This window comes from Luteibacter rhizovicinus, assembly GCF_004342265.1.
Lineage (GTDB): Bacteria > Pseudomonadota > Gammaproteobacteria > Xanthomonadales > Rhodanobacteraceae > Luteibacter > Luteibacter rhizovicinus_B.
The window spans coordinates 57,672-173,014 of the sequence record NZ_SMCS01000007.1 but is presented as its reverse complement, the minus strand read 5'-3'; the positions used below and the strand labels follow the sequence as shown (position 1 = coordinate 173,014).

The 115,343-nt window shown below is 63.1% G+C and carries 87 protein-coding genes, 1 tRNA gene and 1 riboswitch (2 of these 89 cut by a window edge); of the genes, 25 read left to right on the top strand and 63 right to left on the bottom strand.

Annotated features, from left to right (window positions below; genetic code table 11):
• A protein-coding gene (gene bioB, locus EC912_RS16220) for a biotin synthase BioB (protein ID WP_132145982.1) crosses the window boundary here: on the bottom strand, positions 1-636 show its 5' portion. 372 nt of this gene lie to the left of the window's left edge; only the first 636 of its 1,008 coding nucleotides appear in the window; the start codon lies at positions 634-636; the stop codon falls past the left edge of the window.
• A 142-nt stretch (positions 637-778) separates the two neighbouring features.
• Here bioB and EC912_RS16215 point away from each other — a divergent pair, with 142 nt between their 5' ends.
• Both EC912_RS16215 and EC912_RS16210 read left to right on the top strand, forming a co-directional pair.
• Entirely contained in the window at positions 779-985 is a 207-nt protein-coding gene (locus EC912_RS16215) for a hypothetical protein (RefSeq protein WP_132145980.1), read from the top strand.
• 29 nt (positions 986-1,014) lie between these two features.
• Positions 1,015-1,719, top strand: a complete 705-nt coding sequence (locus tag EC912_RS16210; protein ID WP_132145978.1) for a ComF family protein — start codon at positions 1,015-1,017, stop codon at positions 1,717-1,719.
• Here the strand turns inward: EC912_RS16210 and EC912_RS16205 are convergent.
• From EC912_RS16205 to EC912_RS16165, 10 genes are all read right to left on the bottom strand, one after another.
• Positions 1,705-3,192, bottom strand: a complete 1,488-nt coding sequence (locus tag EC912_RS16205) for a CehA/McbA family metallohydrolase (RefSeq protein ID WP_132145976.1) — start codon at positions 3,190-3,192, stop codon at positions 1,705-1,707. The genes EC912_RS16210 and EC912_RS16205 overlap by 15 nt on opposite strands.
• Before the next feature lie 26 nt (positions 3,193-3,218).
• Positions 3,219-5,711, bottom strand: coding sequence for a TonB-dependent receptor (locus EC912_RS16200; RefSeq protein ID WP_243649324.1), 2,493 nt, complete (start codon positions 5,709-5,711; stop codon positions 3,219-3,221).
• Between the two features lie 132 nt (positions 5,712-5,843).
• Positions 5,844-6,860, bottom strand: coding sequence for a 4-hydroxybenzoate octaprenyltransferase (gene ubiA / locus EC912_RS16195; RefSeq protein ID WP_132145974.1), 1,017 nt, complete (start codon positions 6,858-6,860; stop codon positions 5,844-5,846).
• Between the two features lie 216 nt (positions 6,861-7,076).
• The gene (locus EC912_RS19465) at positions 7,077-7,250 is read right to left on the bottom strand and encodes a hypothetical protein (RefSeq protein WP_165973643.1); all 174 of its coding nucleotides are present in this window, start codon (positions 7,248-7,250) and stop codon (positions 7,077-7,079) included.
• A 118-nt stretch (positions 7,251-7,368) separates the two neighbouring features.
• Positions 7,369-8,844, bottom strand: coding sequence for a mannitol dehydrogenase family protein (locus EC912_RS16190; protein WP_132145972.1), 1,476 nt, complete (start codon positions 8,842-8,844; stop codon positions 7,369-7,371).
• A gap of 7 nt (positions 8,845-8,851) precedes the next feature.
• Positions 8,852-9,928: an ABC transporter ATP-binding protein gene (locus EC912_RS16185; RefSeq protein WP_132145970.1), complete on the bottom strand. Its 1,077-nt coding sequence runs from the start codon at positions 9,926-9,928 to the stop codon at positions 8,852-8,854.
• A gap of 8 nt (positions 9,929-9,936) precedes the next feature.
• Positions 9,937-10,767, bottom strand: coding sequence for a carbohydrate ABC transporter permease (locus EC912_RS16180; protein WP_132145968.1), 831 nt, complete (start codon positions 10,765-10,767; stop codon positions 9,937-9,939).
• Positions 10,768-10,779: 12 nt separating this feature from the next.
• Positions 10,780-11,655: a carbohydrate ABC transporter permease gene (locus EC912_RS16175; RefSeq protein ID WP_132145966.1), complete on the bottom strand. Its 876-nt coding sequence runs from the start codon at positions 11,653-11,655 to the stop codon at positions 10,780-10,782.
• The gene (locus tag EC912_RS16170) at positions 11,652-13,019 is read right to left on the bottom strand and encodes an ABC transporter substrate-binding protein (protein ID WP_132145964.1); all 1,368 of its coding nucleotides are present in this window, start codon (positions 13,017-13,019) and stop codon (positions 11,652-11,654) included. The genes EC912_RS16175 and EC912_RS16170 overlap by 4 nt, the downstream gene beginning before the upstream one ends.
• A 212-nt stretch (positions 13,020-13,231) precedes the next feature.
• Positions 13,232-14,158 carry a helix-turn-helix domain-containing protein gene (locus EC912_RS16165; RefSeq protein ID WP_132145962.1) on the bottom strand — a complete coding sequence of 309 codons (927 nt, stop codon included), beginning with the start codon at positions 14,156-14,158 and terminating at the stop codon, positions 13,232-13,234.
• Positions 14,159-14,265: 107 nt separating this feature from the next.
• Between EC912_RS16165 and EC912_RS16160 the strand changes: the two genes are divergently transcribed.
• On the top strand, positions 14,266-14,865 hold the full coding sequence (locus EC912_RS16160; RefSeq protein ID WP_132145960.1) for a short chain dehydrogenase: 600 nt from the start codon (positions 14,266-14,268) through the stop codon (positions 14,863-14,865).
• Positions 14,866-15,028: 163 nt separating this feature from the next.
• Here EC912_RS16160 and ilvN read toward each other — a convergent pair whose 3' ends face one another.
• The 17 genes from ilvN to EC912_RS16080 all read right to left on the bottom strand — a co-directional run bounded on the left by ilvN (position 15,029) and on the right by EC912_RS16080 (position 37,373).
• Complete coding sequence (ilvN, locus tag EC912_RS16155) at positions 15,029-15,511, bottom strand: acetolactate synthase small subunit (RefSeq protein ID WP_132145958.1); 483 nt, start codon at positions 15,509-15,511, stop codon at positions 15,029-15,031.
• The gene (ilvB, locus tag EC912_RS16150; protein ID WP_132145956.1) at positions 15,512-17,317 is read right to left on the bottom strand and encodes a biosynthetic-type acetolactate synthase large subunit; all 1,806 of its coding nucleotides are present in this window, start codon (positions 17,315-17,317) and stop codon (positions 15,512-15,514) included. It lies immediately after the preceding gene.
• A 176-nt stretch (positions 17,318-17,493) separates the two neighbouring features.
• Positions 17,494-18,519 carry a ketol-acid reductoisomerase gene (gene ilvC / locus EC912_RS16145; protein WP_132145954.1) on the bottom strand — a complete coding sequence of 342 codons (1,026 nt, stop codon included), beginning with the start codon at positions 18,517-18,519 and terminating at the stop codon, positions 17,494-17,496.
• 54 nt (positions 18,520-18,573) lie between these two features.
• Positions 18,574-20,310, bottom strand: a complete 1,737-nt coding sequence (ilvD, locus tag EC912_RS16140; protein WP_132146049.1) for a dihydroxy-acid dehydratase — start codon at positions 20,308-20,310, stop codon at positions 18,574-18,576.
• A gap of 26 nt (positions 20,311-20,336) precedes the next feature.
• Positions 20,337-21,401 carry a 3-isopropylmalate dehydrogenase gene (leuB, locus tag EC912_RS16135; protein ID WP_132145952.1) on the bottom strand — a complete coding sequence of 355 codons (1,065 nt, stop codon included), beginning with the start codon at positions 21,399-21,401 and terminating at the stop codon, positions 20,337-20,339.
• A complete protein-coding gene (gene leuD, locus EC912_RS16130; protein WP_132145950.1) occupies positions 21,398-21,994 on the bottom strand; it encodes a 3-isopropylmalate dehydratase small subunit in 597 nt (198 codons plus the stop codon). Before leuD ends, leuB begins: the two co-directional genes overlap by 4 nt.
• Positions 21,991-23,406, bottom strand: coding sequence for a 3-isopropylmalate dehydratase large subunit (gene leuC / locus EC912_RS16125; protein WP_132145948.1), 1,416 nt, complete (start codon positions 23,404-23,406; stop codon positions 21,991-21,993). The genes leuD and leuC overlap by 4 nt, the downstream gene beginning before the upstream one ends.
• Positions 23,403-24,353 carry a branched-chain amino acid transaminase gene (locus EC912_RS16120; RefSeq protein WP_132145946.1) on the bottom strand — a complete coding sequence of 317 codons (951 nt, stop codon included), beginning with the start codon at positions 24,351-24,353 and terminating at the stop codon, positions 23,403-23,405. The genes leuC and EC912_RS16120 overlap by 4 nt, the downstream gene beginning before the upstream one ends.
• A gap of 13 nt (positions 24,354-24,366) precedes the next feature.
• Positions 24,367-25,953, bottom strand: coding sequence for a 2-isopropylmalate synthase (locus EC912_RS16115; protein ID WP_132145944.1), 1,587 nt, complete (start codon positions 25,951-25,953; stop codon positions 24,367-24,369).
• A gap of 383 nt (positions 25,954-26,336) precedes the next feature.
• Positions 26,337-26,621: an Atu4866 domain-containing protein gene (locus EC912_RS16110; RefSeq protein WP_132145942.1), complete on the bottom strand. Its 285-nt coding sequence runs from the start codon at positions 26,619-26,621 to the stop codon at positions 26,337-26,339.
• Between the two features lie 221 nt (positions 26,622-26,842).
• On the bottom strand, positions 26,843-27,016 hold the full coding sequence (locus tag EC912_RS19460) for a hypothetical protein (protein ID WP_165973642.1): 174 nt from the start codon (positions 27,014-27,016) through the stop codon (positions 26,843-26,845).
• Positions 27,017-27,135: 119 nt separating this feature from the next.
• Entirely contained in the window at positions 27,136-28,893 is a 1,758-nt protein-coding gene (gene argS / locus EC912_RS16105) for an arginine--tRNA ligase (RefSeq protein ID WP_132145940.1), read from the bottom strand.
• 581 nt (positions 28,894-29,474) lie between these two features.
• Positions 29,475-30,779, bottom strand: a complete 1,305-nt coding sequence (gene thrC / locus EC912_RS16100) for a threonine synthase (RefSeq protein ID WP_132145938.1) — start codon at positions 30,777-30,779, stop codon at positions 29,475-29,477.
• A 2-nt stretch (positions 30,780-30,781) separates the two neighbouring features.
• Complete coding sequence (locus EC912_RS16095) at positions 30,782-31,735, bottom strand: homoserine kinase (RefSeq protein WP_132145936.1); 954 nt, start codon at positions 31,733-31,735, stop codon at positions 30,782-30,784.
• Positions 31,723-32,871: a homoserine dehydrogenase gene (locus EC912_RS16090; RefSeq protein ID WP_132145934.1), complete on the bottom strand. Its 1,149-nt coding sequence runs from the start codon at positions 32,869-32,871 to the stop codon at positions 31,723-31,725. The genes EC912_RS16095 and EC912_RS16090 overlap by 13 nt, the downstream gene beginning before the upstream one ends.
• Before the next feature lie 383 nt (positions 32,872-33,254).
• Positions 33,255-35,249, bottom strand: coding sequence for a bifunctional 2',3'-cyclic-nucleotide 2'-phosphodiesterase/3'-nucleotidase (locus EC912_RS16085; protein ID WP_132145932.1), 1,995 nt, complete (start codon positions 35,247-35,249; stop codon positions 33,255-33,257).
• Positions 35,250-35,423: 174 nt separating this feature from the next.
• Positions 35,424-37,373, bottom strand: coding sequence for an alkaline phosphatase family protein (locus EC912_RS16080; RefSeq protein ID WP_132145930.1), 1,950 nt, complete (start codon positions 37,371-37,373; stop codon positions 35,424-35,426).
• 104 nt (positions 37,374-37,477) lie between these two features.
• On the opposite strand from EC912_RS16080, the gene EC912_RS16075 reads away from it, so the two are divergent.
• From EC912_RS16075 to EC912_RS16060, 4 genes are all read left to right on the top strand, one after another.
• Positions 37,478-39,205 carry an alkaline phosphatase gene (locus EC912_RS16075; protein WP_132145928.1) on the top strand — a complete coding sequence of 576 codons (1,728 nt, stop codon included), beginning with the start codon at positions 37,478-37,480 and terminating at the stop codon, positions 39,203-39,205.
• A gap of 285 nt (positions 39,206-39,490) precedes the next feature.
• Positions 39,491-41,800, top strand: coding sequence for a TonB-dependent receptor (locus tag EC912_RS16070; protein ID WP_243649323.1), 2,310 nt, complete (start codon positions 39,491-39,493; stop codon positions 41,798-41,800).
• Positions 41,801-41,877: 77 nt separating this feature from the next.
• Entirely contained in the window at positions 41,878-42,918 is a 1,041-nt protein-coding gene (locus tag EC912_RS16065) for a glycerophosphodiester phosphodiesterase (RefSeq protein ID WP_132145926.1), read from the top strand.
• A 101-nt stretch (positions 42,919-43,019) separates the two neighbouring features.
• Positions 43,020-44,531, top strand: coding sequence for an amino acid permease (locus tag EC912_RS16060; RefSeq protein WP_132145924.1), 1,512 nt, complete (start codon positions 43,020-43,022; stop codon positions 44,529-44,531).
• A gap of 69 nt (positions 44,532-44,600) precedes the next feature.
• Here the strand turns inward: EC912_RS16060 and EC912_RS16055 are convergent, their stop codons facing one another.
• Positions 44,601-45,215: an outer membrane protein gene (locus EC912_RS16055; RefSeq protein WP_132145922.1), complete on the bottom strand. Its 615-nt coding sequence runs from the start codon at positions 45,213-45,215 to the stop codon at positions 44,601-44,603.
• 251 nt (positions 45,216-45,466) lie between these two features.
• On the opposite strand from EC912_RS16055, the gene EC912_RS16050 reads away from it, so the two are divergent.
• Complete coding sequence (locus tag EC912_RS16050) at positions 45,467-47,359, top strand: M61 family metallopeptidase (protein ID WP_132145920.1); 1,893 nt, start codon at positions 45,467-45,469, stop codon at positions 47,357-47,359.
• A 111-nt stretch (positions 47,360-47,470) separates the two neighbouring features.
• Positions 47,471-47,547: transfer RNA gene (locus EC912_RS16045), tRNA-Arg, on the top strand.
• A gap of 245 nt (positions 47,548-47,792) precedes the next feature.
• Here the strand turns inward: EC912_RS16045 and EC912_RS16040 are convergent.
• The 7 genes from EC912_RS16040 to EC912_RS16010 all read right to left on the bottom strand — a co-directional run bounded on the left by EC912_RS16040 (position 47,793) and on the right by EC912_RS16010 (position 54,403).
• Positions 47,793-48,305: a hypothetical protein gene (locus EC912_RS16040; protein ID WP_132145918.1), complete on the bottom strand. Its 513-nt coding sequence runs from the start codon at positions 48,303-48,305 to the stop codon at positions 47,793-47,795.
• Between the two features lie 64 nt (positions 48,306-48,369).
• Positions 48,370-49,821 carry an FAD-binding oxidoreductase gene (locus EC912_RS16035; RefSeq protein WP_165973641.1) on the bottom strand — a complete coding sequence of 484 codons (1,452 nt, stop codon included), beginning with the start codon at positions 49,819-49,821 and terminating at the stop codon, positions 48,370-48,372.
• A 10-nt stretch (positions 49,822-49,831) separates the two neighbouring features.
• A complete protein-coding gene (locus EC912_RS16030) occupies positions 49,832-50,284 on the bottom strand; it encodes a nuclear transport factor 2 family protein (RefSeq protein ID WP_132145914.1) in 453 nt (150 codons plus the stop codon).
• Positions 50,285-50,316: 32 nt separating this feature from the next.
• Positions 50,317-51,372, bottom strand: coding sequence for a DUF6081 family protein (locus EC912_RS16025; protein ID WP_243649322.1), 1,056 nt, complete (start codon positions 51,370-51,372; stop codon positions 50,317-50,319).
• A 73-nt stretch (positions 51,373-51,445) separates the two neighbouring features.
• Positions 51,446-52,336 carry an SDR family oxidoreductase gene (locus EC912_RS16020; RefSeq protein ID WP_132145910.1) on the bottom strand — a complete coding sequence of 297 codons (891 nt, stop codon included), beginning with the start codon at positions 52,334-52,336 and terminating at the stop codon, positions 51,446-51,448.
• Between the two features lie 25 nt (positions 52,337-52,361).
• Positions 52,362-53,303 carry an aldo/keto reductase gene (locus EC912_RS16015; protein WP_132145908.1) on the bottom strand — a complete coding sequence of 314 codons (942 nt, stop codon included), beginning with the start codon at positions 53,301-53,303 and terminating at the stop codon, positions 52,362-52,364.
• The gene (locus EC912_RS16010; protein WP_132145906.1) at positions 53,300-54,403 is read right to left on the bottom strand and encodes a type III polyketide synthase; all 1,104 of its coding nucleotides are present in this window, start codon (positions 54,401-54,403) and stop codon (positions 53,300-53,302) included. Before EC912_RS16010 ends, EC912_RS16015 begins: the two co-directional genes overlap by 4 nt.
• A 1,437-nt stretch (positions 54,404-55,840) precedes the next feature.
• On the opposite strand from EC912_RS16010, the gene EC912_RS16005 reads away from it, so the two are divergent.
• A complete protein-coding gene (locus EC912_RS16005) occupies positions 55,841-59,134 on the top strand; it encodes a TonB-dependent receptor (protein ID WP_243649321.1) in 3,294 nt (1,097 codons plus the stop codon).
• A gap of 76 nt (positions 59,135-59,210) precedes the next feature.
• On the opposite strand, the gene EC912_RS16000 is transcribed toward EC912_RS16005, so the two are convergent.
• From EC912_RS16000 to EC912_RS15990, 3 genes are all read right to left on the bottom strand, one after another.
• On the bottom strand, positions 59,211-60,050 hold the full coding sequence (locus tag EC912_RS16000) for a hypothetical protein (RefSeq protein WP_132145904.1): 840 nt from the start codon (positions 60,048-60,050) through the stop codon (positions 59,211-59,213).
• A gap of 681 nt (positions 60,051-60,731) precedes the next feature.
• On the bottom strand, positions 60,732-60,905 hold the full coding sequence (locus EC912_RS15995) for a DUF1328 domain-containing protein (protein ID WP_132145902.1): 174 nt from the start codon (positions 60,903-60,905) through the stop codon (positions 60,732-60,734).
• 68 nt (positions 60,906-60,973) lie between these two features.
• Positions 60,974-61,177: a CsbD family protein gene (locus EC912_RS15990; protein WP_132145900.1), complete on the bottom strand. Its 204-nt coding sequence runs from the start codon at positions 61,175-61,177 to the stop codon at positions 60,974-60,976.
• A gap of 296 nt (positions 61,178-61,473) precedes the next feature.
• Between EC912_RS15990 and EC912_RS15985 the strand changes: the two genes are divergently transcribed.
• Positions 61,474-61,857, top strand: coding sequence for a hypothetical protein (locus tag EC912_RS15985; protein ID WP_165973639.1), 384 nt, complete (start codon positions 61,474-61,476; stop codon positions 61,855-61,857).
• Positions 61,858-61,907: 50 nt separating this feature from the next.
• Here the strand turns inward: EC912_RS15985 and EC912_RS19450 are convergent, their stop codons facing one another.
• The 10 genes from EC912_RS19450 to EC912_RS15935 all read right to left on the bottom strand — a co-directional run bounded on the left by EC912_RS19450 (position 61,908) and on the right by EC912_RS15935 (position 71,987).
• Positions 61,908-62,486, bottom strand: a complete 579-nt coding sequence (locus EC912_RS19450; protein ID WP_165973638.1) for a hypothetical protein — start codon at positions 62,484-62,486, stop codon at positions 61,908-61,910.
• Positions 62,487-62,613: 127 nt separating this feature from the next.
• Positions 62,614-63,441 (bottom strand): NADPH-dependent 7-cyano-7-deazaguanine reductase QueF, encoded by an 828-nt coding sequence (gene queF, locus EC912_RS15975; RefSeq protein WP_132145894.1) that lies wholly within the window; start codon positions 63,439-63,441, stop codon positions 62,614-62,616.
• 46 nt (positions 63,442-63,487) lie between these two features.
• On the bottom strand, positions 63,488-64,480 hold the full coding sequence (locus EC912_RS15970) for an aldo/keto reductase (protein ID WP_132145892.1): 993 nt from the start codon (positions 64,478-64,480) through the stop codon (positions 63,488-63,490).
• Positions 64,477-64,923, bottom strand: a complete 447-nt coding sequence (locus tag EC912_RS15965) for a MerR family transcriptional regulator (protein ID WP_132145890.1) — start codon at positions 64,921-64,923, stop codon at positions 64,477-64,479. The genes EC912_RS15970 and EC912_RS15965 overlap by 4 nt, the downstream gene beginning before the upstream one ends.
• An 85-nt stretch (positions 64,924-65,008) precedes the next feature.
• A complete protein-coding gene (locus EC912_RS15960; protein ID WP_132145888.1) occupies positions 65,009-65,398 on the bottom strand; it encodes an acyl-CoA thioesterase in 390 nt (129 codons plus the stop codon).
• A gap of 188 nt (positions 65,399-65,586) precedes the next feature.
• Positions 65,587-66,615 (bottom strand): ribonucleotide-diphosphate reductase subunit beta, encoded by a 1,029-nt coding sequence (locus EC912_RS15955; RefSeq protein ID WP_132145886.1) that lies wholly within the window; start codon positions 66,613-66,615, stop codon positions 65,587-65,589.
• A 64-nt stretch (positions 66,616-66,679) separates the two neighbouring features.
• Entirely contained in the window at positions 66,680-69,037 is a 2,358-nt protein-coding gene (locus EC912_RS15950) for a ribonucleoside-diphosphate reductase subunit alpha (protein WP_243649330.1), read from the bottom strand.
• 320 nt (positions 69,038-69,357) lie between these two features.
• A riboswitch (cobalamin riboswitch) is annotated at positions 69,358-69,569 on the bottom strand.
• 186 nt (positions 69,570-69,755) lie between these two features.
• The gene (locus EC912_RS15945; protein ID WP_132145882.1) at positions 69,756-70,316 is read right to left on the bottom strand and encodes a DUF2501 domain-containing protein; all 561 of its coding nucleotides are present in this window, start codon (positions 70,314-70,316) and stop codon (positions 69,756-69,758) included.
• A 46-nt stretch (positions 70,317-70,362) separates the two neighbouring features.
• Positions 70,363-70,899: a cytochrome b gene (locus tag EC912_RS15940; RefSeq protein WP_243649320.1), complete on the bottom strand. Its 537-nt coding sequence runs from the start codon at positions 70,897-70,899 to the stop codon at positions 70,363-70,365.
• Positions 70,900-70,913: 14 nt separating this feature from the next.
• The gene (locus tag EC912_RS15935; protein WP_132145878.1) at positions 70,914-71,987 is read right to left on the bottom strand and encodes a catalase family peroxidase; all 1,074 of its coding nucleotides are present in this window, start codon (positions 71,985-71,987) and stop codon (positions 70,914-70,916) included.
• 116 nt (positions 71,988-72,103) lie between these two features.
• Here EC912_RS15935 and EC912_RS15930 point away from each other — a divergent pair, with 116 nt between their 5' ends.
• Together EC912_RS15930 and EC912_RS15925 are read left to right on the top strand one after the other, a co-directional pair.
• Positions 72,104-74,794 (top strand): alpha-L-rhamnosidase, encoded by a 2,691-nt coding sequence (locus tag EC912_RS15930; protein ID WP_132145876.1) that lies wholly within the window; start codon positions 72,104-72,106, stop codon positions 74,792-74,794.
• Positions 74,795-74,892: 98 nt separating this feature from the next.
• Positions 74,893-76,536, top strand: coding sequence for a methyl-accepting chemotaxis protein (locus EC912_RS15925; protein WP_132146043.1), 1,644 nt, complete (start codon positions 74,893-74,895; stop codon positions 76,534-76,536).
• A 136-nt stretch (positions 76,537-76,672) separates the two neighbouring features.
• On the opposite strand, the gene EC912_RS15920 is transcribed toward EC912_RS15925, so the two are convergent.
• Positions 76,673-77,353 carry an NAD(P)H-binding protein gene (locus EC912_RS15920; protein WP_132145874.1) on the bottom strand — a complete coding sequence of 227 codons (681 nt, stop codon included), beginning with the start codon at positions 77,351-77,353 and terminating at the stop codon, positions 76,673-76,675.
• A gap of 169 nt (positions 77,354-77,522) precedes the next feature.
• On the opposite strand from EC912_RS15920, the gene EC912_RS15915 reads away from it, so the two are divergent.
• A complete protein-coding gene (locus tag EC912_RS15915; RefSeq protein ID WP_243649319.1) occupies positions 77,523-79,226 on the top strand; it encodes an AMP-binding protein in 1,704 nt (567 codons plus the stop codon).
• A gap of 94 nt (positions 79,227-79,320) precedes the next feature.
• Positions 79,321-81,771 carry a glucose/quinate/shikimate family membrane-bound PQQ-dependent dehydrogenase gene (locus tag EC912_RS15910; protein ID WP_243649318.1) on the top strand — a complete coding sequence of 817 codons (2,451 nt, stop codon included), beginning with the start codon at positions 79,321-79,323 and terminating at the stop codon, positions 81,769-81,771.
• A 236-nt stretch (positions 81,772-82,007) separates the two neighbouring features.
• On the opposite strand, the gene EC912_RS15905 is transcribed toward EC912_RS15910, so the two are convergent.
• The gene (locus tag EC912_RS15905) at positions 82,008-82,499 is read right to left on the bottom strand and encodes a gluconokinase (protein ID WP_132145870.1); all 492 of its coding nucleotides are present in this window, start codon (positions 82,497-82,499) and stop codon (positions 82,008-82,010) included.
• A gap of 102 nt (positions 82,500-82,601) precedes the next feature.
• Between EC912_RS15905 and ltaE the strand changes: the two genes are divergently transcribed.
• Complete coding sequence (gene ltaE / locus EC912_RS15900; protein WP_132145868.1) at positions 82,602-83,615, top strand: low-specificity L-threonine aldolase; 1,014 nt, start codon at positions 82,602-82,604, stop codon at positions 83,613-83,615.
• A gap of 9 nt (positions 83,616-83,624) precedes the next feature.
• On the opposite strand, the gene EC912_RS15895 is transcribed toward ltaE, so the two are convergent.
• The 4 genes from EC912_RS15895 to EC912_RS15880 all read right to left on the bottom strand — a co-directional run bounded on the left by EC912_RS15895 (position 83,625) and on the right by EC912_RS15880 (position 86,756).
• On the bottom strand, positions 83,625-84,380 hold the full coding sequence (locus EC912_RS15895) for an N-acetylmuramoyl-L-alanine amidase (RefSeq protein WP_243649317.1): 756 nt from the start codon (positions 84,378-84,380) through the stop codon (positions 83,625-83,627).
• Between the two features lie 47 nt (positions 84,381-84,427).
• Positions 84,428-84,868 carry a hypothetical protein gene (locus EC912_RS15890; protein ID WP_132145864.1) on the bottom strand — a complete coding sequence of 147 codons (441 nt, stop codon included), beginning with the start codon at positions 84,866-84,868 and terminating at the stop codon, positions 84,428-84,430.
• Between the two features lie 89 nt (positions 84,869-84,957).
• Positions 84,958-86,073: a cell division protein ZapE gene (gene zapE / locus EC912_RS15885; protein WP_132145862.1), complete on the bottom strand. Its 1,116-nt coding sequence runs from the start codon at positions 86,071-86,073 to the stop codon at positions 84,958-84,960.
• Positions 86,070-86,756, bottom strand: a complete 687-nt coding sequence (locus EC912_RS15880; RefSeq protein WP_132145860.1) for an alpha/beta hydrolase — start codon at positions 86,754-86,756, stop codon at positions 86,070-86,072. The genes zapE and EC912_RS15880 overlap by 4 nt, the downstream gene beginning before the upstream one ends.
• Before the next feature lie 48 nt (positions 86,757-86,804).
• Here EC912_RS15880 and EC912_RS15875 point away from each other — a divergent pair, with 48 nt between their 5' ends.
• Entirely contained in the window at positions 86,805-87,404 is a 600-nt protein-coding gene (locus EC912_RS15875) for an ACP phosphodiesterase (RefSeq protein ID WP_132145858.1), read from the top strand.
• Between the two features lie 262 nt (positions 87,405-87,666).
• On the opposite strand, the gene EC912_RS15870 is transcribed toward EC912_RS15875, so the two are convergent.
• Positions 87,667-88,164, bottom strand: coding sequence for a c-type cytochrome (locus EC912_RS15870; RefSeq protein ID WP_132146039.1), 498 nt, complete (start codon positions 88,162-88,164; stop codon positions 87,667-87,669).
• 413 nt (positions 88,165-88,577) lie between these two features.
• Here EC912_RS15870 and EC912_RS15865 point away from each other — a divergent pair, with 413 nt between their 5' ends.
• The 4 genes from EC912_RS15865 (at position 88,578) to EC912_RS15850 (ending at position 98,870) form a co-directional block, all read left to right on the top strand.
• Complete coding sequence (locus EC912_RS15865; protein ID WP_132145855.1) at positions 88,578-89,846, top strand: efflux RND transporter periplasmic adaptor subunit; 1,269 nt, start codon at positions 88,578-88,580, stop codon at positions 89,844-89,846.
• A gap of 70 nt (positions 89,847-89,916) precedes the next feature.
• Complete coding sequence (locus tag EC912_RS15860; RefSeq protein WP_132145853.1) at positions 89,917-93,156, top strand: efflux RND transporter permease subunit; 3,240 nt, start codon at positions 89,917-89,919, stop codon at positions 93,154-93,156.
• Between the two features lie 139 nt (positions 93,157-93,295).
• The gene (locus EC912_RS15855) at positions 93,296-96,424 is read left to right on the top strand and encodes an efflux RND transporter permease subunit (protein ID WP_132145851.1); all 3,129 of its coding nucleotides are present in this window, start codon (positions 93,296-93,298) and stop codon (positions 96,422-96,424) included.
• Positions 96,425-96,632: 208 nt separating this feature from the next.
• Positions 96,633-98,870: an NADP-dependent isocitrate dehydrogenase gene (locus EC912_RS15850; RefSeq protein ID WP_132145849.1), complete on the top strand. Its 2,238-nt coding sequence runs from the start codon at positions 96,633-96,635 to the stop codon at positions 98,868-98,870.
• 70 nt (positions 98,871-98,940) lie between these two features.
• Here EC912_RS15850 and EC912_RS15845 read toward each other — a convergent pair whose 3' ends face one another.
• The 7 genes from EC912_RS15845 to EC912_RS19445 all read right to left on the bottom strand — a co-directional run bounded on the left by EC912_RS15845 (position 98,941) and on the right by EC912_RS19445 (position 107,351).
• A complete protein-coding gene (locus tag EC912_RS15845) occupies positions 98,941-100,167 on the bottom strand; it encodes an SGNH/GDSL hydrolase family protein (RefSeq protein WP_132145847.1) in 1,227 nt (408 codons plus the stop codon).
• 318 nt (positions 100,168-100,485) lie between these two features.
• Complete coding sequence (locus tag EC912_RS15840; RefSeq protein ID WP_132145845.1) at positions 100,486-100,713, bottom strand: Blp family class II bacteriocin; 228 nt, start codon at positions 100,711-100,713, stop codon at positions 100,486-100,488.
• Between the two features lie 519 nt (positions 100,714-101,232).
• Positions 101,233-103,821 (bottom strand): TonB-dependent receptor plug domain-containing protein, encoded by a 2,589-nt coding sequence (locus EC912_RS15835; protein ID WP_132145843.1) that lies wholly within the window; start codon positions 103,819-103,821, stop codon positions 101,233-101,235.
• A gap of 178 nt (positions 103,822-103,999) precedes the next feature.
• Positions 104,000-104,125, bottom strand: coding sequence for a hypothetical protein (locus tag EC912_RS19765; protein WP_279389041.1), 126 nt, complete (start codon positions 104,123-104,125; stop codon positions 104,000-104,002).
• A 135-nt stretch (positions 104,126-104,260) separates the two neighbouring features.
• The gene (locus EC912_RS15830; protein ID WP_279389040.1) at positions 104,261-105,910 is read right to left on the bottom strand and encodes a methyl-accepting chemotaxis protein; all 1,650 of its coding nucleotides are present in this window, start codon (positions 105,908-105,910) and stop codon (positions 104,261-104,263) included.
• A gap of 250 nt (positions 105,911-106,160) precedes the next feature.
• Positions 106,161-107,108 (bottom strand): aldo/keto reductase, encoded by a 948-nt coding sequence (locus EC912_RS15825; RefSeq protein ID WP_132145839.1) that lies wholly within the window; start codon positions 107,106-107,108, stop codon positions 106,161-106,163.
• 69 nt (positions 107,109-107,177) lie between these two features.
• A complete protein-coding gene (locus EC912_RS19445; RefSeq protein ID WP_165973637.1) occupies positions 107,178-107,351 on the bottom strand; it encodes a hypothetical protein in 174 nt (57 codons plus the stop codon).
• Positions 107,352-107,467: 116 nt separating this feature from the next.
• Here EC912_RS19445 and EC912_RS15820 point away from each other — a divergent pair, with 116 nt between their 5' ends.
• From EC912_RS15820 to EC912_RS15810, 4 genes are all read left to right on the top strand, one after another.
• Positions 107,468-108,367 carry a LysR substrate-binding domain-containing protein gene (locus tag EC912_RS15820; protein ID WP_132145837.1) on the top strand — a complete coding sequence of 300 codons (900 nt, stop codon included), beginning with the start codon at positions 107,468-107,470 and terminating at the stop codon, positions 108,365-108,367.
• Positions 108,368-108,621: 254 nt separating this feature from the next.
• Positions 108,622-108,798: a hypothetical protein gene (locus EC912_RS19440; RefSeq protein WP_165973636.1), complete on the top strand. Its 177-nt coding sequence runs from the start codon at positions 108,622-108,624 to the stop codon at positions 108,796-108,798.
• A gap of 164 nt (positions 108,799-108,962) precedes the next feature.
• Positions 108,963-111,587, top strand: a complete 2,625-nt coding sequence (mgtA, locus tag EC912_RS15815; protein WP_132145835.1) for a magnesium-translocating P-type ATPase — start codon at positions 108,963-108,965, stop codon at positions 111,585-111,587.
• A gap of 225 nt (positions 111,588-111,812) precedes the next feature.
• Positions 111,813-115,343 carry the beginning of a YDG domain-containing protein gene (locus EC912_RS15810; protein WP_132145833.1) on the top strand. Its footprint extends 5,397 nt past the window's final position, so the window shows 3,531 of its 8,928 coding nt (coding positions 1-3,531); it begins with the start codon at positions 111,813-111,815; its stop codon lies beyond the right edge, outside the window.

Genomic DNA, 115,343 nt, shown 5'->3' with positions numbered 1-115,343 from the left:
CGCCAGTGTCTGTAATAGCCCCGCTCGCTGAGCGCGCGACTCGCCCATGCCGACGATGCCGCCGCAGCAGGTTTTCAGGCCAGCTTCGCGCACGCATTCCAGGGTATCGAGGCGGTCCTGATATTCGCGCGTATGGATAACCTCGCCGTAGAACTCCGGCGCGGTATCGAGATTGTGGTTATAGAAATCCAGACCCGCTGTCTTCAGGCGATTCGCCTGCGGCTGGGTCAGCATGCCCAGCGTCGCGCAGGTCTGCAGACCCAGCGCTTTCACGGCGCTGACGATATCCGCGACCTTTTCGACATCGCGATCCTTGGGCGAACGCCATGCCGCGCCCATGCAGAACCGACTCGCCCCGGCGTCCTTCGCGGCCTGCGCGCGCGCGACGACAGCCTCGACGCTCATCAACTTTTCCGCTTTCACCCCTGTCGCATAGCGTGCGGCCTGCGGACAATACGCGCAGTCCTCCGGGCAGCCACCCGTCTTGATCGACAGCAAGGTCGACACCTGGACGGCGTTCGGATCATGGTTGGCGCGGTGCACGGTCTGTGCCTGGAACAGCAGGTCGTTGAACGGTAAAGCAAAAAGTGCTTCGACCTCGGCGCGGGTCCAGTCGTGGTGGATGGCTGCGGGCATGGGTGTCTCCGTGGCTTGATACGCGAAGTGTGGGAAGCCCGAACCTGAACTGTCAACCTTCGTATGCGTATGCAGGTTGACAGTATGCCCCCGCGGGATGCCTTACCATGACCACGGGACAACCTTAACGAGGACAAGGCGCATGACCGCAGGACAAGGCAGTTCCGGCAACGTACTGGCCGCGATTTGCAGCTTTTTCATTCCCGGACTCGGACAACTGGTGCAGGGCCGGCCGTTCAAGGCGCTGATCATGTTCGTGCTCGCCGCCGTGCTCTGGATCATCTGGCTGGGCTGGATCATCCACCTCTGGTCGATCATCGACGCGGCGCTCTTCAAACCGCGCGGCTGATCCCACCGGACGCAAGGACGCGTCGCCACATGCTCAACAAACCGTTTCGGATACTGGAACGCCTGATCCTTCCGCCGCGCTGCGTGCTGTGCGGCGACAGCGGCGATGGCGTCGTGGATATGTGCGCCGCGTGCGCCGCACAGCTGCCTCGCAACGATAGTCGTTGCATGCGTTGCGCGTTGCCGCTGGCGTATACCGTCGAGTTGTGCGGTCAGTGCCAGCGTCGTCCGCCGCCGTGGACCGCCGCATGGGTACCCTTCGTCTATGCGTGGCCCCTCGATGTGCTGGAAAGCCGGTTCAAGTTCGGCGGCAGCCTTGCCTGCGGGCGGGTGCTGGCCGGGCGCTGGTGCGAGGCCGCCCCATCCACGGAACGTCCGCAGCTAATCGTCCCCGTTCCCCTGCACACCGCGCGACTGCGTCGTCGCGGCTACAACCAGGCGCTGGAACTCGCGCGTCCGCTGGCTCGTGCGCTCGATCTGCCTTTACGTCACGACCTGCTGGCGCGCCGACGCGCGACCGATGCGCAGACCGAACTCGATGCGGTCGCGCGACGGAAGAACGTGCATGGCGCCTTCCGTCTGCGCGCCGCGCCCGGGGTGGAGCACGTCGCTCTCGTCGACGATGTGATGACCACGGGTGCGACGCTGGCCGAATGCGCGCGCGTCCTGTGCCGGGCTGGCGTGGCGCGCGTCGACGTCTGGGCGCTGGCCCGCGCCCCGTTACCGGGACATTGACCGGTTGACGTAAATCGGATTGCCCAGCAGCAACAGACGACCGTCCGCCGCACGTACATTCGCGCGAATCCAATGAGGTTTGCCATCGGCCGTCCAGTCGACGGTCCGATCGTCGCGCGATCCCTGCACGGCGGTATTCATAGGCGTGGCGAGCGCGCGACCGTTATCGATCAGTTCGACGCGACTGCCCGCGACGCCTTCCGTATGCACGACGAAGCGCAACACCGAGCCCGGCTTCACGGCGACCTCGTCGCCCATCGAGATCGTCTTGCCCGCCGCCACCGTCCGCAGATCCAGCATCCGGTCCGCCGCGCCCTCGATATCCACGAACACATGCCCCGCGCGAATACCGTCCAGTACCGCCGGCATCGACAGATCGCCGGCGCGTACGACGGTCGTCGGTGTACCGATCGATCCGGCATCGTGGCTATCGCTGCCGCCGATCGCCGTCGGACGATGGCCCGCATCCAGTTGGGCCTCCCAGAAAGGAATGCCCGAACTCGCGCCACCCACGTCAGAACCGTTCACGGCCTCCACGGCCTGGATGCGATCCATGTCGACGGGACGCTCGGGCGTCCAGCCGCAGCCCATGCAGGTCTCGTCATTGGGACGCTTCGGATGATTGATCGAAATGAGACCGCCTGCCTTCGCGACATCGCCGAGCAAGGCATTCCAGTCGGGAACTGCCGCGCTGCCGACGCGAAAATCCACGGGACGGGACACGCCGAACAGATTCGCATGACCCTGAAACGTTGTGATTTCGCGTGCGGGCATCAGCAGCATCCGGTCGAAGTACGGTTGCAGCTCGCGCATCTCCGACACTTGCGACATGGTGTTGTGATCGCTGATGGCGATGAAGTCGAGACCGCGCTGGGCGGCCTTCGCCACCGTCAGGAACAGCGGGCAAGGCACTTTCGCCGCGCCGCTTTGCGTGGGGCAGCCGCCATCGCTATGCGCCGTATGCATGTGCAGATCGCCGCGATACCAGCCTGCCTCGCGGCGTAGCGGAGGCGTCAGCGGATCGGCTGGGCCCCATGGTTCATGGGTATCCGTGCCGAACCATACGCGTGCCGTATACGTGGCATGGGACGGGGGCCGGATATTCGGGATACCCAGCAACAGCGTCCAGCGCCCGGCACGAATCGCGCCGGGCAGGAACGATGCGGTCGCATCCGTCGCCGACACGGTGAAGACGCGTTTGCTTCCGCCGCTCCAGCCGCGGAAGCCGTCCTGTCCGGCGAAACCGCCCGGCCCCAGCAATCCGATGTCGATCGTGGTGCGCTCGTCGCGCCCGGTGTAGTCGACATCGATCGTGATGCGGGACGTGCCTTCGGGTACGTCGAACGGCACCTCGCGATACGTCCGGTTGTCCTTGCCGGAAAGCTCGCCATGAAGCACCGCATCGGGTCGCACCTCAGCATGAATGCTCATGCTGGCGAACCCGATAAGAGCGATACAGAACCAGTGTTTCATGGTCATCCCCATAAGCACATCTCCAATTAGAACCGGTACATCGCGGCGAGACGGAACGAGCGACCCAGCAGCGGCCGGGCGATGAATGTGTTCGCGCCCGCATCGGAGCTCGCCAATTCACCGGCGCGCGGATTGCCTTCGGTCAGGCCAAGCGAGTTGGTGATGTTGTCGGCATAGAGGAACAGCGACAGTTGCTGGGTGGCGTCGTAGCGCGCGCTGGCACCGATCACGTTATACGCGGGCAGAACGACGGAATTCGCGGTATCGACGTAGCGCTTGCCTTCATGCTCGAACGACACCTGCAATCGCAGCTTTCCGTCCATCAGGTTCACGCCGGGAACGATGCGGTAGCTGACCTTCGGTACGCGGATCAGCTGATTGTCCTGGTAGTCGCGAAGGACCGGATTCCCGGCGACGACTTCCGTATAACGCAACCCCTTGTACTCCGGTTGCTGCAGCGTCGCGTTGAACTGCACGTCGAACAGGCTCGACGGATACAGCGTGCCTTCCAGTTCCAGGCCGTACGTCTTCGTATCCGCGTAGCCTGTCTGTGCAGTCGATGCGCTGCCATTCAGATTGAATACGTAGTTGCTGAAGGAAACATTGTTGTACTTGGTGTAGAACGCCGTCGCATACAGATCCGCAAAGCGGTCGCTGTACTTCCAGCCCGCCTCGGCGAGTTTCATCGTCTGGATAATGGGCGTTGCCGTCGGGCTCGTGATGTACGAGCTCAGGCTCGGCAGGCGGAATGTCGGCGTGTAGCGGGCGAAGATGCCCTGGTGCCCGTCGAACTGATAGTTCGCGCCAAGGGTCCAGCCGAGCTTGTCGAAGCTCTGGTCGTAGTGAACGAACTGGCCATTGCCCGTGAGGATGGTCGACGTTGCGAACGTTCCCTGATTCACCGTCTGCTTGAGTTCGGTATTGCCCGCGACATTCACTTTTTCCCAGCGCGCGCCGCCGTCGATGCGCAGCTTGTCGGTGACCTGCCATTCGTCCGAAAGGTAGAATGCGTTCGTCGTCGACGTGCCGCTGGCGTGTTCCCACTCGTAGCCGTAACGGTAGACGCCATGGTCGGTAAGCGTGCCGACGGGGCGGCCATTCGCGTCGACCGCGACCAGGTCGAGCAGCTGCGCATTGTCCTTTGCATCCATCAGGACGCTCGATGAATAACGGTCGAAATCCTGATTGAAGCGCGCGTAGTAATAGCCAAACGTGACGTCGTGCGACTGCCCGCCGATGTCGAATTTGCGCAGCACGCGCGTATCGTTGATGAACTCGTCCACCGGCATCGTCACGCCGCGCAGGCCGCCGACGACGACCAGACCGTTGCCGTTCTGGTTGGCGTTGTTGTAGATCTGCGATGGATTGTCGACGTAGCGCAGTTGATAGCCCGTCGCACCCGGATACCCCGAGAGGTATTTGTTCTGCGCCGCCAGAAACGACGTCGCGCTTTGCAGCGTGTTCGGAAATACGCCGTTACGCTGGGTGTCGGTCGTGCTGTAACGCATGCTTTCGGCAAGCTTCCAGTCGCCGCCAAGGTCGTGATCGAACTTGAACGTCAGCTGCGTGCGCTTGACGTGGGTACCTTCGCTGTTGTCGAAGTTGTACAGGCTTCCGTCGCCTTCCTTCATCATGACGTGCTGGGTATCGGGGCCGGCCAGCGTGCCGTAATTGCCGTTGAAACCGGGCACGGGACGAATATCGCCGCTGGCATTCGTCCGCATGGGAATGCCGAGGTAGAGCGCGACCTTGTCGTCCATATGCTTCACATCGAAGCTGACATGGCCGCCATCGAGATCGCGCGACAGATTCGCGCGAAGCTGCCCGCCCTTGTTCGCGTCGAAGCCCGGGCTGCGTACGCCGTTATCCTGCCGCCAGAACCCACCCACGCCGAGCTTCCAGCCGCCGCCGACCGGCGTGCCGTACCAGAAGTCGAGCCGGTTCAACGAATAATTGCCGACGGTGTATTTGATCAGTCCATCGGGCGTATCGCCGACCTGGCGAGGAATGAAATTGATCGCGCCGGCCGGGGCATTCGAATAGAACACCGACGAGGGACCGCCGCGAACCACTTCGATCCGCTCGATGGTTTCGTCCAGGCGGAACGCCTGGTCGGCGTTGAGATAACCCAGCGCCGGGTCGTGCTGTACGGGGATGCCGTCTTCGAGCAGGTTTACCGAGCCGTAACCGTCGACGGGAATGCCGCGCGCCCGGATATTGCCACTGGCTTCGCCGCCGGACGATTCCACCCAGAAGCCGGGCACCGACTTCATCGCTTCCGTGACGCTCGTGGGCGCCTGCATGCGTAACCGGTCTTCGTCGATCGTGGTGACCGAGTAGCTGGTTTCCGCCTTGGTACGGGTTTCGGTGCCGGAGCGCGCCGTCACCACGACGTTGTCCATGTCCGTGGTTTTCTTTTCCGGCGCGCTGTCCTGCGCGAAAGCGGGAAAGGCCAGGGCAAACGCGAACGGGCTTACGAGCGCCATGCGCACGGCACGGCGAAGCAGGATGGTATGCATGTCGGGTCAGTCGGTTCCGGGGAACCGACATGTTGGTTTTTGGTTGTGACGCGACGACTCAGTGTGGATGACCACGGGGTTTCAATCGTGAAAATTCACGATGTCTTTGTCATCGGCATGCAACAAGGTGGATTAAAGTGCGAGCGCGATCACAATGCCGACCCAGAGCGCGAGGCCTAGCCAGTTGTTATTGCGGAAGGCGGTCAGGCACGCCTCGCGTGCGCGCCCGCGCATGATCCATTGCTGCCACGCGAACAGTCCCGCTGCGGCGAGCAGGGCAATCCAGTAAGGCCAGCCCAGTGCCGCGCGCGTGCCGACCAGCAGCATCGTGACGAGGAACGTCCCCATGAGAATGCCGATAATCGCGAGATCCGCGTCGCCGAACAGGATCGCGGTCGACTTCGCGCCGACCTTGATATCGTCGTCGCGATCGACCATCGCGTATTCCGTGTCGTAGATCACCGACCAGATGATGTTTCCGATAAACAGCAGCCAGGCCTGCGGCGGGACGTGGTTGGTCACGGCGGCGAACGCCATCGGAATGGACCAGCCGAATGCCGCGCCCAGCACGACCTGGGGCAGGTGCGTGTAGCGCTTGGTGAACGGATAGATCGCCGCCAGCGCCGCGCCGGCGAAGGAGAGCAGGATCGTCAGCTTGTTGGTGAACAGCACCAGCACGAAGGACAGGACGAGCAGCGATGCGAAGACGATCAATGCCTCGCGCGGGGTGACGCGACCGGAAGCAATGGGCCTCCCCGCCGTGCGCGCCACCTGTGGATCGAGTTTGCGGTCGGCATAGTCGTTGATCGCGCAGCCCGCCGCACGCATGGCGAAAACGCCGATGGTGAAAATGAAGAGCGGTCCCACGGGCGGGAAGTCTTTCGCGGCGAGCCATAGTGCCCACCAGGTCGGCCACAACAGGAGCAGCGCCCCCACGGGGCGATCCATGCGCGTGAGTACCAGGTAGGCGTGGGCTTTCTCGCGCAGGTGCGGCGGGAGTGGACGGAGCAGCCAGTCCAGCGTCTTCTCGGCTCGCGTCGAAGCATCGGCTGGCCGCGTCTGGCGCGCGGGCGCGGCAATGGGGCGGCGCTTGGCCGTTGTCGCGGGCGCCTTGGGGCGGCTGGAAGGTTTGCGGGGCGTCGGGCTCATCGGCCCAGTTTAGCCGACCGGTCCCGTCCGGCGTTTGCGAGGTCGGTCACACGCCTTTTTGTAGGAGCGCGCTTGCGCGCGAAAGCCAACGGAGCGGTGAAGCTGTGGGTAGCATCCGCAGCCCGTAAATCGGGCTCGCGAAGGTGAGCATCGGTCTTCCTCGCCTTGTTGGCTTTCGCGCGCAAGCGCGCTCCTGCAAGTCAGGTCTCGCGCTGGTTACTGGTGTAACGGTAGGTAATTGGCTTCTTCTTCAGGATCGTCGAGCGCAAGCGGCTCGGGGTCCGCTTCGCGTGCCGGTCGGTAGCTGCCGGGTCGCCGGATCTCGCTGTCGGGGCGTTGTTTGCCGGGTTCGGCGAACGGTGGACCGGGACTGGTTGGATTGGTGGGCATGTTCGGTTCCTCCCTCGCGCAGGGACAAGCTCAGGTTCCTACAGGAAGGGTGAAGCTATCGATAAGGTGCGGTGAAACGCATTGCATGCCAGTGGCGACGCCTGAGGTCATCCGGGATTTAGACGTCCATTTCTTCCATGGTTTTCCGGACGCCATCCTTGGCCAGCTTGTCCACATATCCCAGATAGCGCCTCACGAAATCGGCATTTGCGGCTGGCAGCGGCCCCAGTAATTCGACGCTTCCGATCAGCGCCATCGGCGATCCGCTGTCGATCAGCGGCTGGATCAGGCGCATCGCATTCGGCTCGCGCAGGGGATAGGTCTGACCATGGTCGTCGCGACCGACACGTACATACCGGTCGAATGCGGCCAACAGAAACGCGATCCGGTCCGCATCGTGTCCGTGCTCGAGACACGCATTCAGCGTCGGCTGGATGAAGCCCGGAATCTTCGAGCCGCCGTCCAGGCATAACCGATCGAGCTGATCGGCAATCGAGGGATTCTCGAAACGTTCCAGCAGCGTCCGTTTATAGCTTTCGAGCTCCATGCCGGGCAACGAGCGGAGCCAGACACCCGCATCCTTGTCGAGAAAAGACTTCAGATACCCGTGGAACAACGGGTCGGAGACGGCGACATCCACGCGTCGATGTCCCGACAGGAACGCCGGATACGACAGCATCTGATGCGATCCGTTGAGCAGCCGGATCTTGGCTTCCTCATACGGTGTGACGTCTTCGACCACTTGCACGCCATGACGCTCCCATGCCGGGCGTCCGAGCGGAAAACGATCCTCGAGTACCCACTGGATGAAGTCTTCGCAAACGACGGGTGCCCTGTCGTCGAGGCCCGTTGCCGCGTTGAGTTCGTCGCGGCGCTCCGGCGTGGTTGCGGGGGTGATGCGGTCGACCATCGCATTCGGAAAATTCACTTCGCGCTCGATCCACGCGGCAAGCTCCTTCGAGCGCGCGGCGGCGAATGCAAGGCAGGCGCGACGTGCCTGGTCGCCGTTGTGGCGCAGGTTGTCGCAGGACATCACGGTGAATGGTGCCATGCCGGCCGCGCGGCGCCGTTCCAGTGCGCCAACGATGAAACCGAAAACGCCGCGCGGATCGTCCGGATGGGCCAGGTCGTGTACGACGGTTTCCTCGTCGAGCCGGAACGTGCCGTGCTCGTCGATGAGATAGCCACCTTCCGTGATGGTCAGCGACACGATGCATATCGACGCATCGGCAAGCCGGTCCAGCACGCGCGACGGTGCATCGGGTGCATAGAGATACTCGATCATGGCGCCAACGACGTGACTGACACGCCCGCCCGTGGGGTCGTACTCGGTAACCGAGTAAAGACCATCCTGCGAGGTCAGCGCTTCCGCGAGCGGTCGATCGTGCTCCAGCAGATTGATGCCGAGAATGCCCCAGCCGTGCTGGTCCGTATCGGCCAGGCAACGCTCGGTATACATCGCAAGGTGTGCCCGATGAAATGCACCGACGCCGATATGAGCGATGCCGGGCCTTACATCGGCACGACGATAGGCGGGCGCGATAACGCCATCGGGCAGACGATCGAGTGTGCTGTCGCTCAGCTTCACGGACATGTGGATTTCACGGATGGTGGATGGCGACGCCTTTGGCGTCGAACAGATGCGCGTGCGTGGTATCGAGGCGTACGCAGACGCCGCGTCCGGCGCCCCGCTCGAAATCGCCCTCAGCTCGCACGGTCAGCGTGCCGATCGATGGAATATCCACATACGCATAGGTTTCGCTGCCGAGCCGTTCGACGACGGTCAGCTTGCCGTCGAGGCGCACGCCCGGTCGCGCATCGTCACCCTCGCAGATGACAAGGTGCTCAGGCCGGATACCCAGCGTCGCTCCACTACCGGCATCGAGTCCGGCAGGTAGCGCCACCGCCGCGCCATTGGCCAGCGTGTAACCGCCGTTAGCCGTCGTCAGTGGCAGGAAATTCATCTGCGGCATGCCGAGGAAGCCGGCTACGAATCGATTGACCGGTCTTCTGTACAGATCCAGTGGCGATCCGACCTGCTCGATGCGGCCTTCATTGAATACCGCGACCTTATCGGCCAGCGTCATCGCTTCGACCTGATCGTGGGTCACGTACACCATCGTGGCGTTGAGTTCCTGATGCAGTCGCGCGATCTCAAGACGCGTCTGCACGCGCAGCGCGGCATCCAGATTGGAGAGCGGCTCGTCGAACAGGAACACGCGTGGCTCGCGCACGATGGCGCGACCGATGGCGACGCGCTGTCGCTGACCGCCCGAGAGCGCGGCGGGTTTGCGGTCAAGCAGCGGTTCGAGCGCAAGGATCTTCGCGGCCTTGCCCACCTTCGCATCGATGGTGGCGTTATCGGCCTTCGCGAGCTTCAGCGCGAACGACATGTTGTCGCGCACCGTCATATGCGGATAAAGCGCATAGGACTGGAAAACCATGGCCAGATCGCGGCGCACCGCCGGAAGATCCGTGATGTCGTCCTCGTCGAGGAGGATCTGGCCCTCGTCGACGTCTTCCAGCCCGGCGATCAGGCGAAGCAGGGTCGACTTTCCACAGCCGGACGGTCCGAGGAATACGCAGAACTCGCGATTTTCCACGACCAGGTCGACACCCTTGATGATGTCGGTGCCGTCGAACGATTTGCGCAGCGAGCGAATGACGAGGCGAGACATGGCAACTCCTACTTGACTGCGCCGAAGGTGAGGCCGCGAACGAGCTGGCGCTGGGACAGCCAGCCAAGCACCAGGATGGGCGCGCAGGCGAGGGTCGATACAGCGGAAAGTTTGGCCCAGAAAAGGCCTTCGGGACTCGAGAACGAAGCTACCAGCGCCGACAGCGGCGCGGCGTTGCTCGTCGTGAGGTTGAGCGACCAGAACGATTCGTTCCAAGAAAGGATGAGGCAGAGCAGCGCTGTCGACGCCAGTCCACCGCGACTGATGGGAATCAGCACGCGCGACATCGTCTTCCACGTCCCCGCGCCGTCCATGCGCGCCGCCTCGAGGATATCGATGGGTATGTCGCGGAAATAGGTGTAGATCATCCACACCATGATCGGCAGGTTGATCAGCGCGAAAATCACGATCAACGCGGTACGCGAGTCCAGCATGTTGAGGTCGCGGCAGATCAGGTAGATTGGCACCAATACGCCGACACCCGGAAGCATCTTCGTCGACAGCATCCAGAGCAGGATGTTTTTCGTGCGCAGGGTCGGGTGGTAAGCGAAGGCGAACGCGGCAGGCACGGCTACCAGCATGCCGAGTATCGTCGCGCCACCGGCGGTAACGATCGAGTTCCACGCGTAATGCAGATAGTTCGCGCGCTTTAGTATCTGTTCGTAATTTTCCAGCGTGGGTGCGAATACGAAATGCGGCGGCATGCTAAACGCGTCCAGCTCCGTCTTGAAGCTCGTCAGCAGCATCCACAGGATCGGAAAGAACACGATCAGACCGACGAGCCAGGAAGCGATGGCGCGAACAGTGCGGGCGAGGCGGCGTGTGGGTTTCTTTGCCATGGTCGGATCCTCTTAGCGCGCGGTCAGCGACTTGCCGATGAGGCGGATCAGGAAGATCGCCATGATGTTGGCCAGTACCACGGCCACCAGTCCGCCGGCCGAAGCCGCGCCGACATCGAATTCGACCAGCGCCTGGGTATAGACGAGGAACGGAACGTTCGTCGTCGCATCGCCCGGGCCGCCGTTGGTCGTGACGAAGATCTCGGCGAACACGTTGAGCAGGAAGATCGCCTCGATCATCACCACGACGGCGATGGGGCGGGCAAGATGCGGGAGCGTGAGGTGGCGGAAGATCGCGACGCTGCGCGCGCCGTCCATCTGCGCGGCTTCTTTCTGTTCGCGGTCCATCGATTGCAGCGCGGTGACGAAGATCAGGATGGCGAAGGGAAGCCATTCCCATGCGACGACGACAATCACCGAAAGCAGGGGCCAGTCCGCGAACCAGTTCACCGGCGTCAGTCCGAACAGCCTCCATAGCCAGGCGAGGAAGCCCGAGACGGGATTCATCAGCAGGTTTTTCCAGACCAGTGCGGCGACCGTTGGCATGATGAAGAACGGCGAGATCAGGAGCATGCGGACGATGCCCTGTCCGGGGAAGTGATCGTCGACCAGTACGCTGATAAGCACGCCGCCGACCACGGTAATCACGAGCACGCTGCCGACGAGCAGGATCGTGTTGAGCACGCTGGTCCAGAAACTCGGATACGTAAAGAAGTACGCGAAGTTCTCGAGTCCGACGAACGACGATTTGTTCGGGTAGAGCAGGTTGAAGTACTGAGTCGAGAAGTACAGCGTCATCGCCAGCGGGACGATCATCCATACCAGCAGCATGACGATCGCGGGTTGCGCGAGCAGCCGTTCGGAACGCTTGCGACGATGCGTACTCATGGCTGCGCCTCCTTCTTGGGAACGACTGGCGCGTCGTAGTAACCCGCGCGCTTCATCGTGCGATTCACCGCGTTCTGCGAGGTATGCAGTACGTCGTCCACGTTGCCTCGCCCGGCCAGCGCCCCGGCCACGAGACGGCCGACAAGGCTGGCGACGGCCTGAAATTCGGGGATGGAGACGATCTGGATGCCCTTGTATGGCACGGGCAGCAGCGTCGGATGCGCGGGATCGACGGCGCGCAGCGAATCGTAGGTGACCTGCGCGAAAGGGGCCGCTTTCAGGTATGCCTGGGATGCATAGGTCGACTCGCGTGTACCCGGCGGCGTGGCCGCTTCGCCGTAGCGTGCCGCGACCAGTTCCAGATACTCGCGCGACGTTGCCCAGAGAATGAAGTCGCGCGCCGCATCGGTCTGCTTCGAACTGGCGGGAATCGCCAGCGACCATACCCATAGCCAAGCCGATCCGCGGTCGGTTACCTGATGCGGTGCCCGCGCGTAGCCTACCTTGCCAGCGACGCGGCTTTCCTTCGGATCGGAAACCGTGCCGCCGCCGACGCTGGCATCGACCCACATTGCGCATCGGCCCGCCGCGAACAGCGCGAGATTCTCATTGAATCCGTTGTCGCTGGGGCCGGGCGGGCCATATTTCGAAAGCAGGCCGACGTAGAAATTGACCGCCTGGTGCCACGGCGGCGTATCGATCTGCGGCCGCCATTGTTCGTCGAACCAGCGGCCGCCGTAGCTGTTTACGATGGTCCCGAGCAAGGCCATGTTCTCGCCCCAGCCGGCCTTGCCACGCAGGCAGATGCCGTACATACCATGCTCGGGATCGTGCAGCTTCGCGGCGAAGTCGCGCATCTGATCCCATGTAGGCGAGGGCGGCATGGTCAGGCCGTGCTGCGCGAACAGGTCGCTGCGGTAGTAGGTGATGCTGGCCTCGGCGTAGAACGGCACGGCATACAGATGTTTGTCGACGGTTAGTTGCTCGCGCACATTCGCGAAGATGTCGTTGACGTCATAACTCGCGGGTAGATTGTCCAGCGGCTGCAGCCAGTGTTGCGCGCCCCAGAGCGGCGCCTCATAGGCACCGATGGTGACGACGTCGAACTGCCCACCGTGCGTGGCGATATCGGTCGTGAGGCGCTGCCGTAGCGTGTTCTCTTCGAGGACGACCCAGTTCAGGTGTACGCCGGCATGCGACTTCTCGTATTCGGAAGAGAGCGCCTGCATGCGCACCATGTCGGCGTTGTTGACGGTGCCTATCGTCAGTGTGGTGTCGGCGAGCGCGGGCGCGGCGATACCGGATGCCGTGGCGATCGATGCCGCCAGCACGAACGAACTCAGCCTGTTCCGTAGGTCGTTCATCGATACCTCCATAACGCCAGCCGTCCGACACGGGACGTCCGTCTTTATAGAGGCGCGCGCCGCACGCTCACCAATACATGCGGTATTCGTTTGACTCGCAAATGCGTACTTTTTTGCACGAGCGTGTGCGGTACAACGCCATTATGCGGCTACGCAGCATGGATTATTGGCAAGAAAGTATGCGACTTAACCTGCTTTGATTCCGCAGTGCGTCATGTCTCGCGCGACATGTTCCGATGACGCAACCGATATTCGCGCGGCGTGCTTCCGGTCATCGCGAGGAAACGGCGATTGAAGTTCGACAGATTGCTGAAGCCGACCTCGTAACAAATGTCGGTGATGTGGGCCTCGGATTCGGCCAGGCGCGCGCAGGCACGTTGCACGCGGGTCTGGTTCACGTAGTCGATGAACCGGTAGCCCGTATGCTGGTGGAAGAATCGCGAGAACGCACTTCCCGACATGTCGAGAAGACGGGCGATTGTTTGCAGCGAAATGTCGCTGGCGTAATTGTTATCGATGTAGTTGACGGCACGGTGCAACCGTAACGATTGACCGGGATCGGAACTGGCCTGGAAAGGGCGACTGCTTAGCGGTCGCCGTGTCGTGTCTTCCGCGAGCGCTTCGACAAGTTCGAAGAAACTGGCGATGCGACGCAGGCCCGGATGGTCCGCCACGCGCTTGAACAGCGGCTCGAGCCGGCGTCCGAGTTCCGAAGAAAAGACGAGACCGTAGCGCGCTTCATTCAGAAGCAACGACGCGATGTGTGGCGCGGACGGATAAAACTCAATGCAGCGATGGACGAACGATTCCGGAAACAGGATCACGCGGTCTCGTAGCGCTATCGGTTCGCATGAAGGATCCGTGATCCAGTTGTGCGGAACATTAGGGCCGGTGAGCACCAGCGTGTAAGGACAGAAAGGCCCTTCATGATCGCCCACGTACGCAGTGCCATGCGTGGCGACGATCAGATGGAGTTCGTATGCCGGATGGTAGTGCCAGCGGATAAGCCGGCTACGCGAGCCATGTTCCAGATAGTGGATCGACGGCCCGTCCGAAAGGCCAAGCAGGTCCTGCTCGGGTCCGAGCGCCGTGGTATCGGCGAGTGGCGGCGGCAGGATCTGGGTGGCGCGGCGGTTCATGTCCCGAGCGTAGCCCTCGCCGGGGTACCTGTCATGCCGCGACCGCAGCACCGGTTGAGGTAGGGTGACGAAGGCCCCATTCCCCACGTTTCGAACAAGGAGTTTCCATGAAAATTCTCATCGTCGGTGCGGGCGGTACATTGGGTCATGCCGTAGTGGCCGAGCTTGGCCAGCGTCACGAAATCGTTTCGGCGGGCCGCCAGAGCGGCGACCTTCGCGTCGATATTGCCGATCCGGCCAGCGTGCGCGCCCTGTTCGAGAAGACGGGCCCGCTGGACGCCATCGTATGTGCCGCCGGCAGCGTGCACTTCGGTCCGCTGGATACGTTCACCGAAGAACAGTTCGCCCGTGGCATCAACGACAAGCTGATGGGACAGGTGCGGCTGGTGCGGGAAGGCGTCGCGCATCTCCGCGATGGCGGTTCCTTCACGCTTATCACCGGCATTCTTACCGATCAACCTATCGTGCAGGGTGTTTCGGCAAGCATGGTCAACGGTGCGGTGGAGGCATTCGTTCGCGCCGCCGCCATCGAACTGCCGCGCGGTATCCGCATCAACGCGGTCAGCCCGACGATACTGACCGAATCGATGGGAAGCTACGGGCCGTACTTCCGTGGTTTCGAGCCGGTACCGGCGGCACGTGCGGCGCTGGCGTTCAGTCGCAGTGTCGAAGGTGCGGAGACGGGGCGGGTCTACAAAATCCACTGATCACCTGCGCCTCGTTGTAGGAGCCCGCTTGCGGGCGAAAGCCAACAGGGCGAGGAAGACGGATGCTCACCTCCGCGAGCCCGATCTATGGGCTGCGGATGTCACGCATGGCATCTCCGCTCCGTTGGCTTTCGCCCGCAAGCGGGCTCCTACGCAGAGGGTGTTACACCACGGCTACCGAAGCACGCTCGAGCGCCGCGATGCCGCTGCGCGCGTGATCGCTCACTTCGCCGATTCTGGCGAAGGCATCCAGACACCGGTCCACCTCATCCGGGCGGCCGGTGAACTCGACAAGCGTATTCGTGCCATGCCGCTCCAGCACACGTGCCCCATGCTGGGCGATGCAGGCATCGATGCGATCATGCGCACCATCCACGCGGGCTACGAGCAATTCGCGCTCGACATGCTCCCGCCGCGTGAGTTCGGCGATATCGATCACGTCCACCAGTTTGCGCGACTGCTTGATGATCTGGTCGACCACGCCGTCGTCGCCGAAGATGACCAGCGTAAGCCGCGACACTTCGGCATCCGGCGTTGCCGCCACGGTCAGTGATTCGATGTTGTAGCCGCGCGACGCAAACAGCCCCGCCACGCGTGCCAATGCGCCGGCTTCGTTCTGCAACAGAATGGAAATCAGGTGGCGCATTCAGAACATCCCTGTCGGTTCGGCGGTATCGGCCACCGCTTCCGAACGGCTGGCAATCCAGTCGCCCGTGATCATCTGCGCATAGGTCGCGCCCGGTCCCACCATGGGATACACGCCCGCATCGGGATCGATGACGACTTCCAGAAACGCCGGCCCGGCGAAAGCCAGGAAATCCGCCACGGTCTCGTCGATTCGCGCGGGATCGTCCAGGCGACGGGCCCATTCGAATCCATCCGCCTGCGCGGCGCGAACGAAGTCTTTCTTGTGCAGGCTCTTGTCCGATGCCGAGAAGCGCCCCTTGAAGAACAGCTTCTGCCACTGCCGAACCATGCCGTCGCCAGCGTTGTTCAGCACGACGACCTTCACCGGAAGACCATACGTCGTGACGGTTTCCAGCTCGCCGATATTCATGCGGATGCTGGCGTCGCCATCGATATCGATCACGGTCAGGTCGCGTCGCGCGAACTGCGCGCCGATAGCCGCGGGCAGGCCAAAGCCCATCGTTCCCATCGAGCCGGAGGTCAGCCAGCGTCGTGGCTCGCGGAAATCGAAATACTGCGCGGACCACATCTGGTGCTGTCCGACGCCCGTCGTGATGATGGCGCGGCCGTCGGTGATGCGGTTGATCGCCTCGATCACGGCGTACGGCTGGATGAGGTCTCCGTCGCGCTGGTAGTTGAGCGCATGGGTTTTCTTCAGTGCGGCAATATGCTTGTGCCACGCATCGTAGCGACCGTCTTCGCGCGGACGGAATCCCTGTCGCTGGCCATAGCGAAGCAGACGCTGAAGGGCGCCGTCGAGGTGGCCGATATGATGCCAGTCCACCTGTTTCACCTTGCCTATTTCAGCAGGGTCGATATCGATCTGCGCGATCGTCTTCGCCCGTGGCGCGAACTCGGCCGGCACGCCGACCACGCGATCGTCGAAGCGCGCGCCCAGTGCAAACACGAAATCGCAGTCGTCCATGGCGTAATTCGCGTAAGCCGTGCCATGCATGCCGAGCATGTGCAGCGCGAGCGGATCGGTGGTGTCGAATCCACCGATACCCATCAGGGTCGTGGTGACGGGAATACCGAACGTCCGTGCGAACGCGCGCAAGGCATCCGCCGCGCCGGCGGAGATGATGCCGCCACCCGCGTAGATCAGCGGACGCTCGGCGCGACCCAGCGCGGCGAAGAACGCGGCGCAGTGGGCATCGTCGATCGTTGCGTCCTGCACCGTGCGCAGTCGCGCCCGGTAGCCGCGCACCGGCAGTTCGCGATTACCCTGGAAGATCAGCGGCGCGTTCTGCACGTCTTTCGGAATATCGATGACGACAGGGCCGGGACGTCCGCTGCGCGCGATATGAAAAGCCGTGCGTAGCGTCGCTTCCAGCGAGGAGGCGTCGGTGACAAGGAACACATGCTTGGCGCACGCGCCCATGATCGTGGTGATCGGCGCTTCCTGGAATGCGTCCGTGCCGATCGCCGCGGTCGGTACCTGACCGCAGATCACGATCAGCGGCACCGAGTCGGCCATGGAATCGCGCACGGGAGTGACGGCATTGGTTGCGCCGGGACCCGAGGTGACCAATGCCACGCCGACCTGTCCCGATGCGCGGGCATAGCCGGCGGCCATGAAACACGCGCCCTGTTCGTTGGCGGGCACGATAAGTGGCAGCGGCTCGCTGCCGTCGTCGCGTGGATTGCTTTCGTTGTAACGAAAGACGGCGTCGTATACCGGAAGGATCGCGCCGCCGGAATAGCCGAACAGCACGTCGAGGCCCTCGTCGGCCAGCACCTGAACAACGATGTCGGCACCTGTCATGGCCTGTCCGGCCAAGGGGTGGGAAGAGGGCCGGCTAATGTCGCCGATGGAATCCAGTTGCGCATTCACTCAAAGAATCCTTGCGTATCGCCGGTCTGGCCGGCGGCCTGTTGAAGAAGATCCAGTGCTTCTTGCAGACGCCGGCGGTCGCGCTCCGACCGCCGGCATGACACTGCTTACTCGGCTGCCTTGGCCGGCTCGACCGCCGTGGCTTCCGGGCGTGCCGCCTGCAGCCACGGCATGCGTGCGCGCAGACGGGCGCCGACCTGCTCGATCGGGTGCTCGAGGTCGCGCTGCTTGAATGCCTTGTAGTTGGGCAAGCCGGCCTTGTATTCGGCCGTCCATTCGCGGGCGAAGGTGCCATCCTGAATGTCCTTCAGAACGCCCTTCATGCGCTCCTTCACACCGTCGTCGATCACGCGGGGGCCGCGCGTGTAGTCGCCGTACTGGGCCGTTTCGGAGACGAATTCCAGCATGCGCGCGATGCCGCCTTCGTAGAACAGGTCGACGATCAGCTTCAGTTCGTGCATGACTTCGTAGTACGCGATCTCCGGGCGGTAACCCGCTTCGACCAGCGTTTCGAAACCCTTGATGACCAGTTCGCTCGCGCCGCCGCACAGCACGGCCTGTTCGCCGAACAGATCGGTTTCGGTCTCTTCCTTGAAGTCGGTCTGAATCAGCATGGCGCGCGCGCCGCCGATGCCGGCCGCGTAAGACGTCGCTTTTTCTTCCGCGTTACCCGTCGCGTCCTGGTGGACGGCGAACAGGCAGGGCACGCCACGGCCGATTTCATATTCGCGACGAACCAGCGCGCCCGGTCCCTTCGGAGCGACCAGCACGACATCGATGTCCTTGCGTGGTTCGATCTGACCGAAATGCACGTTGAAGCCATGCGCGAACAGCAGTGCGGCGCCGGGCTTGATGTTCGGCTCGATGGATTCGCGATAGAGCTGGGGCTGGACCATGTCGGGCGTCAGTACCGCAATCAGGTCGGCGCCGCGAACGGCTTCGGAAGGTTCGGCGACCGCAAAGCCGTCGAGATAGGCGCGATTCCACGAGGGGCCGCCGGGGCGCAGGCCCACGACGACGTCGAGGCCGGAATCCTTCAGGTTCAGTGCATGCGCGCGGCCCTGGCTGCCATAGCCGAGGACGGCGATGCGGGCGTTCTGCAGCGGGGCAATGGTGGCTTGTTTCTCGGTCACGTCGTTTTCTCCAGGTGCGAAGGGTGTGCGCGATGCGCGCGGAGTTCGGATGGATCAGTTGCCGATCAGGGCTTGGGTCAGGTCGTCGGCGGAATCTTCTTGTTTGCGGCGCGTTGGCGGTGCGATGTCTTCGTCGTCTTCGAAGGCCTGCGTCACCGCGCCTTCGGCGGCCGAGCCCACCAGCCGCGCGTACTTGGCCAGTACGCCCCGGGTGACTTTCGGCGGTGCGGGACGCCAGCTGGCGCGGCGTGCGGTGAGGTCGGCATCGGTGCGCAGTTCGCGCGTACCGGCATCGATGAAGATCGCATCGCCTTCGCGGAGCAGGGCGATGGGGCCGCCGCGAGCCGCTTCGGGTGCGATGTGACCGACCATGAAACCGTGGGTCGCGCCGCTGAAACGTCCATCGGTGATCAGCGCGACGTCGTTACCCAGACCGCGTCCGACCAGCGCCGCCGTCACGGCCAGCATTTCACGCATGCCCGGTCCGCCTGCGGGACCTTCGTTGCGGATGACCATGACGTCGCCCGAACGGATCTTGCCCGCCTGCACGGCGGCGAAAGCTTCTTCCTCGCTTTCGAACACGCGTGCCGGACCCGCATGACTCAGGCGGCCATGGCCTGCCAGTTTGAGGATGCAGCCTTCGGGCGAGAGATTGCCGTACAGAATGCTGTAGCCGCCGCGTGGCTTCAGGGCATGCGCCATATCGCGCACGACCTGCTGTCCCTCGGTCGCCGCGGGTGCGGCGTCCAGTTCGGCGAACAGCGAGCGACCGGTGACGGTGGGCGTATCGGTCAGCATGCCGGCCGTGCGCAGTTCGCGCGCGACGATCGCCGTGCCGCCGGCGGCGGTCAGTTCCACGGCGCTGTAACGGCCGCCGGGCTTCAGGTCCGCAATGACCGGAGTCTTCGCGGATGCGGGTTCGAAGTCTTCGATCGTCAACGGTACGCGTGCCTCGTGGGCAATCGCGAGAAGGTGCAGCACCGCGTTGGTCGAACCCGCCGTTGCCGCGACCATGCGCGCCGCGTTATGGAATGCGGCGGGCGTCAGGACATCGCTCGGGCGGCGATTTTCATTCAGGCATTCCATCGCCAGCTCGCCGCAACGATGCGCCGCCGCCAGCTTTTCCGGAGCGGTCGCGGGAATATCGTTGAGGCCGACGGGGGAAAGACCCAGCGTCGTCAGCACCATGGCCATCGTGTTGGCGGTGAACTGACCGCCGCAGGCACCGGCGCCGGGGCAGGCATGACGTTCCACGTCTTCCAGTTCGGCGTCGTCGATCTTGCCGGCACCATGCGCGCCGACCGCTTCGAACACTTCCTGCACGGTGATCGGACAACCGTTGTGATTGCCGTGCGCGATGCTGCCGCCGTAAAGCGCGACACCGGGGATATTCAGGCGCGCTAGCGCCATGGCCGCGGCGGGAATCGTCTTGTCGCAACCGCACAGAACGACCATCGCATCGAGACAGTGGCCGTCGACGGCCAGCTCGATCGAGTCAGTGATCAGCTCGCGGCTGACCAGCGAAGCGCGCATGCCCGACGTACCCATGGCGATACCGTCGGTGACCGCGATGGTGTTGAACTCGACCGGCGTGCCGCCCGCGGCGCGCACGCCATTGGCGGCCGCTTCGGCCAGTTCGCGCAGGTTGAGGTTGCACGGCGAGACATTGGACCAGCTGTGCACGATGGCGACCATCGGCCGCGCGATGGCCTCGTCGTCCAGGCCGGTGGCACGCAGCATGGCGCGGGCGGGCGCACGGTCGGGACCGGTCTTGATCGCATCGCTACGCAGCGTGCGGATGGGGATCTTCTTCTCGTTCATGCGGCCTCCGCCTTTGCTTCACAGGCATCCAGCACCGCGCGGGTAACCGCGTGCGTGGTCGCATCGCCGCCGAGGTCGCGCGTGAGGTTGCCGTTTTCCATGACGTAGTCGACAGCGGCTTCCACCGTGTCTGCTTCGGTGGAGAGTCCCAGCGAATGACGCAGCAGCATCGCGACGCTGAGAATCGTGCCCAGTGGATTGGCTAGCGCCTTGCCCGCGATATCCGGCGCGGAGCCATGGATCGGCTCGTAGACGCCCGCGCCCGGGCCGCCCAGCGATGCCGACGGCGACAGGCCCAGCGATCCGGCCAGCACCGACGCTTCGTCGGTCAGGATGTCGCCGAACATGTTCTCGGTCACGATCACGTCGTAATCGGCGGGACGGGTCAGCAGGTGCATCGCCATCGAGTCCACCAACTGGTGTTCGAGTTCGACATCCGGATAGTCCGCGGCGATACGCGTGGCGACGGAACGCCACAGGCGCGAGGTCTCCAGCACATTGGCCTTGTCCACCGACGTGACTTTCTTCCGGCGCGTACGCGCCAGATCGAAGGCATGCCGCATGACGCGCTCGATCTCGCCCACGGTGTAGCGGCACTCGTCGGTCGCCGCATCGTCCGTGCGCGTCTTCGCGCCAAAATAGATGCCGCCCGTGAGTTCGCGAATGAAGACCAGGTCGACGCCCTTCGTGCGCTCCGGTTTCAACGGCGACAGCGCCGCCGCGCGCGGATGCAGTTTCAGCGGTCGCACGTTCGCGAATACGCCGAGCAGTTTGCGCATGGCCAGCAGGCCTTGCTCAGGACGTACGGGCGCGTTGGGATCGGACCACTTCGGGCCGCCGACCGCACCAAGCAGAATCGCGTCCGCGGCCAGGCACGCTTCGCGCGTGGCGGGCGGCAGCGGGTCGCCGAAGCGGTCGATGGCGTCGCCGCCGATCGCGTGCTCGGTGAAGGTGAAATCGTGGCCGAAACGTTCGGCGATCTGGCGCAGTACGGCGACGCCGGCGGAGGCGACTTCCGGACCGATGCCGTCGCCGGGCAATACGACGATCGAGGCTTTCATGCGGCTTGCTCCATGCGTGTTTCGTATGCGCTGATGGCTTCTTCCTGTTGGCTCAGGAAACCCAGCTGGTCCACACCGTTCAGCAGGCAATGCCGTGCGAAGGCGTCCAGATCGAAATGGATGTTGCCGCCGTCGGGCAGGCGGATCGTGCCTTCGGCGACGTCGATGCGCAGTTCGATGCCGGGGTTCTCGATCAGCCAGCGATGCTCCGGTTCGCTCACCACGATGGCGAGCAGGCCGTTCTTGAGCGCGTTGCCACGAAAGATGTCCGCGATTTCGCTGGAGATCACCGCGCGGATGCCGTAGTCCAGCAGCGCCCACGGCGCATGCTCGCGCGACGAGCCGCAGCCGAAGTTGTGGCCGGCAACGATGATGGCGCAGCCGCGCGACACGGGCTGGTTCAGCACGAAGGCCGGGTTATCGCTGCCGTCGGCGGCGTAACGCCAGTCCTCGAAGCAATGCTTGCCCAGACCCGTGCGTTCCGTCGTCGTCAGGAATCGCGCGGGGATGATGCGGTCGGTGTCGATGTTTTCGTTCGCCAGAACCGCCGTGCGCGAATGCACGTAGGCGAGCGGTTGGGTGGTCTTGCTCATGCGGCGGCTTCCTGTTCGATATATTCGCGAGGATCGGCGACACGACCCGCGATGGCGGATGCGGCGGCGACCAGCGGACTGGCGAGTACGGTTCGCGCCCCCTTGCCCTGACGACCCTCGAAATTCCGGTTGCTGGTGGACACGACAAGCTGGCCCGGTTGGGCGAGATCGCCGTTCATGGCGATGCACATCGAGCAGCCCGGCTCGCGCCACTCGGCACCGGCATCGCGGAACACCTGGTGCAGGCCTTCGCTTTCCGCATCGCGCCGCACCTGTTCGGAGCCGGGAACCACCAGCATGCGGACGCCGGCCGCCACCTGGCGACCGCGCATGATCTGAGCGGCCGCGCGCAGATCGGACAGGCGCGCGTTCGTGCAGCTGCCAATGAAGACGACGTCGACCGCTTCGCCGGCCATGGGTTTGCCCGCCGTGACCTTCATGTAATCGAGTGCGCGCTGCTCCAGTGCATCGGCAGCCGCGGGCACGGGCGCGTTGATCGCAACGACCATGCCCGGGTGCGTGCCGTAGGTGACGCTGGGCTGGATCGTCGATGCGTCGATGCGGACTTCGCTGTCGTAGCGAGCGCCCGCATCCGTGGTCAGCGTGCGCCACTGCGCGACGGCGCGATTCCATGCTTCGCCCTTCGGCACACGCTCGCGGCCTTCCAGCCATTCGAATGTCGTGTCGTCCGGTGCGATCAGTCCGGCGCGTGCGCCAGCTTCGATCGACATGTTGCAGACCGTCATGCGCTCTTCCATCGACAGCGCGCGAACGGCTTCGCCGGTGTACTCGATGACATAACCGGTGCCGCCGCCGATGCCGATGCGACCGATGATGTGCAGGATCAGATCCTTCGCGGTGACGCCCGGCTGCAATGCGCCGTCGACGCGGATGGCCAGCGACTTAGGCTTGCGCTGAAGCAGGCATTGCGTGGCCAGCACGTGGCCGACTTCGGTCGTGCCGATACCGAAGGCCAACGCGCCGAACGCGCCGTGCGTCGCGGTGTGGCTGTCGCCGCAGACGATCGTCATGCCCGGCTGCGTGGCGCCGACTTCGGGACCGGCCACATGCACGATGCCGCGATTCGGGCTGTCCCAACCCATCAGGTCGATGCCGAAGTCGACGACGTTCTTTTCCAGCATCGCGACCTGGGCTTCCGCTTCGGGCGTGTAATACGGGCGCTTGCCGTTCGCATCGGGCGGCAGCGTGGGCGTGGAATGATCCAGCGTCGCCAGCGTGCGGTCGCGGCGGCGAACGCTCAGGCCGCGCGAACGCAGTTCGTCGAATGCCTGCGGCGAGGTGACTTCGTGCACCAGGTGCAGATCGATATACAGCACACCCGGTGTCGTCGCGCTTTCGGCGACGACCTGGTGCGAATCCCACAGCTTGTCGAACAGGGTACGGGCGCTCATGCGGCGACCCTCCCGGCGGCGACGTCGTTCTCGATGGGCGTCAGCCAACCCCATTTGTCTTCCGTGCGTCCATCGAACAGGCCGAAGAAGTCCTGCTGGATCTGACGCGTGATCGGTCCGGGCTTACCCGAGCCCACGGGCTTGCGGTCGACCGAACGCACGGCCGTGACTTCGGCGGCCGTGCCGGTCATGAATACTTCGTCCGCGAAATACAGCATTTCGCGCGGCAGCGCCTGCTCGATGACGTCGATGCCGCGCTCGCGGGCAAGCGTCAGCACGCTGTCCCGGGTAATGCCGCAGAGAATGCTCGCGGCGGACGGCGGCGTGTACAGCTTGCCGTTCCGGACCACGAACAGGTTTTCGCCAGCGCCTTCGCTCAGCAAGCCATCGGTGCCCAGCGCGATGCCTTCGGCGTAACCGCCGTTGATGGCTTCGCGGGCGATGAGCTGGCTATTCAGATAGTTGCCACCGGCCTTGGCGCCGCTGGGGAAGGTATTCGGGGCGGCGCGATTCCACGACGACACGCAGACGTCGACGCCATTCTCGATCGCATCGGCACCGTGGTAAGCGCCCCAGGGCAGGGCGATAATCGCGACGTCGACGGCGGTATCCAGCGGCGGAGCCAGGCTGAAAGTGAAGCCGCTGCGGTAAACGATCGGGCGCACATAGGCCGATTCCAGACCGTTCGCGGCGATCACTTCGCGGCAGGCACGGTTGATCGCGTCCGCGTCGTATGGGATGGTCAGGTCGTAAACGCGCGCGGAATTGAACAGACGCTCGGTATGTTCTTCCAGGCGGAAATAGCGCGGGCCGTCGGGCGTCGAATAGACGCGCACGCCTTCGAACACCGACGAGCCGTAGTGCAGCGCGTGGGCGCCCACATGCACGGTCGCCTCGTGCCATGCCTTGATGCGGCCGTTGTGCCAGAGATGAGTCGGGGCTTGCATGGAACGGTCTCCTTTACGAATGGGCTGCCGTTGCGGCGAGACGAGGCGTCTTGCGCGCGATGCGGTTGACGATGGAAAGCACGGCCTGCGCGGTTGCCTCGATGATGTCCGTGCTGACGCCGCTGCCACGATAGGTGCTGCCGTCGTGCCGCGCTGTCAGGGTTGCATGACCTTCTGCGTCGCCGCCTTCCCTTACAGCGCTCACGTTGAAATCCTCCAGCGAAATGCTCTCGCCGGTTGCACGTTCCACGGCACGAAGCATCGCGTCGATGGGGCCTTCGCCGATGGCGGCTTCGCTCACGGTGTGGCCGTCTTCGTGCGTCAGCTTCAACGACGCGGAGGCGCCGCCGCCCAGATGCGAGCTGGTATGAAGATGGGTGAAACGCCATGGACCGGCATGCTCGGGATCGACGCCGCTAGCCAGGGCATCGATGTCTTCGTCGGTCACCGTGCGCTTGCGATCGGCCAGTGCCTTGAAGCGTTCGAACACGACGTCCAGTGCGGTTTCGTCGAGGGTGTGACCCAGATCGGTCACGCGCTGACGCAGCGCATGACGACCCGAATGCTTGCCAAGCACCAGCGATGTCGTTGCGCCAACGTCCTCCGGCCGCATGATTTCGTACGTGCCGCGATGCTTCATCATGCCGTGCTGGTGAATGCCCGATTCGTGGGCGAACGCGTTGTCGCCGACGATCGCTTTGTTGCGCGGGACAGGCTGCCCCGTCACCTGCGCGAGCAGGCGCGAGGTCGGATACAGATTCCGGGTGACGATACCGGTGTCCATGCGAAAGTGCGGCGCGCGGGTGTGCAGCGCCATGACCACTTCTTCCAGCGCGGCGTTGCCGGCGCGTTCGCCGATACCGTTGATCGTGCATTCCACCTGCCGCGCACCGGCGCTGATCGCGGCGAGACTATTCGCGACCGCCATGCCCAGGTCGTCGTGACAGTGCGATGAAAAGACGACGCGTTCCGCTCCGCGCACGTTTTTGCGCAGATACGTAAACAGGTCGAAGATCTCGAAGGGGGTGACGTAGCCGACGGTGTCGGGGGCATTCAGCGTGGTGGCGCCGGCTTCGATCGCGGCGTTGAACACTTCGACGAGGAAGTCGGGTTCGGTGCGCAGGGCGTCTTCTGCGGAAAATTCGACTTCGTGGCACACGCTGGCTGCGCGGCGAATGGCGTTTACTGCTATGTCGATGACTTCGTTCTTGCTCTTGCCGAGCTTGTGCTCGCGATGCAGCGGACTGGTGGACAGAAACAGATGGATACGAGAGCGTTGGGCCGGTTCCAGTGCGCGTCCCGCACTATCGATATCGCCGTCCTGACATCGTGCCAGTGCGCAGACCGTAGGTTGTCGCAACGCTCTGGCGATTTCGGACACGGCGGCGAAATCATCGGGTGAGGCTTGCGGGAATCCTGCTTCGATGATGTCGACGCCCAGGTCTTCCAGGGCATGCGCCATGCGCAATTTCGCCCTCCGGTCCATGGAGAAGCCCGGCGCCTGTTCGCCGTCGCGCAACGTCGTGTCGAAGATCTTCACGCGTCCGCCTACGTCGCTTTCCGCGCTTTCGGTGGCCTGGTTTTGCTCTGCTGCTGTCATTTTCCACTCCAAAAAAAACCCCGCATCCGTTACCGGGTGCGGGGTTTTGAGTTGTCAGGTTGGTTTATTTACACCTGAGCGCCCTTACCCCGCACCTCCGCTGGTAATAAGTACGAGTACAAGGGCAAGAAGAAGGAGGCCGCGAAGACGCAGCGGAACGCCGACCGTCGGGAGACGGTTGATTAGGGCGTTGCGGCTGGTGGTGCGCTGCGTCATGTTGTCGACCGTATGTCAGTCCGTCAGTAGCTGTCAACACTTTCGGCCGAAACTTTTTTGCCAGGACGTCTGGACGGCCAATTGTTTTCGAGTGGTCTTGTCGTCGAAGCCGCTTGTTACGTGAGATGCGTGGGGCTTGGTCTGGCGACGAGCGTTTCTGGCTACTCTCAGGCGGCGATGCCGCTATCGACGCGGTAAAGGCGCATGCCAGCGTGGTGAAGCACGCCGTCGATCACTTCGGCCTGGGCGGTGAAACCCAGATCGTCGAGATAATCGATTCGGTTACCGGTAACGGTCCAGGTTCCGCGATACGCCGACGTACGGAAGCCACGAGCCTCGTCGTAGCGCCCGTCGACCCGCAGTTCCTGGCGGACATACCCATGCGCGGTCACCCATGTGCCCGCGATTTCCTGTGGTTTGATGGTCTTCGAGCTGATGGATAACTTGAACATCTGGGAGGGGCTCTCCGTGCGGGCAAGAGGGAGGATGGGCGTGACTCTACGACCTCGAGTGCGCTTGAGGTCAAGAAGTTTTTCTCAAGCGCTTTATGCGCCCGGTCACGCCACGATCATCCTATTCAACCCGATGGCCCGGGCGAAAATCCATCCGTATCCTGTTGTTGCCTGTTTCTATGGGTTATCGGCGCGCGGAATATCGCAGCCGATGACGTCGGTCATCGGGGCAAGTTACCTTGATCGTACTCTGGCACTTGCTTGCCCCCTGAGAAGTCGTTCTCTTTATCGGGCGGGTTGAGCTCTTCCTCATCCTCGTCCTCCGGGTCGCCACCCGAAGCCTCGATGTACGGAATACCCTCGTCGTATGCGTCTTCGTAAGCTCTCTTGGTCATGATTCGTCTCCCGTGGGTGCGGGTAGCACGTCGACGACGTGCTACCAGGAGACGACACTAGACCTGGCTTTCCCGGGGCGAAATACAACTTCAGGTGTAGGGGATGCCTTGTTGTGGAGCTACATCCGCTCCGGAACCGCGATCCCAAGCAGCCACAGACCCTTCGCAAGCACCTGTCGCGTCAGCGCGCACAGCGCCAGACGCGACGCGCGGGTGGCTTCGGCGTCTGCTGCCAGCACCGGGCATTCGTTGTAGAAGCGGCTGAAGGTCTGGGCCAGGCCGAAGACGTAGTCGGCGATTTCGTTGGGTGCGAGGTTCGCGGCCGCCGAGGTCACTACGTCCGGGAAGCGGGCGCAGTCGAGGACCAGCGCGCGTTCCGCCGGGGCATCCACGACAATGGCACCGGTCGCGGCACCGCGTTCGATGGCACGGCCGAGGATCGAGCAGATGCGCACGCACGCGTATTGCACGTAGGGACCGGTGCGGCCCTCGAAGGAGACCATGCGTTCGGGATCGAAGATATAGCCCGAGGTGCGGTAGCTCGACAGGTCCGCGAATTTGATGGCGGCCATGCCGACGAGGCGGGCCAGGGCCTCGCGGTCGTCCACCTCGGTGTTTTCCGCCAGCCGTTCCCGGGCCTTGTCGATTGCGTCGCTGAGCAGGTCGCCCAACTGGGCCACGCCGCCTTGCCGGGTCTTGTACGGCTTGCCGTCGGGGCCGTTCACCGTACCGAAGCCAGCATGGAACAGCTCGATACCGTCGGCATAGCCGGCGCGGTGCGCGGCGCGGAACACCTGCTCGAAGTGCAACGCCTGGCGCTGATCCACGACATAGACGATGCGATCGGGCTTGTCGCGCTTTGCGCGGTCGAGGATCGTCGCCAGATCGGTCGTGGCGTACAGTGCCGCACCGTCCGACTTGGCCACCAGCAGCGGCGGCATCGGTTTACCGTCCGACGCTTCCGCGACTTCGATCACCAGCGCGCCCTCGCTTTCGACGGCGATATGGCGGCGGCGCAGATCGTCCAGCATGCCGGGAATCAGCGATTGCACGTCGCTTTCGCCGAGCAGCACGTCGAAATGCACATCGAGCGAGTCGAAATCGCGACGCTGCGCGTCCAGCGAAATCGTGCGGATCGCGCGCCACAACAGCATGTAGCCGACATGCCCGGCCTGCAATGCGGCGGTGGCCTCGCGGGCTTCTTCCATCCGTGCGGGGTCGGCCTTGCAGGCGGCAGCGGCTTCCGGATACAGCTTCTGCAGGTCGTCCATGCCCAACGGAAGCGAGCCTTCCGGCAGCGCCGGTTCGGGCAGGAAGCAGGGAAGGTCGGGCCAGCGGCGGCGGATTTCGGCAATCAGCATGCCCATCTGCAGACCCCAGTCGCCCAGATGCACATCGCCGATGGTGTGGTGTCCCAGCGCGCCGAGAATGCGGCGAAGACTCTCGCCGATCACCAGCGAACGCAGGTGGCCGACATGCAGCGGTTTGGCAACGTTCGGACCGCCGAAGTCGATGAGGACGCGTTGTGCATTCTGGCGGACGATGCCTGCATCGTCGGTCGCCAACTGGTCTTCGGCACTGGTAGCCAGGAACGTGGTCGAAAGGCGCAGGTTGATAAAGCCCGGACCGGCAATGTCGACGGATTCGAATGCGGCATCGTCGCGGAGTTTCGCGGCGACATCGCTGGCGATATCGCGCGGCGGACGCCCCAGTGTTTTCGCCAGCGGCATCGCTCCGTTGCACTGCAGGTCGCCAAGCTCCGGCCGCGAGGCCGGCACCGAGCGCGCGGTATCGGCCGGCAGTCCGCAGGCGCGGAAAGCGGCCTCCAGCAGACGGTCGACCCGGCTGGCCAGCGTGGCGTCGGAGTGGTGCGACATGGCGTTTATTTCCCTGGAGTTCGACCGGGGATGATAGCGGCTAGGGGATTCCGCGGTACGCGCTCTCTCCATGTAGGAGCCCGCTTGCGGGCGAAAGCCAACAGGGCGGGGAAGATGGATGCTCACCTTCGCGAGCCCGGTGTTCTGGCTGCGGATGTCACGCACGGCATCTCCGCTTCGTTGGTTTTCGCCCGCAAGCGGGCTCCTACAGGGGTGCCTGCGCAACGATGGACTCTGTTTTCAGACTAGCCCGACAGCCACGCGCAATCGCGCCCGTTAGATTGCCTGGTCCGCAGGAAGGCACGGCAGCCTTCATTTCAGGTGAGCGAGGGACGTATGAAGGACTGGGTGAAAAGCTGGCTTGCGTGCTGTGTGGGGTTTGCGCTTACGTTGTTAGCCATGTCTGATAGGGGGCAGTTCGACAACGTCGATCATGACGCTGTGTTCTTTGTAGTAGGAGCGATTTGCTACCTGCTTGTCTGTGGGTTCTCTTTGATCTATTTCAGGCAAGACGCCCAGCGGCAGGCTGCGGCTCGACATCGAAGCGAGCCTTCCCTGTAGAAGTGCGCTTGCACGCGTTCCTACAGGGGAGTGTGGCTTCTTAGCCAGCGGCGAAATACGTCGGTATCGGCCGCCATCGGCGCGGCGAAGGCATCCCGGCGAAGCATCGCGCCCAGCGCGTGCGGCACGTCTATAGTGCGGCCGACCAGCGGTTCGACGATGGTGTCGAATTTTGCCGGATGTGCCGTGGCGACAACGGTCCACGCGCGGGTGTCGCCCGCCAGGCGGCGGCGTTCGAGGACGCGTATCGCCGTTGCCGTGTGGGGACAGAAAATGTCGCCATCGCTGCGCGCATAGCGAAGTACGACGTCGCGAATTTCCGCATCGTCGACGCTTTCCGCATGACCTTTCGCGCGCGCTTCGTTTTCACCGCCGAAGAGATGAGCCAAACGTTCGAAGTTGCTTGGCGCGCCCACGTCCATCGCATTGGCGATCGTCGCGATGGCGTCGCGCCCCCGGTATGGCGAACCGGCGTAGAACTGGGGCAGTGTGTCGTTCGCGTTGCAGGCGAAGACGACCTCGCCTATCGGCAGACCCATGGCGCGTACCCAAAGACAGGCCACGGCGTTGCCCAGGTTCCCGGTGGGAACGATCACATTCAATGTCTCGCCGCTGGCGCGCCGGTGGGCCAGCGCGGCATGGGCGTAATACGCCATCTGGGGCAGGAGACGTCCGAGGCTGATGCTATTGGCGGAACTCATCGGCGTAGAGGCTTGCAGGTCGCGGTCGCCGAGCGCCGCTTTCACCATGCGCTGGCAATCGTCGAAGCTGCCGGACACACGCAGCGCATCCACATTGCCTCCGAAGCTTCCCAACTGGTGTGCCTGCCGGGGCGAGACCCGGCGATCGGGATAGAGAATGGCAACGCGAATGCCGGGCACCCGATGGAAAGCCGCGCCGACCGCCGCGCCGGTGTCGCCGGATGTGGCGACAAGAATGGTGAGCGGACGGTCGGTTCCCGCACGTAACCGCCGCATGCATGCGGCGAGGAAGCGCGCGCCGAAGTCCTTGAATGCGGACGTGGGGCCATGGAACAGCTCGAGCAGGTGCGTGGCGGGCATCGCCAGTTTTCTGCGCGGTGCGTCGAACGCGAAGGCCTCCGCGCAGATGGCGGGCAGTTCGGATGCGAGAAGATCGCCCGCGAAGAACGGTGCCAGCAGGCGTTCGGCAGTCTGCGCAAGCGAATCGCCTTCGGCAAAGGTCGCCGGATCCAGTATTGGCATGTTCGCCGGAACGTAGAGTCCGCCATCGGGTGCGAGCCCGGCGTTGATGGCTTCGGAAAGGCTGGCGTCCGCGGCACCGCCGCGGGTACTGACGAAGCGCATGGTCAACCCACCCTGGCGGCGGGGCCGTCGACGGGGGCGACGAGTCTGTCGCTGGCATAACCGGCATCGGCAAACGCGCTGGCCATCGCGAGCGAGGCGCGCTCCGCGCTGCCCGCATCCTCGAACCAGCCGAATACGCTCGGTCCCGCGCCGGAAATACTGGCGCCCATCGCGCCATGGTCCAGCGCGGCCTGCTTCACCTGCGCGAAACCGGGAATAAGCGGCGCACGACGCGGTTCGACGAGTACATCGGAAAGTCCTTCGCGCACCAGCGCCGCTTCGCCTCGATAGCAGCCTGCGAGGACCAGCGCCAGATTGGCGCTCTGCGCAACGAAGTTGCCCAGTTCGTACGAACCGGCCAGCGCCGCGCGGGCGCGTCGCGTTTCCAGCACGTAGTGCGGATGCACCAGCGCGCAATGCCATTCGGCGGGCACCGGAATGCGGACGAGCCGGTCGTGCGTGGAGAGCACCAGCCCGCCGAGCAGCATGGGTCCGAGGTTGTCGCCATGCCGGCTGCCGCTGGCCACCGCTTCGCCATCCAGCGCGTACGGATACAGCGCTTCGCGCGACAGCGGTTCGTCCAGCAATTCATTGGCGGCGACGAGCGCGGCGACACAGGAAGCCGCGGAACCGCCCATGCCGGACCCGAGCGCGATGCCCTTGTGCAGCGTCAGTTCGAAGCCGAAGGGCAGGTCGAGCGCGCGGCGGAGGGAGATCAGTGCCGCACCGGCCGTGTTGTCTTCGGCGCGCAGCGGAAGGTCGAGGACCACGCCGTCGATGCTGGCAATGCGGACGACGGGTTCGTCGATGCGCCGCACGTCGGCGCGATCGCCCGCGCCGGCTACGCAGTGCCCGAGAATGTCGAATCCGATGCCGACGTTGCCGACGCTTGCGAAGGCCTCCGCGCTGGCCATGTCGGCACGCGGAACGGAGAAGGTTTCTTTCAGCATGCGCATCGTTTTACTCCCATCGCGCCGGCCACGCGCAGCAGATCGGTGAAGACCGCCGCGGCCGTGACTTCCGGACCGGCACCCGGACCCTGCACGACCAGTGCATTGTCGCAGTAACGGCGTGTGGAGAAACGCAGCACGTTGTCGGTCAGGCGCGCATTGGCGAACGTGTGGTCGCGCGGCACGCGCTCCAGGACGACGGACGCGCCGGTCCGGTCCAGTCTCGCCACGTGCCGCAGCACGCCGCCGGCTGCCGCGGCGCTGGCGTGGCGGACGATCATGGCGCCGTCGAGTTCGCCGATTCTTTCCATGAATTCGTCGCGGGACACTTCCGCCAGGTGTGCCGGGACGAGACTGCTGATCCGCACGTCCTTCAGGGCGAGTTTCAGGCCCGCTTCGCGCGCCAGGATCACCAGCTTGCGCGCCACGTCCACGCCGGAAAGGTCCTCGCGCGGGTCCGGTTCCGTATAGCCCAGGTCATGGGCTTCGCGCACCAGCGCGGAGAAGGGCATGCTGCCGTCGTAACGGTTGAAAAGCCACGCCAGCGTGCCCGACAGCATGCCTTCGACAGCGACCAGTTCGTCGCCCGTGTCTAGCAGATCCCGCAGCGTCTGGATCACCGGCAACCCGGCGCCGACCGTTCCTTCGTAGCCGAAATGCGCCGATCCGGCGGCGGCCGCCTCGTGGATGGCGTGCCAGCGCGCGATATCTCCGCTGCCGGCGCGTTTGTTCGGCGTCACGACGTGCATGCCCGCGCCGAGCCAGACCGGGTAGTGGTCCGCGACGATATCGCTGGCGCTGCAATCGGCCAGCAGCGCCACGGCGTTGCCCTCGCCACGCACGTACGCCGCGAAGGCGTCGAGATCGGCGGGGCGCCAGGTCTGCGCGCCGTGGGCGCGGCCGTTGAGGGCTTCGTCGTCGCAGTCCAGCCACATGTGCCTGCTGTCGGTGACGGCACGCAGATGCAGGGACAGGCCCGCATCGCGGAGGAGCCGGGGGGCTGCGTCCTTGAGCTGGGCAAGCAGGGCGGTGCCCACTTTGCCGGGGCCGATCACGCCGATATGGACGACGAGTGGGGACGCCAACGCGCGCCGCGGAGCGCGAAGATAAGGACTTTCGGGTACTGCGATGACGCTGGACACGGGTTGCCTCCGGTGAGAGGCCCCTGTTCGCGTGGGAGAAGTTTCGTGTGCCGAGCACCGGACCCATCCCTTGCGAGGGCGGGGCCGGTTGCGACTGAAACCTAGTCGCGCACGTGCTCCCGTCCCAGGACGGTGGTAGTCGTCGTGGTCGTGGTGGACGTGGCGGTGATGGAACGAGCGCCGGACGCGAGCTTGCCTGCCGTATGGACGGCTGGCTTGGAGCTATGGGCGTGGGCGGGGAGATACATGGGTTGAACTTAGGCTGGTGCAGGGCCGGCTGTCAAGCGAAGGGGAGCGAATCGCGCCACTCCCCCTCACCGTCGCTCATGCGCAGGGGCGACCGTGAGGGGGAATGAGGCTGCACGACCATTCGCGTCCGCTACTTACTTCGACAAATCGATCGCGTAAACCGCCGTGCCGTCCTCGTTGTCCTTCAACTGACGAATATTCCGCAGACCGGCATCCCGAGCGACGTCTTCCTTGCCGGCCGAAGACACGAAGGTCACCTCACCCGCCGTTTTAAGCGGCGCGAACCGCCACGAGGTCTTCTCGACATCGCCGCGCTTCAACGCCTTCTTCGCTTCGAGCCAGTGGATGACCACCTCGCGATTGCCGTCCGGCGCACTCAGCACGATATTGCTGCCGTCCAGGCCGGGGAAGTTGCCGCCGCCGCTGGCGCGATAATTATTGGTGACGACGATGAAGGGCTGGCCCGGCTTCACCGGCTTACCCTTGTAGCGCAGGTCGACAATGCGTTCGCCTTCCGGCTTCGACAGATCGATGACGTAGTGGATGCCGCCCTGGATCTGATCGAAGTTGTAGCCGGGCAATTTATGTCCGATCAACGGCTGGGCGGCGGTGGCCTTCGGATCGATGCGGTTGAAGCGCTGCGCACTGTTTTCCAGCCACGCCTTCAGGCCTTTGCCGTCGACTTTCACCGCGGCCAGCGTGTTCGGATAGAAATACAGGTCGGCTGCGTTGCGGATGGTCAGCGGGCCAGCGGCTACATCGGTAAAGTCTTCCGGTCCGCCGAAACCGGTGCGGAACGCGGCGGCGGCCGATAGAACCGGCACGTCCTTCAACTCGGGGTGTTCGCGAGCAATCGCCTCGCTGGCGTAGTCGCGCTGCGCCGCGTTGACCACCGATAACGCCGACATATCGCCGACGTCCGCGAAGAAACTGCTCATGCGATGGTCGCTGCTGCCAATCGGCGTATTCACATACGCAACGGCGGCTTCGTGAGCGTCGCGCACCAACGGTGCGATGGACGGATCGGGCGCGACGCAGTCGTTCTTCTTCGCGCAGATCGGACGCACTTCGCTCTGGCTCGCGGCACGATCGACGACCCACTGGCCGTTCTCGCGCGTGAGCTTCATGCGGATGACGCCGAGATCCTTGCCGAAGAACCCACCCATCACGGCGGGCACGCCACGGACGATGCCGCGCTTCGCGTCGACTTCGGCCATGCCCTCGTAATGGGGGCCGGGGAATTCGGTATGCGAGTGTCCCAGCAGCAATGCGTCGATGCCCGGTACGCCCGCCAGATACCAGCCGCCGTTCTCTTCTTTCGGGGTATACGGCGAGGTGCTCAGGCCGCCGTGCAGGATCGCGACGACGAGGTCGGGATGCTGCGCCTTGAGTTCGGGCATGTAGCGCTTCGCGGCTTCGACGACGCCATCGACGGTGACCTTGCCAACGAGGTTGCGCTTGTCCCAGTCCATGATCGGTGGCGGCGTGAAGCCGATGATCCCCACGCGTAGCGTCACGTTGACGATCTTGCCGTCGGGCGTCGTCGCGGCGACTGTTTTTTCGACGATCGTCCATGGCTTGAAGATCGGCTTGCCGTCGCGCGCGCTGTAAACGTTCGACAGCACCAGCGGGAAATGCGGGCCTGCGCAGGCCTTGTCGCTGCCACCGTCGACATTCATCGGCGTGCCGGTGACCTGCGACAGGAACGACAGGCCGTAGTTGAACTCATGATTGCCGGCGGTGCCGCCGTCGTAACCGAGCGCGTCCATCGCGCGATACATCGAAAGCTCGGTGTCGCAGCCAATGGGTTTCACCGTCGACTGATAGTCGGCCAGCACCGTGCCCTGGATCGTGTCGCCGCTATCGAACAGCAGCGTATTGGGGAATTCCCTGCGCGCGTTGCGGATCAGCGTCGCGACACGTTCGTAGCCCAGCGTCGGGTCGTCTTTCTGCTTGTAGTAGTCGTAGCTCAGGACGTTCGAATGCACATCGGTCGTCTCCAGAATGGCGAGGTCGACACGTGCGCCCTGTGGCGCCGCGGCCGGTGCGGCGGCTTTGCCGGAGGGTGTGCCGGCGCATGCGGCAAGCAGGGCGGCCGATAGCGTGGCCAGGGCGATGGGTTTGAACATGGGGGTGTTCCGTAGGAATAGGGCCATTGGGTGCGCAAGCTAGCAGGATTGGAGGTTGGGCGCTCGGATGGGAGACGGCTTCGTTGCTTCGTTGGCTTTCGCGCGCAGGCGCGCTCCCACAAGGTTGTCGCAACCCTGTGGGAGCGCGCCTGCGCGCGAAGGGCGTACGAGGAATCAGTGGCGCTCGGCTTTCGCCTCGTCGAAGTAGATGTACTTCCGGCCGCCGTCTTCCAGTTGTTTCGTCTTCAACGTGAAGCGGTACGTCGTGGCTGGCGATGCGCTGCCGTCGATGCGCTGCATCGACAGGCCCGTTGCCTCGTCGGTCCGCACGTCGGCGGGCGATACGCGATACGCATCGACCGCCCGGCCTTCGCCGCCTTCCAGCGCTTCCCGCAGCACACGGCCATCCGTGCGGTCGAGCTTCACGCCAAGAACGTTCGCCAGCGTCGGCGCCAGGTCCACATTGCCGCTGGGCAATTCGTCGCGCATGCCCCGACGGAAATGCGGGCCGCTCGCGATCAGCGTGTTGTGCACATCCACGGGGCTGAAACTTCCGTGCATACCGCGTTCGTTCGACATGCTGCTGTAAAGCGTGCCGCGGAAACCCTGCACGACGGCATGCGCATCGTAGTCGTAGCTGGCGATGATGTCGGGCGAACGGCGATTTTCAAGATGCACGCTGGCCAGCGGCAGCGTGCCCGGGATATGTCCGTAGCGCTGATCCACGAAGATCGCGCCGAAGGGTTGGCGGCTCTGCAGGAAACGCACCGCGCGAAGCACGAGCGCGGCGTCGTGCTCGGGCTGGTAGAGATATTCGCTGCCGCCGTTGGGTGCGAGGACGAACGCGCCTTTGGGCAGGGTCGCCGGCAACTTGTACGACGGCGTCGTATACGGGCCCGGCTTGCCGCACAGACGTCCATCGTCGTCGTAGCGCGTGGGACGCAATGGCGTGCCATCGGCGCGAATGCCCGACATCACGGGTGCGTGGATGCAGCCGAAACCGTCGAATGCAGCGAAGCCCGCGCGGGTCATTTCATCGGCGAGTCGCACCGCGCCGGACACCGAATAACCCCAGTCGGCATCGATGCCGGCGACGCGACCGTCGTTAACGACGCGCAAGGGAAACAGGTCGGCCGGTCCCGCGATGTTGCTGTGCGCATGATCGGACACGACGATCAGATCCGTATCGGCATCGAGTCCCAGTTCGCGCAGCTTCGCTTCGAGCTTGCCCAACAGTTCGTCCTGCGCGCGCAACGCGACGTGGAAGTTCGGCGAGCCGACGCCGTAAAGATGTTCGGTCGCATCCGGATTGCGTAGCCAGACGAAGCTCACGTCCGGCTTCTCGACGGGCAGGATATAGCCGAGGAAGGTGTCCATCAGATACGCATTCGACGCGGTCGACGGCGTGCCCGCCCCGTCGGTCGGGTCGGACGAGACACCGTCTTTCAGCATGACTGCCGGTGCCTGCGCGGTCGGCCTGTCATTGTCCGGTTCCAGCGAGAAACGATCCGATGGATAGGCATTGACGGCGTTGGCGGGCAGGGGACGCCCGGCTTTCTGCAGGCGTTTCGCGAAGGCCAGCGGTAGCGCGACGTTTTCGTCCAGGATCACGCCGCCTTCGTGGTAATCCTGCAGGAAAGCCGGTCCCGACTTGCCGACAACGGCGGTTTTCAGCCCGGCTTTCTGCGCGCGCGAAAGCAGGTTCGGCACCTGCAACAGCTCGTGGTCGTAGTATTCGTCCAGGGCCCGGAGCACCGCATAGTCTTCCGTATAGACCGGCGAGGCGAAGTCGATCGCGCCGCCCTTCGCATCCAGCCCTTTGCCGCCCGGTGCCCAGAAGCGATTGCCGAAGAAGCCGATCGTTCCCGGGAACGAACCTGTCGCGAAGCTGGACGCGTTGACCATGGTGAAGGTCGGATACGTCGCGTGGTTGTCCGCGAAGAACACGCCGCGATCCGCCAACGCCTTCAGGTTCGGCGTGTCGTCTTCGCTGATGGCGTCCGGGCGCATGCCGTCCCAGACAAAGACGATCACGCGACGCGCGGGTGCGGCGACAGCGGCCGTGGCGGATACCGCGGCGACGGCCACGGCGAAGCAGACGAGCAGGGAACGGAGCGAGGTCATTGGCAGGGAGGATAGCGGGCAATTGGCCATGGTCCTTCACATATGTTTCAGTTTGAGTGCGCGGGGCGGTACCCTCCCGGGCTGTCACAATCGAAGGAACTTGCATGAAGTCCACTCCGACGAGTCTCCGGCTCGGCCTGCTGAGCGCGTCCATCACGCTGCTCGCGGGCTGTGCCACGTCCGCGCCGCGGAACACGCCAACGGCCGCCATCGATGTACCGGCCATTCAGCGCCCCGCCCAGGAAACCCCGGAATGGTGGTTCCGCAACGGCGCGGCGCAGGCCGCGCAGGCGTCGCGCGAGGCGAATGCCGGCGGTCAGCGGGCGAAGAACATCATCGTCTTCCTGGGTGACGGCATGAGCATCCCGACCATCGCGGCATCGCATATCCGTGCGGGCCAGTTGAAGGGCGTGGATGGCGAAAGCTACCGGCTGAGTTTCGAGAATTTCCCGTTCAGCGCGCTCAGCCGCACCTACGAAACCGATCAGCAGACGCCCGATTCGGCGGGCACGATGACCTCGATCATGTCGGGCGTGAAAACCCGCGCGGGTTTCATCGGTATCTCGCAGGTGCCGAAGCGGCAGGATTGCGCCGCCTCGAAGGGGCAGGAGCTGGTCAGTACGCTCGAACTGGCCGCCGCCGCGGGCATGGCCACCGGTGCCGTGACCACCACACGCATCACGCATGCGACGCCGGCCGCAACGTATGGCCACCTGCCCGAGCGCAACTGGGAAGTCGACGCCAACATTCCCGAAAGCGCGCGTGCGCAGGGCTGCAAGGATTTCGCGGCACAGCTGGTGGACTTCCCTGTCGCCAGCGGCCTCACCGTCGCCATGGGCGGCGGTCGTACCGAATTCCTGCCTGCCGGTGTCCCCGATCCGGAATATCCGAATAAGACAGGTCAGCGCCTGGACAAGCGCGACCTGATCGCCGAATGGAAGGCGAAGCATCCGGGTGGCGAGTACGTGTGGAACGAAGCGCAGTTCAAGGCGCTCGACCTGTCGAAGACCACCCATGTGCTCGGCCTTTTCGAGCCATCGCATCTGAACTACGAGCATGATCGACCGAAAGATAAAGCCGGCGAGCCCAGCCTGGCGGAAATGACCGCGAGCGCCATCAAGGTGCTGAAAAAGAATCCCAATGGATTCTTCCTGATGGTCGAAGGTGGCCGCATCGATCACGCCCTGCATGCCGGCAACGCATATCGCGCGCTGGACGAGACCATTTCCATGGCCGACGCGGTGCAGGCAGCACTCGACAACACCGATGCATCCGACACGCTGATTGTCGTCACGGCGGATCACAGCCATACGATGGCCTTCGCAGGCTACCCGACGCGCGGCAATCCGATCCTCGGTCTGGTGCGCGGTGCCACCGATAGCTACGACGAGGAAGGTGGCGGCGGCATGGCCCGCGATGCCGCCGGTCAGCCGTATACGACGTTGACCTTCGCCAATGGCCCGGGCTACACGGGTGCGACCGATCTTCAGCCCGAAGGCAGCAAGCGCTTTCCGCACAATCCGAAGACGTATGCCGGGATGACGAAAGGCCGGCCCGACCTGACGCATGTGGACACCACGGCACCCGATTACATGCAGGAGTCGGCGTATCCCATGAAGGCCGAAACGCATGGTGGCGAGGATGTCGCGATCTTCGCGCATGGTCCCGGCGCTTCCGCGTTCCACGGTGAGCTGGAGGAAAACGCGATCTTCCACGTGATCGTGCAGCACGCGCCGACGATTCGTGCCGAACTATGCAAGCTCGGCAGCTGCAACGCCGATGGCGTGCCGGTAAACCGGCCGACGTACGAGGCGTGGCTAAAAAAGAACTAATCCGCCAGCTTTTTGTAGGAGCCCGCTTGCGGGCGAAAGCCAACGGAGCGGTGAAGATGTGGTTGGCATCCGCAGCCCGTAGGTCGGGCTCGCGGAGGTGAGCATCCGTCTTCCTCGCCCGGTTGGCTTTCGCCCGCAAGCGGGCTCCTACAGTTAAGGGTGTCGTAGTCACACTTGTCGCTCATTGCAACCGCGCTGTAAGAGTTCGTACACATCCACGCTCCACTCTGTCGCGATTCTCTTCAATCGTGACAAAGGTCGTTCGCGGCCGATGGAGTTGTACCGATGATGTATCAGCGCCGCATTCTCGCTCTTGCCCTCGCCGCGTCTCTCGGAGGCGTCGTTCACGCGCAGGACGTGCCCGCCACGACGGATAACAAGACCGACAAGGCGCAACAGCTCGAAGCAGTGTCGGTCATCGGTCAGGGCGAAACGCGGCAGGTCCAGCGCATCACGCCGCAGGACCAGCAGGTGCTGCCGCCCGGTACCAGTCCGCAGAAGGTGTTGAACCGTCTGCCCGGCGTGTCGGTGCAGTCGAACGATGCATTCGGTGCGAACGAAGAGTCGCAGACGATCACCCTGCGCGGCTTCAACGCCACGCGAATCGGTTACACGATGGATGGCCTGCCGCTGGGCGATAACGCCTACGGCAACTACAACGGCCTGAACATCAGCCGCGCGCTGATTTCCGAGAACCTCACCAGCGTCGAACTCGCGGAAGGTATCGGCTCGCTCGGTACGCCTTCCACCAGCAACCTCGGCGGCTCGATCCAGTATTTCTCGTCCGATCCGGCGAAGACCTTCGGCGGCAAGGTCGCGCAGACCTTCGGCAGCGACAACAACCGGCGCACCTATGCGCGCATCGATACGGGCGACTACCACGGTTTCTCCATGTACCTGTCCGGCGTGCATGCCGGTGCGGACATGTGGGCGCAGCCGAATTCCCCCACCAGTACGCAGCAGTTCAACGGCAAGGCGGTTTACGAATTCGGCGAAGGCAACCGCATCACGGCCTTCGCGGATACGTCGCGTACCAGCCAGGCGGACTACGCCTATCTGTCGAAGAGCGGCATGCAGCGCGGTCTCGGCTGGGACTGGAATCTCTACGCGCCCGACTGGAAGCGCGCGCTTGCCGCGGCTTACTGCGCGCCCGCGTACACGAAGAGCGGCGTGAAGGATGCGCGCTGCGGTTTCTCCGGTGGCGTCGACAATATCGACGATGCGTACTACCAGAGCCGCGCGCTGCGTAGCGACGATCTGTATTACATCGCCGGCGACTTCGCGGTGGCCGATGGCGTCACGCTGCACACGCAGGTCTATCACCATGAAGACGCCGGCCAGGGTCACTGGTGGTCGCCGGGACAGAAGTCCAATCCGGGTACGCCCGAAGAACTGCCGATTTCGATCCGCAGCACCAACTACTCGATCAACCGCAATGGCGCGATCGCATCGCTGACCTATGAAATCGGCGGCCATCGCCTGGAAGGCGGCGTCTGGTACGAAAAGAACAATCATCACGTCGAGCGCAATTTCTATTACATCGACGGCCCGATCAGCGACAACCACTATCTGACCGACCCCGATCGTCGCCTGTTCGCGCAGGACTATGTCATTACGACGAAGCAGGCCTACCTGCAGGATAGCTTCAAGCTGTTCAATGACAAGCTCAGCATCGACGTGGGCGTTAAGAGCCCTCATACCAGCATGACGGCGCGCGAACAGCCGGGCGTCGAAAGCCCGTACGCCAACGGCCGGATCGACGCCGGCAAGGCGTTGTTGCCGCAGATCGGCGCGGCCTATCAGCTGGCGCCCGGTCAGGAGCTCTTCCTGTCCTATGCGAAGAATATCGCCGCGTTCCAGGGCGGCGGTGCCGGTGGCCCGCTTTCGGTAAGCCAGGCCGCGTTCGATGGGACGAAGGGTGCGCTGAAGCCTGAGCAGTCCCGTACATGGGACGGCGGTTTTCGTAGCACGGGCCGCTATTACGAGGCGTCTGTCGCCGTCTATGACGTTCGCTTCGACAATCGCCTGCTGTCGCTGAATCCTTGCCCGAGCATCGAAGTCGGTACGCGTCCGGAGTGCAACACGGCCTTCGTGAACGTCGGTTCGGTGAAGAGCCGCGGCGCGGAATTCACCTTTATCTGGAAGCCGATACGCGGTCTGGAATGGTACAACTCAGCCTCGTTCAACCATTCAACCTACGAGGATAACTACGTGGCCAATGGCCAGGTCGTTCCGGTCAAGGGCAAGACCACCGTCGATACGCCGAAGAGGATGTTCGCGAGCGAACTCAGCTGGCGCAACGGTCCGTGGTTCGCGAGCCTGCGCGGCAAGTTCACGGGCAAGCGCTACTACACCTATACCAACGACCAGAGCGTCGCTGGCGCAACCACCTTCGACTTCGGCGCGGGCTACGATTTCGGCCCGACGATCGGCCTGAAGGACCTGTCGCTGGCGCTGAACGTGACGAACCTCACCGACAAGCGTTACGCGTCCAACCTCACGGCGTTCGCCGGTACCGATCCGGCGGGCCGCGCCCTCGCGTTCCATGCCAGCGCACCGCGCGAGAGCTTCGTCACCCTGTCGGCGGATTTCTGATGATGGCCGGTCGCGTCATGGGTACGTCGATTCGTCTATCCTCCTGCGTTCTTGCCGCTCTTGTGGGAACGCTCGCGATGTCCGTCCAGGTTGAAGCCGCCGACAAGCCGCTGGCCGCCAAAGTGCTCGTAATCGGGCATCGCGGCGCCAGTGCGCTGCGCCCCGAGCACACGTTGGCTTCGTATGCGAAAGCGATCGAGGACGGTGCGGACTTCATCGAGCCCGACCTCGTTTCCACGAAGGATGGCTCGCTGGTCGCCCGGCACGAGAACGAAATTTCCGGTACGACCGATGTCGCCGCGCATCCGGAATTCGCCGCGCGGCGGGCGACGAAGACCATTGACGGCGTATCGGTCACCGGCTGGTTCACCGAGGATTTCACGCTTGCCGAGCTGAAAACGCTGCGCGCCCGCGAACGCCTGCCGGAGATCCGCAAGGACAACGCGCACTACGACGGTCAGTTCCAGGTGCCGACCTTCGACGAGATCATCGACTTCGTCGCGGCCGAGTCGGCCGCGCGCGGACGGGTGGTCGGCATCATTCCGGAGATCAAGCATTCGACGTACTTCGCCGGCATCGGTCTGCCGATGGAAGACAGGACGCTCGCGACGATCGATGCGCATACGTATACCCGCACCGCGCCGGTGGAGATCCAGTCGTTCGAAGTCGGCAACTTGAAATACCTGCGCGGCAAGCTCGGCAAGACGCATCCGAACGTGACGCTGCTCCAGCTGATGGAGAGTCCCGACGCGCATCCCGCCGACCGGACGGCGCCGACTTACGCGGTCATGATGACGCCCGCCGGACTGAAAGAGGTCGCGACATACGCGGACGCGATCGGTCCGTCCGTCCGCAGCATCATTCCGCTGACTGCCGATGGTTCCCTCGGTACGCCCTCGGCGCTGGTGCGCGATGCGCACGCCGCGCATCTTCAGGTGCATCCCTACACCTTCCGCCCGGAAAACCATTTCCTGGCGCGCAACTTCCGCAACGCGGACGGCGACGCGGCGCGGAACGAGGCGGGCTCGATCGCGGAAATCCGTGCCTATCTGGCCACGGGCATCGATGCGTTCTTTACCGACGATCCCGCGATCGGCCGGAAAGCCCTCGCCCGCTAGACCCGTATGCCTGGTCGCCGGGCGGTCTTGAGGATCGTCGGAAACCCCGATCCGCGCGATTGGCTATCATCGCCCGATTGCCAGTACCCAAGGGTTGCCCGATGTCGGTGTTTCAGAAATTCACGCGCCACAAGTCCGTGGAGCAGCTGCAGGCGGAAGTGGGTGCGCGTCGCGACTTCCGCCGCGTACTCGGTCTGTGGCAGCTCACCGCCATCGGCATCGGCGGCATCATCGGCGTCGGCATCTTCGTGCTGGCCGGCCAGCAGGCGGCGGTCAACGCCGGTCCGGCCGTGGCGCTCAGCTTCATCATCGCCGGCCTGGGCAGCGCCTGCGCAGCCCTGTGCTACGCCGAATTCGCCGGTCTGATCCCCGTTACCGGCAGTGCCTACACCTATGGCTATGCGGTACTTGGCGAGGGGGCGGCCTGGATCATCGGCTGGGACCTCCTGCTGGAATATGCGCTGGTGGTGGCGGTGGTCGCCATCGGCTGGTCGGGATACGTCCAGGTGCTGATGGCCTCGGCGGGCGTGCATCTGCCCGAATGGGCGCAGAAGAGCATGAGTCCGGACACCATGCGCTACTTCTGGCAGCAGGGACTCGGCGCGGTCGGTATTCCGGTATCCGATCCCGTCGCGGGTCCGACCGACGGTCATCGCTTCAACGTGATCGCAGCCGGCATCTCGATCCTGGTCGCTATCCTGCTTTCCGTCCGCACCGAATGGGGCGCCCGCCTCAATACAGTGATTGTCGGCATCAAGGTCATCGGCGTGATGCTCGTGATCGGTGTCGGCGCATTCTTCATCAATACGGCCAACTGGCACCCGTTTATTCCGGAGCGCATCGTCGATGCCAAGGGCATCGGCCACTTCGGTTGGCACGGTGTACTCACGGGTGCGAGCGTCGTCTTCTTCGCGGTCTTCGGCTACGACACGCTGACCACCGCCGCCGAGGAAGCGAAGGAGCCGCAGCGCGATCTTCCGCGCGCGGTGCTGTTGTCGCTGGCCGTCGCGATGGTGCTGTATATCGCCGTGTCGCTGGTGCTGACCGGCATCGTTCCTTACTCGACGCTCAGCGGCGAAGCGTCGGTGTCCGACGCGTTCAACGCCATCGGCCTGCCGTGGCTCAGCAATGTCATTGCCGTGGCCGCGGTCATCGGCGTCATCAGCGTACTGTTTGCCTTCATGCTCGGCGCGGCGCGCATCTGGTTCGCGCTGTCGCGCGACGGCTTGCTGCCCGCGTGGTTCTCGCGCGTGCATCCGCGCTTCGGCACGCCTGCGCGTCCGACCATGATCCTCGGCATTTTCACGGCGCTGGTTGCCGGTTTGCTGCCGATCGGCGAAGTGGCAGAGCTGGTGAACATCGGCACGCTCAGCGCGTTCATCCTGATCTGCGCATCGGTGATGGTGCTGCGTGTGCGCAAGCCGGAACTGGAACGCAAGTTCCGCACGCCTGCCGTATGGTTCGTGGCACCGCTCGGCATACTGTTCTCGGCCGCGCTGATTTACGGTTTGCCGTGGATCACGTTCGAACGTTTCGCGATCTGGATGGCGATCGGTCTGATCGTGTACTTCGCGTACGGCATCCGGCATAGCAAGCTGGGCAAGTCGGACTGATTCCTGATCCTTGATACATAAAAGAACGGCCGCAATAGCGGCCGTTCTTTTACTGCGGAACAGCCGCTATCAGAAGCGGAATTCCAGTGTTCCACCGAACACGCCGGAGTTCACGGTCTGCTTCGTACCGATGATGTGCTGAGCCTTCATCGAGTAGTGGTCGTAGGTGACCGCGAGGCCGAGGTTCGGCGTGAAGTCGTATCCGAAGCCAAGACCGGCGTAGATGCCGTTGTCGGTCGACGAAACGCTGTCGCTGGCGGTTGCGGAACCCGCATAGGCGTCGGCGCGAAGCTTCGACTTCGAGTGCGCCAGACCCAGGCGCGCGGTGATGAACCACGACGAGGGCAGTTCCCACTTGGCGTTACCGCCGATCAGGATCGTGTCCGCTTTGAGCGAGGTCGTCATTCCGACCTGGCCGTAGTTGTACCTGCCGGTCATCTTGCCGAGGTTCGCGTAGCCACCTTCGACGCCGAGGTAGAATGGAGCATCCACGGCCCAGCGGTAGCCGATGGCGATGCCGTACGCCGTATCGGTCTTGTCCTGGAAAAAGTCGTCGCCGCTGGTGTCGTAGCGTGAACTACCGACCGAAGCATTGACGAAGGCCCCCTGGCTGGCGGCATGCGCGCCGAACGAGGCGAACGAAAGCGCGGCGGCCGCAGCCACCGAAAGCAGTACCTTTTGCATGTTTAGTCCCTGTTCCCTGTTCCCTGTTTTATCGAGTATCCCGACCTCTTTGCCGGAATTCCCGCACTCGGCGGGCGGGGCATTCTATCCGCGGATGACGGACAAGTGCGTAAGTCGTGACCTATGGCAGGGTGGGGCGGACGGGTGCTGCCGTTAGGATCGATCGCTTGCGCGGGGGGATACCCGGCCGCGCGACCTTCGAGCTCGCGCAAGGATGACTGAGCGCAACCAGGCACCATTAGGAGACCCCATTGAAAGCCACCATCCTTGCCTCCGCGCTGCTGGCCGCTATTGCCGGCATCGGCGCGTCGTCTGCCCACGCCGACGTACCCGCCCCGCAGGACATCGCCTATAACGGCACCCTGAAGATCGCTGTCGACGCCACCGATCTCGATCACCGCATCCTGCGTGTTCGCGAAACGATTCCCGCGCCGGCCGGTCCGCTGACGCTGCTGTTCCCGGAGTGGATTCCGGGCCACCATTCGCCCAGCGGTCCCATCGATCAGTTCGCGGGCCTGGTGGTCACGGCCGGTGGCAAGCGCATCGAATGGGTACGCGATCCGCTGAACGTCTATGCGTTCCACGTCACCGTGCCGGAAGGCGCCGCGGGCGTGGACGTCGAGTTCCAGACGCTGACGCCGCAGGACACCCGCCAGGGCCGCGTCGTCATGACGCCGGAAATCGTCAACGTCCAGTGGAACCAGGTCTCCCTGTACCCGGCCGGTTATAACGCCGACCGCATCCAGGTCGAGCCGACGGTCAAGCTGCCGGAAGGCTTCCAGTTCGGCAGCGCGCTCGAAGTCGCCAGCCAGAGCGGCAGCACCGTGACGTTCAAGCCGATCGATTTCAACAACCTCGTCGACTCGCCGATCTTCGCCGGCAAGTACTTCAAGCGCGTGGATCTCGATCCGAACGGCCGCTCGCCGGTGCATCTGAACATCGTGGCCGACAACGCCAAGTCGCTTGAAATCAAGCCCGAAGCGCTGGAAATCCATCGCAAGCTCGTCCAGCAGATGGACAAGCTGTACGGCGCGCGCCACTACAACCACTACGACTTCCTGCTGGCGCTGACCGACAAGCTCGGCGGCATCGGCCTGGAGCACCACCGCTCCAGCGAAAACAGCGCTGCGCCGGGTTACTTCACCGAGTGGGAAAAGAACTGGCTCGGCCGCGACCTGCTCGCGCACGAGTACAACCATTCCTGGGACGGCAAATACCGTCGCGGCGCCGATCTGGCCACGCCGAACTTCAACGTTCCGATGGGCGACAGCCTGCTGTGGGTCTACGAAGGCCAGACCCAGTTCTGGGGCAACGTCGTGGCCGCCCGTTCGGGCCTGATGACCCAGGACCAGGCGCGCGACATGCTCGCCTTCGTCGCCGCCACGTACGACAAGGGCCGTCCCGGCCTGTCCTGGCGCAACATCCAGGACACGACGAACGATCCGACGATCTCGCAGCGTCGTCCGCTGTCCTATCGCAACTACCAGATGAGCGAAGACTATTATTCGGGCGGCCAGATGGTGTGGCTCGATGTCGACACGCGTCTGCGCGAACTGACGAAGAACAAGCGCTCGCTGGACGATTTCGCCAAGGCCTTCTTCGGTATGAAGGACGGCGACTGGAAGGTCAATCCGTATACGTTCGAGGACGTGGTTTCCACGCTCAACGGTATCGCTCCGTACGACTGGGCGTCCTATCTGCGTGAGCGCATCGACGGCCACAAGGGCCCGATCGACGGTATCGAACGCGGCGGCTGGAAGCTGGTCTACACCGACAAGCCGTCCGATGCCGTCAAGGCCTTCGAAGCGCGTCGCAGCTTCGCCGACCTGACCTATTCGATGGGTGTGGCGGTGTCCGCGAAGGGCGACATCTCCGACGTGCGCTGGGACGGTCCGGCCTTCAACGCCGGCCTCTCGCCGGGCATGCACCTGGTCGCGGTCAACGGGAAGGAATTCTCCGGCGATGTGCTGAAGGACGCGGTGACGGCGGCGAAGACGGACAAGGCGCCGATCGAACTGCTGGTCAAGAACTTCGATGAGTACAAGACCATCAAGGTCGACTACCACGAAGGCCTGAAGTACCCGCATCTGGAACGCGAAAAGAGCAAGCCCGACTGGCTGGGCGAGCTCTACAAGGCGAAGTAAGAACGAACGGCGCCCCCCAAAGGGCGCCGTTTTTCATGGGAGACCAAGGCACAGGGGGCCGCTTCTACACCTCTTTACCCATCTCCGTTACACTACGCGTCCGCTGTACCTGCGCCCGTAGCTCAGCCGGATAGAGTAGTGGCTTCCGAAGCCATTGGTCGGGGGTTCGAATCCCTCCGGGCGCACCATCTCCCATGCCGCCATGCGAGCCGCCGCCGTTCAGTACGGTGGCGATCGCTGTAGCCGGTTGCGACCGCCCCTGGCCTTGCGCCACTTGCTCAGTAGCGGATCTTTATGACCGCAAGGCGTTTGTGGTGGTAGTTCATGAGCCCATGCTCAAAATCCCGTGAAATCGTCATGTTCTTTATTCCTTCCTCGCGGCTGTAGATTTTCATGCCGAGGTTCGAGTCGAAATAAGCCACTTCGACAGGACTCAGTCCCACGGCCACGACGTGCCCGCCGGATATAAGACGTGCCCGCCGGATATAAGAAGATACGTATTGATGTGGCCGCTCACGAAAATTTCGGAATGCAGGAACATGACGATATCGAAGGGAGATTTCGCTCCGCAGTAAGCGATGTCGACGAAGCCTAGGATGGTGTACTTGTCGCGTAGCTCGGAAAATATTTCCGACACGGTGTCGGGATCGCTTCCATAAGCCGCGGCGGCCGTCTCTCGCAACGTGGTTCGTGTATCCGTCCTTGTGGCATGGCGTCTCGTGCTGAAGTTGTAGCTGACCATGTTGTGCATCAGTCCACCTTCTGTTCGCGAGGGGATGGTTCTCCCGGAAAAATCCGAACAGGTGTGCACGTTCCTGATCCAGGCCAGGGCAAGGCCATGGCATATGCCGGAATGCAGTTTCGCGGAAGGATTCAGCGATGTCTTTTCGTAGTGCTGACCAAATGAAACGCCCGTATTGGTCGCTATAGGGAAGTTCTTCGGCATGTAGCGATCGGCCCTGCGCAGTGCGTGAGAATTGCGTCGTGAATTGTTCATGGAACGATGTGGTTCACGACGGTTCGATGTTGCAGTTCACCCGGAAAAAATTGGTGGGATCGTACTTTGCTTTGATCCTTCCGAGTTTCGCGTACTTACCTGAGCCTCCAAGAGCTTCGATAACCCGGTCCTGTTCGTCGAAGTTGAGCATATTGGTGTAGATGCCTTTGCCAACCCAATGGCGGAGATCTCCAGCGACTTTTTTTATCTGCTCGATGTAATCCCGATCCTTGAGCGGATCGTCCCAGCGCATCGCAAAGTTAAGCCATAACAGGTACTGGCGATGCGAGAAGGCGGAGGCCTCCTCCGCTATATCGCTTACAGCGCCGCCGAGATTGATGACCTCGATCTCGCCATGCATCGGCATGTCCTTCCAGAAGTCGACAAGAGTGTCGATGGCCTCGTCCGCCAGATCGATCACATGTGCTTCCTTCGTGTAGTAGCGGTGACCACTGCCAAATTCCTCATCGATCAGTCTTTGAACGGAAGATGCGAAAGGGATCGTATTCGTGGTGGCCACGCGCGATTTTCCAATCCGAATCAGGCGTTCGACGATCTCGTGCCCTTCCGGCGCATTGGCATCGTCAAGCCACATGGCAACGAGCATCAACATGCGTTTGCCCACCATGTCCGGCCGTACGAATGGTAGGTGGGGTACGTTTGATTTGAGTGATGCATGCCAGCCAACCGTGCGTGGCAGGCTGGGTACTATCCGGGCATACTCTCGCAGGGCTTCGGCTGCATCGTCGGGTTCGTAGAAGGACACGCCAAGATGCATCATGGGGCCGAAGGTGTGCGCCTTGAAAGTGAAACGTGTGACGACGCCGAAGTTGCCCCCACCGCCCTTGAGTGCCCAGAACAGGTCGGAGTGCCCGGTGGCGGAAACTTCGATGACTTCCCCGCTGGCCAGTACTAGTTCGAGTGAGACGAACTGGTCGCAGGTGAGGCCATGTTTGCGAGAGAGCCATCCGATACCGCCGCCGAGCGCCAGTCCACCGATTCCGGTTTCCGATACGGTGCCGGCAGGCACGATCAGTCCGTGCCTTGCGGTAGCTTCATCGACGTCCGCCAGCAGGCAGCCGCCTTCCGCATGGACATGCTTCCGGCCCGTGTCGACGGATACCCGGCGCATACCGCCAAGATCGATGGTCAATCCACCCTCCGACAAGGCTTTTCCCGATACCGAATGACCGCCGCCACGCACCGATGGCGGAAGGTGAAGCGCGCGTGCGGCATTGACGGCAGCAACGACATCTTCGGTGCACGTACAACGAAGAATCAAGCCAGGACGCTTGTCGACCATGCCGTTCCATACATGGCATGCGTCCTCGTATGCCGTGTGCGTGGGACCGATAAGCTCGCCTTTGAAGGTGTCACTCAACTGTCGGGCGATACGACGGCACATGTCCCGGTCTACGGCGGGCGAGTGCTCTGCTTCTCCGATGCGGTAGGAATCGTCTGACATGCGATTCACCTCATTCATGCGTCGCGCCGGAGGCTGGTCTGGATGTGTGGACCCAGTCGTTTGTCTCCATCTCCTCGCCCATGAGGAAGCGGCCGAGCATGGCGGCCTCGTATGCGTTTTCCCAGTGTTCGACGATAAGTCCATTCCTGAAGCGCCAGAGACCGCAGAAAGGCATGCCGATGGCATGATCGTCGCGGCGAGTACGCAGGGTGCCTAGTACAGCGCCGAAGTAGTCATTGGCGATGATGTTCTGGACATCCATGACGAGGGTATCTCCACTCAGGCGAATCAAGTCGAGCTCCTTGGCCCGGACGGCTTCCTTGCCGGTTACCTCTGCGGGTCCACCCGAGGCACCACGGTCGGCGGTATGCAGGACAATCTGGTCATCCGAGTATTGGCCGATACAGCGTAGATCGGCATAGACGGCGCGTAAGGTCACGATATTGGGATGCAGTGTCGACATGATTGCGAATCCTTTGTGTCGATTGGCAACGACTAGGGATCGAGGAACGAGGGAATGCTCGAAACGGAGTACCGTTTCACTTTGAGCTCGGCCCCCTGACCGAAGATCCTGTCGACATACAAGCTCAGGTTGTCGGCGAAATTCTCGGGCACCGGTGCGCCGAACTCCGGATTGAAGTACGGCGCTTCGGATAGCCGGACGAGTCCTCTATCCGAAGGAAGATGCCCATCCAGCAGCGTGAACGTGCCCATGCCGCAATCGAGTTGGCGTGGCGCGACGTCTTCTTCGATGCCGCCGAGATCGATGGTCATATAGTCGCGATCGATCAGGCGTCCTATGCGGTCGACGCGATATACCTCACGTTCGTCCACGAGCCAGCGTGTCAGGCGCGCGGAACGGTCGTAAGCGATCCGCAGGCGATGAACGTCGCCCGGGCGGTAATCGGCGACGGGTATCGCGAATGCGAAGGCAGCGTAGTTGTGCATAGCCGTACGGCCAAAAGGCAGGCGTTCGTAGTAAGCGTAGATATGCTTGTTGGTGATGAAGAAGTCGAAAACAATGAACGATTCGAAGTCGAGAACGGTCTGCGCTACCGATGCCAGCCGGAGGTCGTCGTCGGCGTCGATGACGTTGTTCCCGAAGGGATGATGTTTCGTTCCGAAGGTCTGGCCGCCCATGATCGCTGCGCACGAAAGCGTCTGTCCCGGCACGGCATCGAACCCGGGTAGGCCTGTCGACGCTGTGTGATTCATGAATGCAAGCCATTTGACGTGATCGAGCGCGCCGGGGAGACCGCCATTTTCGTGTTCTTGTCCGATCGTTCGCGTAAACGCCGGCTCGCCGCTATAGGGGCTCAGGCCGGTGGATACGACACGCAGGCCGTGTGGTCCGGTACTCACGATGCCGTCGTCTCCCACGTAGGAGCCAGCGGTGAAATAAAACCAGCGAGCATCTGATGCATCTATAGAAAACGGACGATGGAAATCGTCCCATAAAGCGACATACGGAAGTTTGTTTTGACTGAAGGCGATGCCCGGGGCAAGAAGTATCAATACCAGGGTTAATAGAATGGTTACTTTTCGAATCATTTTGAAGTGTCCGTCGCAAAATGGCGTACTTGCCCGTTGAGTAAGACATCGTCGTCGTTGGCGTCCGCGTTCATCAGGAAGGCGCGCCGAATGCGGCAGCATGGTCTCGCACGAAATCGGACAAGCTGCGTGCCGGTCGCTGGATCAGCTGAGTGAAGTCGCGAGTCACAAAATCCCCCCATCCGTTCGCGTATGCTTGGCAGTACTCCAGATACATGCCTACTATCCAGGGTGACGCGCCCGCGCTCGTCATGAACTGGCGTGTGGCGTCCAGGGACATGGGCACGTATCTGATCGGGCGACCCAGTCGATCGCTTATGGCATGCGCCATGTCATCGCCGGACAAAGATGCTGTGCCTGTGAGCGTGTAGGTTCGACCGGCATGTGCCGCCGGTGCGGCGAATATCTGTGCGGCGAAGTCGGCCACGTCGCGTGTGTCGATCAGCCCCAGCCGACCATCACCCAATGCGTAAGGCAGCACGCTCTGACCAGCGATCGCAGGTGCCACCGCGAGCAGATTCTGCATATAGAAATGCGGTTTGAGAATGGTCCATTGCAGGCCCGACACCATGATCTCGTGATCCGACTGAGCGTGCAGACGGCCATTGCGCGTTGGTGCATCGGCAGCCGCGCCCACGGCGGAAAGCCGGACGACCCTTTGTACGCCTGCCCGGCGAGCTGCCCACAGCGCATTCATGCTGTTTTCGGACGCGCGTGGGCCCGGTGCGGTTAGCAACCAGAGCGCATCCACACCGTCGAATGCGCCAGGTAAAGTTCCGGGATCGTCCAGATCACCCTGTACAGTCGCGATGCCCCGTTTCTCAAATGCCGTCGCTCTGGCTGGGTCGCGCACCATGGCGCGCAGGCGAACTGCGGGCCATTGGGAAAGTATGTCGATGAGATTTGTCGAGACGGTACCCGTGGCGCCGGTAATCAGGATAGTGACTGGACTCGATATGGCCATGGCTTGCTCCGTGCGTCGATGCGAATCACCGCTCCGGCCGCCAGGTCGGCAGCTGCGCGCGATCCACCGCTTCTGCAATGGCTCTTATTTCCGCAGGGTTGAGTTCGATGCTTGCGGCGCGAGCGTTCTCGTCCAGATGTGCAATGGATGTCGTTCCCGGGATAAGAAGAGTCGCGGGCGAGTGATGCAACAGCCATGCAAGCGCGAGTTGCGATGGGGTGATGTCATACAGCGTGGCAATAGGCGCGAGCGCGCTATCCGGCCCGACCAGACCGCCATGCCCCAGCGGAAACCACGGGATAAAAGCAATGTGGTGTTTTTGGGCGTACTGCAAAACGTCGTCGTCGGCACGGTCGGCGATGTTGTAAAGATTTTCGACGGCCACGATGTTTGCGTGCTCACGGGCTTCTATCAGCTGTTCGATGCTGACACCGGGTTGATTCGAAAGTCCTATATGGTGGATTTTGCCTTCCTTCTGAAGGCGAACGAGTTCGCCCAGGGAGTCGGCCAGCGGCACGTTCGGGTCGATGCTATGTAGCTGATAGAGGCTGATGCGCTCGGTGCCCAGGCGCCGAAGACTCATTTCCACTTGCTGACGCAGATACTCCGGTCGCCCCAGCGGAACGATATAGGGCGCTCCAGGTGCGCCGTGTATCCAGTCGTTGCGACCGGAACGCAACATGCCGCCTTTGGTTGAAATGACCAGGCCGTCCGGATAGGGATGCAGCGCGCGGCGAATGATGTCTTCGTTGTCGCCGGGGCCATAGGAGTCGGCGGTGTCGATGAAGTTGATGCCAAGATCGTGGACGGCATGCTGCAGTACGCGGATGGCGTTATCGGGATCGTCGGGAGGCCCCCACATGCCATAGCCGGTCAGGTGCATGGCGCCATAGCCAAGGCGATTGACCTTAAGGTCGCCCCCCAGAGTGAATTGCTGGCTGCTGGTTTTTCGCTGAACTGTAATCATGGCACAGCCTCCTTAACGGCAAAGTCTGGGACTTCGGCAACGCGGGATGGTGCCTGGGTTACCCAGCTGCCCAGAGTGATTTCGGCGGTAATGCCAGGGCCGAAGCCAGCGACGATGCCATGCGCGCCGTCGCGAACGCCGCCTGCTTCGAACAGGCGACGCAGCGCGTCCAGTACGACAGCGGAGGCGATGTTGCCGTAGTCGGTCAGGGTTGCCCGGCTGTAGCGGAACATGTCCGGGTGGACGCCGAGAAAGTGCGACAGGTCGTCGAGAATGCGTGGACCGCCAGCATGGATGATGTAGAAATCCATGGCGGCGGCATTCCATCCGTACTCCGCGGCGACGGCACGTAGTTCGGGGGCCAGTTGTTCCATCGTTCCGGGGACGCGTTTATCCAGACAAAAGTGGAAGCCAGTAGCTTTTACCGCATACGAAATCCAGTCTTCGGTGCCGAGGACGAGACGGGATCCGTTGCCGGTCAGTCGAATCCCTGTGCCCCCATCTCCGCGAACCACTGCTGCGGCCACCGCGTCGCCAAATAGCCCGTTGGAAAGAAGGTTGCCTACGCTCAGGTCGGCGGGTTGATAGCAGAGGGAGCAGAACTCGCAGGCCACGATGAGTACGTGGGCGCCGGGATAGGCGAGACAGAAATCGTGGGCGCGATTGATGGCCGCACCGCCCGCCGCACAGCCGAGTTGCGCGATAGGTAGCTGCCGGGTGTCGTTGCGGAAGCCGAGCTCGTTGATCATCCATGCAGTTGGCGACGGCATCGTAAATCCCGTGCACGAAACATAGATGATGGCGTCGATGCGATCGGCCGTAATATCCGCATTGACCAGCGCCTGTGCAACCACGGCGGGTATGCGTGCTCTGGCCTCGCGCACATAGACCAAGTTGCGTGCTTCGAAGCCGGGATGGCGTAGCGTATCTTCGATCGGTTGCACCAGATGACGTCGCGTCACCCTGGTGTTTTTTATCAACCGAAGCACGAGAGGAAGGTGCTCGTGTTCCGCATGGAGCTCACGCGCCAGGGCGAGAGTCTCATCAAGACTGACGGTGTACTCCGGCACGGCTACTGCCGGGCGGCAGAGGATCGGCATAGCGTTCTCCCTGATATAGGAGTCGGTTGCGCTGAGTCGGGCGTACATGGCCGTCGCCAGTTGCGGAAGGCATGTCGACAGAATGATCGGTGCGGATGTATCGCTACCTGGGGACGATGGGGAGCGTAGGATTCCGGATACGGCACGACAATATGTCATCGGTTGTAGGAGCGACGTCGTTCTTCAACGTATCGCTTCGGTGTGCCTGGGACCGCTCCGCGAATCCTTTCGCGGAGCAGTCATGACTCTGGTCAGAGGCTAATAATCAACGTGGACAGCCCGCTGGCGCTGGTGACTCCCGTGGAGGAGCTGCACTGGCTGTTAAGTGTCGACCCCAGATTGAGTAGCGTAAACGTGGCATTTGCAGGTTTTCCCGCATATCGGCCGTTGGTGATGTTCCCGAGTGCGGTAATCACCAGGTTCCCATCTACGGCATTGACTGTGGAGGTGAATGAGAACGTGCTGGTTACATTGTCAGCCCACTTGATTGTCCACGTCGCGGGCGCCGGTGTCAGAAGGGACCCGCACGAGAATTGAGCTGTGAATTGTTCGTGGGAAGAAGCAGAGGTAAGTACCGGAGCCGCCAGTTGTACGCAGGTCCATTGACTGTCGGTGGTGACGGTGTGTCCCTCCGTCGCATAGGTGACGCCTGGTGACCAGGTTGCCGCGTGACTTCCCGTGCATACGGCGAGGCTTAGGGCATGTGCGCTGGCAGGCACCGCCAGCATGGCAAATAGCAGTCCCGCAGTGGCAACGAAAAAGAACGAGAATCTGGACCTGAAATATCCTTTCATTGTGCGATGCATGAGCATGAGGTTCTCCACGGAATGAGTGCTCGTTCAACGAGCAAGGGAATCGATGGATACGCAAGATCATTTTTTGTCGCGTCGGAGATTGTTTCGGCGTGAGATGTCGCGTACCCGGAAGCAAGGCGCCGTTCGCGCCTCGATATCACCAACGGGCCTCCTTTTTCATCGCGTTCTCTCAGGGCGAGAGTCGATTGGGTTCGGGCGAATGCGTCCTGCCGCCGTTGGATCGCCGGCGGGGGGCAGGTCGATTGACGGGGATGGCGCGTCGACTAGCGTTGTCGCGGAGCAGGTGTCGTCTCTAGCGGAGACGTTCATTCCGACGAGCGCACCCGTTGACCGGGGATGGCACGTTCAACGTTATAAAGAAGGTAACGATCGGCATTTCATGCCAGTTCCCTCCACTCCGTATGAACTGGACTGAAAGCGTAGGAGTGCGTGTGAAGCGCGACAATATGTCGTCAGTTGTAGGGGATCGAATTTCATCGTGTGCTTGCCCACCGGATATGTGAAAAGAGACACACTTCACGATCCCGACTGTCGTCGTTCGGTCACGCTAGGCACTTAAGGTTCGCGACTAGTCCCCGGACAACGGGGCAGGGGAATTCACGGAATACTTTTGGGGAAGGGAATGCAGGGACATATCCGCAGGCGTTGGCTCTCCGTAGCCATCGCGTCGTTGCTTATGGCCGGTACGGCCTATGCGCAGAACACCTCGTCGTCCATGAGCGGACGCGTACTCGATGCCAGTGGCGCACCCGCCGCCGGCGTCACGGTCGAAATCGTGCATGTGCCTTCCGGCACGACGCGCGTCGTCACTACCGATACAAGCGGGCGCTACAAGGCACAGGGCCTGCGTGTCGGCGGTCCGTTCGATGTGACGGCGAAGACCTCCTCGGGAACCGCGGAGCGCGACGACATCTATCTGCAACTGGCCCAGGACACCAGCCTGGACCTGACCGTCGCGGCCGCCGCGACCGGTGCGACACAGCTCGAAGGCGTGCAGGTGCGTGCGAATGCCAGCGATGTCGCCATGGCGCAGATATTCACCGCCGACAACAAGGGCATGGGCACGCAGGTATCGCAGCAGGAACTGAAGATGCTGCCGGTGCCGAATCGCTCGATTCAGGATATCGCACGCCTTAATCCCGCGATCACGGTGACGAACAAGAGCAAGGGCGAAATCTCGGCGCTCGGTCAGAACAGCCGCTACAACAACATCACGATCGACTCGGTACCGACGAACGACTCGTTCGGTCTCGAAGACAACGGCCTGCCGGCGCTGAACCAGCCGATCTCGCTGGACGCGATCGAGGCGTACAACATTTCCACCGCGAACTACGATGTGGCGAACAAGCGCGCCGTCGGCGCGAACATCAACATCGTGACGAAAAGCGGTACGAACGATTTCCACGGTTCGGTCTATTACGTTTACCGCAACGCCAGAAACATGGTTGGCGATAACCAGGCCGGTGCCGAGTTCAAAGGCTATACGCGGCAGTGGACCGGCGGCGCGACGTTCGGCGGTCCGATCATCAAGGACAAGCTGTTCTTCTTCGCCAGCGTGGAGAAGTCGAAGACACTGGCACCCGCGCCCAACTTCGGGCCGCTCGGTTCGGGTAAGGGCAATATCGTGCCCATCAGCCAGTCCGACGTCGATCGCATTTCGCAGATCGCGACCAATCTCGGCATGAATCCAGGCACGTTGAACGCGGCCGGTGCCGATCAGGAAGAGAAGCGCGGCCTGTTCAAACTCGACTGGAATATCGCGGACGGTCACCGCCTGAGTCTTCGCTACGACAAGGTCAACAGCGAACAGCCGAACCTCAACGGGTACAGCACGTCGTCGACGTCGCCCAGCCTTAGTCTTTCCAGCTACTGGTTCACCAAGCATCGCGAAAATTCGCAGTGGGTGCTGAACGCTTACGACGACTGGAGCGAATCGTTCTCGACCGAGGCGGCGTTCTCGTATTCGAAGTACGACGCGACGCCTACGGTGCAAACGCAGCAGCCGCAGGTCAAGGTCTATACGAACGGCGTGGTGAACGGAAGCACGATTACCGGCCCCTTCGTGAACCTCGGCGAGGAAGAATTCCGTCACTACAATATTCTCGGCATCAAGAGCTATAACGGCTTCTTCGCCGGTACGTGGTTCGTGGGCGATCATGCGATCAAGGCCGGTGTCGATTATCAGCGCGACGAGTTCTACAACCTGTTCGGCCGTACCGAATTCGGTGCCTATGTTTTTCCGAGCATCGACGCGTTCGCCAATAAGAACTACTTCAGCTACTCGGTTTACCAGCCCACCGACGGCAATCTCGACAGCATCGCGGCCCGCTGGAATCTGACGCAGTGGGGACTGTTCGCGCAGGATACGTGGCAGATCGGCAATCTTTCGCTGCAGTACGGACTGCGTTACGACCTGCCGAAGGTGAGCAGCGCGCCGCTGAACAATCCGACCTTCAACGGTGCGTTCCCGGGGTATCCGAATAATGCGACGATCGACGGAAACGGCGTGATCGAACCGCGCGCGTCGTTCAACTACAACTTCGACGCGGAACGTCCGACCCAGCTACGCGGCGGTATTGGCTTGTCCGAAGGTGCGCCTCCGGGCGTATGGCTGTCCAACCCGTATACGAATAACGGCTTGTCGCTGACGAGCTATTCGTCGTCCAACGGCACTGGCTTCACGGCCAATCCGTTGAATCCGCTGATTCCGTCCAACGTGCGCAAGGGCGGCTCGCCGGAAGTCGACGTGACCGACGGCAACTTCAAGATGCCGACGGTATGGAAGGCGAGCCTGGGCTTCGATCACCAGTTGCCCTGGTCCAACCTGGTGCTGACCGCCGAGGTCGAACACCTGGAGACGAAGAACGCCGTCCGTTTCCAGGACCTGAATCTCGGTGCGGCAACGGGCGTACTGCCCGATGGCCGTTCGAGCTACTGGACGACGACCGATCCGAATGCGTTCCGCAGTGTCGGCAAGACGCCGACGGGGCAGGCGATCTGCGCCACGCCCACGGGTGTCTGCGCGGGTGCGCGGGCCAATCGCGATCCGCGCTTCGGCAACGTTATCTATCTCAGCAATACGAGTCAGGGGCAGGCTACTTACGGCACCTTGCAGCTGGCCAAGCCGTTTACCGCCGACTCCGACTGGTCAGGATCGGTCGGCTTCGTGTTCGGCAGCTCGAAGGACGTAAGTTCGGGTAATGAAAAGGTCGCCGCCAGTACCTGGGCGAACGATGCCGTGTTCAATCCGAATGCCGATGCCGTCGGTCACAGCAATTTCGAAATCAGCCGCCGCATCATCGCGTCGCTGAGCTGGCAGCATCGTTTCTTCGGTGACTACACCACCAGTGTCTCGGCTTTCTACGATGGACACACCGGCCAGCCGTTCAGCTGGGTGTTCGGCAACGACGTCAGCGGTATCAACGCCACGGGAACCTCGTGGCCGATGGGTCTTGCGTATATCCCGAAGCCGGGCGACGTCCTGTTCCAGGCCGGAACGAAGCAGGCGGCGATCGACCAGTTCTACCGCTTCATGGGGCAAGACAACTATCTGAAGGGCCGGGAAGGTACCGTCGCCGAACGCAACGGCGCGCATTCTCCCTGGGTCAACGAACTCGACCTGGCCATCCGGCAGGAAATCCCGGGCCTGTTCAAGGGCAACAAGGGCGAACTGCGGCTGGATATCTTCAACGTCACCAACCTGCTCAACAAGCGCTGGGGGCAGGTGCGCGATATCGGCTACCCATATATGCGCAGCCTGGCCAATTTCGCAGGCGTCGATCCGGCGACGGGCAAGTACGTGTATGCCCTGCCGCTGGACGGCAAGGGGAACTACAACCCGGGTTCGTATGTGACCGAAGACGATCGTGCGCAGTCGCGCTGGTCGTTGCAGATCACGGCGCGATACACGTTCTGATCCATGGCGTGCAGGAGCGCTCGAGAGCGCTCCTGCAGAGAGTTCCCGCGGCACCGGATGTCCCGGCGCCGTCTGCTTAGCGAGAGTACGTGGCCGGATCGAATGTGGCCGGGTCGACATGATCGAGGCGCTTCAGCGATACCGGCTCGACGATGGTGTCGTGAGACGTGCCGCCGATCTGGACGGGTTGGGTCACGCGCGAGTACAGCACCATGTCCGTCCCATCCGCGTTAAGCAGCTGACCATCCTTTTCGTAGATGCACAGATCCTGCGTGCCGGTGGCCTTCAGGAGGGCGGCCAGCGTGGGATCGTCTTTCGGCATGCAGCGCAGATTGACGCCATTGACCGTGCGGCGCTCGGAGAAATGGCTGTTGTCCTGCGGAGATTTGGCTACCTGTGACAGAACGTCGTCGTCCGTTTCCGTGGTGATCTTGCCGTCGTAGTCGCGCTTTACGCGCGTTGCCTTGCCCTGATGCGTGATCAGGGTTTCGGTCGTGACGGGCCAGATACTGAACTCGCAGCCCTGGTCGGGCTGCATCTTTTCCGTATTCGCGTCGGACAGCTGCTCGGTCTTTCGGACATACGAGCGGCCGTCGGTGATCACCGTGTTCCGTTCGACCGCCGGATCGGCCGGATCGGCGGGAAAGGGTTTTGCCGGCTGGTTAAGCGCTTTGGCACCTTCCACGCAGATATCGTAGGCGATGCGCATCGCTACGCGTTCGCCGTGGACCGGGTCGGTGCGCTGCTGCATGACCAGTTCGTAGGCATTGCCACCGTCTTTGGGTGCGGTCGTATTCGTATCCGCCGTTGCCGCCGGTGCGTTGTTGCCGCTGCATGCGGTCAGCGCGCATGCACCCAGTACCAGAGCCGCAAGAGATCCCAGGCGCTTGCCGCGCCCATCGTTATTCAATGACATCGAGTTTTCCTTCCCCTGGAGCGACCCCGGCCAACCCGGTAGGCGAGTCCAGCGCGGATGATAGGCGTACTTTTATTGCACCGCCATGGCCTCCTCACTCCTTAAAAAAGGTTCTTCACGCATGGTCGGGGGCGGCTCGGCTTCGCCATCGCTTTCGCGCTGTGACGTTTCGGGGAGAGCCGTCGGCCACCACCCTCGACGCTCCGGCTTCACCGTCGCTCGGGAAGGGAGAGCCGCTGCGCGGCTTTTGTTCTATGGCTGCGCCCCGTCGCGCCCGCGCTGCGGGCGGGGGTTTTTGATTCGGCCTCCCTGCCTCAGCAAAAACGGCGGACCGTCCAGGTCCGCCCCCTGCGGGCCTTGTCCGCCCTTCGCGCTCGGTTGCGCAAGTCGCGTCGAGGGTGGTGGCCGACGGCTCTTCCGGATGCTGCGGTCACGTGGAGGAAAGCATGGCGTCGACGTATGGGTGTAGCTGACCGCATGCCGGTCAGCTACACCCACGTGCTCGGCTCGTGCTCTGCCCACAGCCAACCCGGTCGCGGCCTCACCGACGCACGAGCGTGAGGCGGCTGTCCTTGACGAAGATCGACGAGACACGTCGGGTCGTCCCCGCTAATGCGTGAAGAGCCAAAAAAAGCCCCGGCATGCCGGGGCTTTCCGTTGCAACTCACGCTTACCTGCCGTCTATATTCTCGGCCCGCGGCGCAAGCCGCCGAACAGCAGCGAGAGGACGAACAGGATCAGGAAGACCACGAACAGGATCTTCGCGATGCTCGCGGCGCCCGCTGCGATTCCGGTGAAACCGAAAACCGCGGCGATGATGGCGACGACGAAAAATACGACGGCCCAGTGCAGCATGGTGCATCTCCTCGTTCTGGTTCTTGCCGGCCGGCGAATTGAGATGGCCGGATGACGCGATGTCGGTATTACCGGTCGATGTCGTTGCGGAAGTTCTTCACCTGTTTCTCGGCTTCGTCCTTGGCAACGCCATAACGTTCCTGCACCTTGCCGGCGAGGTATTCGCTATTGCCTTCGGCGATCTTGAGGTCGTCGTCGGTCAGCTTGCCCCACTTTTCCTTCATGCGGCCGGCCAGCTGTTTCCACTGGCCCTTGATGGTGTCTTCGTTCATTCAACTCTCCTCTCCGGGGTACGCCGGCGACGGCCGGCTTGGGAGCGATTCGAACATCGACGTATTGAATTCCACGTCAGCGTGGAGTGAGACGACGTCTCACCGTGCCTTGCCGTTATCTGCACATGAGCCCTGTGCACTACTGCGTTATGAAGAAATCGTTTTCATCTCCATCGCCGGTCTATCCATTCGAAAAGAGCCGAGAACACGGTGCAAAGTTGCCGTTACGCGGTAGTTTCTTCGCAATTTTCTGGCGTATGCTGGCTCGGCAGGGGGAACCAGGCAAAGGGGGCGTCATGGAAGCGAACGTGCCGCGTGTGCTGGTCTGCGAAGACAATCTGCTGTTGGCAGACACACTGGTCGACGTGCTTGCGCGTCTGGGATGCCGCGTTGTGGTCAGCGTGGGTACGGTAGGTCGTGCCATGGACGCCGTGCGCAACACAGCATGCGATTTCGCGGTCGTGGATCTCGATCTGCAAGGCCGGATGGCCTGGCCGGTACTCGACTCGCTCGAGCGTCGCGGCACCGCCTACATCGTGGCGACCTGCTTGCGAATCGCCGATATTCCCCAGCCATACGCGTCCGCGCCGATGGTGCCCAAGCCGTACGACGTGAAGCAGTTGCGTCGAGCCGTCGATGCCGTGAGACGTCGCGTGAAATACGAAGAACATACGCCATAAAAAAGGGCGCCCCGGAAGGCGCCCTTTTTTGTCGAAGCAGGGGACTGGGATCAGCGCTTCTTCACTTCGAACGCTTCGTTGCCGACAGCCTGGCCGTTCAGCGAGACGGTGACCTTGTACTTGCCTTCCGGCCACTCGTTCGGATTCTGGATCTTGAACGTCGTCACGGCCGGGCCGTCGGTGCTGATCGACTGGCTGATGTCGCTGACCGTGGTGACGGTATCGCCGTCCTGATAGATCCACTTCGCGGTCAGCGTGGCACCGGCGGTGGTGCCTTCGGTGGCGACGCTGGCGTAGATGATCTTGTCGCTGGCGACGAAGCTGGTCTTGGCCTTGGCGACCTTCTTGTCGTTGCCGACGGCGTTTCCGAGCGTGACGGACGCGACCTTCAGCGATTCGCTGGCGGCGACCGGCGCTGCCGGGGCAGCGGTCGGTGCGGCGGCGGGAGCTGCCGCGACGGTGCTGGCGGCGGCAGGGGCCGTGGAGGCCGGTGCCGGAGCGGCCGGAGCGGTCGAGGACGGCGCCGGAGCGGCAGGCTGCTGCTCTTCCTTCTTGCCGCAGGCGGTAAGGACCAGCATACCCGCGAGGGTAGCCGTGACGAGTACGGAGGAGCGGAAGGAGAGCTTCATGGCGTGTGATTCCGGGTACGTTCGATACGAAACGGGGGACCGCGGCGTGGTTTCCCCTGGCCGCGGCAGATTACAGACTACGTAAGTAAAGGCAATAGCAATGAAGTACGCATGAACGGCCCTGGATTTACTGCCGCGCGCCGCGTGGATTGGCGGGCCGGGCAGTGGGGTCGGTGCTGCGGAAAGGGTTGATATCCAGGCCGCCGCGGCGGGTATAGCGCGCATACACCGTCAGCTCGCGTGGTGCGCAGCGCTGCGAGATATCCATGAACATGCGCTCGACGCACTGTTCGTGGAATTCGGTGTGGTTGCGGAAGGAAACGATATAGCGGAGCAGGCCGGCACGATCGATCGGTGCGCCCGTGTAACGGACCTGCACGCTGCCCCAGTCCGGCTGCCCGGTGACCGGGCAGTTCGACCGCAGCAGGTGCGAGACCAACGCTTCCGTGACGATGGGGCCGGCCGGAGCGCTCAGGAAATCGGCGCGCGGAGGCCCGTAATGATCGATGGCCAGGTCCTGCGCGTCCAGCAGAATGCCTTCGGGTTCCGCGATGAGGGTGCCTTCGATGTCGCCCGGCGAGCGCAGCACGACGGATACCGGTCCCCCGGCTGCCTGTGACAGATCGCGTTCGAGCACGGTACGCAGAGCGTCCGCGCTGACCATGCGCTCCTGGGCGAAGCTGTTGAGGTACAGCTTGAAGGACTTCGACTCGACGATGTTCGGGGTGGTGGCCGGAACGCGAAACTCGGCCACGGCCACCACGGGTTTGCCGCGGTCGTCGATCCAGGAAAGCTCGTAGCCGTTCCAGACATCCATGCCGTGGAACGGCAGCGGATGGGTCACCCCGAGGTCGTCCCGCTTGCCCTGGCGCGGAATGGGGAAGAGCAGGCTGGCGTCGTAGCGGTCGGCATAGACGGTGGACTTGCCCAGCGGCGAGTGTTCGGGGGACGACATGGCGGTTCGCGAATCGGTGGAACCGCCATTGTACGTGACCGGCGCGTCAGCCGTTGAGGCTGCCCATCATGGCGGGCACGTAGCGTTCGCCCGAGACCGCGTCGGCCGGGAAGATCGCGTCGATTTCCGCGAGTTCGGCCGGTTCCAGGCGCACGTCGATGGCACCCACGTTCTCTTCCAGGTATTTGCGACGCTTGGTCCCGGGAATGGGCACGATATCGTTGCCCTGGGCGAGAACCCACGCCAGCGCCAGCTGGGACGGCGTGCAGCCCTTTGCCCTGGCGAATTCCTGCACCTTTTCGACCAGGCGCAGGTTTTTCGCGAAGTTCTCGCCCTGGAAGCGCGGGCTCATCTTGCGATAGTCGTCCTCGGGGAAGTCTTCCGGCCGGGTGATGGAGCCGGTGAGGAAGCCACGACCGAGCGGACTGTACGCCACGAAGGCGATGCCAAGTTTGCGGCAGGTGTCGAGGATGCCGTTGCTTTCGGGGTCGCGCGTCCAGAGCGAATATTCCGTCTGCAGGGCCGTGATCGGATGAATCTTGTGCGCTCGCTCGATCGTCGCGCTCGATGCTTCGGACATGCCGAGATAGCGCACCTTGCCTTCGACGACCAGCTCGGCCATGGCGCCAATGGTCTCTTCGATCGGCACTTCGCGGTCCACGCGGTGCTGGTAGTAGAGATCGATGTAGTCGGTACCCAGGCGCTTCAGGCTGCCCTCGACCGACTTCCTCACATACTCCGGCCGGCCGCTGATGCCGCGCGCATTGGCGTTCGACGGATCGCGAACGATGCCGAATTTCGTGGCGAGGAACACTTTCTCGCGACGGCCGGCGATCGCCTTGCCGACCAGTTCTTCATTCGTATACGGGCCATAGGCATCGGATGTATCGAGGAAGTCGATACCAAGTTCGAAGGCCCGTTGCAGCGTGGCCATCGACTCGGCATCGTCGCGGCCGCTATAGAACTCGCTCATGCCCATGCAGCCAAGGCCCAGAGCGGAAACCGTCGGCCCGTTGCGGCCAAGTGTGCGGTTGATCATGCGTGTCTCCTGCGGTTCGATGGGGAGAGGGGAATCGCCACGACGGGCGGTTCCTCCGGGGATTCGGGAACGGACTGGCCGTAGAAGGACCGGTAAAGGGCGATCTTCTCGTCGAGTCGGGCGATGGTTTCCGTGAGCCGTTGAAGCTCGCCGCGCATGTGCGCCGCATGGCGCGCCAGCAGATCGCCTTTCAGGCGTACGTTTTCGGGGGTCTCGCCTGCACGGCGCAGCTCCGCGTATACCTGGATATCGCGCATGGACATGCCCGTGCCGCGCAGGCGCAGCACGAACTCGATCCAGGCCATTTCCGGCTCGCCGTAGACGCGCTGGCCGGAGCGACGGGGAACCGGATCGATCAGGCCGATCTGTTCGTAATAGCGCAGCGTATGCGCGGTGAGACCGGTGGCGAGAGCGGCTTCACGGATGCTGAGAAAGGTAGGCATGCGAAGACGATACGCCTTCGAGTGCGCTCGAAGTCAACACTTCAGGATGAAACGTTTTTCACGCGGGATGGCCCATAAATCCGTTTCACGCCGGCAGCGGCTGTACGGGTGTCGGCTTGTGGTCGGCGTCCAGCGCGATCATCGTGAACGTGCCGCGGGTGCAGAGTTCGCGTGCGCCGGTGATGAGGTCTTCGGTGAACATGGCGACGTCGATCTTCATGGACGTGCGGCCGACGCCGACGACCGTGGCGATGAGTTCGACCATCTGGCCCTTGCGCACGGGTACGTGGAAATCGACCTGCTCCGAGCGGGCGGTGACGACGATCTGGCGCGAATAGCGCGATGCCGCGAGGAACGCCGCCTTATCCATCCAGGCCAGCGCCTGTCCGCCGAAGAGCGTGCCGAGGTGGTTGGTGTGGTCGGGGAAGACGATTTCCAGAAGGCGGGCTTCGGTGGGATTCGAGGGGGATGCCATGGATGGCGGCCTTTTCGTTGTGCGATGCGGCATTGTGGGCGACGCACACGCTTCGTGCCACCCGCCCGGCCATCGGTTGTAGGAGCCCGCAAGCGGGCTACTACGAAAAGCAAAAGCGGCGGTGCAAGAAAAAGGCCCGGCCCTGCAGCGCAGGAACGGGCCTTTTCGGTGTCACGAAAGCCGATGGATCAGAACGACGCGTCGAACGTCACTTCGCCCTGCACGCCGACCTGATACGACGAGACGCGGCGCTCGAAGAAGTTCGTCAGTTCCTGCACGTCCTGCAGATCCATGAAGTCGAACGGGTTCTTCGCGCCGTATTTCTTCGGCATGTCCAGCTGGACCAGGCGCTGGTCGGCGCAGTATTCGAGGTACTGGCGCATGTCGTTGACCGACAGGCCGGCCACGCCGCCCGAAAGCACGTCGGCCGCGAACTGCGTTTCGCACGCGATGGCGTCTTCCATCATCGCTTCGACCTGCGCGCGCATCTCGTCGTCGAACAGATCCGGTTCCTGCTCGCGCACGGTGCGGACCACTTCGAACGCGAACGCCATGTGGCCGGATTCGTCGCGGAACACCCAGTTGGTGCCCGACGCGAGACCGTGCAGCAGGCCGCGCGAGCGCAGGTAGTACACGTAAGCGAACGCGGCGAAGAAGAACAAGCCTTCGATGCACGCGGCGAAGCAGATCAGGTTGAGCAGGAACTGACGGCGGTGTTCGCGCGTTTCCAGACGGTTGAGGTTCTGGATGGAATCGATCCACTTGAAGCAGAACTCGCCCTTCTGGCGGATCGACGGAATGCTCTCGATCGCGGCGAACGCCTTGTTGCGCTCGGACGGTTCGGGAATATAGGTATCGAGCAGCGTGAGGTAGAACTGCACGTGCAGCGCTTCCTCGTACAGCTGGCGCGACAGGTACATGCGCGCTTCGGGCGAGTTCACGTGCTGGTACAGATTCAGCACGAGGTTGTTCGACACGATCGAATCGCCCGTGGCGAAGAACGCCACCAGACGATGGATCAGGTGGCGGTCGGCATCCGACATCTTGGTCGTCAGGTCCGAGGTATCCAGCGAGAAATCGACTTCCTCGACGGTCCACGTGTTGCGGATCGCGGCGCGGTACATCTCGTAGAACTGCGGATATTTCATCGGCCGCAGGGTCAGCTCGAAGCCGGGGTCGAGGATGTTGGTATCGCGGGAGATCGGAGCTGCGGACATGTGAGAGCCTCTTGCAAACAAATCGGCGGGGCGGCGAACCGCCCCGCGAGATAACGATGGAACCTTACTGGCAGGCTTCGCAGTACTCGGGGTTTTCGAGCGAGCAGAACACCGCGGCCGTGGCTTCTTCCTGTGCATCGACGACGGGTGCGACCGGTGCGACGGCGGCGCCGGACGATACCGTGGTCTTCTGGATGCGCGTGGCCGGACGGGAACGCAGGTAATACGTCGTCTTGATGCCCGACTTCCATGCGTACATGTACATGGACGACAGCTGCCCGATGTTCGGGTTTTCCATGAACAGGTTCAGCGACTGGCTCTGGTCGATGTACGCGCCGCGTGCGGCGGCGAGGTCGATGAGGGCCTTCTGCGGCAGTTCCCACGTGGTGCGATACACCTCGCGCAGCGCGGCGGGAATCGATGCGATGCCCTGCACCGAACCTTCGGCGAGCTTGATCGCGTCACGCACATCGGCGGTCCACAGGCCCAGCGTCTTCAGTTCTTCGACGAGGTAGCGGTTCACCACCAGGAAGTCGCCCGACAGCGTTTCGCGCTTGAACAGGTTCGACACCTGCGGCTCGATGCACTCGTAGCAACCGGCGATGGACGCGATGGTCGCGGTCGGCGCGATGGCGATCAGCAGCGAGTTGCGCAGACCGTGTGCCTTGATCTTTTCGCGCAGTGCGGTCCAGCGGTCGTCCTTGCCATTCGGCTTGGCCTGCGGCCAGTAGTCGAACTGCATGTCGCCGTTGGCGGCGCGCGTTTCGGAGAAGCCCGGATGCGCGCCTTCGCGTTCGGCGATCTCGTTCGACATCGTCAGCGCGTTGAAATAGATCTCTTCGGCGATGCGGGTCGACAGCGCGAGCGCTTCGGCCGAATCGAACGGCAGGCGCAGCTTGAAGAAGACGTCCTGCAGGCCCATCACGCCGAGGCCGACCGGGCGCCACTTCACGTTCGCCGTCTTCGCGGTGGAGATCGGATAGAAGTTCAGGTCGATGACGCGGTCGAGCTGGCGCACGGCGATACGCACCGTGGAGGCGAGCTTCTCGTAATCGAATTGACCGTCGACAACATGGCGCGACAGGTTGATCGAGCCCAGGTTGCATACGGCCGTTTCGTCGGCCGACGTGACTTCCAGAATCTCGGTGCACAGGTTCGACAGGTGGATGACGTTTTCTGGCTTCGCGGTCTGGTTGCTGGTGGCGTTCGAGCGATCCTTGAACGTCATCCAGCCGTTGCCGGTCTGGGCCAGCGAACGCAGCATGCGGGCGTAAAGCTCGCGTGCCTTCACCGTCTTCACGGCGAGGCCATCGGCCTCGGCTTTCGCGTACGCGGCGTCGAACGTCTCGCCCCACGTGTCGACGAAGTGCGGCACGATCTTCGGGTCGAACAGCGACCAGTCACCATCGGTTTCGACGCGACGCATGAAAAGGTCAGGAACCCAGTTGGCGAGATTGAGGTTATGCGTGCGGCGCGCATCGTCGCCGGTGTTCTCGCGCAGCTCGAGGAATTCCTCGATATCCGCGTGCCACGATTCCAGGTAAACGCATGCGGCGCCCTTGCGCTTGCCACCCTGGTTCACGGCGGCGACGGAAGCGTCGAGGGTCTTCAACCACGGCACGAGGCCGTTCGAATGACCGTTGGTGCCCTTGATCAGCGAACCGCGCGAACGGATGCGCGAGTACGCCAGACCGATGCCGCCGGCGAACTTGGACAGCTGCGCGACATCGCCGTACTTCTGGTAGATGCTTTCCAGCGCGTCCAGCGGCGAATCGAGCAGGAAGCACGAAGACAGCTGCTCGTGCGCGGTGCCGGCATTGAACAGCGTGGGCGAGCTGGCGAGGTATTCCAGCGACGACAGCAGCTTGTACAGCTCCAGCGTTTCGCCGATGTCGTTGCCGCCCAGCGCGCACGCGATGCGCATGAAGAAGTACTGCGGCGTTTCGATCACGGTGCGCTTCTGCGGATGGCGCAGAAGATAACGGTCGTACACCGTGCGCAGGCCGAAGTATTCGAAGCGGCGCGAGGCGTGCGTGTCGATGGCGTCGTTGAGCTTGCGCGAGTTGATCGCGACGAAGTCGCGCAGGCGGTCGTTCAGGATGCCAAGTTCATGACCGCGCAGGATCGACTGCGAGAACGACTGGATCTCCTGGCCCGACACTTCCTTGTCGACGAACGCCGACAACAGACGCGCGGCAAGCTGGCCGTATTCCGGCTCCTCGGCGGTGAGCGCGGCCGAGGTGCGGATCGACAACTGGTCGAGTTCCTGCGTGGTGGCGCCGTCGTACAGACCACCGATGGTCTTGAGGGCGACACGCATTGGGTCGACGGCGAAGAGGCCGTCGGCGCTGCGAGTCACCGCGCGCACGATCTTGTTGACGTCGACGGTTTCATGGCCACCGTTGCGCTTGGTAACGCGCATCTGGCCGGGGTTGTGCGGAGGAGTCAGGGTGAAGTCCGGTGCGGGACGCTCGGCGCTGGTTTTGTAACCGGCAGCCGGAGCCTTGTCGTTGCTGGAAGGAATCGCTGCGGCGTCGGCCGGCGATGCGGTGCGCTCGCGCGCGGAGGAATCCATTGTTGTTGTCATTTTTAGGCTTGCCCCATGGCCAGGAAAGCTTGCCTGCTCCCACGCGCAGGGCGAGTAACCGGGTGAGCTTCGCGGACAGGTCGAGGGCGGACACCCCTGGGAGCTCCGCGCCGCGACGTCCCTCCCCGCGGAGGTCGTCACCACTACCGTCGCCGATCAGGCGGCGGTCGCTGGCAGGTCTTCGGACTTCGTGGGCATGGACCTTTCGATCCGCCTACCTGTCGCTTCCCAGCCCCCTGAGGACCAGTGCATTGACAGGATCGTTCCCACTTACCGCTGCGGGGCAGTTCCGGATTTACACCGGGATTCCCTTTTAAGTCCGACCGACAGCCGCGTCTGGACGGACACCAACGAGGCACACGATATAGGCGGGGGACAGTCAGGTCAACACAAGATGTAGTGTGTTTGGCCTATGTCATTGATTGGGCTTCGGAACGAATTTTTCAATGGTTTCACGGGCGGGAAAGGCCCAGAACCGGTCGAAAATCTCAAGTATTTTCGACCGGTTTTTTCGGCATGGCGTGGGTCGTCCCGCGCCGCCTCGTCGGGTCTGTTACATCCCGATCATCGACTTACCCTGCGACAGCACCTTGTCGCAGACCTTCTGGGTCAGCTGCTGCTTCAGGTCGCCGCCCGAGCTGGAGCCGCCGCCAAGCGAGCCAAGGCTAAGGCCCTTGGTGCTGCCGCTACCCAACGATCCCAGGTCGACGCTCTTCCCGTCGCCCGTCTTCAGGATGCCGTTGGCGCCATCGGTATAGCCCTTGTCCTTCGTGGCCGACGACGAAGACGACTTGCCGCCGATGCCGTATTTGCCCATAAGTTTGTCGGTCGCCGAGCCGGAACCGCTGTCGTTGCCGGCGGCTTTCGTATCGCCCGTGACGGAGCCCAGGAGCTTGTCCTTCACGGACGAGGCGCCGCTGTCGCCGCCCAGGAAGTTGTTCTTCAGGCAGTACTGGATGATGCCCGCCGCATTGGTCGCGCTACCGGAGGTCAGTGACGAGGCGGAGTTTCCGCCCACCATGCCCTTCAGTTGATCGAGGTTCTGGGCCGACGCGGAGCCGGTGGCCAGGACGAGCGCAAAGGCAAGGCACGACAGGCGGCTGGACGGTTTCATGGTGGAGCTCCTGCTTCAAGGGAGCCCATAAGTAACTCCGCGAACGTTAGCCGGATGTGTCCGGCCGCGCGGGACCGGTCATGGATCGCAACACCCCATCCCGGCGGATCAGGCCGTGATAGAGCGCGGCGCTGACATGCACGACGACGGTCAGGAACAGCAGGTAGGCAAGATACCCGTGCGCGGCGCGCAGCCAGGCGAAAGCGACCGGGTTCGCGGACAGGATGGACGGCAGCCGCAGCGACGCGCTCAGCATCACCGGCTCGCCGCTGGCCGACACCATCGCCCAGCCGATCAGCGGCATCGCGACCATCAGTGCATACAACAACAGGTGCGATCCGTAGGCGGCGATTTTCTGCCACAAGGGCAGGTCGGCGGGCAGCGGCGGCGGACGGTGGCGGAGGCGGATGGCGATACGCAGGATCGCGAGGATAAGAATCGCGATACCCAGCGGCTTGTGGATGCGGATCAGCGTTTCGTGCCGTTCGGACACCGACGCGACCATGCCCGCGCCGATGAACAGCATGGACAGGATCAAGATCGCCATCAGCCAGTGCAGCGCGCGGGCGAGCGGATGGAACATGTCGGCCCGGGTGTTCATCGTGCGCTCTCCTTCGTCAGGCCACGGGCTTCCTCGGTCGTCCGTCGACGATACGAATCGGCGTAAGCGGCCGAGCGCGCCGCGAGCAGCGGGTCGTTCGAACCCTCGATGCCGGCGGGCAGCACCAATGGGTCGTAGTTGACGTCGCGGCAGGGGCCACTGTCCTGGGGTTCGGTCGCCTGCACGGTGAGCGTGCCGGCGTCGATCTGCTTGTGGTCGGGCGACCACGCCTGCGCGGCATCGTCGATCGCGTCGCCTGGGGCGGCCAGTGTCACCAGCAGATGCCAGCGCAATGGACCGGCGGCCAGACGCCTGACAAGGTCGGCGGCGAGGTAATCCGGATCGCCTGCCGGGCCGGGGGCGGCGTCGGTAGCCTCGGGAATCAGCGCCCAGCGGACCGCCTGCTTATCGCCCTTGCCGTCGACGAAGTAGAAGGAGTTGATGGACGAATAAGCCTCCGTCGCGTAGCTGGCGGACGGCTTGGCGGTCTTCACCCAGGTAAGGAATGGCTTGGTCTCGGGGTGGGCCGCGAAGAACGCGGCGACCTTTCGCGGATCGGGTTTACCCGTGGAAGGGTCCGCCGCGGTGGCCAGTTGCTGATCGTAGAACGCCTGGGGCGTGGATACCGGGAAGACCGGCATGGCGTTCATGCCCGTGCGCCACTGCTGTCCGTCCGGTAGCGCGAGACGCAGCGCGAAGCTACGGATCGGAATGCTGCCGTCGGGTGCATAGGGATTGCCGCCGGGCAGGGCGAGGCGTCCCAGTACGGGTGTCTGCTGGCCTTGTTCGAAGACGCTGGCCTTCGACAGGTTTGCCGCGGCACCGCTGCCTTCGAATACGCCTGTCACGCAAACGCCTTTGGCGTGGTTGCGCCGGAAACCGGGATGGTCGCCGCCGTTGTGCTGGAGCGCATCGACGATGCGTTCGGGCGTGAGTCGATGCGGTGCCAGCCATCCCCCGACGTAACCGAAAGCCGCTACCGCGACGATCGCGACGCCGCCTATCGCGGCGAAGCGCAGCGCGCGTTGTCGCGGATCGAGCGGAGGTCTGGACGGCGTTTGGATAGGCATTGCGCAAGGCTCCGCGTGAGATGACCTTCAATTGACCGGCGAGGGCCGTATTTGCTTTCGTGACCCACGGCCTTTCCCGTGGCCGAGCCCCGCCGCTAGGATCGACGGGTTAGCCGATGCGCGGCATCGGCGGTCACGGCTGGGGTTTCATGCACAATCCTGTGGTTTCGCGCGTCTTCGCGGCGCTGGCGCTTTCGGCGTTGTCCACGGCGCAGGCCGTTACCCTGACGCATCCGCGTGTGGAATACACCGATACGCCGATGACCGACGTGGCGCAACCGCGTTTTTCGTGGTTCGTCGAAGAGGCTCCCAACGACACCGTGCAGATCGCCTGGCGCCTTCGGGTGAGCACGGACAGTCATCGCCCCGGCAACGTATGGGATAGCGGGCGCGTGGTTTCGCCCAACCCCTACGGTCACGAATACGCCGGTCCGGTGCTGAAACCCGCGACACGCTATTACTGGGATGCGACCGTCGAAACCTCGGCGGGCACCGCTACCGTGGCGTCGTATTTCGATACCGGCCTCGACGACTGGGGCGTATCGCGCTGGATCGGCAAGGGCGACGGCGGCTCGACGGCCGCGCCGCTGCTGCGCAAATCCTTTCGTGTGGATGGCGGACTAAGGCATGCGGCACTGTACGTTGCGGCGGGTGGCTACGCGGACGTCTCGATCGATGGCGTGCCCGCAAGCGATGCGGTGCTGTCGCCCGGTTTCACCGATTACGGCAAGCGCGTCCAGTACACCGCCACCGACGTGACGCAACGGCTGCATGCCGGCGAGAACGTCATGGCCATGGAGCTGGGGCGGGGCTTCTACGGCATGACCAACCCGAACGTCTGGCATTGGGAGCGTGCGCCCTGGCATGGCGAGCCGCGCGTACGTGCCGTATTGCGCCTGACCTATACCGACGGACACACGCAGGACGTCGTCACCGATCGCAGTTGGCGGCTCGCGGACGGTCCGACGTTGCTGGACGATCTCTACGGCGGTGAAACTTACGACGCACGCAAAGCGCAGGTAGGTTACGACGCCGTCGGTTTCGACGACGCGGCGTGGCGCGACGCAGTGGAAGTCGACGCACCGAAGGGAAAACTCGTCGCGCAGTCGCAGCCGCCGATTCGCGTCCTGGATACGCTGCGCGCTATCGCGGTCACCGAACCAAAGCCCGGCACCTATGTATTCGCCTTCCCGCGCGTGATCGCCGGCTGGGCGACGTTCGCGGCGCAGGCACCCGCGGGAACGACGCTTACCGCCGTTTACGGCGAGAAACTGCTGCCCGACGGTACGGTGGATGCGCGCGACGAACACCATTACTTCGGGAATGGCTTCCAGACCGACCGGTTCACGCTCGCCGGACGAGGCATCGAGCGCTGGCATCCCCGTTTCTCGTACAAGGGCTTTCGTTATGTGCAGGTCGATGGCTGGCCGAAGGGTCGACCGTCGACGGACGCCGTGACGGCACAGGTCGTCCACACCGATGTCGAACGTACCGGCCATTTCGAAAGCTCGAACGAGCTGCTGAACTGGATACACACCGCCGCGGTCGACACGATGCTCAACAATCTCCACGGCATCCCCACCGATACGCCGATGTACGAGAAGAACGGCTGGACCGGCGACGGGATGCTCGGCGCGGATATGTTCCTGCGCAATTTCGATGCGGGCGCATTGCTGGCCAAGTGGGTACAGGACATCGAGGACACCCGGAGCGCGGACGGCGCACCGCTGCTGATCGCGCCTAATCCCGGCTGGGGTAAAGTGCGCGCGCCGACCTGGCACGCGGCATACGTGCTCGTGCCATGGTCTCTTTATATGTATCGCGGCGACCGGCGCGTGCTGGCCGACCATGTGGAAGGCATGGCGAAGTACGTGCGCATGGAGGACGCGCGTTCGCCGGGCGGTATCGCCGATACCGAACTCGGCGACTGGGTAAGCCCCGAAACCGACCCCGGCGGCGAGAACGCGCCGGAAGACAAGCGCGTGGCGGCGACGGCGTATCTCTATCGCATGGCGCGTGCGATGGGCGATATCGAGCGCGCGCTTGGCGACAAGGCGGCGGCGACGGCATTCGACGGTATGGCGGCTCGCGTTCGCACCGCCTTTAACTCCACGTTCTACGACAAGGTGGCCGGACGCTATCGCGGCACGGGCGACAAGGGCTATCGGCAGGCACATCAGTTGCTGGCACTGGCCTTCGGTCTCGCGCCGGACGACCAGCGCGAGCGCATAGCGAACGGGCTGGTCGCGGACGTCAAAGCACGCGACAACCATCTGGATACCGGTGCGCTGGCCACGAAGATCATCCTGCCGGTGCTGACCGCGACCGGTCATGCCGATGTGGCGTGGTCGGTCGCCACGCAGACGACCTTCCCCAGCTGGGGATTCTGGAAGGCCAACGGCGCGACCAGTCTGTGGGAGCACTGGAAACTGGCGTCGCGGTCTCGCGGCCACTATTTCCTGGGCACGATCGACGACTGGCTTTACGAGGACGTCGCCGGACTGCGGCCGCTTTCGCCCGGCTGGGAGCGGATCGAAGTCCGGCCGGCCCTCGTCGCCTGGCTCGACAGGGCGGAAGCGAAAACGAGAACGCCTTATGGCGACGTGGCAGTGGCCTGGCAGCGAGAGCCTGGCGGCCTGACCGTCGATCTGCGCGTGCCGGTCGGCGCTACCGCCCTCGTGCGCCTCCCCGCCGGGCAGGGTTCCCCTTGGCGCGTCAATGGGACGACGCTTGTCCCGGAGCGGTGCGACGCGGACTTTTGCGCGCGGATGGGCTCGGGCGTGCATCGCATCGTGAGTTCTTTGTGAACGCCTTCACATTTACCTCGTAAAGTTTCCCGGGCAAGAGCCGCTAAAACCGGAACGGGGCCATTCGGTCTCCGACATGCAGTTCTCGGGGTATGACAATGTTGTCCGGTATTCGCGGTTGGTTCGGTCGCACGACGCTTAATACGCGTGTCTGGCTGGTCATGACGATGGTCGTGGTCGGTCTGGTGACGTTGAGTGTGGTCTCGGTGGTGCAGGGGCGCACCACCCAGATGCGCACCCTGGCGGACTCGCTGCAGAACCAGGTGCAGTCGGCGACCGCCATAGCGGACGACTTCCGCCAGCGCGCCGTCAAGGGCGAGATGACCGATGCGGAGGCGCGCAAACAGGCATTGCACGCCATCGGCGCGATGCGCTGGGACGACGGCACCGGTTACGTCTTCGCCTTCGATTCGGACGTGAAGCTGCTGATGCATCCGCTGCGCGCGGAGCAGGTCGGGTCGAGCATCCGCGACGACGCCGACGCCAAGGGGTTTCATCACTACGTGGCGATGCTCGATGCGGACGCGAAGGAAGGCCACGGGCTGACCCGCTATACGCAGCTGATACCCAAGACCAACGAGCAACGCGACAAGATCAGTTATTCGGAGTGGTACAAGCCCTGGGATATGCACTTCATCTCGGGTGCGTACTTCGTCGACATCGATGCGGAATTCCGCACGGATCTCATCGCCAGTCTGGAACGATCCGGTGTGATCGCGCTGCTGGTCATGCTGGTGGTGTGGTTTTCGATGCAAAGCATTCGCGACACCATTGGCGGCGAACCCGCCCACGCCGTGACGATCGCGGGGCGCATCGCGGATGGCGATCTGCGCGACGACGGTCGCAAGGGTTTCGAGCAGGGCAGTCTGCTGGAATCGCTGGATCGCATGCGCGGACGGCTGGCCACCATCGTGGCGGAAGTACAGCAGGGCGCCCATGTGGTGTCGACCACGGCGCTGCAGTTGTCGCGCGGCAACGACGATCTGTCGCGTCGCACGCAGGAGCAGGCGTCGAGTCTTGAAGAGACGGCGGCCTCGATGGAAGAGATGACGGCGACGGTGAAGCAGAACGCCGAGAACGCGGGTCAGGCCGATCGTCTGTCCCGCGGTGCGCAGGTCCAGGCGGAGCGTGGCGGCGACGTGGCCGCTCAGGCCATGGTTGCGATGACCGACATCGGCGATTCCAGCCGGCGCATTGGCGACATCGTGAGCCTGATCGACGAGATCGCGTTCCAGACCAACCTGCTGGCGCTGAATGCGGCTGTCGAAGCGGCGCGTGCCGGCGAGCAAGGGCGCGGTTTCGCGGTCGTGGCGGCGGAAGTGCGGCGACTGGCCCAGTCGAGCGCGGCGGCATCGCGCGATATCAAGCGTCTGATCGCGGAAAGCGGCGAGCGTGTCGAAGTCGGCAGCGCACTGGTGAAGCAATCGGCCGAGGCGCTGACCGGTATCGTTGCCAGCGTAAAGAAGGTGACGGACATCGTCGCCGAAATCGCGGCGGCCAGTCAGGAACAGTCGGCGGGCGTCGATCAGGTGAACATCGCGATCGCGCAGATCGATCAGGTGACGCAGGAGAACGCGGCACTGGTCGAGGAGGCCGCCGCGGCCGCCAAGTCGATGCAGGATCAGGCTGTCGTGCTGAGCGAGCAGATTGCGTTTTTCGTGGTCGACGATGTGTCGCACGAGGTGAAGCGCGTTATCGACCATGCTCACGATATGAGCTTTGGGGAGTTGGCTGAGGCTTGAGGTTTTTGCTTCTTCGCTTTGTAGGCTTTCGCGCGCAGGCGCGCTCCCACAGAAATCAAGAACACCGCGAGGCGGCTCCTGCTTCCTGTGAGAGCGCGCCTGCGCGCGAAAGCCTACGAAGCGAAGACGAAGCTGTCTACATCAGCCCCAGCCGATTGATATCGTCGATATCGACGATGTGAGTCGCATTGCCATCCCGCGCCACTTTCAGCATCGCCCGCCCCATGCGCTCCGTCGTCGTGATGTATTTCGGCAGCATTTTCGTCAGCAGCGGGAACACCGGACGCATCAGGTAATAGATCCAGCGAACGCTGGCGGTCTTGGGGACTTCCCCATTCATGGGCTCGATACCGCCGGGGCGGAACATGTATGCGGCGCGGAACGGTAGCGCGAGCAGCGCATTCTCGGTGCGCCCCTTCACGCGCGCCCACATGCTTTGCCCTTTCTCCGTGCTGTCGGTTCCCGCACCCGTCACGTAGACGAAGGTCATGTCCGGATTCAGTCTCGCCAGCGTGGTCGCGGCGGCCATCGTCAGGTCGTAAGTGAGCTTCGTGTACGTCTCTTCGTTCATCCCGACAGACGACACGCCAAGGCAGAAGAAGCAGGCGTCGTAGCCGGTCAGCCGATCCTCGACGCTGGCATAGTTCGTCATGTCCGTCACAACGATATCGGCGAACTTCGCATCGCTCTTCCCCGTGGGTGTACGGCCCACGGCAGCGACTTTCGCGACGTCCCGGTCGAGCAGGCATTCGCGCAGGACGCCCTGGCCGACCATGCCGGTCGCGCCGAAGACAAGGACATTGAGTTGCTTCGACATGGTTCGCTTTCCGGGATCGTTGGGGGCCATCCGGATGGATGACCGTGCGTTCCACACTAGCGTAAAGGGCCCATCGGTGGTTGAGACATGCTGTCGGCGGCCGGGCGCGTCGCGTGCGTACCGATGGCTGGATTATGCTCGGGCCATTCTTCATGCGGAGACCACGGGTTTGGATCACGCGGCAAGCTATGTCCACGGCGCGAGTGCAACGCCCTTGCTTGGCGAGACGGTCGGCGCCTTGCTCGATCGCATGGCCGGTGTATGGCCGGACCGTCCGGCACTGGTCGTACGTCAACAGGGCATCCGCTGGACGTACCGGCAATTTCTCGCGGAAGTGGAGCGCGTGGCCTCCGGTCTGCTGGCCCTCGGGCTGGAGCCTGGCGATCGGGTAGGCATCTGGGCGCCCAACTGCGCCGAGTGGGTCGTCGCCCAGTTCGCCGCGCCGAAAGCGGGTCTGATCCTGGTCAATATCAATCCAGCGTATCGCTCGCACGAACTATCCTATTCGTTGAACAAAGTCGGCTGCCGCGCGCTGATCCTGCCGCGTGCGTTCAAGGCCTCGCACTATCTGAAGCTGCTGTCCGGGCTTGCGCCCGAACTTGCCCATGCGGCATCCGGCGAACTGTCCGCGGCAGCACTGCCCGACCTGCGCCACGTGATCCTGCTCGACGACGATGTCGAATCAGGTACGCATCGATGGTCCGACCTTGCCGGCGATGCCGCCGCGATGAAGCGACTGCGCGAGATCGAAGCGACGCTCTCGTTCGACGATCCGGTGAATATCCAGTTCACCTCGGGAACGACCGGCGCGCCGAAGGGTGCGACGCTGACCCACCACAACATCGTCAACAACGGGTATTTCATCGGCGAGGCCATGCGGCTGACCGAGCAGGACCGGCTTTGCATTCCCGTGCCGTTCTACCACTGCTTCGGCATGGTGCTGGGCAATCTCGTCTGCGTGACGCATGGCGCGTGCATGGTGATTCCGGGCGAAGGTTTCGATGCGCTCGCCACGCTGGAAACGGTGGCCGAAGAGCGCTGCACGGGTCTGCATGGCGTGCCGACGATGTTCATCGCCGAACTCGAACACCCGCGCTTCCACGAATTCGATCTGTCGTCGCTGCGCACCGGCATCATGGCGGGCTCGCCGTGCCCCATCGAAGTGATGCGTCGGGTGGTGCGGGATATGCACATGGCCGAAGTCACCATCGCCTATGGCATGACCGAAACCAGTCCCGTCAGTTTCCAGACCGTCCCCGACGACCCGCTGGATCGCCGGGTCGCGACGGTAGGGCGCATTCATCCGCATGTGGAAGTGAAGCTCGTCGACGAGGCCGGTCACGTCGTGCCCCGGGGCACGCATGGCGAACTGCTGACCCGCGGCTATTCGGTCATGCGCGGCTATTGGGGCGACGAGGAGAGCACGGCTGTCGCGATCGATGCCGCGCGCTGGATGCATACGGGCGACCTGGCCGTTCTGGACGACGAGGGGTATTGCACGATCGTGGGGCGCCTGAAAGACATGATCATCCGTGGAGGCGAGAACATTTCTCCGCGCGAGATCGAGGAGTTCCTCTACGGGCACCCGGACGTACAGGACGTGCAGGTCTTCGGCGTACCCGACGAGAAGTTCGGCGAGCAGGTCTGCGCCTGGATCCGTCTGCGCGACGGCGCGACCACCACCGTCGCGGCCATCCAGGACTATTGCCGGCATAACCTTGCCTACTTCAAGGTGCCGCACTACGTCCGCTTCGTGGACGCGTTTCCGATGACGGTGACCGGCAAGGTCCAGAAATACCTCATGCGGGAATCCATGGTGGCGGAACTGGGTCAGACATCACCGGACGTTCACGCGAACGCATCGACCTTGTAGCAAGGGCTGGCGACGCGTGATGCGCCGCAACATTTTAGTATCCATGGAAGGTAATGGGGCGTACCATTTTCTGTCTTTACGAAAAGGCCAAGCCGTGAAACGAGCATCGCGCTTCCGTCCGGTCACACTCATTACCGCCGTCATCTTCGCCCTGTTCGGCGCCGCCCTGTTTCTTGGCGGCATCCGGCTGGCGACGCTCGGCGGCTCCTGGTATTACCTGATTGCGGGTATCGCGACGTTGGTCGTCGCGGCGCTCCTCATCATTCGTCGAACCGCCGCCTTATGGGTTTTCGCCTTGCTGCTGCTGGGCACGACCGTATGGGCCGTGATCGAGGTGAAGTTCGACTGGTGGCAATTGATGCCGCGCGTCTGGGTCTGGTTCGTACTGGGCCTGTGGCTGCTGACCCCATGGGTTCGTCGTGGTCTGGTGCGCGTACGCGGCGCGCTGGACGCGCCGTCGACGCCACGCTCCGGCGTCCTTCCGTTGTGGATCGCCGTCCTCGTGGCCGCCGCTGTCGGTATCGCTGGCCTGCTGCACACCAATCACGACCGGCCCGGCGAACTGTCGATGGACGACGTGACGGGACCGCAGGCCGACCAGCAGGCCAAGGCCGCGGGCGACTGGACCGATTACGGCGGCACGCCGTATGGCCAGCGCTACTCGCCGCTGACCCAGATCACCCCGGACAATGTTTCGAAGCTGAAGGTCGCCTGGCAGATCGAAACCGGCGACAAGGTCGGTCCGGACGATCCGACCGAAACCACCAGCGAAAATACGCCGCTGAAGATCGGCGACACGGTCTATATCTGCACGCCGCATAGCCGCGTGCTTGCCATGGATGCGGCGACCGGCCAGAAGCGCTGGGAGTTCGATCCGAAGCTCCAGAGCCCGATCGGGTTCAAGCACTGGGAACACATGACCTGCCGTGGCGTGGCATATCACGACGACGACAAGTACGCCGCGATGCCGCCAGCACCCGCGGCTTCCGCCAGTGCGGCGACGCCCGCATCCGCCGCTGGCACGCCTGTCGCCAATAGCTGCCCGCGCCGCCTGTTCCTGCCCACGGCCGACGCCCGCCTGATTGCGCTGAATGCCGATACCGGTACGCCGTGCGAGGACTTCGGCGACCACGGCACGGTCGACATGCACTCCAATATCGGTCCGTTCAATCCCGGCGGCTATTACTCCACGTCGCCGCCGGCGGTGACGCGCAACCTCGTGATCATCGGCGGCCATGTCACGGATAACTATTCGACCGACGAACCGTCGGGCGTGATCCGCGCTTACGATGTGCACGACGGACATCTGGTGTGGAACTTCGATCCGGGCAATCCCGACGAAACCGCGCCGATCGCGGCCGGCAAGGTCTATACGCGCAATTCGCCGAATGTCTGGTCGCTCTTCAGCGTCGACGAAACGCTGGGCATGGTCTATCTGCCGATGGGCAACCAGACGCCGGATCAGTTCGGCGGCGGTCGCACGCCGACGTCGGAGAAGTTCGGTGCCGGCGTTGTCGCGCTGGATATCGCCACCGGCAAGCTGAAGTGGAACTACCAGTTCACGCACCACGATCTGTGGGACATGGACGTGGGCGGTCAGCCGACCCTGATGGACCTCAAGACAGCGGACGGCGTAAAGCCCGCCGTGCTGGCTTCGACCAAGCAGGGCAGCGTCTACGTGCTGGATCGTCGCGACGGTACGCCGATCTTCCCGATCACCGAGGTGCCTCGTCCGCAAGGTGCGGTCGCTGGCGATCACACGGCGCCGACGCAGCCGTTGTCCGCACTGAACTTCATTCCGCCGACGGTCAACGAAGCGGACATGTGGGGCACGAATCCCCTCGACCAGCTGTGGTGCCGCGTGCGCTTCCGTTCGCTGCGCTACGACGGCATGTTCACTCCGCCGTCGCTGCAGGGTTCCCTGGTATTCCCGGGTAACTTCGGCGTGTTCGACTGGGGCGGCATTTCGGTCGATCCCAACCGGCAGCTGATGCTGATCAACCCCAGCTACATGGCTTTCCAGTCGCGCCTGATTCCCAAGGAAGAACTCGCGAAGATGGAAGTGAAGATGGCTACCAGCGAGACCAATGGCATCAAGGACACCAAAGGCATTCCTTACGCCATCGAACTGTCCGCGTTCCTCTCGCCGCTGGGCATTCCCTGCCAGGCGCCGCCGTGGGGCTATGTCGCGGGCGTCGATCTGCAGACGGGTCGTACCGCGTGGCAGCATAAGAACGGCACGATCGTCGACAGCGCGCCGCTGCCGATCCCGATGCCGCTTGGCGTCCCCAGCCTGGGTGGCATGGTGACGACGGCCGGCGGCGTGACCTTCCTGTCCGGCACGCTCGACTACTACGTGCGCGGCTATGACGTGCGTACGGGCCGCAAGCTTTGGGAGGCGCGTCTGCCAGCCGGTGGTCAAGCGACGCCGATGACTTACGCGGATAAGAACGGCAAGCAGTATGTGCTCGTTACCGCGGGCGGTCATGGCTCGCTGGGTACGAAGCAGGGCGATACGGTGATTGCGTATTCGTTGCCGGATTGATGGCGATCTGGCGAGGTCGCATACATGCGACCTCGCCATTTTTCAGGGTACCCCGGCATCCGATCGTCGTTCTGCGCAGGCAGGAACCCAGTGCGATGCGATGGGTTTTCGCGACGGAGTGTGTTCACGCTTTCAGAGCGAGATCGTGCGCGTTCGGCAAACCCACATGCGGTCGCCCTGGGGCCCTGCCTGCGCAGGGGCGACGGTGAGGGGGTAATGGTTGCGGACCTCTGCTGTCAGTTTGCTTCGTTGAGCCTTTCAATAATCCGCCCCACGACCTCATCCACCGTCAACGCAATATCCACCACGATGGCATCCCCGGGCTCCTCCAGCGTCGCCAGCTGACTATCGAGCAGCGCGGGATCGAAGAAATGCTCCTTGCGATGCGCCAGCCGCTCGGCAAGCAATCCCCGGTCGCCACGCAGATAGACGAAGCGGACATCGCCCGGTCCGGCATCGAGCCGTTCGCGATACATGCGCTTCAGTGCCGAGCAGGCCAGGATCAGCGACTGGCCTCCTGCCCGTCGTGCGTCGATGGCCGCCACGATCGCATCGAGCCACGGTGCGCGGTCCGCATCGTCAAGCGCTTCGCCACGCGCCATCTTCGCTCGGTTGGCTTCGGGGTGCAGCGAGTCGCCGTCCAGAAATTCGCAGCCCAGCCTTGCGGCGAGCCGTTCGCCGATCGTCGACTTCCCGCTTCCCGACACGCCCATGAGGATGACGATCATGCGTGGGTATTCCTGTCATTTGCCTGCGGAGCATTTTCCACGGGCGATGGAGAGCCGACCAGCGTTACCATCGACTTATCCCGTCATAAGAGTACGTACGCCATGAAGTGGATCGACCTGCGCAGCGATACCGTCACCCAGCCCACCGACGCGATGCGCGCGGCGATGTTGCATGCGCCGGTCGGCGACGACGTATATGGTGAAGATCCGACGGTGAACGCATTGCAGGAGCGGCTGGCGAACGATCTCGGTTTCGCGGCCGGACTGTTCGTACCCACCGGCACGCAGAGCAATCTGCTCGCGCTGATGAGCCATTGCGAGCGTGGCGACGAATATATCGTGGGTGCCGATGCGCATACCTATCGTTTCGAAGGCGGCGGCGCCGCGGTGCTGGGTTCGATTCAGCCGCAGCCGATTCCGCAGGACGCCGACGGTACGTTGCCGCTGGACAAGGTCGAAGCCTCCATCAAACCGGTGGACCCGCATTTCGCCAGATCGAAGCTATTGACGTTGGAGAACACCTGGCACGGCCGGACGTTGCCGTTCGACTATCTCGCGCAAGCTGGCGCGCTCGCACGGCGTCGCGGGCTGGGTTTCCATCTGGACGGCGCCCGTATTTTCAACGCCGCGATCGCCTATGGCCGACCTGCCCGGGATATCGCGCAACACTTCGACAGCGTCTCGGTATGCCTGTCGAAGGGGCTCGGTGCGCCCGTGGGCTCCGTCCTTCTGGGCAGCGAGGAGCTGATCGGTAAGGCGCGGCGCTGGCGCAAGGTCGCGGGCGGCGGTTGGCGTCAGGCGGGTATGCTGGCGGCGGCGTGTATGTACGCGCTGGATAACCACGTCGAACGGCTTGCTGAAGATCATGCGCGTGCGGCAACGCTCGCCGATGGATTGCGCGAGCTGCCCGGATTCACGGTAACCGGTTGCCATACGAACATGGTTTTCCTCGACGTGCCTGCCGAGCGGCTGCGCGATCTGGATACGCATATGCGTGCGTCGGGCGTTCGCGTCAGCATCGGTTACCTGCCGTCGGTGCGACTGGTAACGCATCTGGATATCGACGATGCGGACGTCGCGCGCGCCATCGACGCGTTTCGCGCATTCGAGGCCTGAGGTGGACCGTCAGCGAGTCGTTGCGGTGAGCTTTCGCTGCAACGAGTAGAGAATGGCGGCATCGGTCGCGTCGAGGGTGTCGTTTTCCGTATTCCGGTAGTGCCGGTGGAAGGCGACGATCGCGGCGCGGGGATTGCCGAGGTCGTATCCGACGAGACGCATCGCGGCGAGCGAATCGAACGCGGGCGGCGCGGGAATCAGCGGCTGGTCGTACCAGAGTCCGTAGCCGTACTGCGCGAGCGTGGCCCAGGAAAATTGCACGCTTGGGTCGTTCTTGCGGCCCGGCGCGATGTCGCCGTGTCCGACGACGGCTTCGCGCGGAATGCCGAGTCGCGTTGTCAGGTCGCCCAGCAGCCGGACCAGTGCCTGAATCTGTGCCTGCGAAAAGGGCGCGACGCCGTCGTTGTCCAGCTCAATGCCGATGGATGCCGAATTGACGTCGGTGATGGTTCCCCAGTTCGATGCGCCCGCATGCCACGAGCGCTCGCGATCGTCTACCAGTTGATCGATGCGGCCATCGGCTCCGATCAGATAGTGGGCGCTGACGGGATTGGGAACGCCGGTGCGCGTGAGTACGCGGCGCGATGCGTCCATGTCGCCTATCGACGTGTGATGGATGACGATGAGCTGAGCGCGTCGCGCATTGAAGTTCGGCGAAGGCGTCCAGTGGGCAAGCGCACTGCGCTGGGGCGCGACCGCCGGAGCGGTAGCGCAACCCGTAAGCGCAAGCGCGAGCAGGCAAACGATGCTGGAAATCTGGCGCATGGACGGTGACATTGGGAGCAAGGCCGTCAGTCTAGCGTCAAGAGGACCTATTCGACTTTGAAATCGCTGCTGGTGATAAGCCACGCGATGCCATCACCGTCTTCGCCGATGTCCTGGCGCGAGGCGACGACGATCTGCAGGTCGATGCAATCGTGGCCCTCGGAAAGCCACTGGGTGGCTTCGAACTGACGGCCCGTGTTTTTCAGGGCGGCTTCGAGCTCGGGCCAGGTCGTATCGATCAGTTCGACGCCTTCGTGGTGCAGGCTGCCGCCCAGAACCTCGATATCGCAGAGCTTGCCGTCCATGAAGCGTAGCCGCAGCCATTCGTCGCCGTTGGGCAAGCTGTATTCGTCTTCGTCGTCCCAGAGACTGTCGCCTTCGGGCTTGCCACCGAGGCTTTCGTGCAACGCCTTGCGCTGCGTGCCGAAGAAGATCGTGGTGTCTCCGCGGCGAATCCCGCGGCCCGGGACCAGTTCCCAATTATCCATGGCGACCCTCGTTGATTTGCGCGGCATATCCGCGATGACAGGATGTTGGAACGTGCGGAACGACGCTAGACGCATCCCGGCGGTTGATTTCAGGGTTTGTGCTCACGCTCGAGGTAGTCCTCGCTCTGCATTTCGATAAGGCGCGACTCCGTTCGGCCGAATTCGGCGCGAAGACGCTCGCCATCGTAGAGCTCGGTGATCGGCGCCGCGGCCGAAAGAATCAGCTTGACGTGGCGGTCGTAAAATTCGTCGACCAGCAATACGAAACGCTTGGCCGCGTTCTCCGAGTACACGGTGAATTGCGGCACGTTGGAGACCATCACCGCGGGGAAATGTTTTGCCAGTTCGATATAGTCGGCAACCGCGCGCGGCCCCTCGCATAACGCCTCGAACTCGAACCAGACGATATTTTCGGCCCGGCGTCGTGCGGGAATGGCCCGGCCGTTGATCTCGAGCGGCTCGTTGTCCGCGACGGTTCCCTGCGCCTGGCTGGAGAATATCCGCGACAGCGACCGTTCGGCCTCCGCGCCGGGAGGCACCAGGTAGACGGGAGCCTGACTCAGCGCACGCAGGCGCCAGTCGTGCGGCGAGACCATTTCGTGCACCACGCAGTGCTTTTCGATGGCCGCGATCGCAGGCAGGAAGCGCGCACGCTGCAGGCCGTCGCGATAGAGACCCGGCGGCGGCGTATTCGACGTGGTGACCAGAACGACCCCGCGCGCGAACAGCGCATCCAGCAGGCCCGCCAGAATCATGGCGTCGCCGATGTCGGCGACGAGGAATTCGTCCAGGCATACCACCCGCGCTTTGGCCGCGATGCGCGCGGCCACTTCGATCAGCGGGTCCTGCCGGTCGCCCAGTTCGCGCAGCGATTCGTGCACTTCCGCCATGAAGCGATGGAAATGCCGGCGCAGCGCGAGTCCCGGGGACAGGCTGGAGACGAACATGTCCATCAGGAAGGTCTTGCCGCGGCCGACGCTACCCCAGAGATAGAGGCCACGAACCGGTTCGCGGGTTTCGTTGCCCAGCATCGAACGAAGCCGGCCGAAGAGGCCGCCCGGGGACGGGGCGGGATCGGGACACAGGGCGGCATGCAGTCGATCGAATTCGGCCAGCACCGGCACCTGTGCGGGATCGGACTCCCAGCGGTGGCCGGCGACGCCTTCGCGATAACGTTCGCTGGGTGTAAGCGACGAGCAACTCATGCGTGACGCACGGCCGGAAGCCATTCGAGCACGGCGTGTTTCACGGCGCCGCGCAGGTCCATCAGGCGTCGATGGAAGAAATGACCGGTTTCGGGCATGCGTACGAGGGTGGGTTCCACGGGGAGGCTCTCGATCCAGGCGAATACCGCCTCGGGATCGACGACTTCGTCTTCTTCGCCCTGCACGATCAGCCAGGGGCAGGCGGGAATCTCGATGTTCGAGAAATCCCAGCGTCCGGCGGGCGGAGCGATGGTGACGAGGGCGTCCGCGTGCAGTCGTACGGCATTGCGAAAGGCGACATAACTGCCGAAGGAGAAGCCGGCGAGCCAGAGTTTGTCGTTCGGGCGTGTGCGGCGAACCCATTCGACGACAGCGGCGAGGTCCTCGCTTTCGCCACGGCCCTCGTCGTATTCGCCGGCCGATTCGCCCACGCCTCGAAAATTGAAGCGCACGGTATCGAGACCGGATTCGCGCAGCGCGCGCTCGACCATCGTCACCACTTTGTTATGCATCGTGCCGCCCTGAAGCGGGTGCGGATGGCATACAACCGCGACGCCGGCGCGCGCGCATTCGCGAGGCGCGACGTCGGTGATCGTTTCCAGCTTGCCCGCGGGGCCCGCGAGCGCGAAGCTGGTGGCCTCGTCCGGAAAACTCTCCGGCGCTGTAGGTAGTAGATCGCTCATGCCCTCCATGATACCCGCTGACCAACCCACCCGTGGTGGAGCAGGGACATGAACGTTCTTGCGCATGCGTTGCTGGCCGGCCCCGATGCGGGGCTGCGCATCGGCGGACTGCTGGGCGATTTCGTCCATGGCACCCCCGATCCGTCGCTGCCGGAGGGGATTCGCCGGGGCATACGCCTGCATCGTGCGATCGACAGTTTTACCGACCGGCACGATGAAGTTCGTGCCGCACGCGAGCACATCCCGCCGCCGTTCCGTCGCTACGCCGGCATCCTGCTCGATATGTGGTTCGACCATTGCCTGGCGCGCGACTTCGCCCGCTGGTCGGATCAGCCGCTGGAAATATTTTCGACGACGTTTCGCGAGGATCTGCATGCGGCCACGCCGATATTGCCGGCGTCGCTGCTGCGTTTCCTGGGGTATATGGATCGCAACGACCTGCCTGCGGCGTACGTGCGGGCGGATGCGATCGAGCGGGCGCTGCAGGGATTGTCGAGCCGGCTGACGCGTGCGAATCCGGTGGGGGAGTCGTTGCCGTTGTTACAGGCCAATGACGATGTGCTGCGGGGGCATTTCGGGAGGTTCTTTCCGGAGTTGAAGGCGTTTTCAGAGTCGTGGATCGAGCAGCACGCCACCGATCCCACATAATCCCTCACCGTTATTCCGGCGCACGCCGGAATCCGCGGCGGAGCGCGCGGTCGTCGCGAACCATCGCGGGTGTGCGTTCTTCGAAAAGCGAAATCGTGTTGCGTCGCTGCCAACCTTACGCTATTGCCGCGGATTCCGGCGTGCGCCGGAATGACGGTGAGGGGGTAGGCGGCTTGAGGGGCGCTGCCTGGGCGTAAGGGTCAGCCCAAAAAAAAACGCCGCCCCAAGAGGCGGCGTTTCATGTCAGCGAAGCAACAAACGCTTACTTCGACTGATCGATCATCCACTTGACCGTATTGCCGACCTGCTCGTCGGTCAGTGACGGGTTGCCGCCCTTGGCCGGCATATGGTTGCCGTCCGGGCCGGTGTAGCCCTCGATGGCGTGCTTGACCAGGGTGGCGGTGCCTTCCGCGATGCGCGTGGCCCATGCGCCCTTCTCGCCGACCTTCGGTGCGCCGGCGACGCCCGCCGTATGGCAGCTGTGGCACAGGTTGTCGTAGATCGTCTTGCCGTCGGTGCTGCCGCCGTAGGCGACCTGCGAGGCCGCGGCCTTCGCGGCGGCTTCCTGGGCGGCGGCCATGGCGGCGCGGCCCGTGTCGCCCGCGTAGACGCCGCCAACCGGGGTGATGCGCGTGGCGGTCAGTTTCGTCTGGCTGGGGTCCTGCTCTTTCGGGATGCTGGAGTAGATCGAATAGGCCAGAACCATCAGGAGGACGGCCAGGACACTGAGACCCGCCGTGAGCCAGGAGAACTGGCGCATGAAGTTCTGGTCGGATTTGCTCGGGGAACCGCTCACGCTGTACTCCAGTCAGTTGGGTATGCCCTCTCGCCACAGAGGGCTTGAGGCTTGCCGATAACCACGCGAAAGCCCCTGGCCCCCACGCGCAGCGTCCAGAGGACGCAACAGGGCGCGAATTATAGCGGAACCCCGAACGACTTTGCCTCTCTAAGGTGTGGTCCTTTGGCGGCGATGGGGAACGGCATGGGGGGAGACATGCCGTCAGTCATGGGCTACCCCTGTCAACCGGCATTGTTCAATCCCGTTCGGGTACACCTAGTATTAGCGCCGTGGATCGACCGATCCATTGTCTTCATTTAGAGGGTATAAGCCCTCGTGCGCATGGCGCGGAGGTCGGGGCAGGTGCCCCACCTCAATTATCCGGAGAGTGTTTCATGTCGCGTTTTTGGAAAATCGCGCTGGCCGTTATCGTCGTCCTGGTCGTTGCGGCCATCTTCGTGGTGCCCCGCTTGAGGCACAACGCGGCGACCACCGGTACGGCACAGGCCCAGGGCAAGGGCCAGCAGGACAAGGATGGCAAGGATCAGGCACCCGTCCCCGTGACGGTGGTGCCGGTTGTCAGCCAGGACGTACCGGTCTACCTGACCGCGCTCGGCACCGTGCAGGCACTGAACACCGTTACCGTGCGTTCTCAGGTCGGTGGCCAGCTGATGAAGCTGAACTTCAAGGAAGGCCAGGAAGTGAAGCAGGGCTCCGTGATCGCCGAAATCGATCCGCGGACCATTCAGTCCCAGTACGACCAGGCCACGGCGAAGCTGCGCCAGGATCAGGCGGCGTCCGCGACGGCGAAGAACAACCTCGACCGCTCGGTGAACCTCGTCAGCAAGGGCGGTCAGCAGTATGTGTCCAAGCAGGATCTGGACAATCTGAAGAACACCCTCAACCAGGCCGAAGCCACGGTCGCCGCCGATACCGCCGCGATCCGCGCTTCGCAGGTGCAGTTGGGCTTCACCAAGGTCATCGCGCCGATCGACGGTCTGGCCGGCATCCGCTCGGTGGACGTGGGCAATATCGTCGCGACCACGGACGCCATCGTGACGCTGACCCAGTTGCATCCGGTCTACGTCATGTTCTACCTGCCCGAGAAGAACCTCGACCTGGTGCGTTCCTCGGTCGGCGAAACGGGTGCCGCCTCGACGCCGCTCGAAGTCATGGCGCTCGATCGCATCGACAGCCATGTGGTGTCCACGGGCGAGCTCGACGTCATCGACAACACCATCGACACCAGCACGGGCACGTTCCGTCTGCGCTCCGTATTCCAGAATCCGAAGACCGAGCTCTGGCCGGGTCAGTTCGTCAACGTGCAGCTGAAGGTGCGCACGGTGAAGAACGGTCTGGTCATTCCGGCCCAGGCGGTGCAGCGCGGTCCGGACGGCGATTATGTCTACCTCGTGCAGGGCGACAACACGGTCAAGATGCAGGCGGTGGATGTGGCCAGCGAAGTCGGCGACAGCCATGTGCTGATCGGCAAGGGTCTGAAGCTGGACGAAAAAGTCGTTACCGAAGGTCAGTTCCGTCTGAAACCGGGCAGCAAGATCCAGCCGCTGGCGCCGGGTCAGGTACCGGCCGCTCCGACCGCGGATGAACTGAACAAGGCCAAGCAAGGCCAGGCCAAGCAAAGCGGCGGTCGCCGCGGCGGCTGATCCAACGACGGGCCGGCTTCCTCCGGAGCCGGCCCATGCAGGCCGACAGTTCCACAACCAGGATCGTCACGTGGGTTTTTCGACACTCTTCATTCGCCGTCCGATCGCAACATCGCTGCTCATGGTGGCGGTGCTGCTGCTCGGTATCCTCGGCTATCGCCAGCTGCCCGTTTCGGCGCTGCCGGAAATCGACGCGCCCAGTCTCGTGGTCTCCACCCAGTATCCGGGTGCCAGCGCCACGACGATGGCGGCGCTGGTCACCACGCCGCTGGAACGCAACTTCGGCCAGATCTCCGGCCTGACGATGATGAGCTCGGACTCATCGGCGGGACTGTCGACGATCGTGTTGCAGTTCGCGATGGACCGCGACATCGATGTCGCCGCGCAGGACGTGCAGGCGGCCATCAACCAGGCACGCGGCACGCTGCCCAACAACCTGCCGTATCCGCCCGTCTATAACCGGGTCAATCCGGCCGATGCGCCGATCATGACGTTGATGCTCACGTCGGACAGCCTTCCGCTGCGCGACGTGAACAACTACGCCGATTCGATCCTGGCGCAGAAGCTCGCGCAGGTGCAGGGCGTGGGTCTGGTGTCCATCGCCGGCAACGTGCGTCCGGCCGTGCGCATCCAGGTCAACCCGGCGCAGCTGGCTAACCTTGGGCTGACGCTGGAAGACGTGCGCAGCTCGCTCACCCAGGCCAACGTCAACGCGCCGAAGGGCACGCTCAACGGCAAGACGCAGTCCTACAGCATCGGCACGAACGATCAGCTGGCCACGGCTGCCGAATACAAAGACACCATCATCAGCTACAAGAACAACGCGCCGGTACGTCTGTCGGACGTGGCGAACGTGGTGGACGGTGTCGAAAACGACCAGCTGGCCGCATGGGCCAACGGCAAGCCGGCCGTGCTGCTGGATATCCGTCGTCAGCCGGGCGCGAACATCGTGCAGACGGTGGAGCACATCCGCCAGACGATTCCCGATCTGCAGAAAGTCCTGCCCGCCGACGTCCATCTGAAAGTATTCGCGGACCGCACCATCACCATCCGCGCGTCGGTCGAGGACGTGCAGTTCACGCTGATCCTTACCGTCTGCCTCGTCGTCGCGGTCATCTTCGTCTTCCTGCGCCGCCTGTGGGCCACGGTCATTCCGTCGGTCGCGGTACCGCTGTCGCTGATGGGTACGTTCGGCGTGATGTCCTTCGCGGGTATGTCGCTCGACAATCTTTCGCTGATGGCGCTGGCCGTCGCGACAGGTTTCGTCGTCGACGACGCCATCGTGATGATCGAGAACATCGTCCGGTATATCGAGCAGGGGCACGACGGCAAGACCGCTGCCGAGATCGGTGCGAAGGAAATCGGCTTCACGGTCGTGTCGCTGACCGTCTCGCTGATCGCGGTGTTCCTGCCGCTGTTGCTGATGCCGGGCGTCACGGGGCGTTTGTTCCACGAATTCGCCTGGGTGCTGACCATCGCCGTCGCGATCTCGATGCTGGTGTCGCTGACGCTCACGCCGATGATGTGCGCCTATCTGTTGAAGGCGGACGAGTTGCCGGACGCGGAAGACGCGCACGAACACGCGAGCGCGGCAGGCAAGCACACCACGTGGTCGCGCATTGTCGAAGGTTACGGTCGCAGTCTCGACTGGGTGCTGGACCATCGCCAGCTGACGATGACCGTGGCCGCGTTCTCCGTCGCGCTGACCGTCGTGCTGTACATCATTATCCCGAAGGGCCTGTTGCCCGAACAGGACACCGGTCTTATCACCGCCGTGGTGCAGGCCGACCAGAACGTCGCGTTCCCGCAGATGGAAGTGCGCACGAAGGCCGTCGCCGATGCGTTGCAGAAGGACCCGGCCGTGGCTGGCGTCGCGGCATTCATTGGCGCCGGTTCGGTCAATCCCACGCTCAATCAGGGTCAGCTGTCGCTGGTGCTGAAGGATCGCGGCGACCGCGACGGTCTGGACGTCGTGCTGCCGCGCTTGCAGCAGGCAGCCGCCGGTATTCCGGGTGTCGCTCTTTATCTGAAGCCCGTGCAGGACGTAACGCTGGACAGCCAGGTATCCGCGACGGAATACCAGTACTCGCTTTCCGACGTGAATTCGACGGAAGTCGCCGGTTTCGCGAACCAGATGACCCAGGCGTTGCGCAAGCGTCCCGAGCTCGCGGACGTCGACAACAATCTGGCCGATCAGGGTCAGGCGCTGAAGCTGACGATCGATCGCGACAGCGCGAGCCGTCTCGGCGTGCCGGTGCAGACGATCGACGACACACTGTACGACGCGTTCGGCCAGCGCCAGATATCGACGATCTTCACGCAGCTCAATCAGTATCGCGTGGTACTGGAAGTGTCGCCGGAGTTCCGCACCAGTTCCGATCTGCTCAACAAACTCACCGTACGCGGCAACGGCAACGGCGCGCTGACCGGCAGCAATGCGACCAGCTTCGGCCAGCTCGCATCCAGCAACTCGGCCACGCCCGCGGGTATCGGCAGTACGGGTAACGTCGGCTTCCAGGTCGGGGGTGGCGGCACGATTCCCATCGCGGCGCTGGCCAGCGCAAAGGTAACAAGCGCACCGCTGGTGGTCACGCATCTGCAGCAGCTTCCCGCGGTCACGATCTCGTTCAACCTCGCTCCGGGCTACTCGCTGTCGGCCGCCGTGGACGCGATTCACGAAGTGGAAGGCCAGCTCAACTTCCCGCCGCAGGTACGCGGACAGTTCATCGGCAAGGCCGCCGAGTTCTCGTCGTCGGTCGGCGACGAAGTGCTGCTGCTTCTCGCTGCCGTCGTCGTGATCTACATCGTGCTGGGCGTGCTGTACGAGAGCTACATCCATCCGATCACGATCATCTCGACGTTGCCGCCCGCGGGCGTCGGCGCGTTGCTCGCACTTCTGCTGTGCGGCATGAGCCTGTCGGTGGACGGCATCGTCGGTATCGTGTTGCTGATCGGTATCGTGAAAAAGAACGCGATCATGATGATCGACTTCGCGATCGAGGCGAAGCGCACCGGCATGAATGCGCATGACGCCATCCGTCGCGCATGTCTGCTGCGCTTCCGACCGATCATGATGACCACCGCCGCCGCGCTGCTCGGCGCGTTGCCGCTGGCGCTGGGTACGGGTATCGGTTCGGAGCTGCGCAAGCCGCTCGGTGTGTCGATCGTCGGCGGCCTGCTGCTCTCGCAGCTGGTCACCCTGTATACGACGCCGGTGATCTATCTCTACATGGAACGTTTCTCCGACTGGTTGCAATTGCGCAAGGAGCGCAGGGCCCTGGCCAATGCCCAGGCCGGGATAGCTACCTGATGGCGTTACCGGGCAGGAGCTCGCGATTCACCCTTATTCGCCGGACGGTTCGCCGTCCGGCGAAACCTTTTTGCGGGACAGGCGTTATTGTTGCCATGACGCACCCGCTCCGCCTCACGACGAATCGATTCCCTGCCGCATGAATATCTCCGGCCCGTTCATACGCCGCCCCATCGGCACGTCGCTGCTTGCTATCGGCATCTTCGTCGTTGGCATGATCTGCTACTTCCTGCTCGGCGTTGCCGCGCTGCCGAACATCCAGTTTCCCGCCATCTTCGTGCAGGCCCAGCAGTCGGGTGCCGACGCGAGCACGATGGCGTCGACGGTCGCGGCGCCGCTCGAGCGGCATCTGGGCCAGGTGCCCGGCATCGACCAGATGCGTTCGAACAGTTCGGAAGGGAGCACCTTCGTCCTGCTGTTCTTCCAGAACGGCACCAATCTCGATGCCGCCGCGCGCGACGTGCAGTCGGCGATCAACAGCGCACAGGCGGATCTGCCCTCCGGACTGCTCAACGCACCGAGTTATCAGAAGGCCAATCCGAACGACGATCCGGTGATCGTGCTGGCGCTCACGTCCGATACGCTGGCGCCGACCGATCTGTACAACCTCGCCGATTCGATCCTTGCGCAGCGCCTGCGCCAGCAGGTCGGCGTGGCGTCGGTGGATATCGCAGGCAGCGCCACGCCCGCGATCCGCGTCGACGTGAATCTGCGCGCGCTGAACGCGATGGGTCTTTCGCCCGATCAGTTGCGCAATTCGCTCACGGCTGCAAACGTTACGTCGCCGCAGGGTTTTCTATCCGACGGCAAGACGACGATGGCGGTTACGGCGACCGACTCGCTGTACACGGCGGAACAATTCGGCAAGCTCATCATCGCGAACAAGAACAACGTTCCGATTCGCCTGTCCGATGTCGCGAAGGTCTACGACGGCCAGCAGGATGCCTACCAGGCGGCCTGGTTCAACGGTCACCCCGCGATCCTGATGTACGTCTACAAGAAATCCGATGCCAATGTCATCGCCACGGTCGACAACATCAAGGCGCAGGTGCCGTTGATGCAGACCTGGTTGCCTGCCGGGGCGAAGCTGTCGCCGTTCTTCGACGGCACGCCGACGATTCGCGCCTCGCTGGGCGAAGTCCAGATCACGCTGATGATCAGCCTGGCCATGGTGATCATGACGATGGCGCTGTTCCTGCGGCGCCTTGCACCAACGGTAATCGCCGGTCTGGCCGTGCCACTGTCGCTGGCGGGCGCGTTCGTCGTCATGTACATCTTCGGGTACACGCTCAACAACCTGACGCTGCTGGCGCTGGTCATCGCGATCGGCTTCGTCGTCGACGACGCCATCGTCGTTATCGAAAACGTCATCCGGCATATGGATGAAGGCATCCCCCGGTTCGAAGCCGCGCTGCTCGGTGCGCGCGAGATCGGTTTCACCATCGTCTCGATCACGGCATCGCTGATCGCCGTGTTCATTCCGCTGCTTTTCGCAGGCGGCATCACCGGGATGTTCTTCAAGGAGTTTACGGTGACGTTGTGTGCGGCGATCGGCGTGTCGGCGCTGGTGTCGCTGACGCTCACGCCGTCGCTTTGCGGACATTTCCTTACCGCGCACAGTGCGAAACCGCCGTCGCGTCTCGGCAGGAAGCTCGAAGTATTCCACGAGCGAATGCTCGGCGCCTATCGCCGCGCGCTGGACTGGACGCTGCGTCACGCATTGCTGATGGCGCTGACGCCGCTGCTCCTGATTGGTGCGACCTTCGTGCTCGCGGGCATGGTCAAGGCCGGCTTCTTCCCGCCGCAGGACACCGGGCTGATGACCGCTCGCGCCACGAGCAGTTCGACCGTGTCGTTCGGCGAGATGAAAGTTCGCCAGGCGCGCATCACCGACATGCTCCTGAACGATCCGGCGGTGAAAGCCGTGGGTTCGCGTCTGGGCACGAGCCGTACCGGTTCCAGCGGCTTCTTCACTATCGAACTGAAGACACTTGCCGATGGTCGCAACGAAACGACCTTCGACGCGCTGGCACGCCTGAGTGCGAAAGCCAACAATTTCCCCGATCTCAACCTTAGACTGCGTCCGGTGCAGGATTTGCCCACCGGTGGCGGTGGCGGCACCAGTCAAGGTGCGCAGTACTCCGTATCGCTGAAAGGCAACGACATCGTCGAGCTCCAGACGTGGTTGCCGAAGCTGGTCGACGAACTGAAGAAGAATCCGATGCTCAAGGACATCGGTAGCGATATCGATGCGCAGGGCCTGCGGCAGAACCTCATCATCAATCGCGACGACGCGGCTCGGCTCGGCGTGTCGATCGGCGATATCGACGGAGCGCTTTACAACGCTTTCGGGCAGCGCGCGGTGTCGACGATTTATTCGGATATCAATCAGTACCGTGTCATCGTTAACTCGTTGCCCGGCCTGGCCGCGACGCCCGATGCGCTGAACCGCCTCTACGTAAAATCCAGCTCGGGGGCCATGGTGCCGATTACCGCCGTGACCCAGCAGAAGTCGGGGCTCGCGCCGAGTCAGATCGTGCACGAAGATCAATACACGAGCATGGGCGTCAGCTTCAATCTCGCACCGGATGTCAGCATGGGCGAGGCGATGCAAGTCATCCAGAAGACGATCAGCAACATGCGCATGCCCGGCGACATCCGCCTTGACGTGGGCAGCGACTTCCGTCGCTTCCAGCAGGGCCAGAGCGACATGCCGCTGTTGATCCTCGCGGCGATCGTCACGGTCTATCTGCTGCTGGGCATGCTCTACGAGAGCCTGATCCATCCGGTGACGATTCTGTCGACGCTTCCCGCCGCCGGTGTCGGCGCTCTGGCCGCGCTGGTCATTACCAATACGGAGCTTTCGATCGTCGCGATGATCGCGCTCGTGTTGCTGATCGGTATCGTGAAGAAGAACGCGATCATGATGATCGACTTCGCGCTCGTGGCCGAACGGGAGCACGGCAAGAACGCCGTCGAGGCGATCCGCGAGGCATGCCTGGTGCGCTTCCGTCCGATCATGATGACGACGATGGTCGCCATCCTGGCGGCATTGCCGCTGGCCATCGGCCTGGGCGAAGGCTCCGAACTGCGCCGGCCGCTGGGTATCGCGATGATCGGCGGCCTGCTGATTTCGCAGAGCCTGACCCTGCTCAGCACGCCGGCCCTGTACGTGATCTTCGCCTGCCTCAGCGAGCGCTGGAAGCGCCGCAAGGCCGCCCGCCTGGAACGCAGGCAGGCAAAGCGGGCGCTGGCGCGGCAGAGCTAAGCCAGCACCGTACGCAGGCGCATCGTCCGGCCACGGCTCGTGTGCGGGAGCGCGCCACATGGGCCGGGGAGGCGCGGCTTTCCCCCGTAGACCGAAAGCGAGACAATGAGCGGCTTGTGCGTGCCCGTCGGGACGCGGCGGCTGTCCGCGCCTTGCGACTGACGAGTTCGCCCCAAAGATTGCCGTAACTCGAAAGGTCACCAAAGACATGTCCAGTACGCCGAAGATCATCTACACCCTTACCGACGAAGCCCCGTTCCTTGCCACGCAGTCGCTGCTGCCGATCGTCGAGGCCTTCACGGCCACCGCGTCCATCGCGGTCGAGACGCGCGACATCTCGCTCGCGGGCCGCATCATCGCGCAGTTCCCGGATCGCCTGAACGCCGATCAGAAGATCGCCGACGATCTGGCCGAGCTGGGCGAACTGGCCACCACGCCCGAAGCCAATATCATCAAGTTGCCGAACATCAGCGCTTCGGTGCCGCAGCTGAAAGCCGCGATCAAGGAACTCCAGCAGAAGGGCTATGCCTTGCCGGAGTATCCGGACGATCCGCGCACCGACGCCGAGAAAGACGCGAAAACACGCTACGACCGCGTCAAGGGCAGCGCCGTGAACCCCGTGCTGCGCGAAGGCAACTCCGATCGCCGCGCGCCGGCTTCGGTGAAAAGCTACGCACGCAAGCACCCCCATCGCATGGGTGCCTGGTCCGCCGATTCGAAGTCGCACGTCGCCCATATGGAAAGCGGCGATTTCTACGGCAGCGAGAAATCCGCGCTGATCGCCAACGACGGTGCGGTAAAGATCGAATGGTTTGGCAAGGACGGCACGAGCAAGGTCCTGAAAGAAAAGACGTCGGTTTCCGCAGGTGAGCTGATCGACGCGTCGGTCATGAGCAAGAAGGCGCTCTCGACGTTCATCGACGCGCAGATCGAAGATGCGAAGCGTGCGAACGTACTGTTCTCGCTGCACCTCAAGGCGACGATGATGAAGGTCTCCGACCCCATCATGTTCGGCGTGGTCGTCAACGAGTTCTACAAGGACGCACTGGCGAAGCATGCCGACGTGCTGAAGCAGATCGGCTTCGATGCGAATAACGGTATCGGCGACCTGTACTCGCGCATCAAGGCGCTGCCCGCCGACCAGAAGGCCGCGATCGAAGCGGACATCGCCGCCGAATACGCGAAGCGTCCGGCACTGGCGATGGTCAATTCGGACAAGGGCATTACCAACCTGCACGTACCCAGCGACGTGATCGTCGACGCGTCCATGCCGGCGATGATCCGCGACTCGGGCAAGATGTGGGACGCGCAGGGCAAGTTGCAGGACACCAAGGCGATCATCCCCGACCGCAGCTATGCCGGCGTCTACCAGGTGGTCATCGAAGACTGCAAGGCGCATGGCGCGTTCGATCCCGCCACGATGGGCAGCGTGCCCAATGTCGGCCTGATGGCGCAGAAAGCCGAGGAATACGGCTCCCACGACAAGACGTTCCAGATCGCCGCCGACGGCACCGTGCGCGTTACCGATGCCAGCGGCAATCTGCTGCTCGAGCACGCCGTGGAAGCGGGTGACATCTGGCGTATGTGCGAAACCAAAGACGCACCGATCCAGGACTGGGTGAAGCTCGCCGTATCCCGTGCGCGCCTCAGCAATACGCCGGCCGTGTTCTGGCTCGATCCCGAGCGTGCGCACGATACGCAGGTCATCGCGAAGGTTCGGCGTTACCTCAAGGATCACGATACGTCCGGTCTGGACATTCGCATCCTGTCGCCGGTCGAAGCCACGCGTTTCTCGCTCGCTCGCATCCGCAAGGGTCAGGACACGATTTCGGTCACGGGTAACGTCCTGCGAGACTATCTCACCGACCTGTTCCCGATCATGGAACTGGGCACCAGCGCGAAGATGCTTTCCGTCGTGCCGCTGATGGCCGGTGGCGGCCTGTTCGAAACAGGCGCTGGCGGTTCCGCGCCGAAGCACGTGGAACAGTTCGTCGAAGAAAACTATCTGCGTTGGGATTCGCTCGGCGAGTTCCTTGCGCTGGCGGCATCGCTGGAGCACCTGGGCAATCGCTATGACAACGCCGGTGCGGCGGTGCTCGCGCGGACGCTGGATCAGGCCAACGGCAAGTTCCTCGACAACAATAAGTCGCCCGCGCGTAAGGTCGGCGAACTCGACAACCGTGGCAGCCACTTCTATCTGGCGATGTACTGGGCGCAGGCCCTGGCCGCCCAGAACGACGATGCCGCGCTGAAGGCGAAGTTCGCGCCACTGGCACGCACGCTGGAAGAGAACGAGGCGAAGATCGTCGCGGAACTCAGTGCCGTGCAGGGCAAGCCGGTCGAGATCGGTGGTTACTACCAGCCGAACCTCGCCCTGGTCAGCAAGGCGATGCGTCCGAGCGCGACTCTGAACGCCGCGCTCGCGACTATCGTCTCGTCGTTGTAATTCCGTAGATCCGTCGCACGTACCGTTCTACCGGTGCGTGCGACGGCGCCACGGTCGCTGCGCGGTCTCGTCAGCGGAGCCCCCACGCTGGAGGCGTGTATGTCAGTGCCCACGTCGCCATCAGTTCGTGTACCCGCGTGGTGGGATGAAGCGTGTCCCAGAAGATGTAGCGCTGCGGATCGCAGCCCTCACGCAGTGCATGGCGTGTGATGTAGTTCAATGCACCCGGCGTATTGATATCGAGGCACGAATCGCTCACGTTGCTGAAGCCAAATTTGGCCGGTGTCGCGACCAGCTCGTCAAAGTGGCTTCGTGCATCGACAACGCGTACCTCGATGCCGTGCCGTGCAGCCAGTGCTTCGGTCACCTTACCGATTCTCGCGTTGTAATGGTCTACTTTGTCTGTCACGGTCTGCGCGTCGTCACGGCGCAACAGAAACACAGGTGCCTTTGAAAGGTCGGGCAGATTCACGATGAGTATCTTCGTTGCTCCTGCATTGGCCAGTGTTTCGAGTGCCTTCTCCTGATCGTCCAGTGCTTGCTGGGCCGTGGTGTCGTCGCTGACGAAATCGTTGCCGCCGATGAGGAGGGTAAAAAGTGTCCGTGAAACGTCGTAGTCCCGGGTATGTTTCATGTATCGGACATACGAATCGACCTGACTGCCGATGCCGTTGATGAGTCCGACGTAAACATCTTTCGACTCCGCACCGCCAACGGCCCAGGTCACGAGGGGCAGTCCTGTCTTCGCCGCCAGGTGCTCGACCCAGACGGGTCCATTGGAGAATCGGCCGGCAAACCAGGATGCGCCGGGCAACTTCCATAGCGATGCATTGAACACGTTGCCGCTGTCGCTCAGGCTGTCGCCGAACGCGACGATACGTTCGACAGGCTTTCCCGGTGCCGAGTCGGTCATCGACCAGATCTGATAGTTGTAAGAATCGACGTTATCCGCCGCCGATACCGTCACGAGTTCGCCGGGGATACCTTTTTCGGCAAGAGTCCGGATGCACGTGGCTCGCAGTCGTGCGTAACTCACATTGGTAAAGAACATCGCCTGGCCGGGAAGCACGCTGATTCCTTGCCAGTGCCCAACGATTGTGCTGTCTTCGCCATCGGCGAACAGGAAATCCGTTGCGGCGGAAGCCGGGTTCATGTCCGCGCGGTAATGGCATCGGACATGGGTTGTGGATGCCTCCGACGTGATCGATGGATAGGTTGCCGCGGTATTCGCCGACGCATGCGTGCCGATAAATGCCAGCGCGATGCCCGCCAACGCGAAAGCGTTTGCGATCCTCATCCTGATTTTCCTTTCATGGAGTGTTGGCCCGGCAGGGGTTTACCGGTACTCCATTAAAGGCGAGGTTCCGGGCTCACGCCTGTCAGGCGTAGCCCGCAATCTGAGTCGGAAGTTACTTCATGTCAGAAAGAGAGCAGAGGGTCATGGATAACCCTCCGCTCTCATGGCATTACCTATGAAAGGCACCTAGCATCATTAAAATGATCAGAACGAGCGTGTATATGACGCTGATTGTCTTGGTTAATGGGGTCTTGGCCAGAATGCAAGCGAGCGAGCCAAGGCTCAAGAGGATGCCCGATAGATAGAAAGGCATCGTCATCAGTCGCAAAAATAAGTGCCAGCGATTTGGCCAATGGTCGCGCCGACGGTAAACCCCGTTGCGCCGCCGAAGCCGTAAGTTGTTCCTACACCGATAGCCGCGCCAAAGAGCGCCCCGCCAAGCATAAAGCCTCCAACACACCGCTCGTAGCTATGATCGATGCCGGGAGGCGCCAGCATCAAGCCACCGGACACTTCGTCAATTTCATTCATTGTCAGTTCTTGCATTGTCTACTCCTTAAGTATTTGCGGGCAGAAAGGCCCTGCCGATCCATGAGCACAACCAAGGATGGTCGGATCATCCCGGAGCCGGAAGATACTCATGCGATGCGGTGTCCGCAACGGAAAAGGAGTGCATTTCTCGCCCTTTGTGTTTGTCGCGACGATTCCTCGCGCGTGGGTGGGGAAATCAGCTACATGAGGTGTCGGATTGCGCAAGAAGATCACCCTCATCAATGCACGAATACGCGACGCCCTGAAAGACGCCGCGACCTGTGCTTGAGCCACAGTTGCTGCGTAGGTGTATGGGGCGGGGGATACCGCGTTCGGGGGCGCTCCTGCACAGAACCTCGAGATGCCATAGCTCCCTCACCGTCACCCCGGCGCACGTCGGGGTCCGCAGCGACCACTTGGGGCTAATCCGAGCGCTGAAGTGTCCGCTTGAAAACATCGCGACAACCGCACACCTCGCCGCGGGTTCCGGCGTGCGCCGGAACGACGATGAGGGGGGGTAGACGCTTTCGACCCCTAGAACCGATAGTTCACACCAACATTAACGACACGTCCACGCGGGTCCGCCTGCGTGCTGTCGAAGTAGGTGTACGACGGGTCCCACGGCGGCCGACGGTTTTGCAGGTTCTGCACCGCCAGCGTCAGGGTGGTGCGCTCGATACCGGTATAAGCGATCGAAAGATCCGCGGTGCTCCAGTTCTTTACGCGGGCGGGATACGCATCGGTCAGCCGGTTTTCCGGGTTCTGCTTGTATCCACCGGTGTAGTACCAGGTCAGCGTGCTGTTGAAGTCGCCGATCGACCAGCCGATCCCCGTGCTCCCGCGCCAGTAGGGCAGCGATCCGAAGATATTCGTCCCTGCACCGTTGACCGACGGTTGACCCGCCACGCGCGGCTGCCGGTAATCGAGCAGTCGAGACCAGTTGCCGCGCAGAGTGAAATCGCCCCAACGACCGGCATGCAATACATGGCTGAAGTCGATATCGACACCGTCCGTGGTGAGACTGCTCTGGTTCTGATACTGGTTGTAGATGGTGACGATGCGTCCCTGCTCACGCACCACGCGTCCGGGGTAAACCTCCGGATGATTGACGATGTAGGTCGTGTCGTCCGGGCCGATGATGCCGTTCTGGACGATATGGTAGTAATCCAGCCCGATGCTCGTGTCGACAGTCGGCGACACGACGATGCCGACGTTGTAGTTTTTCGAACGTTCCGGCTTCAGTTTCGGATTGGCGGCATTGACACCGGTATAGCTGCGGCGCTGTCCTGGCGTGATCGGGTCGTACGGATCGACCACGGAGCCGTAGCTGACCGCCGTACTGTTGGTGATCTCCGGCAAGGACGGTGCGCGGAAGCCGCGCGAGAACGAGCCGCGCAGCAGGAGCCAGTCCAGCGGCTGCCAGCGTAACGAGAACTTTGGTGCAAAGGCGTTGCCGAAGTCGCTGTAGTGATCGAGGCGTCCCGCGATATTCGCTTCCAGCGTGGTCAGCAGCGGTACGTTGAACTCGGCGTATCCGGCCGAAACGTTACGCGCGCCATGAATGATATCGATCGCGGGTCGTAGCTCGGTGCCCGACAGCACGGCATCGGAAGTATTCGAATCGATCGACTCGCGACGGAATTCCGCGCCAGCGGCGAATCCCACGGTCCCTGCGGGCAGGTCGAACAATAGCCGGCTCGCCGTGGCATTGGCCGCGCTGATCTTGCTTACCGCCGGGCGTAGCGTTGCCAGTCTCAATGCGTCGACCGCCGACGCGTTGTTGGTATTGCTGGTGAAGTCGTAGCCGCCGTCGGCAAGCAGGGACTGGAAGGCATACCGGTTGCCGAAGTTGGTCACCGTTTCGGTGAGCCTGCTCTCGGAATGCAGGGCCGAGATATCCCAGTCCCAACCGGCGTTGCGTCCGCGCAGTCCGAACAGTATGCGATTGAATATCTGCCGGTCGCGCTTGTTGCGTTGTCCGACATCCCACAGATTGGTATTGACCGGCGTCGGTACGCCATACGGATTGGCGGGGTTGCCTACCGGAAGCGCCGTGTCGATATTGGTCAGTGTCTGGTTTGCGTTATTCCATGCGCGCAGTCCGCTGCCGATCGATAGCGGCGGCGAGAAGGTGAAGCCCGCGCGGGTGCGGCTATATATCCACTCGCCATAGGCCTGCAGGTCGTCGCCGAGTTTCAGCGTTCCGCGAAGTACGCTGTGATAGCGCTCAACCTTAGGCATCAGCGTTGTGTATTGCGCGGGGTTGTACGCCCAGACCTGGCCGGATTTGCCTGGCGTGATCGCGCCGTAGTCGACTTTTCTCACCGGCCCGACAGCGTTGGCGAAACCTTGTGTCGCATCATTGTTGTAGTAATTGGTCGGCGTCCAGTTGAGGCGGCCACCGGGTTTGTCGCGGAAATCGTTGTCGCGCATCCAGCCCACATCGTCCTGATCCAGGCGGTCGCGTTCCTGGCCGTCGACGGCAAAGAAAATGTTGTAGCCGTCCTTAGCGAGATCGCCCGATCCGCCGAGTAGATGAAAGCTACGTTCACGCTGGCCGGTTCCTTCGGTACTGCTACCAAAGTTTCCGCCTGCCTCGAAACCCTGGTAGTTCTGCTTCAGGATGATATTCACTACGCCGGCGATAGCATCGGAGCCATAGACGGCGGATGCGCCGTCTTTCAGCACTTCGATGCGCTCGACCGCCGACAACGGCAGCGCATTGAGGTCGACGAAGGTGTCCTGCAGCTCGTTCGCGGTCGCGAAGTTCGATACGCGCTTGCCGTCGACCAGCACTAGTGTGTTCTTGGAGCCCAGCCCGCGCAGCGATACGCTGGCCGTGCCCGCGGAGAAGCTGCCGGTGTATTGCTCGTTGAAGCTGTTGCCGTTGTTGGCGGAAATGGTGCGTAGGAAGTCCGGCAGATTGGTCTTGCCGCTGTGCTCGATCTGCGCGGCGGTCAGTACTTCGACGGGGCTGGCACCTTCGGCGTCGGTGGTTTTGATATTGGAGCCCGTTACTGTCACGGCTTGCAGCTGCGCTGCCTGATCCGGCGATGTCTGCGCATGCACGGATGCAGCCAGCAGGCTCCCAATGGCCATGGGCAATAAAGCGATCTTGTTCATGTGCTATCTCACGAGGGGGAAGAGATGCACCCGGTAGCGCCGCCAGGGCGACACGGTGCAGCAGCCCGCACGCCGACGATCGGGCGTCCAGACGGACGTCCAAAGTCGGCCGCGCGCGGCCACCCGGGTTGGGGAGTGGGGGAGGTTTTCTAGTAACGAAGGACGGTGTGGGGGACCATCAGACGTACGTGCGCTGGGTCAGCGACAACAGCGGCAACACGACGCCAGGCGGCGAGTCGTGTTGAAGAAAAGCTTGCTGTTGATCGGGCTTGTCACGGTAAATCCCCAGGACGTTACGACCCATGCCGGTTAATTTGGCAGCATGGAAGGCCAATTGATACATCCATGGAATGGATTGTCAACGACTTTATCGTCAGAACTTACGGGAAGGGTTGTGCCTGAGTATTGCTGGAAGGCAAGTATTCCTTCGCGGCGAAGTTCAGAATTCCTTCCACAACGGGCCGGATGACGGTGCGGAATGCAGCCGTTTTTCATGCGAGGCCGGTGCCGGAGGAGGCGCGGTCGCTGTCGTGACGGAAGGGACTGGTAGCGCGTCGTCGAAGCGAAAGAACGTGATTCGTTCCAGAAGCGCCTGCGATAGCTCGAACGCCCTGCGACTGGCCGCGCTGGCTTCCTCCACGAGTGCGGCGTTCTGTTGCGTGACTTCGTCGAGCGCACTGACGGCGTGGTTGACCTCGCCGATACCGGCGGCCTGCTGCTGCGATGCGGCGGCGATTTCCTCGACAATGGCATTAACGGTACGGGCGCCCACGGCAATTTCGTTCAGCGCCTGACCGGTACGTTCGACGAGCTCCGCGCCTTCGCGTACTTTCATACTGCTGCTCTGGATCAGCGTACGAATCTCACGAGCGGCGGCGCTGCTACGTTGCGAAAGCATGCGGACTTCGGAGGCGACGACCGCGAAGCCACGGCCCTGTTCGCCGGCGCGAGCGGCTTCAACCGCCGCATTCAGGGCAAGCAGGTTGGTCTGGAATGCGATCTCGTCGATCAGCACCACGATCTCGCCGATCTGCGCACTCGATGCCGTGATTTCATGCATTGCCGCGACGGCGTCGTTCGAAATGCCCGATCCTTGTTCGGCGTTCTGACGAACCTGTGCCGCCATGCGCCGCGCATGGTCCGCGCCGTCGGCGTTCTGTTTTACCGAGGCGGCCATCTGTTCCATGGAGGCCGCGGTCTGTTCGAGAGAGCTGGCCTGTTCCTGCGTACGTTGCGACAGATCGTCGTTGCCGCGCGAGATATCGCGCGCTGCGCCGCTCACGTCTTCGGACGATGTGCGAATGGAACCGACGATCTCAGACAGTCGCAAGTCCATGCTGCCAAGTGCGCCCAGCATGTCGCCGAACTCGTCCCGCGAGCGGGTCGTCCAGTTGTTGCCGAGCTTGCCATGGCTGATCGCCTGCACCAGTGAGCGCGCCCGCACCAGTGGCCGCATGACCGATCGGGACAGCAACATGCCGAGCAGCACCACGAAGACCATACCGATGGAGGCCACCACGACCGTCAGCACGAACGTGAAGCGATATGCGTTACCCGCGCTGGCAAAGGCGTCCGCTGCTTCCCTCGTATTGCTTGCGGCGATGGCGTCGGCGAGATTGGATTCTTCGGTAAGCACGGGTGCCACCTCATCGAGGATGAGCTTTCGCGCCTCGGATGTATTTCCCATTTCTATAAGCGACAGGGTTTTCTGAACGAGCGGTCGGGCCTTTTCCTTCGTCGCGATGAAAGCCAGAGCCTGTGCGCGCTCATCGTCCGACGTGACCATGGACGGATAGTAGGACGCCCACGACGCATCGAGTTGCACGATGTTTTTCAGTATTTCGGCGCGGGTGGCCGCGCCGTCTCCCGTTGCCCGGAGCATTTCGCGGGTAAGCAGGGCGCGGTTCTCGACGATCATCGATCGCACGTCGCCGATGGCGGCGATCGGCCGAACGTTGCTGTTGTACATGCGGTCGAGCCGGTCGTTGCTGGCCCGTATGCCGCGGATGCCCACCAGGCCCAGCACCAGCGCAACGATTAACACGGCGCCCATCGAGCCGCCGATTCTTGCTCTTACCGATATGCGCACCGTTTCTCTCCTCGCGTAGCCGATGCATGTGTATCGGCGCGTGGCGGGAAGGGTGTTGTCGGTGATGGCCGTGCGCTTGTGTCGGCGATTTATTGTAGGAGCCCGCTTGCGGGCGAAGGCCAACAGGACGAGGAAGACGGATGCTCACATTCGCGAGCCCGATCTACGGGCTGCGGATGTCACGCACAGCATCTCCGCTTCGTTGGCTTTCGCCCGCAAGCGGGCTCCTACAAAAAAGCGGCGACCGGGCTCAGGTCGCGCTGGCTTGTTCCAGTTTGCCGATTTCTTCGGGCGACAGCGTCAACCTCACCGCGCCCGCAAGCTCGCGTAATTGCTCGACGCTGGTCGCACTGGCGATCGGTGCGGCGATGCCGGGACGCGTCATCAGCCATGCCAGCGCGACCTGCACGGGTTTCGCACGCTGCGCTTCGGCGACTTCGTCCAGCGCGCCGAGCACGCGCAGGCCACGGGCATCGAGATACGTCTTCGCTTTGCCGCCGCGAGCCTTGCTCTTGTCCAGATCGGCTTCGCTACGGTACTTGCCGGTCAGGAATCCGCTGGCCAGCGAGTAATAACTGATAACGCCGACATCTTCCTTCACGACCAGCGGCTGCAATTCGGCCTCGTAACCGGCGCGGTCCAGCAGGTTGTATTCCGGCTGCAGCGTTTCGTAGCGTGGCAGACCATGGTCTTCGCTGAATTTCAGGGCGTCGGCCAGACGGCTGGCGCTGTAATTGGACGCGCCAAGCACACGCACTTTGCCTTGTTTCACCAGATCGGCGAAGGCGTGCATGGTTTCCTCGAGCGGCACTTTCGGATCGTCCTCATGCGCCTGGTACAGGTCGATGTAATCGGTCTGAAGACGACGTAGCGAATCTTCCACGGCTTCGCGGATATTGACGGGCGAGAGGCCCGGATAACGGGCCCATTTGCCGACTTTCGTGGCTACGACCACCTGGTCGCGCTTGCCGGACTTCTTCAGCCATTTGCCGATAATCGCTTCCGACTCTCCGCCTTCGTTACCCGGAACCCAGGCTTCGTAGACGTCGGCGGTGTCGATCAGATTGAAACCTTCTTCCACAAAGGCATCCAGCAGTTCGAAGGAGCGCTTTTCGTCGGCGCTCCATCCGAATACATTGCCTCCGAACGCCAGTGGCGCGACTTCCAGCGGCGACCGGCCTAACCTGCGCTTGTTCATGGGGATATCCAGCGAGAATGGAAAACACCCATGATGCCGCCATGTCGGTCGACGTGGCGTAGTCGACGATCAGCAGGCGTGTCGCGGTCCGATCATGCAGTCGGTCGGATCGGGGCAGGGGGCGGCCTTCTCCGCGGCTTTCGCGGCTTCCCGATCGTTTTCGGCCTTTGCCAGCGACCAAAGCAGCTCGCGATTCGTGATGTGACCGTGCAGGAACGCCAGACCCGTAAACATCGAAGCCATGATCCTCTCCCCGAACTGTCGCAGAAAGCTGCGACTTGGTGTGGGGACAAAGCGTGCGCTCTGGACTGCGGCGGAAAAAGCGATATGTTTGCAATCCAGACTTGAGGGAAATTCACATGTCCCGGATGCCGTTGGCTCTATTGCAGGGGTTCGTGCTGGTTGCCCGTACCGGCAAGCTGTCGCGTGCGGCCGAGCAACTGAACCTGACCGTCAGTGCGCTCAGTCACCAGATCCGCAATCTGGAAACCCGCCTCGGCCGCAGGTTGTTCGAGCGCGGCCCTCGTGGCGTGGTCCTCACCATGGACGGGAATCATCTGCTGGATGCTATCGGGCACCATTTCGACGGCATCGAGCAGGCGCTGCACCGCTATGCGGGGCGCCATCAGGACGCGCTGACGGTCAGTGTGCTGCCCTCGGTCGCCTCCAGCTGGCTGGTCCCGCGACTTCCCCGTCTGGTCGCGCGCCATCCCGAGCTGGAAATCAGCCTGCAATCCACCGCATCGCTCGTGGACTTCGATCGCGAGCCGGTCGATGCCGCCATCCGGTATGGCATGGGGCAGTGGCCGCGCACCACGGCCGAGCGCCTGTTCGGCGAGTACATCGTTCCCGTGGCCAGTCCGGCGCTGATCGAGCGTATGGGCGGCATGCCCGACGTGTCCCTTGCGGGATGGCCGCTGCTGGGCGACCCGTCGGGACGCTGGACGGGCTGGGCCGAGAAATTCAAAACGCCCTTGCCGGGCCGGTACGTGGCCCGGTTCGATAACACCGAAACCATGCAGCGCGCGGCGCTGGAGGGCATGGGGGTGGCCCTCGCGCGGCTGGTGATGGCTCGCTCGCTCATCGAATGCGGTGCGCTGGTCATGCTGTGCGAGGAGCGGCTACGGGTAGCCGAAGCCTATTACCTCGTCTATCCCAGGCGCTCCGAAACGCATGCCGGCATGACGGCTTTCAGGGGCTGGCTGCTGGAAGAGGCCGCTTGTCATGAAGCGGGTCTCGGCGAGCCACCAAAGGCTTGACACTTGCGCAGCGCAGCACGACAATTCTCGCGCTATCGCGCGGCTTCACGCGCCTTCAGCACCCTGCCATTTCTTAACCAAGGCATATGGACGTCTACCCTAGTCGACGCGCCGACATCCGCAAGCATCGGATGGCGGCGTTGAAAAATAATCGCCTGCGGCGACCGTAAAGGTCTGCCGGCGCTTTCCTGACTAGGAAAGTCCGGCTCACCCTCGACGGAAGCCTACGGCTTCCGTTATCCGAGGAGTGAGCCATGAAGCTCAATCTTGATATGTCCGGCGCCCGCATGTTCGGCCGTCGTCTCGCGTTCGCGCTGGCCCGCCGCCGCGCCGATGCTTCCGCACGTCCGCGCACCATCACCGTGCCACGGTCCCGTCATGCCGAAGAAAGCCTGGCGAAACCCAAGAGTCGCACCCTTTTGCCATCATGAGCAGCGATACAGCGACAGGGGCGCGGCGTCCGCCGCACGGCTCCATGTCGATGACCAGCAGAATATCCATTCGTCGGCTCCGCGCCGGCGCGGGACGTCGCAACCCCGGTTGACGTCCGCTCGCGCCCGGTGGCTTCGATGTGCACCAGGGAAAGCGAGTCATCATGAAGAAGCACCGCGCAGCTGATCCGGCTGCAACCCCGCTCCAGAACACTATCGTCCGGGACGCTTTCCGCGCCGGACCGGAGCTGCTTGCGTCGCTGGACAGCGGTCTCGACGGCCTGAACGAAGCGCAGATCGCGGAGCGTCTCGACCGCGACGGCGTCAACGAAGTCAGTCACGAGAAGCCGCCACACTGGTCGCTGCAGCTGCTTCGCGCGTTCAAGAACCCGTTCATCATCGTGCTGGTCGTGCTCGCGATCGTGCAGCTGGTCACCGAGCCGGACGACCTCACCGGCCCGGTCATCATCTGCGTGATGGTGGGCATCAGCGTTCTACTGAGCTTTACCCAGGAATTCCGCTCGTCGCACGCGGCGGAAAAACTCAAGGCGATGGTCCGGAATACCTCGACGGTCACGCGTCGCGCGGACGACGATCATGCCGAGCGTATCGAAGTGCCGGTCGAGGAACTGGTGGTCGGCGATATCGTGCACCTGGGCGCCGGCGACATGGTGCCGGCCGACCTGCGTTTGCTGGCCGCCAAGGATCTCTTCATCAGCCAGGCCATTCTCACAGGCGAATCGCTGCCGGTGGAGAAGGTCGCGCCGAACGGCCGCGACGTCGGCGACGTAGGTAATCCCCTCGACCTGTCGACCGTTTGCTACATGGGCACCAACGTGGTCAGTGGCACCGCGACCGCGGTGGTCCTCGCCACCGGACAGCGCACCTATCTGGGCTCCCTGGCGCATACGCTTTCCGGTCAGCGCGTCCAGACGAGCTTCGATCGCGGCGTGTCCAGCGTCAGTTGGCTGCTGATCCGCTTCATGGCGGTGATGGTGCCGATCGTTTTCCTGATCAACGGTTTCGACAAGGGCGACTGGGTCGAGGCCTTCATGTTCGCGCTGTCGGTGGCCGTGGGTCTCACCCCGGAAATGCTGCCGCTGATCGTGACCGCCAATCTCGGCAAGGGCGCGCTCGCCATGTCGAAGCGCAAGGTGGTGGTCAAGCGTCTGAACGCCATCCAGAATTTCGGCGCCATGGACGTGCTGTGCACGGATAAGACCGGCACGCTCACGCTGGACAAGATCGTGCTGGAGCGTCATCTCGATCTGGCCGGTGCCGAGTCCGACGAGGCTCTGGAATACGGCTATCTCAACAGCCGTTTCCAGACCGGCCTGCGCAACCTGATGGACAAGGCCGTGCTAGCGCATCGCGATCTGGAGCCCAGCGCCCGTCGTTTCCGCATCGTCGACGAAATCCCGTTCGATTTTCAGCGTCGCCGCATGTCCGTGGTCGTGACCGGAGACGATGGCCAACACCTGCTGATCTGCAAGGGCGCCGTCGAGGAAATGCTGGCCATCTGCACCGAGGCCAGGACGGGAGACATCGTCGAGCCGATGACCGACGAGAAGCGCCGGGAAATTCGCTCGATGACGCGCCGGCTCAACGAAGACGGTCTGCGCGTACTGGTCGTGGCCATTCGCCGTGAGCCGCTGCACGACCGTCCCTACGGTGTCGCCGACGAAAGCGGGCTGACCGCGGTGGGCTGCCTCGCCTTCCTCGATCCGCCGAAGGATTCGGCCGCGACGGCCATCCGCGCGCTCCACCACCACGGCGTGGCGGTCAAGGTCATCACCGGCGACAACGAGGCCGTAACCCGCAAGATCTGCTCGGAAGTGGGGCTGGATGTCGTCGCCTCGATACTCGGTCGCGACGTCGAGGCGCTGGACGACGACGCGCTGGACGAACTGGTCGATCGCACGACCGTTTTCGCGAAGATGTCGCCGACCCAGAAGGCGCGCGTGGTCAAGTCGCTGCAGCGCCGCGGCCACACGGTGGGCTTCCTTGGCGACGGCATCAACGATGCCCCCGCGCTTCGCGAGGCGGACGTCGGCATTTCCGTCGACACGGCAACGGATATCGCCAAGGAATCGGCCGATATCATCCTGCTCGAAAAGAATCTGATGGTGCTGGAAGAAGGTGTGCTCGAGGGGCGCGTCACCTTCGGCAACATCATGAAGTACATCAAGATGACGGCCAGCTCCAACTTCGGCAACGTCTTCAGTGTGCTGGTGGCGAGCGCCTTCCTGCCCTTCCTGCCCATGCTGCCCTTGCAGATCCTGGTGCAGAACCTGCTGTACGACCTGTCCCAGCTATCCATCCCCTTCGACCGGATGGACGAGGAATACCTGCGCAAGCCGCGCAAGTGGGACGCGCGCGACATCGGCCGTTTCATGGTGTGGATCGGTCCGGTCAGCTCGATCTTCGACATCACGACGTTCTGGCTTCTGTGGCATTACTTCGGGGCCAACGACGTCGCCCACCAGTCGCTGTTCCAGTCCGGGTGGTTCATCGAAGGCCTGCTGTCCCAGACGCTGATCGTGCACATGATCCGCACGCGCCGCATTCCGTTCCTGCAGAGCGTCGCCTCGGCGCCGGTGCTGGCGCTGACCGGCCTGATCATCGTGGTCGGCATGCTCGTTCCCTATTCGGGGCTGGGCGCGAAGATCGGCATGCAGCCACTTCCGGGCATCTATTTCGCCTGGCTGGCCGTGACGTTGCTGTGCTACAGCGCACTGACGCAGGTGATGAAGACGATCTACATCCGCCGATTCGGCCGCTGGCTATAACCTAGCGGGCTCCTAAGCGGAGGTCGGGTCGTTTGCCACATTGATTCGGATTTCAGTGTGACCTTGTTCACAAAATGGCACTTCCGTTCCGTGGCGATATCGGAGAGCATGCGCCCCTACGCAGGGCGCTGTATTACCGCGCCCGGTCCTTAAGGGGGATCCAAAGCGCACTTCGGTCGCATCGGCGACGTGACCCCCCATGCCTATCGTGCTCAGGGGTTGTCGATGAATCGGATCTATCGTCTTTGCTGGAATATTTCAACGAATCAGTGGGTTGCGGCCAGTGAGCTCGCTCGCGGCGCCCGCCCCGGAGCATCCCGCGTCGTGGATCGCTCGGGCGGTCCACGACTGGCGAAAACCCTGTTGGCAGCCGCGCTGGCGCTGGGTTCGTCGGGGCAGGTCCTTGCCGATCAGACCGGTGGCCAGATCGTCGCCGGCACCGGCAGCATCGTCCACAACGGCGCGACCACGACCATTTCCCAGGCCAGCCAGCACCTGTCCCTGAACTGGCAGAGCTTCGACATCGCGGCCAACGAGACGGTGAACTTCGTGCAGCCGGGCGCGAACTCGATTGCCGTGAATCGCATCCTCGGCAACTCCGCCAGCGAGATCTACGGCCATCTCAACGCGAACGGCCAGGTCTGGCTCATCAACCCGAACGGGGTGCTGTTCGGCAAGGGCGCGCAGGTCAACGTCGGCGGCCTGGTGGCATCCACGCTCGACACGGCCGATGCGTCGATGTCCTCGAACAAGCGCAGCTTCAGCGGCGACGGCAAAGGCAGCGTCGTCAATCTCGGCAGCATCAACGTGGCCCCGGGCGGCTATGTGGCGCTGCTCGGCAACCGCGTATCCAATCAGGGCACGATCTCGGCACGTATGGGCAGCGTGGCCATGGGCGCCGGTAGCGCCGTTACGCTGACCTTCGACGCGAACCAGCTCGTTTCCATCCAGGTCGACAAGAGCACGCTGGACAACCTCGCCGAGAATCGCCAGCTGATCCAGGCCGACGGCGGTCGCGTATTCATGACGGCGGGAGCGGCCGACTCGCTGCTGACCAGCACGGTCAACAACACGGGTGTGATCCGCGCACAGACAGTCGAGAACCGCGACGGCAGCATCACGCTGCTGGGCGGCATGACCGCGGGCACGACCAACGTCGGCGGTACGCTCGACGCAAGCGCTCCGACGGGCGGCAACGGCGGCGCCATCGAAACCTCGGCGGCCTACGTCAATATCGGAGGCGGCGCGAAGATTACCGCCGCCGCGCCGCACGGCAAGGCGGGTACATGGCTGATCGATCCTTACGATCTGACCATCGACGCGGCAGCGGCCAGTACCATTTCGACGACGCTCAACGGCGGCACCAACGTTACCGAAACGACGACCGCCAGCGGCGCCAGTGGCGCGGGCGTGCAGAACCCGACTGGTTCGGGCGACATCATCGTCAACTCGGCGATCAACTGGTCGAATGCGGCCGCGACACTGACGCTGGATGCCTTCAATGGCATCGCCGTCAATGCGGCGATCAATGGTGCGGGTGGTGTCGTGATGAACGCCGGGGCCGGGAATATCTCGCTGGCCGGTGGCGGCACGATCGCGGGCGGTACCGGCGTGTCGCTGACGGCGAAGGGCAATTTCATCAATAACGCCGGCGCGAATGCGCTGACTTCGGCTTCCGGGCGCTGGCTGGTGTATTCGACCAACCCCACGGCCAGCACGACCGGCGGCCTGGCGCCGAACTTCATTCAGTACAACGCAGCGGCGGGCGCCACGCCGGCTGCCTCCGGCAACGGCTTCCTCTACAGTGTCGCGCCGACCGTCACGGTGACCGGCCTGACCGGCAGCGTGCGCAAGACGTACGACGGCACCACGGTCGCGACGCTTGCCGGCGCCAATATCAACAGCACCGGCCTGATCAACTCGGACAAGATCGCCACCGCGACCGGCAGCTACGCCAGCGCCAACGCCGCGACGGGCATCGCCGTGACCGTGCCTTCGTCGGGTGCGAACCTGACTTTCACCAACGCCGGCGGTATTCCCGTCTATGGCTATCAGGTGGCCGGCCTGCCGCGATCGGCCAGCATCGGCATCATCGATCCGAAAGCGCTCACCGTTGCGATCGTCGGCAATCCGACGAAGACCTACGACGGTTCGACCACGGCGACGCTCAGTGCGTCGAACTATCTGTTGGTCGGGCTGGTGACGGGCGAGAACGTCACCTTCAGCCAGCCGAGTTCGGTTGCCTATGCCGCTGCCGATGCGGGCGCGGAAAGCGTGAGCGCGGCGTTCCTGCCGTCGAACTTCGTCGCGGGCAACGGCACGCGACTGGCGAACTACACGCTACCTTCGCAAGCCACCGGCATGGGCACGATCAACAAGGCTCAGGTGCAGCTCACCGGTCTGCTCGGCACCGACAAGGTGTACGACGGAAGCACGGCCGACGCACTCGATAAGAGCAAGGTGAACATTTATGGCGTGATCGCGCCGGACGCGAGCAATGTGACGCTCGATACCAGCGGTGGTGCCGGTACGTTCGCCGATGCGAATGTCGGCACAGGCAAGTCCGTGACGGCGAGTGGCTTCGTACTCACCGGTAGTCAGGCTCACAACTACGACCTGATCATGCCGATCGACCTGACCGGATCGATCACACCGAAGGCGCTCACGATCGCCAACGTCAGCGCGCTGAACAAGGTTTACGACGCGAAGACGCTGGCATCGCTGGTTTTTGGCGGCGCGTCGCTCAATGGCCTGGTCGCCGCCGACCAGGGCAATATCGCGCTCGACACGTCGGGTGCCGCAGGGAACTTCGCTACCACGCATGCGGGCAACGGCATCGGCGTCACCGCGACGGGCTTCTCGCTCGTCGGCGCGGGTACGGGCAATTACACGCTGACCCAGCCGGCCGGACTCACCGCGAACATCACGCCGGCGGCGCTCGCGATCACGATCACGGGCAATCCGTCGCGCACGTACAACGGCACGAACAACGCCAACATCGCCAACGGCGATGTCACGATTACTGGCTTCCAGGGCAGCGACGGCGGCACGGTCACGCAGAGTGCCGGCGCCACCTACGACGGCAAGGACGCGGGTTCGCACACGATCACCGCACTGCTCGAAGCGTCCGTCTTCAGCCTGACTGGAGCGACGCAGCTTTCCGATTACAGCTTCCCGTTGTCGGTCACGGGCCTCGGCACCATCACGCCGATTACCTTGACGTATGCGTTGATCGGTAATCCGACCAGGAATTACGACGGTACGACGGTCGCGAATCTTACGAACGCGAACTTCCAGCTCAATGGCTTCCTTGCTGGCGAAGGCGCCACCGTCACCAAGACGACCGGCGCATATGCGAATCAGAATGCGGGCCAGTGGCTCGTGACCGCGAACCTCGGTGCGGGCGATTTCAACCCGACGGGCGGAACAGTTCTTGGCAACTACGTCTTCCCCACGGTGATGACTGGCATGGGCACGATCGTGCCCGCACCGCTCGCCGCTAAGGAGATTTACGCTGAACTCCTTGGCATCACCCGCGCTTATGACGGTACGACGGTTGCCAATCTCACTGCGAGCAACTTCAACCTGATCGGCTTCGTAAATGGCGATGGCGCGACCGTGACGAAAACGACGGGCACGTTCGCCGACAAGAACGTCGGTAAGCAGGCGGTATCGGCATCGCTTGCCCCATCGGACTTCGTTGCAACCGGCAGCACCATCCTCAGTAACTACACGTTACCTACGGCAGCGTACGGC

Coding starts and splice junctions, on each gene's coding strand:
- EC912_RS16010 (WP_132145906.1), bottom strand. CDS start 54,403: ATGCCGATCCTCTGCCGCCCGGCAGTAGCCGTGCCGGAGTACACCGTC.
- EC912_RS15950 (WP_243649330.1), bottom strand. CDS start 69,037: ATGCGCGTTACCAAGCGCAACGGTGGCCATGAAACCGTCGACGTCAAC.
- EC912_RS16185 (WP_132145970.1), bottom strand. CDS start 9,928: ATGTCTCGCCTCGTCATTCGCTCGCTGCGCAAATCGTTCGACGGCACC.
- ilvN (WP_132145958.1), bottom strand. CDS start 15,511: ATGCGCCACCTGATTTCCATTCTGTTGCAGAACGAAGCCGGCGCATTG.
- EC912_RS15920 (WP_132145874.1), bottom strand. CDS start 77,353: ATGTCGAAGCAACTCAATGTCCTTGTCTTCGGCGCGACCGGCATGGTC.
- leuD (WP_132145950.1), bottom strand. CDS start 21,994: ATGAGCAAGACCACCCAACCGCTCGCCTACGTGCATTCGCGCACGGCG.
- argS (WP_132145940.1), bottom strand. CDS start 28,893: ATGTCGCACCACTCCGACGCCACGCTGGCCAGCCGGGTCGACCGTCTG.
- EC912_RS15960 (WP_132145888.1), bottom strand. CDS start 65,398: ATGGCATCCCCCTCGAATCCCACCGAAGCCCGCCTTCTGGAAATCGTC.
- EC912_RS16000 (WP_132145904.1), bottom strand. CDS start 60,050: ATGTCATTGAATAACGATGGGCGCGGCAAGCGCCTGGGATCTCTTGCG.
- mgtA (WP_132145835.1), top strand. CDS start 108,963: ATGAAGAAGCACCGCGCAGCTGATCCGGCTGCAACCCCGCTCCAGAAC.
- EC912_RS15820 (WP_132145837.1), top strand. CDS start 107,468: ATGTCCCGGATGCCGTTGGCTCTATTGCAGGGGTTCGTGCTGGTTGCC.
- EC912_RS15835 (WP_132145843.1), bottom strand. CDS start 103,821: ATGAACAAGATCGCTTTATTGCCCATGGCCATTGGGAGCCTGCTGGCT.
- EC912_RS15850 (WP_132145849.1), top strand. CDS start 96,633: ATGTCCAGTACGCCGAAGATCATCTACACCCTTACCGACGAAGCCCCG.
- ltaE (WP_132145868.1), top strand. CDS start 82,602: ATGAAGTGGATCGACCTGCGCAGCGATACCGTCACCCAGCCCACCGAC.
- EC912_RS16005 (WP_243649321.1), top strand. CDS start 55,841: ATGCAGGGACATATCCGCAGGCGTTGGCTCTCCGTAGCCATCGCGTCG.
- EC912_RS16075 (WP_132145928.1), top strand. CDS start 37,478: ATGAAGTCCACTCCGACGAGTCTCCGGCTCGGCCTGCTGAGCGCGTCC.
- EC912_RS16025 (WP_243649322.1), bottom strand. CDS start 51,372: ATGATTCGAAAAGTAACCATTCTATTAACCCTGGTATTGATACTTCTT.
- EC912_RS16120 (WP_132145946.1), bottom strand. CDS start 24,353: ATGCAAGCCCCGACTCATCTCTGGCACAACGGCCGCATCAAGGCATGG.
- EC912_RS15875 (WP_132145858.1), top strand. CDS start 86,805: ATGAACGTTCTTGCGCATGCGTTGCTGGCCGGCCCCGATGCGGGGCTG.
- EC912_RS16210 (WP_132145978.1), top strand. CDS start 1,015: ATGCTCAACAAACCGTTTCGGATACTGGAACGCCTGATCCTTCCGCCG.
- EC912_RS15845 (WP_132145847.1), bottom strand. CDS start 100,167: ATGAGGATCGCAAACGCTTTCGCGTTGGCGGGCATCGCGCTGGCATTT.
- EC912_RS16040 (WP_132145918.1), bottom strand. CDS start 48,305: ATGCCGAAGAACTTCCCTATAGCGACCAATACGGGCGTTTCATTTGGT.
- EC912_RS15955 (WP_132145886.1), bottom strand. CDS start 66,615: ATGTCCGCAGCTCCGATCTCCCGCGATACCAACATCCTCGACCCCGGC.
- EC912_RS15880 (WP_132145860.1), bottom strand. CDS start 86,756: ATGAGCGATCTACTACCTACAGCGCCGGAGAGTTTTCCGGACGAGGCC.
- EC912_RS15895 (WP_243649317.1), bottom strand. CDS start 84,380: ATGCGCCAGATTTCCAGCATCGTTTGCCTGCTCGCGCTTGCGCTTACG.
- EC912_RS16020 (WP_132145910.1), bottom strand. CDS start 52,336: ATGGCCATATCGAGTCCAGTCACTATCCTGATTACCGGCGCCACGGGT.
- EC912_RS15965 (WP_132145890.1), bottom strand. CDS start 64,923: ATGCCTACCTTTCTCAGCATCCGTGAAGCCGCTCTCGCCACCGGTCTC.
- EC912_RS19765 (WP_279389041.1), bottom strand. CDS start 104,125: ATGGGTCGTAACGTCCTGGGGATTTACCGTGACAAGCCCGATCAACAG.
- EC912_RS16165 (WP_132145962.1), bottom strand. CDS start 14,158: ATGAACCGCCGCGCCACCCAGATCCTGCCGCCGCCACTCGCCGATACC.
- ilvB (WP_132145956.1), bottom strand. CDS start 17,317: ATGACAGGTGCCGACATCGTTGTTCAGGTGCTGGCCGACGAGGGCCTC.
- EC912_RS19440 (WP_165973636.1), top strand. CDS start 108,622: ATGAAGCTCAATCTTGATATGTCCGGCGCCCGCATGTTCGGCCGTCGT.
- EC912_RS16190 (WP_132145972.1), bottom strand. CDS start 8,844: ATGTCCGTGAAGCTGAGCGACAGCACACTCGATCGTCTGCCCGATGGC.
- EC912_RS15995 (WP_132145902.1), bottom strand. CDS start 60,905: ATGCTGCACTGGGCCGTCGTATTTTTCGTCGTCGCCATCATCGCCGCG.
- ubiA (WP_132145974.1), bottom strand. CDS start 6,860: ATGAGCCCGACGCCCCGCAAACCTTCCAGCCGCCCCAAGGCGCCCGCG.
- EC912_RS16175 (WP_132145966.1), bottom strand. CDS start 11,655: ATGAGTACGCATCGTCGCAAGCGTTCCGAACGGCTGCTCGCGCAACCC.
- EC912_RS16160 (WP_132145960.1), top strand. CDS start 14,266: ATGAAAATTCTCATCGTCGGTGCGGGCGGTACATTGGGTCATGCCGTA.
- EC912_RS15840 (WP_132145845.1), bottom strand. CDS start 100,713: ATGCAAGAACTGACAATGAATGAAATTGACGAAGTGTCCGGTGGCTTG.
- thrC (WP_132145938.1), bottom strand. CDS start 30,779: ATGCGCTTCGTCAGTACCCGCGGCGGTGCCGCGGACGCCAGCCTTTCC.
- EC912_RS16085 (WP_132145932.1), bottom strand. CDS start 35,249: ATGTTCAAACCCATCGCCCTGGCCACGCTATCGGCCGCCCTGCTTGCC.
- EC912_RS15935 (WP_132145878.1), bottom strand. CDS start 71,987: ATGCCTATCCAAACGCCGTCCAGACCTCCGCTCGATCCGCGACAACGC.
- leuC (WP_132145948.1), bottom strand. CDS start 23,406: ATGAGCGCCCGTACCCTGTTCGACAAGCTGTGGGATTCGCACCAGGTC.
- EC912_RS16110 (WP_132145942.1), bottom strand. CDS start 26,621: ATGTTCAAGTTATCCATCAGCTCGAAGACCATCAAACCACAGGAAATC.
- EC912_RS15970 (WP_132145892.1), bottom strand. CDS start 64,480: ATGATCAACCGCACACTTGGCCGCAACGGGCCGACGGTTTCCGCTCTG.
- EC912_RS15905 (WP_132145870.1), bottom strand. CDS start 82,499: ATGATCGTCATCCTCATGGGCGTGTCGGGAAGCGGGAAGTCGACGATC.
- EC912_RS15940 (WP_243649320.1), bottom strand. CDS start 70,899: ATGTTCCATCCGCTCGCCCGCGCGCTGCACTGGCTGATGGCGATCTTG.
- EC912_RS16170 (WP_132145964.1), bottom strand. CDS start 13,019: ATGAACGACCTACGGAACAGGCTGAGTTCGTTCGTGCTGGCGGCATCG.
- EC912_RS15865 (WP_132145855.1), top strand. CDS start 88,578: ATGTCGCGTTTTTGGAAAATCGCGCTGGCCGTTATCGTCGTCCTGGTC.
- EC912_RS16200 (WP_243649324.1), bottom strand. CDS start 5,711: ATGCATACCATCCTGCTTCGCCGTGCCGTGCGCATGGCGCTCGTAAGC.
- EC912_RS16060 (WP_132145924.1), top strand. CDS start 43,020: ATGTCGGTGTTTCAGAAATTCACGCGCCACAAGTCCGTGGAGCAGCTG.
- EC912_RS16070 (WP_243649323.1), top strand. CDS start 39,491: ATGATGTATCAGCGCCGCATTCTCGCTCTTGCCCTCGCCGCGTCTCTC.
- EC912_RS16030 (WP_132145914.1), bottom strand. CDS start 50,284: ATGTCGACACTGCATCCCAATATCGTGACCTTACGCGCCGTCTATGCC.
- EC912_RS15930 (WP_132145876.1), top strand. CDS start 72,104: ATGCGCGGCATCGGCGGTCACGGCTGGGGTTTCATGCACAATCCTGTG.
- EC912_RS16095 (WP_132145936.1), bottom strand. CDS start 31,735: ATGCGCATGCTGAAAGAAACCTTCTCCGTTCCGCGTGCCGACATGGCC.
- zapE (WP_132145862.1), bottom strand. CDS start 86,073: ATGAGTTGCTCGTCGCTTACACCCAGCGAACGTTATCGCGAAGGCGTC.
- EC912_RS16065 (WP_132145926.1), top strand. CDS start 41,878: ATGTCCGTCCAGGTTGAAGCCGCCGACAAGCCGCTGGCCGCCAAAGTG.
- EC912_RS16205 (WP_132145976.1), bottom strand. CDS start 3,192: ATGAAACACTGGTTCTGTATCGCTCTTATCGGGTTCGCCAGCATGAGC.
- queF (WP_132145894.1), bottom strand. CDS start 63,441: ATGTCGTCCCCCGAACACTCGCCGCTGGGCAAGTCCACCGTCTATGCC.
- EC912_RS16180 (WP_132145968.1), bottom strand. CDS start 10,767: ATGGCAAAGAAACCCACACGCCGCCTCGCCCGCACTGTTCGCGCCATC.
- EC912_RS15870 (WP_132146039.1), bottom strand. CDS start 88,164: ATGCGCCAGTTCTCCTGGCTCACGGCGGGTCTCAGTGTCCTGGCCGTC.
- leuB (WP_132145952.1), bottom strand. CDS start 21,401: ATGAAAGCCTCGATCGTCGTATTGCCCGGCGACGGCATCGGTCCGGAA.
- EC912_RS19450 (WP_165973638.1), bottom strand. CDS start 62,486: ATGAAGCTCTCCTTCCGCTCCTCCGTACTCGTCACGGCTACCCTCGCG.
- EC912_RS16080 (WP_132145930.1), bottom strand. CDS start 37,373: ATGACCTCGCTCCGTTCCCTGCTCGTCTGCTTCGCCGTGGCCGTCGCC.
- EC912_RS16015 (WP_132145908.1), bottom strand. CDS start 53,303: ATGATTACAGTTCAGCGAAAAACCAGCAGCCAGCAATTCACTCTGGGG.
- EC912_RS19460 (WP_165973642.1), bottom strand. CDS start 27,016: ATGACCAAGAGAGCTTACGAAGACGCATACGACGAGGGTATTCCGTAC.
- EC912_RS15825 (WP_132145839.1), bottom strand. CDS start 107,108: ATGAACAAGCGCAGGTTAGGCCGGTCGCCGCTGGAAGTCGCGCCACTG.
- EC912_RS16035 (WP_165973641.1), bottom strand. CDS start 49,821: ATGTCAGACGATTCCTACCGCATCGGAGAAGCAGAGCACTCGCCCGCC.
- EC912_RS16115 (WP_132145944.1), bottom strand. CDS start 25,953: ATGACAGCAGCAGAGCAAAACCAGGCCACCGAAAGCGCGGAAAGCGAC.
- EC912_RS16055 (WP_132145922.1), bottom strand. CDS start 45,215: ATGCAAAAGGTACTGCTTTCGGTGGCTGCGGCCGCCGCGCTTTCGTTC.
- EC912_RS15945 (WP_132145882.1), bottom strand. CDS start 70,316: ATGAAACCGTCCAGCCGCCTGTCGTGCCTTGCCTTTGCGCTCGTCCTG.
- EC912_RS15890 (WP_132145864.1), bottom strand. CDS start 84,868: ATGGATAATTGGGAACTGGTCCCGGGCCGCGGGATTCGCCGCGGAGAC.
- EC912_RS16215 (WP_132145980.1), top strand. CDS start 779: ATGACCGCAGGACAAGGCAGTTCCGGCAACGTACTGGCCGCGATTTGC.
- EC912_RS15985 (WP_165973639.1), top strand. CDS start 61,474: ATGGAAGCGAACGTGCCGCGTGTGCTGGTCTGCGAAGACAATCTGCTG.
- EC912_RS19465 (WP_165973643.1), bottom strand. CDS start 7,250: ATGCCCACCAATCCAACCAGTCCCGGTCCACCGTTCGCCGAACCCGGC.
- EC912_RS15925 (WP_132146043.1), top strand. CDS start 74,893: ATGTTGTCCGGTATTCGCGGTTGGTTCGGTCGCACGACGCTTAATACG.
- EC912_RS15855 (WP_132145851.1), top strand. CDS start 93,296: ATGAATATCTCCGGCCCGTTCATACGCCGCCCCATCGGCACGTCGCTG.
- EC912_RS19445 (WP_165973637.1), bottom strand. CDS start 107,351: ATGGCTTCGATGTTTACGGGTCTGGCGTTCCTGCACGGTCACATCACG.
- EC912_RS15990 (WP_132145900.1), bottom strand. CDS start 61,177: ATGAACGAAGACACCATCAAGGGCCAGTGGAAACAGCTGGCCGGCCGC.